The organism is Streptomyces sp. NBC_00503 (assembly GCF_036346895.1).
Classification (GTDB): domain Bacteria; phylum Actinomycetota; class Actinomycetes; order Streptomycetales; family Streptomycetaceae; genus Streptomyces.
Genome location: NZ_CP107855.1, coordinates 2,384,756 through 2,495,488, shown reverse-complemented (window position 1 = coordinate 2,495,488; position 110,733 = coordinate 2,384,756). Strand labels below are relative to the sequence as shown.

Sequence of the window (110,733 nt, the reverse complement as noted above, 5' to 3'; positions counted from 1 at the left end):
CCCGCGCTGCTGCTCTTCGCCCCGCTGCTGTGGCTGACCGGGCGCAAGCCGACCGCGCGCGCCGCCGTCCTGACCTTCGCCGGAGCCACCGCACTGTCCTGGGCGGCGCTGCCGCGCGACTCGTGGACGTACTGGGTCCAGCACCTGGCGGGCACCGGCCTCGGCGGCGCCCCCGACAGCCTCGCCAACCAGTCCGTGCACGGCGCGCTGCTGCGCCTGGGCCTGTCCGGCCCCGGCGAGATCCTGCTCTACGTCGCCCTCGCGGCCGCCATCGCCTGGTTCGGTCTGCGCCGCGCCGCCCGCTACGCCCGCGACGGACAGCTGCTGCTCGCCGTCGCCATCACCGGCTGCGTGGCCGTCGCCGTATCCCCGACCGGCTGGCGCCACCAGCTGCTCTGGGTGCTGCTCGCGGTCGCCGGCAAGGTCGGCAAGCGGGCCGCGGACCGGCCCGTGTGGCCGGTCGCGGTGGTCCTCGCCATGACCCTGCCGAGCGACGTGCTGCTGCCCAACCTGGCCGCGCTGGCCCCCGTACGGGACAACGTGCTGCTGCTCGCGGCCGTCGCCGCGGCCTGCGCCGTGCCGTTCCTGCCGCGCTCGTCCCCGTACTGGCGCGAGCCCGTACCGACGGCCTACGGGCGGCCCGCCCCCGCACGGTGGGCGCGGATCCCGCTGCTGCCGTTCTGGCGGCGCGTGCTGTCGCGTCCGAATCTGTTGCTGGAACTGCTCCTGATACGGGTCGGGTACTCGCTGTACTCGCACATCCGGGCCGCCGCACCCACCAGTCGCAGCCTCGCCGAGGGCAACGGGAGCCAGATCCACGGCATCGAGAAGGCGCTCGGCATCGACATCGAGCACGCGGTGAACCACGCCGTCGCGAAGACGCCCTGGCTGGAGGCGTTCTTCAACTTCTACTACACCTCCTTCCACTTCGTGGTCCCGCTGACGATCCTGGCCGTCCTGTACTGGCGCCGCCCCAAGGACTACCGCTGGGCGCGGGCCTCCCTGGGCCTCGCCACCGTGCTCGCCCTCATAGGTTTCTGGCTGTACCCGCTCGCGCCGCCGCGCCTGATGCCCGACCTGGGCTTCATCGACACGGTGCACGGGGTGCAGGACCTGGCGAACCCGAGCTACGGGGCCATGACCGCGATCTCCAACCAGTACGCGGCGATGCCCTCGCTGCACTTCGGCTGGTCCCTGTGGTGCGGGGTCGTGATCGTGACGCTCGCGCCGAAGGGCTGGCAGAAGCTGCTGGGGGCGCTGCACCCGACGATCACCGTGTGCGCGATCGTCGCCACCGCCAACCACTGGGTGCTCGACGCGGTCGGCGGCGCGGTCGTCGTCGGCGCCGGTTTCGGACTCGTCTACGTGCTCTCGGGTCCCCGCGGCGATGCCGTGCCGGCCGGGGTGTCCGTGCCGCGGCCGCGGGTGCCGGAGCGGGTCGGCGCGGGGGAGCGTACGAGCGCCTGAGGCGGCGTTCTGCGGCGACGACGAAGGGGTGCCGGGGCGGTGTAGCATCCCGCCCCGGCACCCCTTCGCGCTGGATCGCCGCGTTCTGCCATCGTCCGCCCGGGGGGCTGCTCCCGCCACTCGGGGCGGGGGCCGGCCCTGCGGGGCTTGTCCCCTACCCGCCCTTCGCCCGTTCCCCGGGGCTGCGCCCCGGACCCCCTGGATGAGTTTCGGGCGCGGGTCCGTTGTGGCTGGGCGCGCGGTTCCCCGCGCCCCCGGTCAGTTGCCCGGGAGGTTGGCCACCACCAGGGCTATCGCCGCCGTCGCCGTATCCGTTTCGCCGAGCGTGGTGGTCTGGCGGGGTCCGCGTACGCGGAAGCGGCCGTCGGGGAGGGGCTCGACGGCGGGCGCGGTCACGGCGAAGGGGTGGCCCTCGGAGGCGCTGAACCACAGGGTGAAGTGGCTGGTGTACGGGTACAGCCGGCGCAGCTCCGGTTCGGCGCGGGCGGCCTCGATGAGCGCCAGGACGCCCTGGCTCATGACGCCCTGGCTCAGGGGCTCGGACCCGTTCTCCTCGGCCATCCGCCGCCAGGTGGTGGGCAGCCGCTGCCAGCGTCTGGCGCTGGGGTCCTCAAGGTTCATCCGGGCAGTCTGGGGGCCGGGTCGCCGTCAAGGCAATGATCTCGAAGGCGGCGAGAAGGTAACGACCGCCGGGTAACAACCGAGGGACGGCAGGGGCCGGGCGTGGGAGGTGGGGCCCCTGCCGTCCTGGATCACGGGTCAGCCGTGGCTGACCCGCAGCTCCTTGATGCCGTTCAGCCAGGCCGCGCGCAGCCGGCGCGGGCCGTCGCCGACGAGGCGCAGGTCGGGCAGGGCGTCGGCCAGGGCGTTGAACATCAGGTCGATCTCCATGATGGCCAGCGACTTGCCGAGGCAGAAGTGCGGACCGCCGCCGCCGAAGCCCAGGTGCGGGTTCGGGTCGCGGGTGATGTCGAAGCGCTCGGGGTCGGCGAAGACCTCGGGGTCGTGGTTGGCGGAGGAGTAGAACATGCCGACGCGGTCGCCGGCCTTGATCTTCTGGCCGCCCAGTTCGGTGTCCTGGGTGGCGGTGCGCTGGAAGGACACCACGGGGGTGGCCCAGCGAACGATCTCCTCGGCGGTCGTCGAGGGGCGGGTCGCCTTGTACAGCTCCCACTGGTCGGGGTGGGTCAGGAAGGCGTGCATGCCGTGGCTGATGGCGTTGCGGGTGGTCTCGTTGCCCGCCACCGCCAGGAGGAGGACGAAGAAGCCGAACTCGTCGGAGCCCAGGTTGCCCTGGCCCTCGGCGGCGACCAGTTGCGTGACGATGTCCTGGGCCGGGCACTCCTTGCGTTCCGCGGACAGGTTCATCGAGTAGCCGATGAGCTCCATGGCCGCGTTGCCGCCGACCTCCGCGGTGATCGCGTACTCCGGGTCGTCGTAGGCGATCATCTTGTTCGACCAGTCGAAGATCCGCGAGCGGTCCTCCTGCGGTACGCCGATCAGCTCGGCGATGGCTTGGAGGGGGAGTTCGCAGGCCACCTGCGTGACGAAGTCGAAGCTGCCGTCGGCCGAGGCCGCCAGCGCCTCGGCGACGATCTTCCGGGCGCGGTCGCGCAGGGCCGCCTCCAGTCCGCGGATGGCCCGCGGGGTGAAGCCCCGCTGCACGATCTGGCGTACGCGGGTGTGTTCCGGGGGATCCATGTTCAGCATGATCAGACGCTGGGCATCTATCGCCTCGCGCTGGATGTGCTCGTTGAAGCGGATGATCGCCGTGTTCGTCGTGGAGGAGAACAACTCCGGGTGCGTGGAGACGTACTTGACGTCCGCGTGCCGGGTGACGGCCCAGTACCCCTCGTCGTCGAATCCGGTGATGCCCCGCTCCTGCGGGCACCACCAGACGGGTGCGGTCTCCCGCAGCTGTGCGAACTCGGGGTAGGGAACCCGGTCTTGGAGCAGGTCCGGGTCGGTGGCGTCGAAGCCTTCGGGCAGCGCGGGGCAGGGCATCGGGCGACTCCAAAGTCTGACGGCCCATCAGAAGTTGGCTTGAAGGTAGTAACGAGTTCTAGAAGTGACAAGGGTCCCCGCACCAACTGTTGCGTGTGGAATCCGTGTAAGCCACGTGCAAGACCCTTGCGTACCGGGTGTTCTGGTCATAAGACTGCGGGGAGAACTAGAACGCGTACTAGTTCGGGCGGGGCGCCGGGACGGCCCGTCCGTCAGCTGAGGCGCGCTAGCCGAGCGCGCTGTGCGCTACGCAGGAGCAGGAGAGGACGAGCTCATGGCCGCGGAACCCGTCATCGTCGAAGCCGTACGCACCCCCATCGGCAAGCGCGGGGGCGCACTCGCCAACCTTCACCCCGCCTACCTTCTCGGCGAGACCTACCGCGAGCTCCTCGCCCGCACCGGGATCCAGCCCGACTGCGTCGAGCAGATCGTCGGCGGCACCGTCACCCACGCCGGCGAGCAGTCGATGAACCCCGCCCGCAACGCCTGGCTGGCCATGGGCCTCCCCTACGAGACCGCCGCGACCACCGTGGACTGTCAGTGCGGCAGCTCCCAGCAGGCCAACCACATGGTCGCCAACATGATCTCCGGCGGCGTCATGGACATCGGGATCGCCTGCGGGGTCGAGGCCATGAGCCGCGTCCCGCTCGGCTCCGGATCCAAGCACGGCCCCGGCAAGCCCTTCCCGGACGAGTGGAACGTCGACCTCCCGAACCAGTTCGAGGCCGCCGAACGCATCGCCCGCAACCGGGGCCTGACCCGCGAGGACGTGGACAAACTGGGGGTCCTGTCCCAGCAGCGGGCCGCCGACGCATGGGCCGAGGAGCGCTTCAAGCGCGAGACCTTCGCCGTACAGGTCCCGACCACCGAGGCCGAGCAGGCCGCCGGTCAGGGCATGTGGCGGCTGGTCGACCGGGACGAAGGGCTGCGCGACACCTCCATGGAGGCGCTGGCCCGGCTCAAGCCGGTCATGCCGACCGCCGTGCACACCGCCGGGAACTCCTCGCAGATCTCCGACGGCGCCTGCGCCGTGATGTGGGCCTCGCGCAAGATGGCCCGCGCGCTCAAACTGCGCCCGCGCGCCCGGATCGTCGCCCAGACGCTGGTCGGCTCCGACCCGCACTACCACCTGGACGGGCCGATCGACGCGACGCGGGCGGTGCTCGGCAAGGCCGGCATGTCGCTGAAGGACATCGACCTCGTCGAGATCAACGAGGCCTTCGCCTCCGTCGTCCTCAGCTGGGCCCAGGTCTTCGACCAGGACCTGGAGAAGGTCAACGTCAACGGCGGCGGCATCGCCCTGGGCCACCCCGTCGGCGCCACCGGCGCCCGGCTGATCACCACCGCGCTGCACGAGCTGGAGCGGCGCGACAAGGAATTCGCCCTGATCACCATGTGCGCGGGCGGCGCACTGGCGACGGGCACCATCATCCAGCGCCTGTAGTACGCCGGCGCCGGACTCGGACCCTGTGGGATGGGATGACAGAAGGCCCCGGTGGCCGGACCTGGGGAGGTCGGCCGCCGGGGCCTTCGCATGCGTGCTGCTGCGTCTGCCGCATGGTGCTGCTGCGTCTGGTGCCGCTGGTGGCTTAGTACCAGTGGTGGTTCTGCCAGAAGCTCCAGGCGCCGACGGGGCTGCCGTAGCGGGAGTTCATGTAGTCCAGGCCCCACTTGATCTGGGTGGCCGGGTTGGTCTTCCAGTCCGAGCCCGCCGAGGCCATCTTCGAGGCCGGCAGGGCCTGGACCAGGCCGTACGCGCCGGAAGAGGAGTTCGTGGCGGTGTGGTCCCAGCCGCTCTCGCGGGAAACGATGTTGTTGAACGCAGCGAACTGGGCCGGGTCCTTGATCATCTGCTGGGCGATCGCCTTGGCGCTCATCGGGGCGGCCTGCGCGGGAACCGCGGCCAGCATGGAACCGGCGACGCCCAGGGCGAGGACGGTACCCGCGAGGGTCTTCTTCGAAGCGGCGATGCGGCGGATGACGGCGTTGGACACGGATTGACCTTCCGAAGGGGACAGGGACGGTCGCAGGCATGCCGAAGACATGCGTGAGCCACTCACGCGAAGGAGAGGGGTTCGTCGGGGGGAGCGAGAGACCGGGGGTGAACCCGGGGGGATCTCCGTCCGCCCTGCGACTCATCCAGTTCTACGGGGGTTCCCGGGCCCTGGCAACGACCCCTCTTACTAGTGGTCCTCGCAGCCGGGGCGCAACGACCCCCCTCCGACCGGGCAGGCATCAGGGCAGGTGAGAGCCGGTATGAAGGGGTGCGTAGGGGACGTTTAAGGACTACTATCCCGGCTCGTATGTGACCTAGGTCCTGTGGGGCGGGTCACCGCCCCAGGCCCCGGATCTCACCCAGCGTGCCCGCCCGTACCCCTTTCGGGGGAAGGTTCACGGTCGGATCCGGCCCCCGCATCGAAGGCCACGGGTGCGTCGAAGGCCGCTTTCCGCGTGGCCCGCCGCAACGCCTTCAGCAGGGTCGTGCCGAGCGTGAGGGTCAGTACGACCGTCAGCGCGGCCCGGCCCAGGTCCCAGCCCACCGAGGTCGCCAGGCAGTACGCGAGGAAGCGCGCCAGATTCGCGGCCACCGGCTCACCGGGGTGGAAGGAGATGCCCTGGCCCATGCCTTGCAGGATCACCCAGCCCTGCAGGTTCATGACCGTGCCGTACGCGAAGGAGCCGAGGAACCCGTACGCCGCGAGCAGCGCCAGCTCGGCCCGCCCCCGGATCCGCTCCGGGCCCGGCAGCAGCCCCGCGCCCAGCGAGAACCAGCCCATCGCCAGCATCTGGAACGGCATCCACGGCCCGACCCCGCCCGTGAGCAGGGCCGACGCGAACATCGTCACCGCCCCCAGGACGAAGCCGAAGCCGGGCCCGAGGACGCGGCCGCTCAGCACCATCAGGAAGAACATCGGCTCCAGACCGGCCGTACCCGCACCCAGGGGACGCAGCGCGGCCCCCACCGCGGCCAGTACGCCGAGCATGGCGACGGCCTTGGCGTCCATCCCGTCGTCCGCGATGGTCGCGACGACCACCCCGACGAGGAGCGGGAGCAGGGCGGCGAAGAGCCAGGGGGCGTCCTGGGAGTGCGCGAGGCCCGACTGCGCATCGGCGAGCAGGGGCCAGCCGAAGGCGGCGACGCCGATGAGGGTGACGAGGACCAGTGCGGCGGCGGCACGGGGGCCGATGCGGACGGGGCGGGTGCGGGTCATGGCTTGCCCCCGTCCTGGGCCGGGGGCTGCGCTCCGAGGGCGGCGGCCACCTGGGACACCGTGAGCCAGTGGCCCGGGGCCAGGATCTTGGCCACCTGCGGCGCGAAGGCGGGGGAGGAGACGACCACCTCGGCGGTCGGCCCGTCCGCGACCACCTCGCCACCGGCCAGGATCACCACCCGGTGGGCCAGCTCGGCGGCGAGCTCCACGTCGTGCGTGGCCAGAACGATCGCGTGGCCGTCGGCCGCCAGGCCGCGCAGGATCTCCACCAGACGGGCCTTGGCCGCGTAGTCCAGACCACGGGTCGGCTCGTCGAGCAGGAGCAGCGCCGGGCGGCCGGTCAGGACGAGCGCGAGCGCGAGGGCCAGGCGCTGGCCCTCTGAGAGATCGCGCGGGTGGGTGTCGTCCGGGACATCGGGCAGCAACGCGGTGACGAGGTCCCGGCAGGTACCCGTCGGCCGGCCGGCGTCGTGGTCGGCGGCGGCGCACTCGGCGGCGACGGTATCGGCGTAGAGCAGGTCACGGGGCTCCTGCGGCACCAGGCCGACGCGGGTCACCATCTCGCGGGGAGGGGTGCGGTGGGGGGTGCGGCCGCTGACGGTCACCTGGCCGGTGGTGGGTTCCAGCGTGCCGACGAGGGTGGCGAGGAGGGTGGACTTGCCGGCGCCGTTGCGGCCCATCAGGGCGACGATCTCGCCTTGCGCTACCGCGAGGTCGATGTTGCGGAGGACCTCTGCGCGGCCGCGGCGGAGGGAGAGGCCCTTGACCGTGGCCGGGCCTTGCCCCGGGGGCGGGGCCGGGGCCTGGGTCTCGGGCGTAGGCGTCGTCCGGCCGCGCCGGAGCAGGCGAGCGAGCATGCGGGGGCCGGAGCCGGAGCCGGGGCCCTGCGGGCGGCCGTCCCCTACCCACCCTTCCACCGTTCCCCGGGGCTCCGCCCCGGACCCCTGTCGGGGCTCCGCCCCGGACCCCTGGCCGGGCTGCGCCGAGGGCAGATCCAGCCCCGCCGGCGTTTGAGGCGCGGGTCCGGGCAGAGCCCGGGAAGCGGCGCCGCGGGCCGGGGTGGACGGTGCCTCGTCCGGCCCGGGCAGGTGGGACAGGCGGGACCGGAGCGGAGCGGCTCGGCGGCGGGCGTCGCGGATGGAGAGGGGGAGGGGGGACCAGTCGGCGAGGCGGCCCAGGGCCACCACCGGGGGGTGGACCGGGGAGACGGCCATGATCGAGGAAGGGGAGCCGAGGACGGGTGCGGCGCCCGGCGCGGGGATGAGTAGGACCTGGTCGGCGTACTGGACCACCCGCTCCAGGCGGTGCTCCGCCATCAGGACGGTCGTGCCCAGGTCGTGGACCAGTCGCTGGAGGACCGCCAGGACCTCCTCCGCGGCCGCCGGGTCCAGCGCGGACGTCGGCTCGTCCAGGACGAGCACCCGCGGGTGCGGGGTCAGGACCGAGCCGATGGCGACGCGCTGCTGCTGGCCCCCGGACAGGGTGGCGATGGGGCGGTCGCGCAGCTCGCCGAGGCCGAGGAGGTCCAGGGTCTCCTCGACGCGGCGGCGCATGACGGAGGGGGGAAGGCCCAGGGACTCCATGCCGTAGGCGAGCTCGTCCTCGACCACGTCCGTCACGAAGTGGGAGAGGGGGTCCTGGCCGACCGTGCCGACGACGTCCGCCAGCTCGCGCGGCTTGTGCGTACGGGTGTCACGGCCCGCGACGGTGACCCGGCCCTGGAGCCGGCCCCCGGTGAAGTGCGGGACCAGGCCGGAGACCGCCCCGAGGAGGGTGGATTTGCCGACGCCCGAGGGGCCGACGAGGAGCGTCAGTTCGCCCTCGGGGATGACGAAGTCCGCGTCGCGGAGGGAGGGGGTCGGCGCGCCCTCGTATGTCACCGACACCTGGTCGAAACGGATCACGGCGACGCCTCCTTCGGCGGTACGGGTGCCACGAAGGCGGGAAGCAGGCCGATCAGGATCACCGCGGCGGGCCAGAGCGGGAGGGCCGGGGCGACCAGGGGGATCACGCCGGGGCGCAGCCCCTCCGGGTCCAGGGACGCGGCCCGGATCAGCAGCGCCGCGACCGCCGCGCCCGACCCGGCGACGAGCCAGGACCGCAGGCCCCACCGGTCGGGCCGGTACCGGGTCCGGATCGAGCGGCGGCCGCCGAGCCGCAGCCCGGCGAGGGCCAGGGCGAGGCCGATGAGGAGGATCGGCAGGCCGTACACGGCGCCCTCCGCCGCGAGCAGCCCGTACGTACCGGCGCACATGCCGAGCAGTCCGCCGAGGGTCAGGACGTTGGTGGTGTGCCGGACGGCGGCCGGGACCCGTGCGGTGCGGCCGTAGCCGCGCGCGTCCATCGAGGCGGCGAGGGCGACGGAACGCTCCAGCGCGCCCTCCAGCACCGGCAGGCCGATCTGCAGGATGGCCCGAACCCCGCCCGTGGGCCGCCCGCGCAGGCGGCGGGCGGTGCGGAGCCGGACCACGTCCGCGACCATGTTCGGCGCGAAGGTCATCGCGACGACCACGGCGACGCCGACCTCGTACAGGGCGGCGGGCAGGGACTTCAGCAGCCGGGCCGGATTGGCGAGGGCGTTGGCGGCGCCGACGCAGATCAGGAGCGTGGCCAGCTTCGCGCCGTCGTAGAAGGCGAAGACCAGCTGCTCGGCGGTGACCCGGCCGCCGAACCGGATGCCCTGCGCCCATGCGGGCAACGGGACCTCCGGGAGGGTGAACAGGGTGTGCGAGCCGGGGATGGGGGAGCCCAGGAGCATGGAGAAGAGGAGGCGCAGGCCGATGACGAAGAGGCCGAGCTTGACGAAGGCGCCGTAGGAACGGGCCCAGGGGGCGTCCGTACGGCGCGCGGCGACCACGTAACCGGCGACGCCGACGACGAGGCCGAGCAGCAGGGGATTGGTGGTGCGCGAGGCGGCGGTGGCGAGCCCGAGCGCCCAGATCCACCAGGCCCCCGCGTGCAGGGCATTGCTCCGACTGGCCTCGGGAGGCGTGATCCTTTTGTACGTCGGCACCCGCCGGGCCCCCTTCGCCGCCCGGTTCGCGGCGGGGCGGGCCGGGGTCAGGCCGCCGGGTGCGGCGCCGTGCGTGGTGCCGTTCGTACGGCGGGAGGCCCCCGCGGGCGGCCGGACGGTGTCGCCGTCCGCCCCGCCGGCGCGGGAGCCCGCGTCGGCGGGGTCCGGGGTCACCGCGTGCGGCGGCGGCGCGATTGCCACAGAGCGGCCGCGGCCAGGGCGGCCACCGCCGCGATGCCCGCGAGGAGGCCCGCCGACGGGCCGCCGACGCTCTTGCCGGTGGCCGTGTCGGCTGGGGCTTCCGCGACCGGCTCGCCGCAGCCCTGCTTCGGGTACCCCGAGACGGAGCACAGCAGCGCCGCGCTGTTGTAGCGCAGCGGCTTCGCCACCTCCGCCAGGGCCTCGGCCGCCGTGGCGTCCGGGGCGAGCTGCGCGCACGCCGTGCGCGGGGCGTCCTGCGGCGGGGTGTCGCCCGTCGGGGCGTCCGCCGGGGTGCCGAAGTCGATGACCACGGCGATCCGCTTCTTGCCGTCCACCGCCGGGGTGCCCGCGCAGACCGCCGCGAAGTCGGGGCCGGTGCGCGGCGCGGGGGCCTGGGCGGCGGCGTCCTTGCTGACCACGAAGTGGAAGCCCTGTACGGAGCCGTCCGCCGGACGCGCCGAGGAGGGGCCCTGGGTGGCGTACTTCCACTGGCCGCCCGTGCCGTCCCAGAAGGACCAGTAGCGGTAGGTGGAGGCGAGGGCGGGGGACGCGGCCAGGAGCGTGAGGACCAGGCCGAGCCCGAGGAGCACCGGCGTCAGGCGAAGGCGCATCAGAGCTGGTTCTTCTTCCGGCGGCCGCTCAGCACGATGCCGATGCCCATGCCGGCGGCGGCGCCCGCGCCGATCATCCACCAGACGTTCTTGTTGCCGGAGTCCTCGGAGGTCTTCTTGCCGGAGTCGCTCTCCATGGAGCCGGTGGCCTTGGCGGGCTCCGGGCCCGTCGCGTTCAGCGCCGCCACCAGGTCCGTGGACCCGAAGGCCTTCGGGTCGGTGCCGGTCGCGTGCGCGGCCAGGATCAGGGTGCCGAGGCCGGCCGGGTTGCCCTTGGCCCACTCGGCGGAGTTGGCCTTCAGCCACTCCAGCGCGCCCGCCGCCGACTGCTTGTGCCCGGCCGCGGCCAGGGAGATCACCGCGTCGGCGGTGTTGCCGACGTCCGCGGTCGGCTGGTCGGAGCCCGGGGTGACGGCGGTGAGGTGGCCGTCCTTCTTCAGGGCCTCGGCCAGGTATCCGGCCGCGCCCTGGGCGGCGGCCGCCGGGTCGCCGGCGGTCGCCGGGCAGGTCAGGGGGGCCGCCGGGGTGTCGGTGGCGGCGGGGGCGACGGCGGCGCCCGTGCCGAGGCCGGCCAGGACCGCGGCGGCCGTCGCGTCGGCGTTGGCGGGCAGCTTGCCGTCGGCCGGCTGGTACCCGAAGGCACCCCGGTCGCCGGCCGGCTCGGCGGAGCAGCCCAGCTGGAAGGCGAGGAGGCCCTCGTACGCGGACTTGCCCGCCTTCGACTTGACCTCGGCCGGCTTCTCGCCCGCCGCGGCCAGGGCGCTGATCACCACGGAGGTGGAGCTGGCCTCGCTCGGGGAGCCGGGGACGTAGGCCCAGCCGCCGTCCTCGTTCTGGACGGACTTCAGCCAGTCCACGCTCTTCTTCACCACCGCGTCACGGCCGCCGAGCGCCTTCAGCGCCTGGACGGCCACCGCGGTGGCGTTCGTGTCGAGCATCGTCTTCGCGTCGCACGCGGCCGTCGCGTCCTCGCGGTAGGAGGCGAAGCCGCCGTCGGCGCACTGCTGGCCGACGAGCCAGTCCACGGCCTGCGGGGCGGGCTTGATGCCGGCCGTGTGCTGGCCGAGGAGCGCGAACGACTGCCGCCACACACCGTCGTAGGTCGGGTCGCCCTTGCCGAAGAGTCCGGAAGGGATGACCGGCGCCGGGGTGGGCACGGGCGCGGCGAGGGCCGCCGGGGCGGCACCCACGCAGAGCACGGCGGAGGCGGCGAGCGTTGCGGCGCTGCGGCGGACGTTCATGTGGGGCGGGTGCCTCTCCTGTGGGGATCCGGAGGCAGGCGGCACAGCAGCGGCTGGCACCGGGCTCCGGCTCCGTTTACCTCGACGGTGCCGGCCGCCGGAGGAACCGGCGGCTCGAGCCGCGCACCTCCGGTACGGGGCATTCCGGCTCCCCGCCCCGGCGGAGCCGAGGGAGGGTCACGGTTGCGGGTCAGCGCCGGAATTGCACCGGCTTCCCCCCGTACGAAGGTGTGGACGACGCCCATACTCTACCGGCCCGTAGCCCGCGCACCTGGTGGCGCCGGCCCGGGGTGCCCCTTACCGGGACTCCCGCCCGGCTCCCCGCGGGGGTGTCGGCAGGGGTGTCGGCAGGCGTGTTCGCGGGGCCGCCTACAGCCCGCGGTACGTCACCGGGTCGCTGCCCGGCACCGCCTCCGCGCGGCCCTGCTTCACCAGGCGCCGCAGGTGGGCTTCGGCCTCCGAGACGGCGATGTTGCGGGAGCCGTAGGGGATCTGCTCCCAGGGCCGGTTCCACTCCATCCGCTCGGCCAGTGCCCACGGGGTCAGCGGCTGCGCGACGAGCAGTTCCCACAGCCCGGTCAGCCGCTCCTCGTGGTGGTCCAGCAGCTCCCGTACGCGGCCGGGGGCGTCGGTGAACGCGTACTGGTGGGCCGGGAGCACCTCGGCGGGCTCCAGGCGGCCGATGCGTTCGAGGGAGTCGAGGTAGTCGCCGAGGGGGTCGGTGACCTGCTCCGAGGAGGGATCCTCGTAGAGGCCGATGTGCGGGGAGATCCCGGGCAGCAGGTGGTCCCCGGAGAAGAGGCGGCCGTTGCCGGGCAGGTTCGCCGGGTGCTGTTCCTCCAGGTGCAGGCAGACGTGGCCGGGGGTGTGGCCGGGGGTCCAGATGGCCCGCAGCCGGCGGCCGGCCAGCGGCAGCAGCTCGCCGGGGACGATCTCCCGGTCGGGAACCGCGGCCCGCAGCCCGGGCAGGGTCCGCATCCGGCCGCTCGCGCGGGCGGCCCGCAGCGGGGCGATGTGCTCCTCGGGGGCTCCGGCGGTGGCGAGCTTCTCGCTCATGTAGTCGAACCAGACGCCGGGCTCGGAGGACCGGGTCCGTACGACGACCTCGGTGTCGGCGGCGTGCATGGCGATCCAGGCGCCGGAGGCGTCGCGGACCTGGCCCGACAGGCCGTGGTGGTCGGGGTGGTGGTGGGTGATGACGACGCCGTGGATGTCGGTGATGGAGAGGGAGAGGGCGCCGAGCCCGGCGACGAGGGTGTCCCAGGACTCGGGGTCGTCCCAGCCGGTGTCGATGAGGACGGGGCCGTTGTCGGTGTCGAGCACGTGGACGAGGGTGTGGCCGAGCGGGTTGTCGGGGATGGGGACCTTGATGCCCCACACGCCTCCGCCGTGGTCGGTGACGTGAGGCGTCGCGGCTGACGTGTCCGGGGACCGGACCGGTGACGTGTCCTCTGTCATGAGGGGCTCCGTTCCAACGAGAACATGTTGCAATAGTCGCCCAAGTCGACCATCTTGCAGGCTTCCTGACTAGTCGTTGGATCTTCCGGCCCGCTCACGGTCCCGGTTGTGTCAGGGGCGTGGACTCCTAGAACTAGAACTGGTATCAGTTCTGGAACGCCCAAGCCGCAGGAGGCATCAGCCATGACCGAGCTCGTCGAACACGGACAACTGCTCATCGGCGGGGAGTGGACGGACCCGCTGGGTTCCGACACGATCAAGATCGTCTCGCCCCACACCGAGCAGGTCATCGGCAGCGTCCCGCACGCCTCGAAGGCGGACGTGGACCGCGCGGTGGCCGTGGCCCGCACGGCCTTCGACGAGGGCCCCTGGCCGCGCATGAGCCTCGACGAGCGGATCGCGGTCGTCACCCGGATCAAGGACGCCATAGCCGTCCGCCACGAGGAGATCGCCCGCTCGATCAGCTCCCAGAACGGGTCCCCGTACTCCTGGAGCGTCCTCGCCCAGGCGCTCGGCCCGATGATGGTCTACGACGCCGCGATCACCGTCGCCCGCGCCTACCCCTACGAGGAGTACCGCCAGGGCGTACTCGGCCCGATCCTCGTACGGCGCGAGCCGGTCGGCGTCGTCGCCGCCGTCATCCCCTGGAACGTCCCGCAGTTCGTCGCCGCCGCCAAGCTGGCGCCCGCGCTGCTCAGCGGCTGCGCGGTCATCCTCAAGCCGTCCCCGGAGGCGGTCCTCGACTCCTACATCCTCGCCGACATCGCCCGCGAGGCCGGAGTGCCCGAGGGCGTGCTGTCGATCCTGCCCGCCGACCGCGAGGTCAGCGAGTACCTGGTCGGCCACCCCGGCGTGGACAAGGTCGCCTTCACCGGCTCCGTCGCGGCCGGCCGACGCGTCATGGAGGTCGCCTCGCGCAACCTCACCCGCGTCACCCTCGAACTCGGCGGCAAGTCCGCCGCCGTCATCCTCCCCGACGCCGACCTCGGCGCCACCGTAGACGGCATCGTCCCGGCGGCCTGGATGAACAACGGCCAGGCCTGCGTGGCCCAGACCCGCATCCTCGCCCCGCGCAGCCGCTACGAGGAGTTCGCCGAGGCGCTCGCCGCCAAGGCTGGGGCGCTGGTCGTCGGCGACCCGCTCGACCCGGCCACGCAGGTCGGCCCGCTGGTGGCCAAGCGGCAGCAGCAGCGCTCGCTCGACTTCATCCGGATCGGCCAGGAGGAAGGCGCCAAGGTCCTGTCCGGCGGCGGGGTCCCGGCGGGCCTGGAGCAGGGCTGGTACGTGGAGCCGACCCTCTTCGGAGACGTCGACAACTCGATGCGGATCGCCCGCGAGGAGATCTTCGGCCCGGTCGTCTGCCTGATCCCCTACGGGGACGAGGCGGAGGCCCTACGGGTGGCCAACGACTCGGAGTTCGGGCTCAGCGGCAGCGTCTGGACCGGGGACGTGGAACACGGCGTGGACTTCGCGCGACAGGTGCGCACCGGCACCTTCAACGTGAACACCTTCAGCCTGGACATGCTCGGCCCGTTCGGCGGCTACAAGAACAGCGGCGTCGGCCGCGAGTTCGGCCCGGAGGGCCTGAGCGAGTACCTGGAACACAAGATGATCCACCTCCCGGCCGGCTACGAGCCCCCTGCGGCCGGTGCGTGATGGGCGACGGGATGGGCGACCGGTGGCTGGTTGAGGTCGACCGTGGGGTCTGCATCGGCTCGGGGATGTGCGTGAACCACGCCCCGGAGGGCTTCGCCCTCGACTCGGCCCGCCAGTCGCACCCGAAGGCGGCGGAAACGGACGCGAACGAGCCGACGCTGACCGCGGCCGAGGGCTGCCCGGTCGAAGCGATCTCGATCGCATTGGCGGGGAGCGGGGAGGCGGTGTTTCCGCCGGAGGAGTAGGGAGTGGGGCTGGCCGGGGCTGCGGGTGGGTCGGTGGCTTTGAGGGTCCCTGGGGGCGTCCCTCCAGTCCAGTGTCCTTCCGGGCCGGGTCGGTCCCTCAAGGGCGCTCCCTTCGGTCGCGTCGCTGCGCGATGGCCTGCGGCCACCCTTGACCGACCGACCCGTCCCGGAATGCCACAAGACTTCCGGGATCCCCCCGGGGGGTGGCCGGGGGGTCATATTCGGAGGGGCGGCCGTGTCGCAGCCCCCGGGGCGGGTCCCGCCGGTCAGCCGACGTCCGGACGGTCGGAAGAGGCCTGCTGGTCGGGGTTGGGGGCGCCGGGGAGTTCGGGACATCCACCCGACACCGATCGAGGACCCTTCCCGAGCCCGTCGCACGCCAACCCGCACCAAAAGACGACCACCAGCCCCCCAGGTGCCTTGAGGCGCGTCAGATCGCTACACACCGCCGCTCGGCTCAGCGACTGACGACCGTCTGGGGCTGGACATAGGCCGCACGCGCTTAGGGGGCGGCTGACGTCGCCTAGCGACGATCAGACCGGCTGTGGGGACGGTCGGAGCGTCCCTAGGGCGGTCGGTGCGGTCGGTGCCGCCGTGATCAGTGCGTAAGGATGTCGGCGGTGGGTAGTGGCTGGAGCCCCCCGTTCTCCGCCTGTCCGCCAGCGGCGGGATCAGGCCTTTTCCCGAGTCCCCGCCGACCCGCCTGTCCCCGCCGACCCGCCTGTCCCGGCCGACCCCGCCCCCGTGAGGTCGATCAGGCGGCAGACCGTTTCGATGTCGATCTTGACCTGGGCGATCGATGCCCGGCCCGAGAGCCATGTGATCAGTGCCGAGTGCCAGGTGTGCTCGATGACCCGGACCGCCGACAGCTGTTCCGCGGTCGGGGGGGCGTCCAGGCCCATGGCGTCCAGGATGATCGCCGTCGTCAGTCGGGAGACGGTGTCCACCTCGGGGCTGACGCTGCGGTCGGCGAAGGTGAGGGCGCGGACCATGGCGTCCGCCAGGTGCGGCTCGCGCTGCAGTGCGCGGAAGGCGCGCATCAGGGTCTCCGCGACCCGGGCGGCGGGGTCGTCCCCGGCCGGGGGGCGCTTGCGGAGCGTTCCGTGCATGTGCTGGAGCTGGTCCTGCATGGTGGCGACGAGCAGGTGCACCTTGGAGGGGAAGTAGCGGTAGAGGGTTCCCAGCGCGACGCTGGACGACTCCGCGACCTCCCGCATCTGGACGGCGTCGAAGCCGCCCTTGCTGGCCAGCTGTGCGCTGGCGTGCAGGATCCGCCTGCGTCGTGCCTCCTGGCGCTCCGTCAGGGGAGGGGACGCCGGTGTGGTGACGGCTGAGGTCACGGCCTTCGCTTCCGCTGTCATCTGTCCCGTTCCAAGGCGTTCCCTGTTGTTGCGGGTGGGGTGTTGCGGGGCTGCTGTGCGCCCAGCATGTCAGGCGTCCGAGCCGTGGCGCGAATCACCTGCCACCCCTCTTACGGTGTGGTTTCCGGCCGGTAGATTCAATGGTCTTCGACGGATCAAGTCTGAAACTTGTTCTACATTATGCGAGCGGTTACGCTCCGGCGAAAGTGCAGGGAGAAGGGGGCCGAGAGTGACCGCTGAGGCCATGGTGACGAGCCCTTTCGTGGGTTCCGCCACTGATGACAGCCGCCCGTTGCGGATCGCACTCCTCAGCTATAAGGGGAACCCGTTCTGCGGCGGACAGGGCGTCTACGTGCGCCACCTCGCGCGGGAGCTCGTCAACCTCGGGCACAGCGTCGAGGTGATCGGTGCGCAGCCCTATCCGGTCCTCGACCGTGACGCCGTGACCGGCGCCGGGGCCGCACTCACGGAGCTCCCCAGCCTGGACCTCTACCGCAGCCCCGACCCGTTCCGCACTCCGAAGCGCGACGAGTACCGGGACTGGATCGACGCCGTCGAGGTCGCGACCATGTGGACCGGTGGTTTTCCCGAGCCGCTGACCTTCTCGCTGCGGGCGCGCAGGCATCTGGCCGCGCGCGCCGGTGAGTTCGACGTCATCCACGACAACCAGACCCTCGGGTACGGCCTGTTGGCCGAGCTCGGTGCGCCGCTGGTGACCACGATCCACCACCCCATCACCGTCGACCGCAAGCTGGACCTGGCCGCCGCCAAGAGCCGCAAGAAGCGTGCCTCGGTGCGGCGTTGGTACGGCTTCACCCGCATGCAGGGCCGGGTCGCGCGGCGGCTGCCGTCCGTGCTGACCGTCTCCGGTTCCTCGCGGCAGGAGATCGCCGAGCACCTGGGCGTGCGCGACGAGCGCATCCATGTGGTCCACATCGGCGCCGACACCGACCTGTGGTCGCCCGACCCCTCCGTGGCCGAGGTGCCCGGACGGATCGTGACGACTTCCAGCGCGGATGTCCCGCTCAAGGGGCTCGTCCACCTCGTCGAGGCGCTCGCGAAGCTGCGTACCGAGCAGCCCGACGCCCACCTCGTCGTCGTCGGCAAGCGTGCCGAGCGCGGGCCGGTCGCCCGGGCGATCGAGACGTACGGGCTCCAGGACGCCGTCCGCTTCGTCAAGGGCATCACCGACGCCGAGCTGGTCGACCTGGTGCGCAGCGCCCAGATCGCCTGCGTGCCCTCCCTCTACGAGGGCTTCTCGCTCCCGGCGGCCGAGTCCATGGCCACCGGGACCCCGCTGGTCGCCACCACCGGGGGCGCGATCCCCGAGGTCGCGGGCCCCGACGGCGAGACCTGCCTGGCGGTGCCGCCCGGCGATGCGGGCGCGCTGGCCGCCGCCCTCGGCCGGCTGCTGGAGGATCCTCAGCTGCGCGCCAGACTCGGGGCGGCCGGCCGTGAACGGGTGCTGGAGCGGTTCACCTGGGCCAAGGCCGCCGAGGGCACCGTCGTGCACTACCGCGCCGCCATCGAGCGGGCCGCGCGGGAGCGCCGTAGCGGCGCCAGTAGTGGCGCCCCCAGCGGCAGTGCCCGGTAGTGCGCGGTAGCACCCGCACCCCGCAGTACCCGGTGATCTTCACCTTCCGTCCGATGCCGTACCCCTCTCACCCCCGCGACCGCGAAGGCAGGACCACGTGCTGACCGTCGATTTCTCCCGGTTCCCGCTCGCCGCAGGCGACCGCGTACTCGACCTGGGCTGCGGCGCAGGCCGGCACGCCTTCGAGTGCTACCGGCGCGGCGCCCAGGTGGTCGCCCTCGACCGCAACGGCGAGGAGATCCGCGAGGTCGCCAAGTGGTTCGCCGCCATGAAGGAGGCCGGTGAGGCTCCGGCCGGGGCCACCGCCACCGCCATGGAGGGCGACGCCCTCGCGCTGCCGTTCCCCGACGAGTCCTTCGACGTCGTCATCATCTCCGAGGTGATGGAGCACATCCCCGACGACAAGGGGGTGCTCGCCGAGATGGTCCGCGTCCTCAAGCCCGGCGGCCGCATCGCCATCACCGTGCCGCGCTACGGCCCCGAGAAGATCTGCTGGGCGCTCTCCGACGCGTACCACGAGGTCGAGGGCGGCCACATCCGCATCTACAAGGCGGAGGAACTGCTCGGCAAGATGGAGTCCGCGGGCCTCAAGCCGTACGGCACGCACCACGCGCACGGCCTGCACTCGCCGTACTGGTGGCTCAAGTGCGCCTTCGGCGTGGACAACGACCAGGCGCTGCCCGTCAAGGCGTACCACAAGCTCCTGGTCTGGGACATCATGAAGAAGCCGCTGGCCACGCGGCTCGTGGAGCAGGCCCTCAACCCGGTCATAGGCAAGAGCTTCGTCGCCTACGCGACCAAGCCGCACCTCCCGGTAGCAGCCGCCGCCGCGACGGCCGCCGCGGGCGCCGAGAAGTGAGCTCGCCCGAGCGCACCGCACCCGAGCACCTGGTCCTGGACGGCGTACTGACCGCCGAGGAGGCCGCCCAGACGGTCGCCGGGATCCTGGCCGCGCAGCGCGCGGACGGGGCCATCCCGTGGTTCCGCGGCCACCACCTCGACCCGTGGGACCACACCGAGGCCGCGATGGCACTCGACGCGGCGGGCGAGCACGAGGCCGCGGAGCGGGCGTACGACTGGCTGGTCCGTCACCAGAACGAGGACGGCTCCTGGTACGCGGCCTACGCCGACCGCGCGGACGGGGTCGACACGGACGCGCCGCAGGACGCGAGCCGCGAGAGCAACTTCGTCGCGTACCTCGCCGTCGGCGTCTGGCACCACCACCTGTCCACCGGGGACGACGCCTTCCTCGACCGCATGTGGCCGGCCGTGTACGCGGCCGTGGAGTTCGTCCTGCGGCTCCAGCAGCCGGGCGGCGAGATCGGCTGGAAGAGGGAGGCCTCCGGCGAGGCCGTCTCCGACGCCCTGCTGACCGGGTCCTCGTCGATCCACCAGGCCCTGCGGTGCGCGCTGGCCATCGCCGCCCACCGCGAGGATCCGCAGCCGGACTGGGAGCTGGCGGCGGGCGCCCTCGGGCATGCGATACGCCGGCACCCGGAGCGGTTCCTCGACAAGTCCCACTACTCGATGGACTGGTACTACCCGGTCCTGGGCGGCGCCCTGACCGGCGCGGAGGCCAAGGCCCGCATCGAGGAGCGGTGGGAGGAGTTCGTCGTCCCCGACCTGGGTGTGCGCTGCGTGCTGCCGAACCCCTGGGTGACGGGCGGGGAGTCCTGCGAGCTGGCGCTCGCGCTGTGGGCGACGGGGGAGTCGGACCGGGCGCTGGAGATCCTGCGCTCGATCGGTCACCTGCGGGACGACAACGGCATGTACTGGACCGGGTACGTGTTCCAGGACGGGGCCGTCTGGCCCGTCGAGCAGACCACCTGGACGGCGGGCTCGCTGCTCCTCGCGGTGGCCGCGCTGGGCGGCGACGAGGCCACGGGTGTCGTCTTCGGCGGGCTGAGCCTGCCGGTCGGCCTGGAGCCGGACTGCTGCGGCTGACGCGACTGCTGCGGCTGACGCGACCGGGTGCCCGTCGCCCCCGGATCCGCCGGGGGACGACGGGGCTTCAGCGGCGGTACAGACGGCCCGCCACGGCGTGGCCGATGACCAGGTAGGCGACGGCGGCGATGCCGTAGCCGACCACCACCTGGACCCATGCGCGGCTGAAGGTGAACAGGTCGTAGGACCAGCCGGCCAGCCAGCTCGCCGCGTCGTGGATGAAGTCCACCAGGGCGTTGCCCTGGTTGGCGTCCAGCAGGTACAGCAGGATCCACAGGGCGATCAGGAAAGCCATGACGTCGGCCACGACCGCGACGACGCGGCCCGCCTGGTTGCTTCCTCGGGTGTGCACTCGCGTGTGTGTGGGCATGCAGCGCGTCTTGCCGCCGCCGCGCCGGGTAAACCCGAACGGGTCCCCCGGGTGGCGCAGTCGCGGACCCCGGGTGAGGCTGCCGGAGACACCTCAGTCCCCGGAGGCAACCCGTGTCCCTTCCCACCCGAACCGTACGATTCCGCCGCGCCGTGACGGCGGTGCTGTTGTCCTGCGCCCTGTTGGGCGGCGCCACCGCCTGCGGCTCCCGCGGCGACGACACCGCGGCCCAGAGCGAGGACATCTCGGTCGCCATGGCCGCCTTCGCCGAGGCGGACGCGGCGGCCTCGGCCGAGGACGCGGAGGCGGCGGCCGCTGCCGCGAGCGCCTCGCCCTCGGCCAGCAGCAGCGCGGAGGAGAAGCAGAAGTTCGCCAAGACGCGCTTCGTGGCCAACGCGGGGCTCGCGGCCGGTGCCACCTACCAGTGGATCATCAAGCCGTACCGCGCAGGCAAGTTCAAGAAGGGCGCCAAGGGCCGTAAGTTCGCGCTGGTCAAGGCGGGCCTGGCGGGCGCCTTCGCGTACAACCGGCTGAAGGCGGCGAGCGAGAACGCCAAGGGCGACCCGCTGCTGTCGAAGGCGGTGGGCCCGCTGACGGCGGGCATCGACTCCCTCAAGGGCCTCGGCTCCAAGCTCCGCAAGGGCGACGCGGGAGACTCCGACATCGGCGCCTTCGAGAACATCATCAACGGCGTCAAGGAGGCCGGGAAGAGCGCCGGCGCCACGGTGACCGACAAGGTCCCGAGCGCGGGCCAGCTGACCGGCTGACCTGCTGACCGGCCCAGCCGGTCCGACAGGCGGGCCGCAGGGCGGGCCGGACGGGAGTGGCATCCGTCCGGCCCGCCCTGCTGGTTCAATGGGACGCGTGATCGATTTTCTGGGCGTCACCCTCGGGGTGGCCGTAGGCGGCGGCGTCGGGCTGCCCGTGGGCCTGTGGCTCATGCGCCGCAAGCACCGTCGACGCGTGGCCGCCGGGCCCGCCGCGGGGATCCCCTGCATGACGCGCACGCCCGCGGGGCGGGGCCGCTGGCGCGTGGGCCGGGTGTACGCGGACCAGGGCGCGCCCCGCTGGCAGCCCCGCCGGGGCGAGCCCGTGCTCCTGACCGGCGCCCGGGCCACCGGTGTACGGGCACCCTCGATCAGGGAGGGCATCTCCATCAACCCCAGCTCGCGGATCGTGACCTGGGCGTGGGAGGGCGGGGCGGCCGAAGGCGGCGCCGCCGACATCGAGATCGCCGTGATGCCGCTGGACCTGCGCGAGCTCCTCGGGGCCGTACCGCAGGCTGCCCCGGAGGCGACTCCGTAGGAGACCCCGGAGACGACCCCGGAGGCCCTGCGAGGTCCGATTCCGGCCACCGATTGACGGATGCCTTCGGGGTGCGATTCCGTACGCGCGGCTAGGGTGAGGTCTCCTCAACTAGCTTCGTGGAGACGGAACATGCGCTTATCTGCCCTGTCTGTCACAGTCGCGGTGATGGCCGCGACGGCAGCCGCTGGAGCGGCTCCGGCCGCTGCCGACACCCTGGCGAGCCCGGTCGTCCTGGAGGCCGGTACCGGCCTCCACCACAACACCGCGACCGTCACCTACGAGCACGTCGACGGCACGGTGAACTCGATCAGGATCATCTCGCTGGCCGCCGCCTCCGGCGAGCCCGACTGCGTCTGGGTGGAGTGGAACGACCCGAAGGACACGGGGGACGGCTGGGCCGCCCTCAACGCCGAGCCCGCCTGCCACGGCGGCAGCCTGGAGGAGACCCTCAACCGGGTCATCAAGGCGCCCAAGGGCTACCAGCTCAAGGTGCGCCTGGCCGCCTACCACGACGGCGGGCCCGATGTGGTCCACAAGGACATCGCGAAGCTCCTCTAGCCGGTCGCGCCGGGCGGCGCCCCGCCTCGGGCGGACGCTGCCCGCCGCCGGCCTAGCTGTTCAGCTCCGCCAGCACCCTTAGCGTGTGCGGGTCCGGGGCGGTCAGGAGCAGGTCGGTGACCGGGCCCTTGCGCCACAGTTCGAGGCGTTCCGCGATCCGCTCCCGGGGGCCGATCAGGGAGATCTCGTCGGCGAAGGCGTCCGGGACGGCCATGACGGCCTCCTCCTTGCGCCCGGCCAGGAACAGCTCCTGGATCCGGTGCGCCTCCTCCTCGTAGCCCATGCGGCCCATGAGGTCGGCGTGGAAGTTGCGGGCCGCGTGGCCCATCCCGCCGATGTAGAAGCCGAGCATCGCCTTGACGGGCAGCAGCCCCTCGGCGACGTCCTCGCAGACCTTGGCCCGCGCCATCGGCGCGATCATGAACCCTTCGGGGAGCTCGGCCAGCGAGGCCTGGTAGACGTCGGTGCGGGTCGGCGACCAGTAGAGGGGGAGCCAGCCGTCCGCGATGCGGGTGGTCTGGGCGATGTTCTTGGGGCCCTCGGCGCCGAGCAGGACCGGCAGGTCCGCGCGCAGCGGGTGGGTGATGGGCTTGAGCGGTTTGCCGATGCCGGTGCCGTCGGCGCCCCGGTAGGGGTGGCTGTGGAAGCGGCCGTCGAGCTCGACGGGGGCCTCGCGGCGCAGCACCTGGCGGATGACGTCCACGTACTCGCGGGTCGCGGTGAGCGGGCTGGAGGGGAAGGGGCGCCCGTACCAGCCTTCGACCACCTGCGGTCCGGAGAGTCCGAGGCCGAGCATCATCCGGCCGCCGGACAGGTGGTCCAGGGTCAGGGCCTGCATGGCGGTGGCGGTGGGGGTGCGGGCGGCCATCTGCGCGATGGCGGTGCCCAGGCGGATGCGCGAGGTGTGCGCGGCGATCCAGGTGAGCGGTGTGAAGGCGTCCGATCCCCAGGCTTCGGCGGTCCACACCGAGTCGTAGCCGAGGTTCTCGGCCTCGGCGGCGAGGTCCAGGTGGTCCGGGTTGGGGCCGCGGCCCCAGTAGCCGAGTGCGAGTCCGAGGCGCATGTACGGTCCCCTCCGCGATGCCGGTTCAGCCATATCTGACGATGCGTCAGGTGACTGTAGGGCAACGGCCCCCCACCCGGAAGGGCGGGGGGCCGCTGTGAGGCTACGGGGCCTCGTGCCGGGGTCAGCCGCGCTGGATCCCCGAGGTGTCGTTCAGGACGCCGCGACGGCCGTCCTGGGTCTGCGCGATCAGCGTGGCCGGACCGCGCTGCTCCACGGCCAGGTACCAGGTGCCGGGCGCGAGCTCCGCGATCGGAGCGGGGTTGCCGTCCTCCGCGAAGAGCGGCCGGGCCACCGGAACGGCGAACCAGAACGGCGTGAACTCGGCCGCGGGGGCCGGCGCGGGCGCCGCGTCGTGGTGGACCGGGGCGGCGTCGTGGTGGACCTGCGCGGGCTCGGGGGAGCCGCCGTAGGGCGGGACCGGCTGCGGGGTGGCCCCGTACGGCTGCGGCTCCTGCTGGCCCGGGTACCCGTACCCGGCGCCCGGCTGCGGCTGGGCGCCGTACGGGGACGGCGCGACGGCCCCGGCCGGCTTCGGCTCGGGCACCAGCTGGCCCGCGAGGGCCGGAACCTTCGCACCGAACAGGGTCACGCCCGCCAGCGCCAGGGTGGCGAGGAAGGAGATGACCGCACCGGCGCCCAGGTCGATCCGGCTCGGGCAGGTGATCAGCACCCACAGCGAGGACCAGAGGGCGGAGATGGAAAGGACCGTGCCCCAGGCCTGGAGCGGCAGGCCGGCGACCTTGCGGGACTCGGGCTGGAAGCGGGCGGCGATCAGCAGTCCGGCGGCGGCGAAGCCGACCAGGAAGACGGAGGGCAGGGCCAGTCCGCTGTAGTCGGTGTCCCACGCGCTCGGCATGTCGACATTGGTGCTGGAGTAGAAGTCGAGGAACGAGGCGATGAACAGCAGTACCGCTGCTCCGATCACCACGCCGTCGCCTCGAGTGAGGGAGCGGATGTTCACGTCTGGTGTGTCCTTCTCGGTCTCGTCGTCTCGTGGTGCCGTGGTCGCACGCCATGACGGAGTGGCGGGCGGCACCATGGTACGGAGGTCTACCGCGACCGGGAGGATCGGGGCGGCGGGCCGTCCCGTGGGACGGTCCCGTCGCATCTACCCGCCGAGGAAGCCGACGATGCCGTCCGCGATGCCCTGAGCCGCTTTCTGCCGCCACTCCGGACTCGACAGCTGCGTCGCGTCCTTGGCGTCACGCATGTTGCCGCATTCGATGAACACCTTGGGACGAGTTGAGAGGTTCAGTCCGCCCAGATCGTCGCGGATCACCAATCCGGTGCCGCTGCCCAGGTAGTTGGCGGGTGCCGAACCGGTGGTGCGGGCGAAGTTCCCGGCGATCCGCTCGCCGAGCCGGCGGGAGGAGTCGACGATCGGCGCGGTGTCCGCGCCACCGCCCTTGACCTTGGCCGGGAGGATGACGTGGTAGCCGCGGTTGCCCGCCGAGACCCCGTCGGCGTGGACCGAGACGACGGCCTCGGCGCGGGCCTCGTTGCCGATCCGGGCGCGTTCGTCGATGCAGGGGCCGAAGGGGCGCGCGGCGCCGGCCTCGTGGGTGAGGATCACCTTGAGGCCCTGCGCCTCCAGGACGGTGCGCAGGCGCCGCGAGACGTCCATGCTGAACTCGGCTTCCATGTAACCGGCGTTGGTGGTGGTGCCGGTGGTGTCGCACTCCTTGAGGTTGGTGCCGATGTCCACCTGGCGGTTGATCTCGGTGGTGTGCTTGAAGTTGCCGGTGTTGTGGCCGGGGTCGATGACCACGATGCGGCCGGCGAGGGGCTTGGCCGCCGGAGTGGTCGCGGTGGCTCCGGAGGCGCCCGGGGCCGGAGCGGGGGCGGGGGAGGCCGTGGGGGCCGTCGCCGCCTGCTTGGAGGCCGCGAGCGGCATCACGATCCGGGGCGGGCGGGAGTCGTCGGAGGCGGAACCGCCGAGCACCTCGGTCAGCACCCACCCCGCCAGGCAGGCGGGGGCGAGTGCGGCGACCGCGACGGCCAGGGTGGACCGGCGCGCGTACCAGGGCCGGTCCGGGCTGACCGAGGAGGCGGACTCGGGGGGCGGGGGGCTGTCGTCGTTGCGCACCCGGCGATGCTAGACCGGGGGTCGGCCGGGTGTGCGGACCATGGGCCATCCGGGGGCGCGGTGCGCTTATATGCCAGGACGGCGGGGCCGGATGGCGGGCGTACGCCGGGACCCGGCGGGATGGCCTGGCCTCGTAGTGGCGGGTCCCGGCCGGTCAGATCCCTTCGCCCGTGCGCCGGAGCACGCGCAGGGAGTCGGTCACCGAGACCTCCTCGAAGGCGCCGGAGGCCAGGGCGCGCAGGTAGATGCGGTACGGGGCCTGGCCACCGTCGGCCGGGTCGGGGAACACGTCGTGGATCACCAGCGTGCCGCCCGCGGCGACGTGCGGGGCCCAGCCCTCGTAGTCCCCGCTCGCGTGCTCGTCGGTGTGCCCGCCGTCGATGAAGACCAGCCCGAGCTTGCCGCCCCAGGCCGCGGCGACCTGCGGGGAGCGGCCGACGATCGCGATGACGTGGTCCTCCAGGCCGGCCTTGTGCAGGGTCCGGCGGAAGGTGGGCAGGGTGTCCATCAGGCCGATCTCCGGGTCCACGACGCTCGGGTCGTGGTACTCCCAGCCCGGCTGCTGCTCCTCGCTGCCCCGGTGGTGGTCGACGGTCAGCGCGCTGACCCCGGCCTCCCGGGCGGCGTCGGCGAGCAGGATGGTGGACCGCCCGCAGTAGGTCCCGACCTCCAGCAGCGGCAGCCCGAGCCGCGCCGCGTCGGCCGCGGCCTCGTACAGCGCGAGCCCTTCTCCTACGGGCATGAACCCCTTGGCGGCCTCGAAGGCGGCGAGGGTCTCCGGCTTGGGGCTGGCCATGGTGTTCCTCCTGCGGGGTGGGGGTGCGTCGGCGGCCCATGCTGCCCTACCCGCTGGTAGGACGCCATGCCCGGGTCGGCGTCCCCAGCCCCGGCGGCGTTGTCAGTGGCCCGGTGCACGATGTGAAGGAACAGCTCGCCGAGACGAATTTCGAGGCGAATTTCAAGACGAATGAGGGATCACCGTGGCGATCACGAACGAGCAGGCGGCGGGGCGCGCCTTCCTCCAACCGCTGTACGCCGACGACTACTTCCCCGACTCCGTCCTCGACAAGGGCCGGGGGATCCTGCTGCGGCTCTGCGAGCGGATCGAGGCGGAGCGGCCTGCGGACCTGGCGGCGCTGTACGTGCTGACGGGGGCGGCGACGGAGGAGTTCAACCTCCTGGAGGCGGAGTTCGAGGAGGCGGGCAGCGAGATCGAGACGGTCGCGCGCGAGGAGATAGCCGAGGACTTCTGGTTCGTGGCCTCGGCGTACGGATTCGCGGACGCGGACGTGGAGGAGCTCATCGCCCCCAGGGACTGGTGAGCCTCACGCGGCCGCCGTTGCGTGATGCGGCACTAGCTCCGGCCGGTGATGAGGGCGGCCAGGCGCCGGGCGGGGCCGGTGGGGCCGGCGGGGTGCAGGAGCTCGGTGCGGTGGACCAGGCGCGGGGCCCGGACCGGGACCGCCGTGACTCCGGGGAGGGTCGCGGCCAGCGACCGGGGGAGCGCGGCGAGGCCGTGGCCGGCCGAGGCGAGGGCGGCCAGGCCGTGGACGTCGGTGCCGAGGTGGCGGATCCGGGGGAGGAAGCCGCCGGCGCCGCAGACGGCGCGCAGCCGGTCGAGGGGGACGGCGGCGTCGGGGGCGTCGATCCACTGGGCCTGGGCCAGGTCGGTCAGCCGCACCGCCGTGCGCCGCGCCAGCGGGTGGCCGAGGGGGAAGAGCACGGCCAGGGGCTCCTCGGCGGCGGCGAGGGTCACGGTGGGCCCGAGGTCCGGCAGCGGCAGGGGGTCGCTGGGCGCGGCCACGCCGTCGACGAGTCCGAGGTCGGCGCGCGCGGTCAGCACCTCCTCGATCACCGACTCCCGCCCCAGGACGCGCACTTCGATCTCCACGGGGCCGCTGGAGCGCAGCCGGGCGAGGGCCCGCGCGACGGCCGGGCCGAGGGCCGAGGGGGAACAGGCCAGCGTCAGCCGGGCGTCGGGGGCCCGGTGCAGTCGTGCGATGTCGGCGCGGGCCGCGTCCAGGCGCAGGAGCAGCGCGGGGGCGTGCTCCATCAGCCGCAGGCCCGCCGCCGTGGGCGCGACGGGTCGGCGCTCGACCAGCCGGGTGCCCAGGTCGGCTTCGAGTGCGGCGATGTGCTGGGAGACGGCCGACTGCGTGTAGCCGAGGACCGAGGCGGCGGTGGAGAAGGAGCGGTGTTCGAGGACCGCGACGAAGGTGCGCAGCAGATGCGGATCCATGCGCATCAGTATCGCTTATGGGAGTACCAGGGATCATCGTTGGACCTGATGCCCGGCCGCCTCGCAGGATGGCTCCCATGAACGACACGCACGGCAAGACCGATACGAACGGCACGAACGGCACGAGCCACCACACCGCCCGCATCGCCCTGATCGCGGACCGCTCGGACGCCGTCCGCTCCCACGCCCGCGTCCCCGGCCTGCTGGAGGCGCTGCGTCTGCGCGAGGGGCTGGACCTGGACGCGTACTGGATCCCCACCGAGGAGGCCGGTGAGGGCATGGACGGCTTCGACGCGGTCTGGGTCCTGCCCGGCAGCCCCTACCGCAGCGAGGGCGGGGTGCTGACGGCGATCCAGGACGCCCGCGAGAACGGCATCCCCTTCCTGGGCACCTGCGGCGGCTTCCAGCACGCCCTGCTGGAGTTCGCCCGTACCGTCTGCGGCCTGGACCGGGCCGGCCACGCCGAGAACGACCCCGGGACGGCCGACGAGGACGCCGTGGTCGTCCCGCTGGCCTGCTCGCTCGTCGGCCACGAGGGCACCGTACGGGTCACCCCCGGCTCCCGCGCCGCCCGGCTGCTCGGCACCGACCGGACCGTGGCGCGCTACCACTGCAACTACGGCCCCAACCCGCACCACCTGGACCTCCTGCGGGCCCACGGCATGACCTTCACCGGCACCGACGAGTCCGGCGACATCCGCATCGCCGAACTGGCCTCCCACCCCTTCTTCCTGGCCACCCTCTTCCAGCCCGAACTCGACGGCGACGGCACCCGCGCCCACCCGCTCATCACGGGCCTCGCCGCTGCCGCCGTCGACCACGCCCGGACCCGCTAGCCGCCGGGGGAGGGGCGTCGCACTCGAACCACACCGTCTTGCCGGTGGAGTTCGGGTCCGTGCCCCAGCGGTCGGCCACCGCCTCGACGAGGAGCAGTCCGCGGCCGCCCTCGGCGAGCTCCCCGTCGCCCGTTTCGCGTACCACCCGTGGGGGCGCCGGGCAGCCGTCCGACACCTCCACGCGGAGCCCGTCCGGCCGCCGGAGGATGAGGACGGCGCAGCCCCGGCCGGGGACGTGGCGCACGACGTTGGCGACGAGCTCGGTGAGGGCGAGTTCAGCGGCGTCGGAGAGCCCGGCGAGTTCCCACTGGTCGAGGTACATCCGCAGGATGCGGCGCATGTGGCGGGCGGAATGGTGACCGACGGTGAAGCCCATGCGGTAACTGCCCGCAACTTCGCCTGATGAGTGCCCGGTTGTGAGATTCATGTCACCAGGCTGGAGTGGAATGGTTACGCTCGGCTATGGACCGAAACGAACGCAGCACGGTGTGCACTTGGGGGTGACCGCTCCATGGTCAACATCCGCGATCTCGATCCCAGCGCGTCTCCGCTGGACTACTACGGCTCCGAACTGCGCCGCCTCAGGGAGGAAGCCGGGCTGAAACAGGGGCAGCTGGGGGCCATCGTCTTCTGCACCCCCTCCCTGATCGGGCAGATCGAAACGGCGAGGAAGGTACCGACCCGGGACTTCTCGGAACGGGTCGACGCAGCGCTCGACACCGGGGGAGTCTTTTCCCGGCTGGTGGGACTGGTGCTACGGAGCCAGTTGCCCACGTGGTTCCAGGCCTACGCGGAGATGGAGGCGCGGGCCACCTACATCTCCACCTTCCAGGCGCAGCTGGTGTACGGGCTGTTGCAGACCGAGGAGTACGCACGGGCGATCCTGGGCGTACGGGGCGACGAGGGCCTGGACGGCAAGGTGGCCGCCCGCATGGAGCGGCAGCGCATCCTGGACCGCGACCAACCGCCGCTGATGTGGGTGGTGCTGAGCGAGGCCGTCCTGCACCAGGAGATCGGTGGCCGGGAGGTCATGCGAGAACAACTCGCGCATCTGCTGGAGCTGCGGAGGCGGGAGTGGGTGAAGGTGCAGATCCTGCCGTTCGAGGTGGGCGCGCATGCTGGGCTGATGGGCTCATTCACGATCCTGCGATTCGACGACGATCCGGATCTCGTCTACACCGAGGACTTCGTCCAGGGGCATATGACCCCCAATCCACAGGCCCTCAGGGAGGGTTCGAGCCGTTACGATCACTTGCAAGCCGCCGCCCTCTCCGTGGAGGACTCGGCGGCACGGATCGCCCGTGTGATGGAGGAACGCTATGGACAGCATCCAGGACCTGACGGGCGCGCAGTGGCGTAAGTCCTCGTACAGCGGAGACGCAGGCGGTCAGTGCGTCGAGTGCGCCCCCCTCGGCGCCATTGTCTGGCGCAAGGCCTCGTACAGCGGCGACACCGGCGGTGAATGCGTAGAGGTTGCCACCCAGCCCTGCCGGATCGCCGTGCGCGACTCGAAGAACCCTGACGGTCCGGCCTTCACCGTCACCCCCGACGCGTTCGCGGTGTTCGTCCGCGGGCTCTGACCTCGCGGTGGCCGCCACCCGGTCGCGGGAGGCCTGGTTACCGGCGGGCATCGCCCTCGTGGTCGTGCTCTGCTTCGTCGCGGCGTTCGTGATCAGCGTCGTGGGGGATACGCCGGTGGTCGGGATGAGGATCGACGACGGGCGGATCACCGTCAGGGCTCCCGTGTGTCCCGAGGGCGAGGTCGTCTCCGTACGGGTCGCGCATTACGGCTGGGTCGACGGGCACGAGGTCCGCACCCCGCTGTGGAAGGCGTCCGGGCCGCTCACCGCCGCCGGGCGGCGCGGGGAGCTCAGCCTCTGGCAGTCGGCGGACTACCGCCAGGCCAGCAGCGGGGAGCGGCCCGCCCGCCTGCCGGAGTGGCTGGCGGTGGAGGTCTCGGTCGCGGGCGGCGGGCGCGGCTCCGAGGAGGCCTTCGAGACCGCCGAGGTGGCGGCGGCGAAGCTGCCGGCCGGGGTGTACCTGACGCGGAAGGGCCGTAGGACGGCCCAGGAGATAGACGCCCACGCCCGCGGGTGCGCCGACGGCGGGGGTTAGGTCGTCTCTTTCGGATCTTGCCGGGTCCGCGCCGCCCGGCACCGCACCTCGCCGCGCTGCCGGGGCACCCGAGTACGTCCAGTACGCGGGAGCCCCGGCAGCACGGCGAGGTACGGCACCGAACGACGCGGACCTGACCGACAAGATCCGAAAGAGACGACCTAGGGCGCTCGTTCGCGCGTGCGAAGCGGCGGCTACGCTCGCCGGCATGCTGAACCGTGTTCCGTTCGACGAGGCGCTGCGCTCCACCGTGGGCATCCCCCAGCAGAGCAAACTCCTGGACAGCAGTCCGCGGTCACGGGTGTGGCGGGTGCGGCTGGCCGACTGGCGGCTGGTCGTCGTCAAGCAGGTCACCGACGACGGGGACACCGGCGCCGACGCGGACACGCGCTTCGCGCGGGAGGTCGCCGGGCTGCGGCTGGCGGGGCGGGCCTCCGGGCCCGCCGTGGCCCCCGAGCTGCTCGCCGTGGACCCGTCCTCGCGGGTGATGGTCCTGGAGCACTTGGAGGACCTCGGCAAGACGGACGACTGGATGCCGGGGTACGCCGAGTCGCTGGCCCGGCTGCACGCCCTGACCGGGCCCGCCGACGCGGGCGCGCTACCGGTCTGGTCGGGGCCCACGGCCGCCGACGCGGAGTCCTTCCTCGCCCTGGCCCGGGCGCTCGACGTGCCCGTACCGTCCACGGTTCCCGATGAACTGGCCGGTCTCCTGGACCGGTTGGACCCCGGTCCGCACCATGCGCTGCTGCACGGCGACCCCTGCCCCGGCAACGATCTGCGTACGGCCGACGGCGTCCGCTTCGTCGACTTCGAGCGGGCCTCGCTCGGCAACGGGCTGAACGAACTCGCCTACTTCCGCATCGGCTTCCCCACCTGCTGGTGCGCCATGTCGGTCACCGCGACCCCGCTCGCGGAGGTCGAGGACGTCTACCGGACCACCTGGCGCGGCCTCACCGGGAAGGACGTGCCGGGTGATCTCGCCGACGCGTGCGCGGGCTGGCTGATCCAGGGCGACGCGCTCGTCGAGCGGGCCCACCGCGGGACGGTCGACCAGCTCGCCCGGGTGCTCACCGAGGACTTCACGTGGGGCTACGTCTCCGCCCGCGAGCGGCTCGTCCACCGTCTGGGCGCGGTCGCCGACATGACCCGCGACCACGATCACCTGCACGCCGTAGGCCGCCTCGGCTCGGCCCTGGCCGGCCGCCTGCGCGAACGCTGGCCGAAGCTGCGCCCGCTGCCCACGCCCGAGGCCCGCCCCTGGTTCTAGAGCCGGTCCGGGCCTCGGCGGCGGGCCCCTGCTACGACCGGTTGACCGCACAGGGGTTCCCGCTACGCTGTCCGCCGCGCCGCAGCGGCGTGACGCCACCGAGACGGCCGACGGGGGAAGCGCGGAGCCATGGCATTGAGTGCGAAGTGGGAAGAGATCTTCGGCGCCGACCCGGGACCGGTGTCGGCGCAGGGTGGCGGTGGTGCCCGCATGACCCTGGCCAGTGCGGCGGCCGCCGGTGACGGTGGCGGGCCGGGGATCCAGTTCAGCAAGCAGCCCTGGACCAGCGCCTCGGGAGTCGCGGCCCAGCTGCGGACCAGCTCGAACGAGGCCCTCACCGACCTCGGCCACGACGGCAAGGAAGGCTCCGGCGGCACCACGGGTTTCGACGCGACCGCCGCGCTCGCCGAAATAGGGGGCTCCTGGACGGACCGCCTCACAAGCGTGCGGGGGGAGTGCGACCGCCTCTCCGAAGCGCTGCACACCGTGGGCAAGTCCTTCGGCGAGACCGACGACCAGGTCGGCGCCAACCTGAAGGCCGCCACCCCGCAGTCCGCCCCGTCCCCCCGGGCCCGGTGACGCCGCCGTGCCCACCTGGCAGCAGCTGCGCGATCTGAAGCTCTCCGACTACACGACCGCCGCCGACGGTTACGGCAAGGTCAGCAGCCGGGCCGACGCCGCCAAGGGCCGCGTCGACAACGAGATGCTGAGCAAGCTCCACGAGACCCAGGAGAGCGACGCGTCGAAGGCGGCCGTCGGCGACCTGTCCCGGCTCAGCCGCAACTACCAGTACCTGCACTCCGAGTGCGGCCTGATCCGTACCGCACTCAACGGACTCGCCACCGAGCTCGCCGGACCGCAGAAGAAGCTCAAGCAGGCGCTGGAGGACGCCGCGAACCTCAAGTTCACGGTCTCCGCGGACGGCTCGGTGCACTTCCCCGCGCCGGTCCCGCTCATCAACGCCCCGGCCCAGGGGGCGACCGACAGTCCGAGGCCGCCGCTGCTGCCCGACCCGAACCAGGCCAAGGCCCAGGACATCGCGGACCGCATCGCGGGCGCGGTCGGCGAAGCGAACGAGATCGACGGCCGGTACGCGGGAACCCTGCGCAAGCTCAAGGCCGCCCCCGGCCTGGACGTCACCGACGCGATGCTCACGGACGCGGCCCAGGACACCAAGGACGTCCAGAAGGCGGCCGGGCACTTCCTGCCCGAGTCGGCCATCCCCCACGACAAGTCGGCCGCCGACAACCGCGCGTGGTGGGACGGGCTCACCCAGGAGCAGCGCGACGAGTACTCCACCCTCTATCCGGAGCGGATCGGCGCGCTCGACGGCCTGCCGTCGCCCGTCCGGGACGACGCCAACCGGATGGTCCTCGCGCAGAGCCACGCGCAGGTGGACGTCGACCTGAAGAACCTGGGTCCGGAGCCCTCCAAGATGATCGCGAACCCGTCCGGCTCCTACCCCGTGGCCCTCACCAACCCGGCCTGGCAGACCTGGAACGACTCCAAGAACCGCCTGAACGCCCAGCTCAAGGGCATGGACGCGATCCAGAAGCGGTTCGACAACACGGGCAAGGAGGGCCTCCCGCAGGCCTACCTGCTCGGCTTCGACACCAAGGGCAACGGCCACGCGATCATCGCCAACGGCAATCCGGACACCGCCAAGAACACCGCGGTGTACGTCCCCGGCACCACCTCCAAGCTGGAGGGCATCGGCGGCGACATCAACCGCATGACCAACCTGTGGAACGACACCCAGGGGTTCCCCGGCTCACCCAGCACCTCCACCATCACCTGGCTCGGCTACGACGCACCCCAGTCGATCGTGCCGGAGGCCATGGAGAAGCACTTCGCGCACGAGGGGGCGCCCAAGCTCAACCAGTTCATGGACGGACTGGCGACCGCGCAGGGCGGCCCGGACGCGAGCCACACCACGGTCATCGGCCACAGCTACGGCTCGACGGTGGTCGGCGACGCGACCCTGAAGGGCCATCTGGGCGCCGACGACATCGTGGTCGCGGGCAGCCCCGGCATGCTGGTCGGGGACGCGGGCGACCTGGGCATCGGCAAGGACCACGTCTACGCCGAGGCCGCGGGCGACGACCCGGTCCCCCTGGGCGGCAAGATCGCCGGTCTGGGCGGCCACAAATGGGGCGTCCAGACCTGGCACGGAATTCCGTACGATGCCGGATACATCGAGACGGTGCCCTCCGACGAGGCCTTCGGCGCGCACCGGATGAAGACCGACACCAGCGGCCACAGCGACTACTGGAACGCGGACTCCCAGAGCCTGCACAACCAGGCCGCGGTGGTCGTCGGCCGTTACGACCAGGTCAAGGAGTGACCCCCCGCATGACCCGCACCCCGGTCCGGGCCGGTTCGGCCCTCGCCCTCGCGCTCAGCCTCGCCCTCGCGCTCACCTCGACCGCTCTCATGACGGGATGCTCCAACACCGTGGACAAAGCCAACGCCGGTCTCGGCTACGAGCCGACCACCCTGTCCGTCGACGAGGCCCGCACGAAGACGAAGGCCGTTTCCAGCCAGATCTTCGACCTGATCGGCATCAAGGACGCCAAGACGACACCGGCCGGCACGAGCATCTCGCCCAACGCCAAGGACCCCTCGCACCTCTTCATGGTGCGCCACCCCTGGTCGGTCTACGGGGCCTCGGACCAGGAGCTGGAGCAGGGGTTCCTCCGCCTCAAGGAGGCGCTGCCGCAGCACGGCTGGAAGATCAAGGCGTACGGCCCCAACTCGAGCCCGGCGAAGAACCTCGAGTTGACGGCGGACTCCCAGGACGGTCCGTTCTCCGTCAATGTCGTCCTCGCCACCGCGGTCGATCCGGCCAAGAACGCGCCGTCCGCGAACAACGAGTCGGGGATCATCGTGCACGTGGTCTCGGCCTACTTCAGGGCGCCCGAGGGGACGGACCTGAACGGCGAGAACTGACGCCTTGGGCAACTGCCTTTACCCTGAACCCAGTTCGAACGGCTGTGCCGTTCGGTCGACCACAGGGGACCATCGGGGGACGGGCAGCATGGGCAGCGGACTGAGCGACGACGACAACATCGACGGCGGCATAAAGCCGCTCGCGGCGAACGATCCGACCCGGATCGGGCCGTACCTGCTGCTCGGGCGGCTCGGCGCCGGGGGCATGGGGCGGGTGTTCCTGGCCCGGTCCGAGGGCGGGCGGACGGTCGCCGTGAAGGTGGTGCACGAGGAGCACGTCTCGAACGAGCAGTTCCGTGCCCGCTTCCGCCGCGAGATCGACGCCGCCCGGCGCGTCGGCGAGCGGTACACCGCGCCCGTCCTGGACGCGGACCCCGACGCCGACCGGCCCTGGGTGGCCACGGGGTACGTTCCCGGGCTCTCGCTGGAGCAGATCGTGCGCCGGCACGGGCCCCTGCCCGTGGACTCCGTACACGCCCTCGCCGACGGCCTGCTGCACGCGCTGGCGGACATCCACTCGGCCGGGATCGTGCACCGCGACCTCAAGCCGTCGAACGTGATGCTGACCGTCGAGGGCACCCGCGTCATCGACTTCGGCATCTCGCGCGCCCTGGAAACCTCCGTCGAGTCCCTGCTCACCAGCACCGGCCTGGTCGTCGGCTCGCCCGGGTTCATGTCGCCCGAGCAGGTGCGCGGGCAGCGCGCCGGGGCCAAGAGCGACGTGTTCACCCTCGGCTGCGTCCTCGTGTACGCGGCCACGGGCGAGCTGCCGTTCGGACACGGGGCCAGCAACCAGCACGCGGTGATGTTCCAGATCGTGGAGGGCGAGCCGGCCCTGGAGAAGGTGGAGGACGAGGCCCTGCGGGCGTTCATCGGCCGCTGCCTGACCAAGAGCGTCGACGAACGGCCCGGCGTGGACGAGCTGCTGGAGGACCCCGAGCGGGTCCGCCCGAAGAAGCTCGGCGGGGCCTGGCTGCCGCCCAAGGTGGTGGCGCGCCTCGCCCAGCAGGCGGCCCGGCTGCTCGACGCGGAGGCCGAGCCCGCACGGGAGCCGGCGCCGGAGGGCGGCTCCGGGCGCACCGACCGGGCGACGCTCGACCTGCGGGCGAAGGACGGCGCGGCGGTCGCCGTGCCGGTGGCCGATCCGGCGACGGATCCGGTGGTCGGTCCGGCGGCCGGGGGCGCCACGTCCGGGAGCGACCGGCAGGCCCGCCGGAGGCGTTGGACCGTGGCGGTGCCGGCCGTGCTCGTGTTCACGGTCGGCGGTGGCACGGTGGCCCTGATCCAGCCGTTCGGCAGCGGCGGCGGCACCGGCCAGCAGGCTTCGCCCCCGGCCAGCAGCGCGCCCGTGACCCCCGGCGGCGGCTCACCCTCGGCGGTGGGCGGTTCACCGACCCCGGGCTCGCAGAGCCCGCCGACCCCCACCGACCCGGGTCAGGCGGGCCAGGTCGGCGGGGCCGCGGACGCGGGTGGCGGCGCGGTGGGCGGAGCGGGGTCGCCCGGCGGCGGCTCCGGCACCCCTGGCGGAGCGGGCGGCGGCGGTACGGGCAGCGCCACCAAGCCCGGCGGCGCCGCAGCCGGGGGCACTGGCACCGGGGCGACTCCGGGCGGCGCCGGCTCCCCGAGCGGCTCCGGTTCCCCGAGCGGCTCCGGTTCCCCGAGCGGGTCGGGCTCCCCGAGCGGCGGCGGGTCGCCGAGCGGCGGCTCGTCCGGCGGTGACACGGTCCCCTCGTACTTCGCCGGAACCTGGACCTACAAGGGCCAGTTCAACATCGGTCAGCCGGAGACGGTCACCATCACCCGCTCCGGGGCGGTCCGGCTGATCACCGAAACCCAACTGGGCCACTGCGAGCACATCGCCAAGGTGACGTCGTCGGCCAACGGCGGGGCCCGGATCAACATCGGTGCGGCGGCGGTGGACCAGTCCAAGTCCACCGGCCAGTTCTGCGGGGTGCTGGACCCGTCGTTCTTCACCAGGAGCGACCCGGCCGGCATCCAGCACAACGTGGGCCCCTCCCACGGCGAGGGCTACTACTACGAACGGTCCTGACGCGGGGGATCCCTGCGCTCCGCCGGGTCCGTCCCCAGGGCCGCGGCGGCGGGCGTCGCGTACAGCCCGACCGTCCGGTCCTCGTGGTACTCCCAGGTGGACGGGGTCCGCAGGGCCGCTTCGAGTGCGCGGCCCCGGAGCTGGGTCCCGCCGGTGTACGCGGGAGGTTCGGCTGCCCGGAACACTTCCAGGTAGCCCTGTTCCACCCAGGACTCGACCAGGGGCAGGAAGACGGGTACGACGCCCCGCCAGGCCTCCTCGTCCTCGGACTCCGTCCAGTCCGCGAGCAGTGCCCACAGCGAGGCGCCTTCGGAGGCGTTGACGAGGAGGCATTCCTCCTCAGGGGTGAGCCAGTCCACGGTTCCTCCTGATTTCTTCTTTCCGGACTCCAGGATGCCTGCAGAAGCCCCGGGGCCTCGCAGGCCGGTCGGCCGACCCTCGGACGAAGCGAGAACACGTTGCAGTTCTGACCTTCCGTCAGAATGAAACGTGTTCTACTCTGCCGCGCATGGGCATCGGAATCACACAGGAACAGCGGGCGTTGGCCGAAGCCGTGCGCGGCTGGGTCACGCGGACCGTGCCGCCCGAGGAGGTACGCAAGCTCCTCGACACCCCGCCGCAGACGGGCTCCCGGCCCGCCTACTGGGACGGGCTGCTCGCCTCCGGGCTGCTGGACCCGCACCTGGAGGGCGGCACCCTGCTCGACCTCGCCGTCGCCGTCGAGGAGGCCGCCCGGGCGGCGCTGCCCGGGGCGTACCTGCCGAGCGCGCTGGCCTCCGTACTCCTGGACCGGGCCGGGGCCGAGCCCCTCGCCGGGCGGGTCGGGGCCGTCGCGCTCGGGTCCGGGGACCTGACCGCCGTGGCCGTGGAGGGCGGGTACCTGCTCGACGGAACCGCGCCGCCCGTACTCGGCGCGGGCGAGGCCGACCTCGTCCTGCTCGCCGCCGAAACCGCGCACGGGACCCGCTGGTTCGCCGTCGACTCCGTCGCGCTGGACATCCGCACCCACGACAGCGCCGACCCGACCCGCCCCACCGCCGAGGTCCAGGCCCGCGGGGTCACCGCCGGGCCCGGCCGGCTGCTGGAGCTCGACGCCGCACTCGTACGGGACCTCGCCTGCGTGCTCTTCGCCGCCGACGCCTGCGGCACCGCCGCCTGGGCGCTGCACACCGCCGCCGAGTACGCCAAGGTGCGCGAGCAGTTCGGGCGGCCCATCGGCCAGTTCCAGGGGATCAAGCACCTGTGCGCCGACATGCTGGTGCGCCTGGAGCAGGCGCGGGCACTGGCCTGGGACGCCGCGCAGGCGACGCAGGAGCCCGCCGAAGTGCGCTCGCTCGTCGCCGCGCTGGCCGCCGGAACCGCGCTGGACGCCGCCTACTCCTGCGCCAAGGACTGCATCCAGGTGCTGGGCGGGATCGGCTTCACCTGGGAACACGACGCCCACATCTACCTGCGCCGGGCACTCGTGGCCCGCCAGCTGCTCGGATCCGGGGACGGGCACCGGACCCGGGCCGTGCGGCTCGCCGCGGCCGGAGCGCGGCGCGAGCTGCGCCTGGAACTGCCCGCGCGGGCCGAGAAGCACCGCGCGAAGGCCCGTACCGTCATCGAGGACGCGCGCGGCCTCGACCCGGCCGCCGCCCGCCGGATCCTCGCGCCCACCGGATACGCGGCCCCCTACCTGCCGCCCCCGTACGGACTCGGCGCCGGGCCCGTCGAACAGCTCGTCGTGCAGCAGGAGCTGAAGGCCGCCGGGGTCAAGGTCGCCGACCTCGGGATCGCCACCTGGGTCGTGCCCTCCCTACTGGCCTACGGGACCCCCGAACAGCGGGAGCGCTACTTGCTTCCGACCCTGCGCGGGGACGTCGCCTGGTGCCAGCTCTTCTCCGAACCGGGAGCGGGCTCCGACCTCGCCTCGCTGCGCACCAGGGCGGAGCGGGCAGCTTCCGGCGACGGCTCCTGGGTCATCAACGGCCAGAAGGTGTGGACGAGTTCCGCGCAGAGCGCCGACTACGGGATCCTGCTCGCCCGGACCGACCCGGACGCACCCAAGCACAAGGGCCTCGGCTACTTCATCGTCGACATGAAGACCCCCGGCATCGACATCCGGCCGCTCAAGGAGATCACCGGCGAGGCCCTCTTCAACGAGGTCTACTTCGACGACGTGCCGCTCCCCGCCGACGCGCTGGTCGGGGCCGCAGACGGCGGCTGGAAGGTCGCCCGCAACACCCTCGGCAACGAACGCGTCCACATGGCCGACCAGATGACCTTCGACACCGGCCTGGAGGCGCTGCTCGCACGCTCGGGCGACCTCGACGGCGGGTACCGGGTGCGGATCGGAGCGTTGGCCGCCGAGGCACACGCGTTGGCCTGCATCGGGCTGCGCACCACCCTCCAGCAGGTCTCCGGCCTGGAACCGGGCGCCGGCGCGTCCGTGCGCAAGCTCGTCCAGACCCCGCACCAGCAACGGACCGCCGAGCTCACGCTGGAACTGCTCGGCCCGGCGGGAGCGGTGAGCGAGGCGGTGGGCAAGCGGGCCGTCCACGGAATGCTCATGTCCCGCTGCCTGACCATCGCCGGGGGCACCACGCAGGTCCAGCTCAACGTCGTCGCCGAGCGCATTCTCGGCCTTCCCAGGGACTGACCGAAGGGTTTTCGATCCATATGAAGTCGTACATCGTGGGCGTCGGCATGACGAAATTCGAGAAGCCCGAGTCGCGGGACTGGCAGTACTGGGACATGGCCAAGGAGGCCGGGTCGGCCGCGCTCGCCGACGCGGGCGTGGCCTACGACCTGGTGGAGCAGGTGCCGGTGGGCTACTGCTTCCAGGCCTCCACGGCCGGCCAGCGGGCCGCGTACGAACTGGGCCTGAGCGGGGTGCCCGTCTACAACGTCAACAACAACTGCGCGACCGGCTCCACGGCGCTGATGATGGCGCGCCAGTTCGTGGAGGGCGGCCTGAACGACTGCGTGCTCGCCCTCGGCTTCGAGAAGATGAAGAAGGGCGCCCTGGGCGGCGGTTCGGACGGCGGCGACTTCAAGACCTCGCCGGTGGCCCGGCACTACGGGATCATGGCGGCCGGGCACGGCTTCGAGATGTCCCCGCCGACCGCGCAGATCTTCGGCAACGCGGCCCGCGAGCACATGAAGCTGTACGGGACCACGGCCGCGCAACTGGCGGCGGTCGGCGCGAAGAACCACCGCCACTCGGCGAACAACCCGAACGCGCAGTTCCAGGACGTGTACACGGTCGAGGAGATCCTGGCCGCGAAGACGATCCACGAACCGCTGACCAAGCTCCAGTGCTCACCGACCTCCGACGGCGCGGCCGCCGCGCTCGTGGTCTCGGAACGGTTCGTGGAGCGCCACGGACTCGGGGACAAGGCCGTGGAGATCGTCGCGCAGTCGATGACCACGGACACGGAGGCCTCGTTCTCCTCGGGCACCTGCATCGACGCCGTCGGCAAGCCGATGACGGCGGCCGCCGCCCGCCAGGTGTTCGCCGCCTCGGGCCTGGGCATCGAGGAGGTGGACGTGATCGAGCTCCACGACTGCTTCTCGATCAACGAGCTGCTGACCTACGAGGCGCTGGGCATGTGCGAGGACGGCGCCGCCGGTGCGCTGGTGGAGTCGGGCGCGACCACGTACGGCGGCCGCTGGGTGGTCAACCCCTCAGGCGGGCTCATTTCCAAGGGCCACCCGCTCGGCGCGACGGGCCTGGCCCAGGCGGCGGAACTGGTCTGGCAGCTGCGCGGCCAGGCCGGAGCCCGGCAGGTCGCCGGGGCCAGGGTTGCGCTGGCGCACAACATCGGCCTGGGCGGCGCGGCGGTGGTGACGCTGCTGCGGAAGTAGCCCGCGCGGGCCGGCTGCTGGGGCTCCGCCCCAGACCCCGCGCCTCAAACGCCGGCGGGGCTGGATTTGCCCGGCGGGGCTGGATTTGCCGCTGCGCGGCATGTTTCAGCCCGTCCGGCGTTTGAGGACCGGGTCCGGGCAGAGCCCGGGGAACGGTGGAAGGGTGGGTAGGGGACAGGCCCCGCGCAGCGGTAACGGGTCGCTACGGGCCCAGGGCCGGGTCGATGACCGTCTCGCCCCGGGAGGCCCGGCGGATGGACTCCGCCAGATCCTCGACCGGGCCGTCCCGCAGGACCAGACCCACCGCGCCCGAGGCAAGCACCGCATCCGCCAGCCCCGGATGCGCCGAGCCCGTCAGGACCAGGATCCGGCACTCCGGGTCGTCCGCCAGGAGGTCGGGGACGGAGTCCACGGACTCGGTCAGGGCCACCGCCGGGCGGCCGAGCGCCGAGGCCACCACCTCGATGTCCGGCTGGAGTCCGAGCAGGACCGCCAGCGCCGGGTTCGGCGGTGCCAGAAGCACCCGCAGGGATCGGGCGGGGCGCTGGGCAACAGGCATTTCATCCACCCCGCAAGGGTAGGGGCGGAGCGTCCGATCTTCGGGCAACACGCCTTGGCCGAAGTGAAACTGACGTCTCGTCAGGAGTCTTCCCAACTGCTGGGGCGTGCGTTATACATTCCTTCACCGGGTATCTAGAACGCGTTCTAGGACCTGGTCCCGCATACGACCTCGGTGCGGCCGACGGTGCGGACGGCCGCACCGAGGTCTTCCACTTAGTGGAACGAGAAACAAGGAGCAGCATCCTCATGCCGATCGATGCCGCCAAGGCCCTCGCCGCAGATCCCCGTCAGGGGGAGATCGCCTGGGACCACAAGGACATCCAGCTCTACCACCTCGGACTCGGCGCGGGCACCCGCCCCGACAAGCCCGGCGCGGCCACCGACCCCGACGAGCTGCGCTACACCCTGGAGTCCAAGCTCCACGTACTCCCCAGCTTCGCGACCGTCGCCGGCGCCGGCATGGCCATGATGGGCGGCCTCGCGGCCCCCGGCATCGAGGTCAACCTCGCCCACGTGCTGCACGGCGGCCAGTCCATCGAGCTGCACCGGCCCATCCCCGTCAAGGGGCAGGCCACCTCCTCCGCCAAGGTCGCCGCCCTCTACGACAAGGGCAAGGCCGCCGTGATCGTGCTGCGCACCGAGGTCGCGGACGCCGACGGCCCGCTGTGGACCTCGGACGCGCAGATCTTCGTACGCGGTGAAGGCGGCTTCGGCGGCGACCGCGGACCCTCCGTGAAGACCGAGGTGCCCGAGCGGGCGCCCGACCGGATCGAGGAGCGCAGGATCCGCGAGGAGCAGGCGCTGCTGTACCGCCTCTCCGGCGACTGGAACCCGCTGCACGCGGACCCCGAGTTCGCCAAGATGGCCGGCTTCGACCAGCCGATCCTGCACGGCCTGTGCTCGTACGGGATGACCCTCAAGACCGTGGTCGACACCGTGCTGGACGGGGACGTCTCCCGCGTCCGCGCCTACCGCACGCGCTTCGCCGGGATCGTCTTCCCCGGGGAGACCCTGCGCATCCGGATGTGGCAGGAGCCCGGCCGCGTCCTCGTCTCGGTGAGCGCCGTCGACCGGGAGGACGCCCCGGTCCTCGCCGACACCGTCGTCGAACACGCCTGAACCCCGAACCAAGGCCAGACCCCGCGCCAGACAAGGAGCCGCACCGTGCGCGCAGCACTGCAGAGCGAGATAGGCCAGGACAAGCTCGAGGTCGTCGACGACATGGAGGCCGTGGGCTTCGGCCCCGGCAAGGTCAAGATCCGCATCAAGGCCACCGGCCTGTGCCACTCCGACCTCTCCGCCATGAGCGGCGTCCTGCCGCAGCCCGCCCCCTTCATCCCGGGCCACGAGGGCTCCGGCGTGATCACGGACGTGGGCGACGGGGTCACCAGCCACAAGATCGGTGACCGGGTGCTGGTCTGCTGGCTGCCGCCGTGCGGCCACTGTCCCTCCTGCAAGCGCGGCCAGGGCCACCTGTGCCTGGAGGCCTTCGGCAATGTGGCCACCCCCAACTTCAAGCGGGGCGACAGCAGCATCTTCGGCTTCGCCGGCACCGGCACCTTCGCCGAGGAGATGGTGGTCCCGGCGGGCTGCGCCGTCCCCATCCCCGAGGACGTGCCCTTCGACATCGCCGCCCTGATCGGCTGCGGGGTCACCACCGGACTCGGCGCCGCCATCAACACCGCCAAGGTGGAGGCCGGTTCCTCGGTCGCCGTCATCGGCTGCGGCGGAGTCGGCATCTCCGTCATCCAGGGCGCCAAGGTGCAGGGCGCGGCGCAGATCATCGCCGTCGACCCGGTCGCCTCCCGGCGCGAGGCGGCGCTGCGCTTCGGCGCCACCGAGGCGGTCTCCCCGGAGGAGTTCGCCGACGCCAAGAACCGGATCACCGCGGGCGAGGGCTTCGACTACGTCTTCGAGGTCGTCGGCAAGTCCGCGACCACGAAGACCGCGTACGACATGACCCGCCGCGGCGGCTCCGTCGTCGTGGTCGGCGCGGGCGCCCTCGACGACAACTACTCCATCAACATGTTCTCGCTGTTCTTCGACGAGAAGAAGATCCTGCCGTCCATGTACGGCGGCGGCGACGTCCTGCGCTCCTACGAGCGCACCATCGCGCTGTGGCGGGCCGGCCGGGTGGACCTGGCGGGCCTGATCACGCACCGGGTGCAGCTCGCGGAGATCAACGACGCGCTCGACCAGATGCGTACGGGCGTCGCCCTGCGCACCTGCATCGAACTCTGACCCGAGCCGACCCGAGCCGACGAGCCCACGAGCACCCGGGCTCACCCGAGAGGAACCGTACGGATGTCACTGCCACTTGAGGGACTCTCCGCCATCGTCACCGGGGCCGGTCGCGGCCTCGGCCGGTCGGAGGCGATCGAACTCGCCCGGCTCGGCGCGAGCGTGGTCGTCAACGACTTCGGCCAGCCGGGCCGCGACGGATCCGGGGAGGCCTCGGCCGCCCCGGCGGAGGAGGTCGCCGCGGAGATCCGCGCGGCGGGCGGGCAGGCGGTGGCGCACCTCGGCGACGTGGCCGACTTCGAGCAGGCGCGCGAGCTGGTCGAGCTGGCGGTCGCCAGCTTCGGCAAGCTCGACATCCTGGTCAACAACGCGGGCATCCTGCGTGACCGGATGGTCTTCTCGATGTCGGAGGCCGAGTGGGACTCGGTCATCCGGGTCCACCTCAAGGGCCACTTCAACACCACGCACTTCGCCTCCGTGCACTGGCGCGAGCGCTCCAAGGCGGCGGGCGGCCCCGTCTACGGCCGGATCATCAACACCTCCTCCGAGGCCTTCCTCGGCGGCTCGGCCGGCCAGCCCAACTACGCGGCGGCCAAGGGCGGCATCGTGGGCCTGACCACCTCGACCGCCCTGGCGCTCGGCAAGTACGGGGTCACGGCCAACGCCATCTGCCCGCGCGCCCGTACCCGTATGACCGAGGACGTCTTCGCGGGCTTCCAGGTCCCGGAGGAGGGCAAGCTCGACGCCCTCGCCCCCGAGCACGTCTCCCCGCTCGTCGGGTACCTGGCCTCACCGGCCTCGGCCAAGGCCAACGGGCAGCTGTTCGTGGTCCACGGCGGCATCGTGGTCGTCATGGAACGGCCCAAGGTGGCGGCGAAGTTCGACACCACCAAGGAGTCCTTCTCCTACGAGGAGCTCGACGGGCTCCTCACCCCGCACTACGCATCCCGCCCGGCGAACGAGACGTTCGCCGCGGCGGAGGTCCTCGGCCTCAAGCACGAGGGCTGAGGCGCGGCCACACCGGAACGGGCGGCGGCTCACCCCAGCGGAGCCTGCTGCAGCGGGATCGGCCTGGCGGCCGGGGCCGGGAGCGGCTCCAGCCGGATCGGCGGGGGCGGGGCCACCGGGAGGTTCATCCCGAGGAATCCGCACGGCACTTCGGGGGTCGCGTAGGGCAGGTGCAGTCGGCCCTCCGCGCTCCAGAGCCCCGTACCGCCGAGCCACCCGGCGGGGGCTCCGAGCCTGAAGACGTGCCGGTCGGCGGGGCGCCACAGGGCCAGCCCGGCCACGTTCCCGCCGTAGCCGTCGCCCGCTTCGTCGACCCGCAGCGCGACCCCGCAGCTCTCCGGCATCAGCGCCTGCCCCGGCTGCACCGCGAACGGGGTCGCCGTGGCCCCCACGGCCCGCAGGCACTCCGGGAACCGCACCGGGCGGGCGCTGCCCAGGACCCCCCACCCGAGCCGGAGTTCACCCGGAGCGTCCGAGCGGATCAGCAGCAGCCCGCTGTCGGGATCGGCCAGCAGCAGCCGGTCGTTGCTGGACTCGGTGATCTGGAGCAGCGGGGACACCTCGCCGCCCCGCCCCAGATCGACCGCCACCGCCTTGGTCACGGGCCCCTCGGGGCCGTCCAGTTCGCGGTCCAGTGCCAGCAGCCGGCCGGTCCGGTCCAGCCAGACCCCGCCGGAGCAGCGCCCCGGGATCCGGGCCACCCGCTCCGGCCCGAAGGGGGTCCCGGCCACCTGCCAGACCGTGGTCGCGGTGGCGCCGACGGCCAGGGCGAAGGCCCCGTGTCCGTCCGGGGACGGCGGCAGCAGGAGGACCCGTACGCCCTCCGGGCCGCCCTGCGCGTCCTCCGGCGCGATCGCGCCGAGCTGGAGCTCCCCGGTCCGGGGGCCGGTCCCGGCGTCGTCGCCGAAGCCGCCGCCCGTGGGGTAGAGCAGCGCGAAGGCGTGCCGCTCCGCCACCCGCCGGTGGATCAGCACCCGCCCGTCGGCCAGCGGCAGCACCTCGCTGTCCGCGTCCTCGGGCTGCGCGAGCGGCAGCGGCACCGCGTACGGCTCGGGCCCGGTCAGCGTCCACCGCTCCGGATACCGGGCCTCGCCGTCCCCGGCGAGCCGGGCGGCGTAGGACCCGTCCGCGGCGATGGTGAACGGGACCGCGGTCGTCTTCTCGATGGCACAGACGGACATCTGCGGCTCACCTCCGCCGCAGAACGTAGTGATCGCGCTTCCCCTCGGACAACGCGACTACCCCCGCTTCACACATACGGGTGGCGGGGTGGTGATTCAGCTGTGGGAGAGGTGGCGATTGTGCTGTGCGATACCGGGGCGTTTAGGGTGAGGGCGTAGTTAGGCATACCTAACCTACTTTTCGGTCTTTGTCCCTCCCCACCCTCAGGAGAGCTCCCATGTCCCCCCGACGCCGCACGCCCCGTGGCTCCGTCGCCGCCGTCGCCCTCGCCGCCGCCGCGGCCCTCGCCCTCACCGCCTGCGGAGGCGGCCAGGACGGCAAGGGCGACAAGGCGGGCAAGGAGTCCGCGGCCGGAGGCGGCAGCGAGAAGAAGGCCGCGGCCCAGGGCGGCAAGGACTTCTCCGAGGCGGCGAAGAAGACGGCGGCCTTCGGGACCACCGCGGCGGCGGGCCAGTTCCCGCGCACCGTCACCCACGCCATGGGCTCCACCGAGCTGAAGGCCGCACCCCAGCGGGTCGTCGTCCTCGACGTCGGCGAGCTGGACAACGTCGTCTCCCTCGGAATTCAGCCCGTCGGCTACGCGCCCACCGAGGGCGACGAGGGCATCCCCGGCTACCTGAAGAAGGACGCCGGCGAGCCCAAGTCCGTCGGCACCATCAACAACCTCAACCTCGAAGCGATCAACGCCCTCAAGCCCGACCTGATCCTCGGCAGCCAGCTCCGCTCCGCGGACAAGTACGACGCCCTCTCGAAGATCGCCCCGACCGTCTTCTCCATCCGCCCCGGCTTCCCGTGGAAGGAGAACTACCTCCTCAACGCCGCAGCCCTCGACAAGAGCGCCGAAGCCGAGGCCAAGCTCGGGGCCTACGAGGCCAAGGCGAAGAAGCTCGGAGAGGACCTCGGCGAGAAGAAGCCCACCGTCACCATGCTGCGCTACATGCCGGGCAAGACCCGCCTGTACGCGGGAGCCTCCTTCATCGGCACGATCCTGAAGGACTCCGGCATCCCGCGCCCGCAGAACCAGCAGGTCGAAGACCTCGCCGTAGAGATAAGCCCGGAGCGCATGGACGAGGCCGCGGCCGACTGGATCTTCACCGGGGTCTACGGGCCCAAGGACAGGACCAAGCGCGACTCCGCCGAGGACAACCCGCTGTGGAAGGGCCTGGAGGCCGTGAAGAAGGGCCGGGCCAAGGACGTCCCGGACGAGACCTGGTACCTGGGCCTCGGCGTGACCGCCGCCGACAAGGTCCTCGACGACCTGCGCACGTCCTTGATCAAGTAGGCGCCCCGGGGAGGCAACGGGCCGGTACGGGCGGCGTACGGGCACGGGCCGGGCACCGGCCGGAGGGTGGATCGGAGCATCGGGCCGGTCGCCACGGACGGTAGCCTTGGCCTGTGCCCCGTCTCTCTGAAGTCATCGCCGCGCTGGACGCCCTCTGGCCCCCCTCCAGGGCCGAGCAGTGGGACGCCGTCGGCACCGTCTGCGGCGACCCCGACGCCGAGGTCACCCGGGTGCTGTTCGCCGTCGATCCCGTCCAGGAGATCGTCGACGAAGCCGTGAAGATCGGTGCCGACCTGGTCGTCACCCACCACCCCCTCTACCTGCGCGGCACCACCACCGTCGAGGCCGGCACCTTCAAGGGCCGCGTCGTGCACACGCTGATCAAGAACGACATCGCGCTGCACGTGGCCCACACCAACGCCGACACCGCCGACCCCGGCGTCTCCGACGCCCTCGCCGGCGCCCTCGACCTGCGCATCACCGGCCCGCTCGTCCCCGACCCGAGCGACCCCACGGGCCGCCGGGGCCTGGGCCGGATCTGCGAGCTGGACCGCCCCGAGACCCTGCGTGAGTTCGCCGCCCGCGCCGCCGCCCGCCTCCCGCAGACCGCGCAGGGCATCCGCGTGGCCGGGGACCCGGACGCGACGATCCGTACCGTCGCCGTCAGCGGCGGCTCCGGAGACAGCCTCTTCGCGCAGGTCAGGGCCGCAGGGGTGGACGCCTACCTCACCGCCGACCTGCGCCACCACCCGGTGTCCGAGGCCCGCGAGCAGTCCCCGCTCGCCCTCGTCGACGCCGCCCACTGGGCCACCGAATGGCCCTGGTGCGAGCAGGCCGCCGCGCAGCTCGACGCCATCTCCGAGCGCCACGGCTGGGGTCTGCGTACCCACGTCTCGCGCACGGTCACCGACCCGTGGACGGCGCACGCGCCGTCCGTGACACCCACCTCTATCTCTGGAGCCCCCAACTGAACGCCGAGCCCGCCGACCAGATCCGACTTCTCGACGTCCAGGCCCTGGACGTCCGGCTGTCTCAGCTCGCCCACAAGCGCAAGTCTCTCCCGGAGCACGCCGAGGTCGACACGCTGACCAAGGACCTCACGCAGACGCGCGACCTCCTCGTCGCCGCCCAGACCCAGTCCAGCGACGCCGCCCGTGAGCAGACCAAGTCCGAGCAGGACGTGGAGCAGGTGCGCCAGCGCGCCGCCCGCGACCAGGCCCGCCTCGACTCCGGTGCGGGCATCTCGGCCCGGGACCTGGCCAACCTGCAGAGCGAGGTCGTCTCCCTCGCCAAGCGCCAGGGCGACCTGGAGGACGTGGTCCTGGAGGTCATGGAGCGGGTCGAGGGCGCGCAGGCGCGGGTCACCGAGCTCACCGACCGGGTCACCTCCCTGGAGGCCGAGCTGACCGACGCCACCGCGCGCCGCGACGCCGCCACCGGCGAGATCGACGCCGAGACCACCGGCATCGACAAGGACCGCGCCGTCATCGTCTCCACGATGCCGGCCGCGCTGATCGCCCTGTACGAGAAGATCCGCGTCAAGCAGGGCGGCGTGGGCGCCGCCCGCCTGTCGCAGCGCCGCTGCGAGGGCTGCCGCCTGGAGCTCGACCTCGCCGAGGTCAACGAGATCAAGGCCGCCGCCCGCGACGAGGTCGTCCGCCACGAGAGCTGCGGCCGCATCCTGGTCCGCATGGCCGACGCGGGCATCTGATGCCGAAGTTCGTCGTGGAGGCGGACGGCGGCTCCCGGGGCAACCCGGGGCCCGCCGGTTACGGCTCCGTCGTCCTCGACCCGGCCACGGGCGAGACGCTGGCCGAGCGCGCGGAGTACATCGGCGTCGCGACGAACAACGTGGCCGAGTACAAGGGGCTCATCGCCGGGCTGAAGGCCGCCCGCGAACTGGCCCCGGACGCGCAGGTCCTCGTACGCATGGACTCCAAGCTCGTCGTCGAGCAGATGTCGGGCCGCTGGAAGATCAAGCACCCCGACATGAAGCCGCTCGCGGCCGAGGCGGCGAAGATCCTGCCGCGCGCGCAGGTGACGTACGAATGGATCCCGCGCGAGCAGAACAAGCACGCGGACCGGCTCGCCAACGAGGCGATGGACGCGGGCAAGCGCGGCCGGCAGTGGGAGCCGTCGGCCTCTTCGGCGGCCCTGGACGCCTCGGCGGCGCGCGCCCTGGCGGCCGCCCCGCAGGGCCCTCCGGGAGACGCGGCGAAGGGCGCTGCGGCCGTCCGCGCCGCCCTCGCTTCCTCATCCCGTACGTCGACCGCCGCGCCGGTGTCCGCGGAGGCAGGGGCGGACACCCTGTTCGCGGAGCCCGGCGCCACCGCGGCGGACCACGCCCCGGCCCCGGCGTCGGGGCCGGTCCAGGCCTCGTCGGCCGCGCCGGGCTGGGGGCCCGACATGGGGGCCCCGGCGACGTTCGTGCTGCTGCGCCACGGCGAGACCGCCCTGACTCCGCAGAAGCGGTTCTCCGGCAGCGGCGGCAGTGACCCGGAGCTCTCCGAGGCGGGCCGCCGGCAGGCTGCCGCAGTCGCCGAGTCGCTGGCGGTACGGGGCACCATCCAGACGGTGATCAGCTCCCCGCTGCGCCGCTGCCGGGAGACCGCGCAGACCGTGGCGGACCGCCTCGGCCTGGAAGTCACCGTCGAGGAGGGGCTGCGCGAGGTCGACTTCGGCGCGTGGGAGGGGCTCACCTTCGCGGAGGCCCAGGAACGCTTCCCCGAAGACCTCCAGGCATGGCTGGACTCCCCGAAGGCCGCTCCGACGGGCGGCGGCGAGAGCTTCGCCTCCGCCACCCGGCGGATCTCGGCGACCCGGGACCGGCTGCTGGCCGCGCACGCGGGCCGCACGGTCCTCCTCGTCTCCCACGTGACCCCGGTCAAGATCCTGGTCCGCCTGGCCCTCGGCGCCCCGCCGGAGGCCCTGTTCCGCATGGAACTCTCGGCCGCCTCCCTCTCGGCGGTGGCCTACTACGCCGACGGCAACGCCTCGGTCCGCCTCCTGAACGACACCTCGCACCTGAGGTAGCCGACGGGATCCGGCTGCACGCCGAGGCCTCCTGCCCGTGACGGGCAGGAGGCCTCGCCGTTCCGGCCGAAGGTCCTGCATGCTGGTCGTGGTCACGCAGGACGTGTGACAGGAGGAAGGGCCGCTCGTGCCGCCGTACCCGTCCGGCTTCCGGTAGCACCCCAGGAAGGCCCTGGGTGCGACTGGAGGTTCTCCGTGTCCCGCACCGCCCACCACATTCCCGCCCACCGCACCCCGTTCGCCGCGAAGCGGCGCGAGGAGTGCCAGCCGCCCGGTTGGCGTCATCCCACCGGACCCTGGCGTCGAGTGGACCTGCGCAGCCTGCGGTACTCCGCCGCCGAGCTCCGTGCCGCGGCGAAGGAAGGCCGACGTCCGCGGCCGAGGGAAGTCCGGCGCGCCTTCGACAGCTGGCGGTACTGCTGCGCCTTCGCGGGATCCCTGTCCGAGGCTGCCGACTTCGCGGAGCGCGCCGCCCGCGCGCGGGCCCGTACGGCCTGCCGTGCCGCACTCCACGACGCCGGGACGGTCATCGAGCCCTACCGCCCCCGCTACCAGGCCCACTGGGAGGCCTGACCACTGGTACGGCGAAGCCCCCGCCCCGAATTCACGGGCAAGCGGGGGCTGTTCGCCGACAGACGAGCCGGCCTGTACGCCGGGTTCTGTCTCCCGGAGACCTCGCGGTCGCCGGGGAGACGGCCATCCATCTAGGACCGGCGTTGCCGCCGGCCTCGTGCGGTCTACCCGCGAACATCGGGCGGGCAGCCCTCAAACGTCCGCGCAGGACCCGCCGTCCGAAAACGGCCGGCCCTTCTTGACCTTGCTCCAGGTGGGGTTTACCTAGCCGCCTGAGTCACCTCAGGCGCTGGTGGTCTCTTACACCACCGTTTCACCCTTACCGGGGGCCGAAGCCCCAGGCGGTCTGTTTTCTGTGGCACTGTCCCGCGGGTCACCCCGGGTGGCCGTTAGCCACCACCCTGCCCTGTGGAGCCCGGACGTTCCTCGGCGGGATCCTGGGATCCCGACGCGGCCGTCCAGCCGACTCGTCTGTCGTGCCGACCATGCTACCGGCTGCGAAGTTGCGGCTTGACCTTGACGCAGCGGCAGGGTTTCTACTTGGCCGCATGCGGATCGGAGAGATCGCCGCGCTCGTCGGTGTCACCACCCAGGCGATCCGGCACTACCACCACGTCGGCCTGCTCCCGGAGCCGGAGCGCCGGCCCAACGGCTACCGCTCCTACAGCGTGCGCGACGCCGTCCGGCTGGCGCGCGTCCGGCGGCTCACCGAGCTCGGGCTGAGCCTCGACGAGGTGCGCGACGTGCTCGCGCAGGACGCGGGGCGCGAGCTGGCCGAGGTGCTGGAGGAGCTCGACGCCGACCTCGCCCGGCAGGAGGCCGAGCTGGCCGGGCGCAGGCGGCGCCTCGCCGTGCTCCTCGCCGCCCCGCCGGGGGAGGCCGACCTGCACGGCGCGCTCTCGCCCGCGCTCGCCGAACTGCTCGCCTAGGCGCACGCGACCACCTCGCCGTCCGCCGCGCTCGACCGCGAGCACCTGATCCCGTGGCCGGCCGTCCACCGCGTGGTGCTCGTGCTCGACGTGTACGGGGTGCTGGCGGTGCTGGGGCTGCACGCAGCCTGCGTCACCCGCCCGCACGTGGTCGGCCCCGACGGGAGCCTGCGCATCCGCTACGGGGCCCTGTTCGCTGGTCGCGGCCATGACCGCAGCCGGCGCACCGCGGCAGCCCACACCCCCGTGACGGGCTGCCGCGATGCCGTTCCGGTCCGCCGAGCGTGGCAAGCCCGTGTGCCCCTGTCTTGTCAAAAACGGCACGCGGCGCAGGTCTTCAGCCCGACAGCATCACGCTGGTCACCCGGCCCGGCATCCGGTCCAGCGCCGAGCCCGGCGCCAGCCCGCCGCGCAGCCGTACGAACTGCGACGGGGGCAGCCCCGTCATCGCCTTCACCTCGCGGCTCAGGTGCGCCTGGTCGTGGTAGCCGCAGGCCGCCGCCACGTGCGCGGCCGCCGTCCCCGCCGCCAGCAGCCGTAGCGCGTGCTGGAGCCGGAACACCCGGGCCACCGCCTTGGGGGAGAGGCCGACCTGCTCGCGGAACCGGGCCCGCAGGGTGCGGGCGCTCCACCCGGTCTCGGCGGTGACCCGGGTCAGCGGCGCGCTGCCCGCCCACAGCCTGGCCAGCGCCCCGCGCACTTCCGGGGCGCTCGGCGGGCCGTGCTCCAGGCGGGCGCAGAAGACCTCGTCGAGCAGGGCGAACCGGTCCGCCCAGGAGCCGAGCGACTGGAGCCGCTCGGTCAGGTGGCGGCCCGGCGGGCCCAGTACCTCCTCCAGGTCCACGTGGGCGTCCTCGAAGTGCCACATCGGGACGCCGAACAGCCGGTAGGCGCCCATCGGGGCCATGTTCACCTCCAGCCCGCTGACGCGGCCCGCGTGCACCCCGATCGCCGGGACCGTGCGCGGGCCGCTGACCATGGCCCGGGAAGCGGGCCGCAGCCGGGCCGCGCCGAGGTCCTCCGTACGGGTCACCCACAGGCCCTCGGAGAAGGTGAAGACCAGCGTCACGTACCCGGTGGGCAGCTCCAGTCGATGCCGCGGAGCCGCGAACTCGGTCTGGAATCCGGTGTAGTTGACGATGAGCCCGTGCAGTGCGGCGGCAGGACGGCAGCGGCGGGCCGAGCGGCTGCCCGAGGCGGCAGCGGCTCTCCCCTGCATGTCGAAGACGTCGACGGCCCCCATGCCCGGGACCTCCCCCTGCTGTTGCGCGGTCGGCCGATGATGGCAGCCTCCGGGGCGGGTGGCCAGGGGAGTCCGGGTGGTGGCATGCGGAGCCGGTCAGGCCGGGGCGAACAGGATCTTCGAGGTTCCCGGGTCCGCCTGCGTCAGACGGACCCTGATCCGGTCGCCCAGGGGCAGCGTCCCGGACGTGGCTTGGACCCGGCCGATCACCGCCGGCTCCTCCAGGTGGACCGTGCCGACCAGCGGCTCCCCCTCCTTGAGGTCGATGACCGTCGCGTCGAAGACCTCTCCGACGTGGTCCTTGAGCAGCGCCGCCTCCACCAGGTCCACGGATTCCCGCTCGGCGGAGTTCGCCAGCCGGGTGCCGTCCGCCATCTCCTTCGGCAGGTCCGCCAGCGCGGACACCGCCCACTGCGGGGGCTCGGCCCCCGCGACCGCCGCCACGCACAGCTCGCCCGCGTACCGGTCGACGAGGCGGCGCAGCGGGGCGGTGCAGTGGGTGTACGGGGCCGCGACCGCCGCGTGCAGGAGGGGATCCGGGGTCTCGCCGCCGGTGAAGACGGTGTAGCCGGCGCCGCGCAGCAGCGAGGTGCACTCCTGGAGGAACGCCGCGTGGGCCGGGCGGTGCGGGTCGAGGGAGCGCACGAGCTCCGCGTACGGGACGTGGTGCGGCCAGTCGATGCGCAGCGCCTTGGCGGCCCGGCGCAGTCGCCCGACCGCCCCGTCGGGGGCGCTGGGCAGGGTCCGCAGGATGCCCGTCCCGGCGGCGAGCATCAGCTCGGCGGCGGCCATGCCGGTCATCAGGGAGATCTGGGCGTTCCAGCCGTCGGCGGGGAGCGGAGCCCGGTAGGCCAGGCTGTACGAGCCCTCGTGCTCGACGATCTCCTGCTCGGGCACGTTCAGCGAGATCCCGCCGCGCTCGGCCTCCAGGGCTTCGCGGAGGTTCCCGATGTCCTTGAGCAGGGCCACGGCCTCCTCGGCGCTGCCGGTGTCGATGGCCTTCTGGACCCCGTCGTAGTCCAGTTTGGCCCGGCTGCGCACGAGCGCGCGGCGGACGTCGGTGGTCTCCACCCGCCCCTCGGCGTCCAGGTCGAGCCGCCACAGCAGGGCCGGGCAGGTCTGGTCGGGCAGCAGGCTGGCCGCGCCCTCCGAGAGCACGGCCGGGTGCAGCGGGACCTTCGCGTCGGGGAAGTAGAGGGTGGTGACCCTGCGGTGGGCCTCGGCGTCCAGGGCGCCGCCGGGGGTGACGTATGCGGCGACGTCGGCGATGGCGTAGTGCACGCGGTAGCCGCCGGAGGGGCGCCGGGCCAGGTGCATCGCCTGGTCGAGGTCGCGCGAGGTCGGCGGATCGATGGTGAAGAGGGGGAGGTCGGTGGCGTCGAAGTCGGGCAGGCGTGGTGCGCGCACCGCCTGTTCGGCCTCGGCGAGCACGGCCGCCGGGAACTCCTGGGGCACCTCCAGCTTCGTCCGCAGTTCACGCAGCGCGGCCCGCAGGGCGACCCCGTCTGCGCCGGTCATGATCATGTGACGGCGTGGCATGCACCGAGCCTATGGCCGGTGGGCCGGGGCGGCGCGGCGAGCCGTTTACCCTGGGCTGGGGCCGCACCCCTCTGCTGTGCCATGCCCGTCGATAGGAGAACCACCGTGCTCGTGCTGCTGCCGCCGTCCGAAGGAAAGGCCGCCGGCGGCTCCGGCGCACCGCTGAAGCCTCAGGCGCTGTCGCTGCCGGGGCTGGCTGCCGCGCGGGCGGCCGTGCTGGAGGAGCTCGTCGAGCTGTGCGTGGGCGACGAGCTGAAGGCGCGGGAGGTGCTGGGCCTGAGCGAGGGGCTGCGGGGCGAGGTCGCGAAGAACGCGGAGCTGCTCTCGGCGGTGGCGCGGCCCGCGGGGGAGATCTACACCGGCGTCCTGTACGACGCGCTGGACCTGTCGACGCTGCCGGCGGCGGCCGGGGCCCTGGCGGCCCGGTCCCTGCTGGTCTTCTCGGGGCTGTGGGGAGCGGTCGGGGTCACGGACCGCATCCCCTCCTACCGGTGCTCGATGGGGGTGAAGCTGCCGGGGCTGGGTGCGCTGGGCGCGTTCTGGCGCGAACCGATGGCCTCGGTGATGCCGGAGGCCGCCGGTGAGGGCCTGGTCCTGGACCTGCGCTCGTCCGCGTACGCCTCCGCGTGGAAGCCGAAGGGCGAGGTCGCGGGCCGGACGGCGACGGTCCGGGTGCTGCACTCGCAGCTGGTGGACGGCGTGGAGAAGCGCTCGGTGGTGAGCCACTTCAACAAGGCCACCAAGGGCCGCCTGATCCGGGACCTGCTCATGGCGGGCGCGGTCCCCGACTCCCCGGCGGAACTGGTGACGGCCCTGCGGGACCTGGGCTTCACGGTGGAGGCCGAGGCCCCGGCGAAGGCCGGCAAGGCCTGGTCGCTCGACGTGGTGGTCACGCAGATTCACTGACAAGTACAGCCACTGACAAGCACATCCACTGACAAGCACAGTCACTGACGGGCACAGTCACCGACGGGCGGTGCTCCCGGCCGCGGGCTCGCGGCCGGGAACCGCAGGACGAACTAGCGGCCCAGGGGCCAGGCCACGGCCGCGGGGGCGCGGTCGGAGGCGCCCGCGTAGGTGGCGCAGGCGTCCGTGAGGGTTTCCAGCAGGGTGAGGGGATCGGGGAGCGGATGCTCCATGCCCCGCAGCCAGGTCACCGCGAGGTCACCCGGCAGTGCGGCCGGCGGGACCAGGACGTAGCTGCCCCGGCAGTGCCAGCGCAGGCCCGGGTGTTCGTCCATCGTCTCGGGGTGGCAGTCCAGCTCGCAGGGCCACCACTCGTCCTCGTCCTCGGGGGTGCCCCGGGTCGCGGTGAAGAAGAGCATCCGCGCCTGGTCGTCCGTACCCGCGGACTCGGCGACGGGGCCGACGTCGACACCGGCCGCCAGCAGGCGGGCCAGTGCGTTGTGTCCGGCTTCCAGGGGGACGTCCAGGACGTCGTGGACCATGCCGGTCGCGGTGATGAAGTTCGCCTGGGGTTCGTTGCGCGCCCAGCGCTCGACCTGGCCGCGGTCGGTGGTCGACTGGGTCTGCCAGGCGAAGGAGACGGGATGGCGGGCCGGAGTCGGACAGCCGATCCGGTCGCACGAACACCGGTAGCCGACGGGATGGGCGGCGGGGGCTATGGGCAGACCGGCCGCGGCGACCGCCAGCAGCAGGGCCTCGCGTTCTCGTCCGGGGTCCTCGGCGGCGGGTTTGGGCCTGAGGCGCAGCCACTGGGCAATCCTGCTCTGCTCGCCGCGTTTGACGCGGCCGGACTCAGACCCCATCTATCCCCTCACCTACACCGTTGCCCCGGCAGACCCTCACATGGTCCCACCATCCTGAGCACCGGGTGACCGCACCCTCCCACCCGGGCTCCCACATAACCACAGAATTCGGCCATATGTTCTCGGCCATCATGCGGCCATGACCTTTCCCACCCCGCGCAGGCCCCGGTCACGACCCCGCGCGCGCCCCCGCTGCGGCTCCGCCCAGCACCGCGTCCACGAGGGCGTCCGCATACGCGTGCGTGAGCGGCGCGGTCCGCATCAGCCAGCGGTAGGTCAGCGGCCCGAGCAGCATTTCCACGGTCAGCCGCAGGTCCGTGTCCGGTGCCAGCTGCCCGGCCTCGCGGGCCGCCCGCAACCGCTCCTCGTACAGCGCGAGCTGGGGTTCCAGCAGCTGCTCGGTGAAGCGGGCCCCCAGCTCCGGGTCGGTCGCCCCGGCCGCGGTCAGCGCGCGCGCGGGGGCCTCGTACTTCTCGTCGTTGAACTCGTCCACGGTCGCCCGCAGTACGTGCTTCAGATCGGCGGCCAGGTCCCCGGTGTCGGGGAAACCGGCCCATTCGCCCGCCGATTCGGCGTCCCCGGCCAGCGCGAGGGAGGCGTCCAGCAGGACGGCCGCCTTCGAGGGCCACCAGCGGTAGATGGTCTGCTTGCCGACCCCGGCGCGGGCGGCGATGGCCTCGATGGTCAGCTTGTTGTAGCCGACCTCCCCGACCAGGGCGAGCGCGGCGTCGAGGATGGCCCGCCGGGAGCGGTCGCTGCGGCGCGCGGCGTCCGGGGTCCGCGCGGCGGGAGCGGGGGCGGAGGAGGACGGAGAGGTGGCGGAGGAAGACGGGGAGGGGGTGGCGCTGGCGGTCATTCCGGCAATTTAGCAATCCCGTACGGCTCGTCTTTCAGCCGTTCAGGAAACCACCCAATCAGTTCACTGCGCTGCCTCCCTTGAGGAGAGACGATTCTCTTCTCATCACCGTGAGGAGCCCTCGTTGCACAGAGACGCCACACCCCGGCGCTACCTGATGTGCCCGCCCACGCACTTCAAGGTCACGTACTCCATCAACCCGTGGATGGACCCCACGAAACCGGTGGACCTGCCCCTCGCCCAGGCGCAGTGGGAGGACCTGCGGGACCGCTACCGGTCCCTCGGCCACACCGTCGAGACCCTCGTACCCGACCGCGCGCTGCCCGACATGGTCTTCGCGGCGAACGGGGCCCTCGTCATCGACGGCCGGGTGCTGGGCGCCCGGTTCGCCTATCCGGAGCGGGCCCCCGAGGCGGAGATCCACCTCGACTGGTTCCGCGCCAACGGCTTCGCGGACGTCCACGAGCCGTCCCACATCAACGAGGGCGAAGGCGACTTCGCCGTCACCGCCTCCTACATCCTGGCCGGACGGGGCTTCCGCTCCAGTCCGCTCTCGCACGACGAGGCCCAGGAGTTCTTCGGCCGCCCGGTCGTCGGACTCGACCTCGTCGACCCGCGCTACTACCACCTGGACACGGCGCTGTCCGTGCTCGACGGCGACGAGATCATGTACTACCCGGCCGCCTTCTCCGAGGGCAGCCGGGCCGTACTGCGCAGGCTCTTCCCCGACGCGCTGATCGCCGAGGCCCGCGACGCGGCGGCCCTCGGGCTCAACGCCGTCTCGGACGGCCGGCACGTCCTGCTCCCGCAGGCGGCCACCGGACTCCTCGACCCGCTGCGGGCGCGCGGGTTCGAGCCGGTCCCGATGGACCTGGGGGAGCTGCTCAAGGGCGGCGGCAGCGTGAAGTGCTGCACCCAGGAGCTGCGGCCCTAGGGGAGGGACCCCTGGAAACAGGGGGTCGGGCCGCCGGCTAGTTCTCCTCGGACGGCGGCCACTCCTGGCCCCAGTCGATGTCCCGCGCCGCCTTGTAGAGGTCGCCGTGGCGCTTGGTCACGATGGCCCGGGTCAGGCCCGGGGTCTCGTCGCCGACGACCGGACCGCACAGTTCCAGCTGGACGAGCCCCTTGCGGATCTGCGGCCTGCGCGTGATCCGGGCGGTGGCCGGGCGCACCGGGAAGCGGGTCGCGGCCACGTAGCTGAACTTCTCGTCCTCGTACGCGAGGGAGCCACCCTTGACCTGCCGGTGCAGGGAGGAGCGGCTGACCCGCGTCGAGAAGTGGCACCAGTCCTGACCGACCTGGATCGGGCAGGTCCCGTCGTGCGGGCACGGCGCCGCGACCTTCAGCCCGGCCTCGATCAGCTGCTCGCGGGCCTCGCGGATGCGCAGGTAGCCCTCGGGGGTGCCCGGCTCGACCAGCACCACGGCCTGACCGGCGCGCGCGGCCTCGGCGACCACCGAGCGGCGGGCCTCCGGGGTCAGCTCGCCCAGGACGTAGGAGACCGTCACCAGGTCCGCGTCGGGGAGCTCCAGGCCGGTCCCGATGACGGCCTTGTGCCACTCGGCGGCGCGCAGCGCCGGGGAGGAGGAGGCCGCCGCGAGTTCCTTGCCGAGGACCAGCGCCGGGTCCGCCCAGTCGAGCACCGTCGTCGCGCGCGGGCCGTCCCAGACGGAGTCCACCGCCCAGGTGGCGGATCCGGTGCCGCCGCCGACGTCCACGTGCGTGCCCGGGGTCCACTGCGGGGCGGCGTCGGCGAGGCCGTGCAGGGCGGACCGTACGGCTTCGAAGGTGGCCGGCATCCGGTACGCCGCGTACGCCGCCACGTCCGAGCGGTCCCGCAGCACGGGCGTGTTGGTCGGGATCTGGCCGCGGTAGTTGGCGATCAGCCGGTCGACGGCGGCCGTGGCCTGCTTTTGCGAGAGCCCGTCGAGCAGCCCGGCGAGCGCTGCGCGCAGCGTTTGGGCGGTGGTGGACGCGGGGGCGGGGACGGAGTGGTTCACCCGCGAAGTTTACGGCGCGGGGCAGGGTGCCGGGGGCGCTGCCCCGGCACCCGCGCCTCACACGCCGGCGGGGCTGGATCAGGCGGGCTGGATTAGGCGGGGCCGGATGTGGCGGGACCGGATTCGGGCGCGGAGCGCCACGGCCGGCACAGCCCCAGGAAGCAGCCGACCGCCAGCAGCGAGCAGGACAGCTGGACGAGCGCCATCGGCACGGCCGTGCCCTCCCCGGCGATTCCGACCAGCGGCGAGGCCACAGCCCCGACCAGGAAGGAAGAGGTGCCCAACAGTGCAGAGGCCGAGCCGGCCGCGTGCGGGGCGCGCATCAGGGCCTGCGCGTTGGTGTTCGGCAGCACCAGGCCCATCGCCGACATCAGCACGAACAGCCCGGCGCAGATCGGGAAGAGCCCGACCTCGCCGAAGGCCCCGGCCGACATCAGCAGCAGGGCCACCGAGGCCGCCGTGATGATGGCGAGCCCGACGGCGAGGACCTTGTCCAGGCTGACCCGGCCGACCAGCAGCTTGCCGTTGATCTGGCCGACGATGATCAGGCCGACGGAGTTGACGCCGAACAGCAGGCTGAAGGTCTGCGCCGAAGCACCGTAGATCTCCTGCACGACGAACGGCGAGGCGGAGATGTACGAGAAGAGCACCGCGAAGGCGAACCCGCCGGAGAGGGTGTAGCCGGTGAAGACGCGGTCGGCGAAGAGCCCGCGCATGGTCAGCAGCGCGGCGCCGACGCCGCCGGTCTGGCGCCGTTCGGGGGGCAGCGTCTCGTCGAGCTTGCGCCAGACCGTGAGGGTCAGGACGGTGCCGATGACGGTCAGGACGACGAAGACCCCGCGCCAGTCGGCGAAGCGCAGTATCTGGCCGCCGATGAGCGGGGCGATGATCGGGGCCACGCCGGATATGAGCATCAGGGTGGAGAAGAACCGGGCCATCTCGACCCCGTCGTACAGGTCGCGCACGACGGCTCGCGCGATCACGATCGCGGCGGCGCCGGCCAGGCCCTGGAGCAGCCGGAAGCCGATGAGGAGTCCGGCGGTCGGGGCGAAGGCGCAGATCGCGGTGGCGAGCACGTAGACGACCATGCCGATGAGCAGGGGCCGGCGCCGGCCCCACTTGTCGCTCATCGGGCCGATGATCAGCTGGCCCAGCGCCATGCCGGCGAGGCAGGCGGTGAGGGTGAGCTGGACGGTCGCGGCCGGGCTGTTCAGGGCGTTGGTCACCTCCGGCAGCGCCGGCAGGTACATGTCCATGGACAGCGGGGGGAGGGCGCTGAGTCCGCCGAGGATGAAGGTGACGAGCAGTCCGGTCCGGCGGGCCGCCTTCAGGGGGGCGGTGGCCGTGGTGGGGGAGGGGGTTGCGGGCGACGAATCCGGCGCGGGGGCCGTCGCTGGGCCTCTCTCCGACATACGAAACTCCACTCTTCTTATAGGTTCTTCACACCCCCTGATGGAGCCATGCTCTCAGCTATCGGAACGTCCCGGGACTGATGACCGATGTGACGTAACCTGCGGCCCCATGAACGCACGTGTGAACAAGATCGCCGTAGTCACCGGAGCCGGTTCGGGAATCGGCCGCTCCGTGGCCCTCACCCTCGCCGCCGCCGGATGGTCGGTGGCCGCGGCCGGCCGCCGGACCGAGCCCCTGGAGGAGACCGCCGCGGCGGCCAGGGCCGCCGGAGCCGAGGGCGACGTGCTGTGCGTACGGGCCGACGTGAGCGACCCGGCCGAGGTGACCGCGCTCTTCGAGACGGTCCGCGAGCACTACGGGCGGCTCGACCTGCTCTTCAACAACGCGGGCACCTTCGGCCCGGCCGGCGTCGCGCTGGAGGACATCACCTACGAGGCCTGGCGCTCGGTGGTCGACGTCAACCTCACCGGGTCCTTCCTCTGCGCGCAGGCGGCCTTCCGGGCGATGAAGGCACAGGACCCGCAGGGCGGCCGCATCATCAACAACGGCTCCATCTCCGCACACGTGCCGCGGCCGAACTCCATCGCCTACACCGCGACCAAGCACGCCATGACCGGGCTGACCAAGTCCCTGTCCCTGGACGGGCGTCCGTACCGGATCGCGTGCGGACAGATCGACATCGGCAACGCGGCCACCGAGATGACCGAGCGGATGCAGACCGGGATCCTGCAGGCCAACGGACAGCTCGCGGTGGAGCCCGTGATGGACGCGGCCGACGTGGCGCGCACGGTGCTGCACATGGCCGAGCTGCCGCTCGAGGCGAACGTGCAGTTCGCGACGGTGATGGCGAGCGCGATGCCGTACATCGGGCGCGGCTGACGGACCGGGAATGCGGGCCCGGGGGCGGGGGTTGAGGCGATCATGACCGACGTACTGCGTTACACCGCCTTCTCCCAGGACCCCGCGTACGGCAACCCCGCCGGGGTCGTGCTCGACGCGTCCGGGCTGGACGACGACGCCATGCTGGGCATCGCCGCCGACCTGGGCTACAGCGAGACCGCCTTCCTCACCGCGCCGCCCGAGGGCCTCGGCGGCGCGGACGGCCGGGCCTTCACCGTGCGCTACTTCAGCCCGAAGGCGGAGGTCCCCTTCTGCGGGCACGCCACGGTGGCCACCGCCGTGGCCCTGGGCGAGCGGATCGGCCCCGGCGAGCTGGTCTTCGCCACCCGCGCGGGCACGGTCCCGGTCTCGGTGACCCGGGAGGGCGAGGGCCTGCGGGCCACCCTGACCAGCGTCGAACCGCACACCGAGGACCTGGACCCGGCCGACCTCGCCGAGGCGCTGGCCGCGCTCGACTGGCCCGCCGCCGACCTGGACCCGCAGTTCCCGCCGCGGATCGCCTACGCCGGAGCCCGCCACCTGGTGCTCGGCGCCGCCACCCGGGCCCGGCTCGCGGAGCTCTCCTACGACTTCGCCCGGCTGGAGGCGCTGATGCGGCGCCTCGACCTGGTCACCGTCCAGCTCGTGCACCGGGCGGGCCCGGCGGAGTTCCACGTACGCAACCCCTTCCCGCCCGGCGGGGTCGTCGAGGACCCCGCGACCGGAGCCGCCGCGGCCGCCTTCGGCGCGTACGCCCGCGAGCTCGGCCTGGTCCCGGCCGACTCCGTCCTCACCCTCCACCAGGGCGCGGACATGGGCCGCCCCAGCCTCCTCACGGTGGAACTGCGCTCCGGCGACCCCCGGGTCCGGGTGGGCGGAGCGGGCGCCAGGATCGCCTGATGCGGATCGCCGTCCACGAGGCCCGGGCCCTGCCCGCCGGGCTCGCCGCGCAGGTGGCGGCCCTGGAGGCGCAGGCCTGGCCCGGCTCGGCCCCCGGCCACGACCCGGCGCTGCGCCCGAAGTCGGTGCTGCTGCTGGCGCAGGACGGCAGCGTCCTGGCCTCGCTGGCTCTGCTGTACAAGCCGGTCCGGCTCGCGGACGGCCGTACGTACCGCGCGGCCGGGCTGAGCGGGGTGGTGACCCGGGCCGACGTACGGGGCCGCGGCCACGGGGCCCGGCTGGTGGCGGCGGCCCGCGCCGAGCTGGCCGCCGACCCGGCGGTGGACCTGGCGCTGTTCAGCTGCGACCGGGACCTCGTCCCCTTCTACGGGGCCGCCGGCTTCGAGGTCCTGCCGGGCACGGTCCTCGTCGGCGGTACCCCGCAGGACCCGCTGGCCACGGACGCCCCGGGTTTCGCCAAGACCGTCCTGGCCGCCTTCTTCGCCGGAGCCGGAGCCGGAGCCGGAGCCGGGGACGACGAAGGCCGTACGGACCAGGTCCGTACGGCCTTCACCGGCATCCGCGTCCCGCTTCACCCGGGGACCATCGACCGGCTCTGGTGAGAGAGCGCGTCGCTCAGGAGCGGCCGGCCTCCGCCTTGGCCGGCTCCGGCTTGGTCCGCTTGACCAGCGAGGGGGCCAGGAAGAGGAGGAGCACCGGGACCAGGTACAGGGCCCACACCACGAGCTGGAGCACCGTCGGGTCCGGCTGGAAGTTGAAGGTGCCCTTCAGCAGGGTCCCGTACCAGCTGTCCGGCGGGATCGCGGCGCTGACGTCGAAGGCCTTGTTCGCCAGCCCCGGCAGGAAGTCCGCCTCCTGCAGGTCGTGCACGCCGTACGCGAGCACGCCCGCGGCGACCACGACCAGCATGCCGCCGGTCCACGTGAAGAACTTCGACAGGTTGATCTTCAGCGCGCCCCGGTAGAACAGCCAGCCCAGCAGGATCGACGATCCGATGCCGAGCAGCACGCCGATCAGCGGGCCCGCGCCGTCACCGGCCGCGTGCACCGAGCGCCACACGAACAGCGAGGTCTCCAGGCCCTCCCGGCCGACGGCCAGGAACGCCGTGGTCACCAGCGCGCCGGTGCCCATCGCGAGCGCCGCGTCGAGCTTGCCCTGGAGCTCGCTCTTCAGGTTCCGCGCGGTGCGCTTCATCCAGAAGACCATCCAGGTCACCAGGGCGACCGAAATGATCGACAGGGAGCCGCCGATGGCCTCCTGGGCCTTGAAGGACAGCTCCTGCGTGCCGAATTCGAGGCCGGCGCCGAAGGCCAGCGACAGGGCGGCGGCCAGGCCGACGCCCAGCCACAGCGGAGCCAGCTTGTTCTTGTTGCCGGTCTTCACCAGGTACGCGATGAGGATGCAGACGACGAGGCTGGCTTCCAGCCCCTCGCGCAGACCGATCAGATAGTTGCTGAACACGTTCGTTCCTCCCCGTCCCTACGCGAACAGCGCCCGGCCCCACCAGTCGTCCTTGTCACGGACGCCCGGCGGGACGGCGAAGACGGCCGAACCCACGTGCTGGATGTATTCGTTGAGCGAGTCGTTCTTCGACAGGCGCCGCTGGATCTGCACGAAGCCCTTGCGGACGTCGCGCTGGTAGGCGAGGAAGAACAGGCCCGCGTCGAGGCGGCCCAGTCCGTCCGTGCCGTCGGTGAAGGAGTAGCCGCGGCGCAGGATCGTCGCGCCGTCGTTGGTGTCCGGGTGCGCGAGGCGGACGTGCGCGTCCGGCTTCATCGCCTTCAGGAACGGCTCGTCGCGCTCCTTGGACTTGCCCGCGGGAGCACCCTCGCCCTTGTCGCGGCCGATGATGTCCTCCTGCTCACCGAGCGAGGTGCGGTCCCAGGTCTCGATGTGCATCCGGATGCGCCGGGCGACCAGGTACGAGCCGCCGGCCAGCCAGTCGCTGCCGTCGCCCGCGCCGACCCACACGTGCTTGTCCAGCGCCGCGTTGTCGGTGCCCGAGACGTTGCGGGTGCCGTCCTTGAATCCCATCATGTTGCGCGGGGTCTGCGCGTCCGGGGTAGTCGACGAGGTCTTGCCGAAGCCGAGCTGCGACCAGCGCACCGCGGTCTTGCCGAAGCCGATGCGGGCGAGCTGGCGGATGGCGTGCACCGCGACCTGCGGGTCGTCGGCGCAGGCCTGGACGCACAGGTCGCCGCCCGAGCGGGCCGCGTCGAGGTTGTCGCCGGGGAAGGACTCCAGGTCCACCAGGGCCTCGGGGCGCTTGCCCTCCAGGCCGAAGCGGTCCTTGGCGAACAGGCCGGGACCGAAACCGATGGTCAGGGTGAGGCGGGAGGCCTTCAGGCCCAGGGCCTCGCCCGTGTCGTCCGGCGGGGCCTCCGGGAGGCCGCCGTAGCCGCCCTCGCCGACCGGGTGGCCGGCCGTCATCAGCCGGGCCGCCTCGGTCCAGTCCTTGAGGAGCTTGATCAGCTCGTCGCGGTTCTTCGTCTTCACGTCGAAGGCCGCGAAGTGCAGGCGGTCCTGGACGGCGCTGGCGATGCCGGCCTGGTGCTCACCGTGGAAGGGCACGGCCGCACCGGCGGAGGCCGCCGAGACCATGTCCGAGTCCTTGGTGAGGGCCAGGGCCGTGCCGCCGGCCGCGGCGGCGCCGAGCGCCAGGCCCGCACCGCCCCAGCCGAGGACGGAGCGCCGCGAGGGCGCACCCTTGGCCTGCTGCTCCTCGGGTGCCTGCTCGGGTCCCTGCTCGGGCTTGGACACTGACTCGCTCATTCCGGATCTCCCGCCTGCTCTGCCGTTACCGGAATTACTTCGCGACCGCTGCGGCGAGCTTCGAGAGCGGCTCGGCCAGCGCGTTGACGCCGTCCGAGAGCTCCTTGCGCTCGGCCGCGCCGACCTTGTCGTACGCGGTGAACTCGTAGCCGGTCTTGTCCGCGCGGTACTTGTCCAGCAGCGTGTTCAGCGCCGCGAACTGGGTGTCCAGCTGCTTGGCCAGCTCGGCGTCGTTCTTCGAGGCGACCGGCTTGAGCAGCTCGTACGCCTTCTGCGCGCCCTCGACGTTGGCCTTGAAGTCGACCAGGTCGGTGTGGCTGTACGCCTCTTCCTCGCCGGTCACCTTGCCGGTGGCGACCTCGTCGAGGAGCTCCTTGGCGCCGTTCGCCATCGAGGTGGGGGTGATCTCCGCCTGGCCGACCTTCTTCTGCCATTCGGCGAGGTCGGTCATCAGGGTCTCGGCGAGCTTCTTGTCCGCGTCGTCGATCTTGTTCTCGGCGAAGAGGGACTTCTCCAGCTTGTGCCAGCCGGTCCAGTTCTGGCCGGTCTCCAGGCCGTCCTCGCGGACGTCGACCTTCGGGTCGATGTCACCGAAGGACTCGGCGACCGGCTCGGTGCGCTCCCAGCCGATGCGCGAGGGGGCGTACGCCTTCTTGGCGGCCTCGACGTCGCCGGCCTTGACCGCGTCCGCGAAGGCCTGCGCCTTGGGGAGGGTCTCGTCGGCCTGCTCCTGCACGTACTTGCGGTACGCGGCGACCGCGGCGTCGGCCTCGGGGCTGCGCTTCTCGGCGGCGCCCTGGCCGGTGGCCTTGACCTGCTGGCGGATGCCGTCGCCCGTCATGCCGGGCTTGCAGGCGATCTCGTAGCTGCCGGGCTTGATCTCGGCGGTGACGTTGGCCTGGGTGCCCGCGCCGATGTTCTCGCGCTCGGCGACGATGCGGCCGTCGGGGAACAGGACGTAGAGCTCGGTGACCTTCTCGCCCTTGTTCACGACCTCGAACTGCACCTTGCCCGCGGGGAACTCCTTGGCGGAGACGTCGCAGGCGGTGTCGGTGGCCGTCACGTGGATCACGCCGTCGCCGGAAGCGTCGCTCTTCTCGGAGCAGCCGGTGACCGCGGAGAGAGCGGCCACCACGGCGGCCGCGGTGAGGACGGTGAGGCGGGCGGGACGCATGCGGGCTCCTGGCGGTCTGGCGTTCGGCAGACGGACGCCCCGATCAGGTGGGGACGGCCGGTGAGGCGGACCTAACTTAACCGAGGCTTACCTGACCTATACCCGCCCGTCCAGTGATTCAGCCCACACCTTCCGTCGCCGGACACGGAGCCGTCACGGAGGCCTCAAGCGCAGCCCACGGTCAGGTCAAGGGGAGGTCAAGTCCGAGTGATCGTTCCGCAGGGCGGAATGGTTGCCTCCGGCAGCGATCGCCGGTGCGGCCGCCGGCTCGTCCCTTACGGGGACCACCAGCGGCGCCCCCGTGCGCGGGTGCGGGAGCACCTCCACCGGCTGCCGGTAGACCCGGCTCAGCAGCCCGTCCTCGAACACCGGTCCCGGTCATCGGTGGCACCCTCGACTGGGGAGTCCTGGAGAGCTACCGCGCCTACGTCACCACCGCCGCCAACGGCTCGATCACCGTTGCCGACGGCGCCGTGAAGACCGACAAGGGCTTCCAGTTCGGCGAGGCCACCGGCCAGTACGACCCGGCCAACGGCCACGTCGTGACCGCCGCCTTCAAGGGCAGCGTCACCTTCAAGTCCGTCGCGCACGGCTTCGAGGTGAAGCTGGCCAATCTGCGGATCGACTCGGGCAAGAAGATGCTCGTCGTCGACGTCACCCGCGACGGCAAGCTCACCGCGGACGTCCCCTTCGCGAGCGTGGCCTTCGGCCGGGGGCCGATGGCCGACCTGGTCACCACCCTGACCGCGGAGGCCGGCAAGCTGCTCGGTTCCGACACCTACGCGGGCAGGACCGGCGACCCGCTGACCGCCGTACTGAAATTCCCGGCGGAGCCCTCCCCGAGCCCGTCCACCTCCGCGTCGGCCTCCCCGTCGCAGTCGGCCTCGCCCTCGGCCACCCCCTCGGCCCCCGCGAGCTCCTCCCCGGCGGCCGAAGGCCACGGCCCGCAGCAGATCCTGAGCGGCAGGCTGGCCTGGGGCATCAAGGAGTCCTTCCGCAAGTACGTCCAGGGCGCGGGCGGCACCGTCACCCCGGCCGACGGTGCGGCCGCCAACGGCGACAGCTTCGCCTTCGGCGCAGGCAAGGGCACCCTCGACACCAAGGCCCTGAAGCTCGAGGCTTCCTTCGCCGGCAACCTGCGCTTCCAGTACGCGGGCCACGGCATCGACATGACCTTCGGCAACATCCGCATCAACGCCGAGGGCGCCAAGGGCACGCTGGTCCTGGACGTGAAGACGGCGGCCGGCACCAAGGCGGACGTCCCCTTCGCCACGCTCGACCTGGCGAAGGCCGAGTACAGGACCAAGGGCGGCCTGCTGGCCCTGAACTCCGCCCGTACGGCGCTCACCGCCGAAGGCGCCGCGGCCTTCGCCAACGACACCACCGGCTCCATGTACAAGGCCGGCGACCGGGTCGACGACGTCAACCTCGCGGTCTCCGTCGACAAGGACGCCGTTGTGCCGAGCGCCGCGCCGACGGCCGCCCCCACCGCCGCCACCCCCGCACCCGCCGGAGGCACCGGCGGAAGCGTGGGCGGGAGCGTCGGCGGGAACCTGGCTTCCACCGGCGCTGAAATCCCGGCCGGAGCCCTGCTCGGAGCCTCCGGCGCCATCGTGGCCGCCGGTGCCGGAGCGGTGTACGTGGCACGCAGGCGGCGTACGGCCCAGAACTGAGCCGTGCTTGAATGCCCGCGTGAACGATCTCGACGTCCTGAGGGTCTTCTGCGCGGGTGACGGCAGCCACGGCAACCTGCTCGGCGTCGTACGCGACGGCCGGACCTGCCCAGACGATGAATCCCGGCAGGCACTGGCCGCCGAACTCGGCTACAGCGAGACGGTGTTCGTCGACGACCCCGAGCGCGGGGTCGTCGACATCCGCACCCCCGGCACCCGGATGTCCTTCGCCGGGCACCCGCTGGTCGGGGTCGCCTGGCTGCTCGACATCGAAGAGCTCCAGCCGCCGGCGGGCGCCGTATGGGCGCGCGACGACGGGGAGTTCACCTGGATCACCGCCCGCCCGGAGTGGGTTGCGGGCAAGCGCACCGAGCAGTACGCCACCGCCGCCGAGGTCGAGGCGCTGCCCGCCCCGCCGCCGGGCGAGGGCTGGCTGTACGCCTGGGCGTGGGAGGACGAGACCGCGGGCCGGATCCGGGCGCGCGGGTTCCCGCGCCGCCCCGACGGTGCGATCGTCGAGGACGAGGCCACCGGCTCGGCGGCGATCCTGCTGACGGCCGAGCTGAACCGGGCCCTGAACATCACCCAGGGCGCGGGCTCCCAGATCCTCACCGCCCCCGGCCCGGACGGCACGGTGGAGATCGGCGGCCGCGTCCGCTTCGACCCGGGCGGCAACTGAACGACGGCGCAACTGAGCGACGGCGCAACTGAGTACGCCGACGGGCGTGGTTGAGTACCTGCGCCCTGCGGCCGGGGCGCCGCCGGGTGCTGGGATGGAGCCATGAACACGACCGCGCCCTCCGCGACCTCCCCGAGCCCCGCCGACACCCGGCAGCAGCAGTGGCTGCTGGTGCCCGCCCTCTTCTCGGTGCTGGCCGTGGTGGCCGGGGGTTTCGGCTACGCGACCTCGTACCTGCCCGAAGCGCCGTTCTGGCTCTCGCTCCCGTACCTGATCGCACTGGGCCTGGTGGCCGCCACGTGGCGCCGCCCGTGGACGGCGGAGCAGCGCACGAACCGCATCGTCACGGGCATCTTCGGCTGCACGCTCGCCCTGCTCTACGCCCAGGTCGCCCAGGTCGTCCTGGGGTTCGTCGCCATCGCCTTCTGGCTGGTCCAGGGTGACTAGTCCCCAGAGGTACCGCCGGCTGGAGTCCGCCCTCTTCTCGCTGCTCATCCCGGCGATCGGGTGGTACGACCACGCGCACGCGCGCAAGGACGTGTCCCTCTGGGTCTACCTGCTCCCACTGGGCTTCGCCGTCGCCGTGTGGTTCGGCCGCGACCGGCCGCGGCGCATCGGCCTGGGGGTCATCGGCTGCGTGCTCGCCTGGAGCGCCTCCGGACTGCTCCCGACCATCGGGCTCTGGGTCTGGGTGCTGCACGGGGTCCCGTAACGGGGGAATCCGAACGGCGTCGCCGCAGGCGGCTACGCGCTCATCGGGAACTGTTCGCCCAGCTCCCGGAACACGGACCCGTTGAAGTCGAAGGCGCGCTTGCACTCGTCGATGATGCGCTGCTTCTCCAGGTCGTCCGCGGCGATCGCGTCCAGCAGCTCGCGGTAGGTCCGCTTGAAGGCGGCCGGGTTGGAGATGTCGGCGAAGACGTAGAAGCGGACGCCGTCTCCCTTGCGGTCGAAGCCCCAGGTCCGCTCCGCCTTGTCGCGGATGATCTGGCCGCCGGAGAGGTCGCCCAGGTAGCGGGTGTAGTGGTGGGCGACGTACCCGCCGGGCCAGGAGGCCGCGCATTCGGCGACGCGCGCCGCGTACGCCTCGGTGGCGGGCAGCGCCACCAGCGTCTCGCGCCACCGAGGACCCCGCAGGTGGGCCAGGTCGCGCTCGATCTCGGCCACGCGCATCAGCTCGGGCTGGATGAACGGTCCTGCGACCGCGTCGTCCGTGAGGGCCTCGGAGGCGTCCTCCAGAGCCCGGTACACGAACCACAGCTGCTCGGTGTAGCGGGTGTAGGCGTCGACTCCGAGGCGGCCTCCGAGCAGGTCGCTCATGAAGGTCGAGGTCTCTGCCTCGGTGTGCTGCTCGTGCGAGGCGACACGGATGACGGTGGAGAAGGCGTCCAAGGCGGACCTCCGAGAAATCGGAAGAAAAAGGAAAGGGGGAGACGGGCGCGACGACCTTGCCGCCACGCCCGATCCTCCTACTTAGGCTTGCCTAAGTCAAAGTGTTCCCGACGCCTTGTCGGTAAAAACCTCTGCGAGGTGACTTCTTCGGTCAGGGCAGCGTCAGGATCTCCGCCCCGGTGTCCGTGACCACCAGCGTGTGCTCGAACTGCGCGGTGCGCTTGCGGTCCTTCGTGACGACCGTCCAGCCGTCCTCCCACATGTCGTACTCGTGGGTGCCCAGGGTCAGCATCGGCTCGATGGTGAAGGTCATCCCGGGCTCGATGACGGTGGTGGCGTGCGGGCTGTCGTAGTGCGGGACGATCAGGCCGGAGTGGAAGGAGGAGTTGATCCCGTGGCCCGTGAAGTCCCGGACCACGCCGTAGCCGAAGCGCTTCGCGTACGACTCGATGACCCGGCCGATGATGTTGATCTGCCGGCCCGGCCGGACGGCCTTGATGGCCCGGGCGAGGGCCTCTCGGGTGCGCTCCACGAGCAGCCGCGACTCCTCGTCCACGTCGCCGCACAGGTACGTGGCGTTGTTGTCTCCGTGGACCCCGCCGATGTACGCGGTCACGTCGAGGTTCACGATGTCGCCGTCCCGCAGGACGGTCGAGTCGGGGATCCCGTGACAGATGACCTCGTTGAGCGAGGAACACAGGGACTTGGGGAAGCCGCGGTAGCCCAGCGTGGAGGGGTAGGCGCCGTGATCGCACATGTACTCGTGGGCGACGCGGTCCAGCTCGTCGGTGGTCACCCCCGGCGCGATCAGTTTGGCGGCCTCTTCCATCGCCTGGGCGGCGATCCGGCCGGCGATGCGCATGGCCTCGATGGTCTCGGGCGTCTGCACCTCCGGTCCGGTGTACGGAGTGGGCGCGGGCTTGCCCACGTACTCGGGACGGCGGATGTTTCCGGGAACGGAACGGACGGGGGTGAGCTCGCCTGGTACGAGCAGCGACTGGCCAGACATGCAAGCGAGTGTATCGAGCGGGTATGGGGCAGCATGGCGACAGAGACCGGCAGCGAGAGGAGCCCGAGGACGATGGCCCTGTTCAAGAAGCGCCAGGTGGGCAAAGAGGGCGAGTGGTACTACTGCCTCGTCCACAAGAAGGTCGAGGAAGGCCCGGAGTGCCCGGCGAAGGACCGTTTCGGCCCTTACGCGACTCCGGAGGAGGCCACCCATGCCATGGAGACGGCGCAGGAGCGCAATCTCGAATGGCAGAACGATCCGAAATGGAACGACAAGACCCGCGAGGAGGGCGAAGCCGCTCCCTGACCGGCGCCCCCTGACCGGTGCCCCCGACCGGTGCTGCCGGCGGCTGGGGCCCGCGCTACCAGCGGCTGGGCGGCGGCGAGGTCAGCTGGTCCGCCAGCCGCGCCAGCCGGTCCCGGAAGCGCCCGGGCCCGCGCTGCACGGGCAGGCTGTTCTCCCCGGCCGCCGCGCTGACCAGGTGCTGCACGGTGTCCAGGTCCAGCTCGGCGGCGGCACCGGGCACCGACAGCGCCTCGTGCGCGAGCGTCCCCAGATCCGGATCCCCGCCGTCCAGGGACAGGACGGTCGCCCCCGCGCGCCGGGCGTCGTGGACCCGCTCCAACAGCCCCTCGCCGGGCCGCTCCGGAGCCACCACCAGCAGGGTGTGCCCGCGCCGGGCCGCCTCCAGCCGGCTCAGGCCGACCGACAGGTGCGGGGCGTCACCGGGCAGCACGTGGTGGCGTACGAGCGTGGGCGCCAGCTCGGGCAGGCCCGACCAGGCGGCCTCGTCGACCAGGTGCGCGGCCAGGTGCCAGGGCTCGTACGACTCGGTACCGACGAGCAGCAGGTTTCCGCCGGCCGGCACGACCGACCGCCGCAACGTCACGGCGAACCGCCTCGCGGCACCGGGCCACTCCGTACCGGCGAGCACCTCGCGCAGCAGCGCGACCCTCACGGCATCCATACCGGCATCCTGCCGCATAGAAGGGACATACGGGAGCCGTTCCTCCGCATCCGCCCCCTCCCGGGAATCTCCGTGGATCTCACATCCACCGTGCGTTCGACTCTGGGGGTCCCGGCATTACCCTCGCCCCCATGACCTCCACAGACAGCACGCAGCAGCCCCCCGCGAAGGCTCCCGCCAAGGACCCGTGGGACCTCCCCGACGTCTCCGGCCTCGTCGTGGGCGTCCTCGGCGGCACCGGGGACCAGGGCCGTGGCCTGGCCTACCGGCTCGCACGCGCCGGCCAGAAGGTGATCATCGGCTCCCGCGCGGCCGACCGGGCGCGGACCGCCGCCGACGAGCTCGGCCTCGGTGTGGAGGGCGCGGACAACGCCGAATGCGCGCGCCGCAGCGACATCGTGATCATCGCGGTGCCGTGGGAGGGCCACGCCAAGACCCTGGAATCGCTGCGCGAGGACCTCGTCGGCAAGCTCGTGGTGGACTGCGTCAACCCGCTCGGCTTCGACAAGCAGGGCGCGTACGCCCTCCAGGTCGAAGAGGGCAGCGCGGCCCAGCAGGCCGCCGCCCTCCTGCCGGACTCCCGCGTCACGGCGGCCTTCCACCACCTCTCGGCGGTCCTCCTCCAGGACGAGTCGGTCGACGAGATCGACACCGACGTGATGGTCCTCGGCGAGGTCCGCGCCGACACGGACATCGTCCAGGCCCTGGCCGCCCGCATCCCGGGCATGCGCGGAGTCTTCGCCGGCCGCCTGCGCAACGCCCACCAGGTCGAATCCCTGGTGGCCAACCTCATCTCCACCAACCGCCGCTACAAGGCCCACGCGGGCCTGCGCGTCACGGACGTCTGAGCCCCCACCGCTCGCACGCCCCGCCGTACGAAGGCCCCAGCCCCGGAGGCCTTCGTACGGCCGGGCCGTCAGCTCCGGCGTCCGCCGCGCCCCTCGACCGGGCCCAGGTGGGCCACCACGCCCCGGAAGAACCGGTCCACGGCATCGTCCACGCTGCGGATGAACCCGGACTCGGTGTTGCCGCGGGTGCTTCCCATGCCCTTGAGCAGCGACAGCCGGAAGCCGGTGACCGCCGCACCGTCGACGGGCAGCAGGTCGCCCGGTTCCGGCCGCAGCCGCTCCAGGGTGCCGCGCGGCCCGTTCCCGGCCTCGACCAGGCTCTCCACGTGCAGATCGGCCGGAGCCTCGGCGAGCAGCCGCACCAGCCGCTTCACCGTGGCCAGCGGGTACGCGCCCTCGGGGGCCGGCACGTCCACGGACGTACGGACCTTCGAGGTCCTCAGGTCGGCGCTCACGGCGATGACGCTGCTGGTCCCGTCGATGCGCAGCTCCGCGGAGAGCTTCCCCTCGGCGCACAGCCGCTCCGCCGCCGCGACCCGCCTGGCCTGCGGATCGCTGCCCCGCCGGGCCCGCTGCACGGGGAGCGCCTTCTGGCCGAGTTCCCCGCCGAGCCGCAGGCAGACCTGGCGGACGAGCTTCTCCCAGCTCTCCACGACTTCCACGGCGCGCGCGTCGCCCCGGCTGAGGGTTTCCTCCTCGATGCCGTTGCGTACGGGCACCCAGGCGGCGCCCATGTTCTGGAATCCGTGGCAGCCCGACTGCTCGTGCTGGAGGTACTCCAGCAGCTCTTGCAGGAGCCAGGCGTGCGCCGCGTTGCCCACGCCCTCGTGCCGGATCAGTATCTGTGCCTGGTGGGCGACCTCGGCCCAGGAGAGGTGCCAGAGGCTGACCTTGTGCTTGCGGCGGCCGTCGACCTTCACGTCCACCATGGCGCGGCCTTCGAGGGCCACGTCGTTGGAGAGGGTGATCACGGCCTCGTAGCCGCGGCGCGTGGCGATGTCCATGTACTGCTGGATCTGCTCGGGCTTGAGGGGGTTGCCGTTCGTCTTCGTCTCCACGAGCGCCGTCCACAGCTTGCCCGCGCGCTCCACCCGGATCACCCCGTCGGGACGCCGCGGGGTGTCCCCGTGGGGGAGGGAGCCGTGCGGAAGGGAGACCTCGGTGAAGGTCTGCATCCGGCCGGCGGGCGCGCCGAACCCGGCGGTGAGGCGGCGGCCGAACTCCGGTACCTGCGCCATGACCGACAGCAGCACCGAGGTGGCGCGCACCTCGCGCTCCTTGTCGCTCTTGAGCGAGGGGACGGGGAACAGGCGGGCCTGGCTCCAGGAGTCGTTCTCGGCGAGGGAGTTCTTGGTCACCTTGGGCAGGGTGACCTTCTTCCTGGTCGTACGGGGTCCACGGCCGCGGGTCTGGGCCGGTACGACGGCGGGGGCGGGGGTGGCGGCCGCTGCGGGGTCCGGGTCCGGTTCCGTGGCAGGGGTCGGGGTCGGTCCGGCCTCCCCGGGCGGCTGCACGGCCTCGGGTGCCGCCGCGGCTTCCCCGCCCGCCCCGGCCTCCTCGTCCTGCTCCGTCTCCTCGGCCTCTTCCAGCACCGGAATGCCGAAGTCGGTGGCCAGACCGGCGAGCCCGGACTCGTAGCCCTGGCCGACCGCGCGGAACTTCCACTCCTCGCCGCGCCGGTACAGCTCGCCGAAGATGAAGGCCGTCTCCACGCCCGCGTCGTCGATCGAGTACCCGACCAGCGGTTCTCCGGAGCGGTCCGCGACCGTCATCCGCAGATCGTCGAGGTCCCCGAAGCGGGCGCCGCCGTACCGGCTGGCCGCCACGACGATCCGGGCGACCTCCTCGGGAACCGCCGTCAGGTCCACACTGATGCGGTCCTCGTCGCCGTTGTCGGTCGGCGTCTTGCCCAGCAGCTGCACGCTGCCGTCGGCCGCCGCCGGGTTGTTGTAGAAGTAGAAGTCGTTCTCGCTGCGGATCTTGTCGTTCCCGTCCAGCAGCAGCACCGAGACGTCGGCGTCCCCGGCCCCCGAGGCGCTGGTCCAGCTCAGGCTCACCACGACCGCGCCGGCGTCCTCGCTGAGGGCGGTCAGGCTGACGTTGGCGCCCTTTGTGATCTCCTGCATTTCTTCCCCCCGGCGGCCCGGCATCGTCCATGGCGGACCGAGGCGGCCGGGCTCTGCATCTGTGTGTGTCGCTGTGCGTCGTGGGCACTGCACGTACGGTGCGCCCCCGGCGAACCGTAAACCGTGGCGGAGGAAAAGATCACGAGAAGGCGGAAAACAGCCGGACGGGAGCACGCCGGGGCATGGGGGACACTGGAGGGGCTTGAACCGCTTCAGTGTCTTCGAGGAGCTCCAGACATGCCCCGCCTTGCCGTCTTCGCCGTTGTCCTCTGCGTCCTGGCCGTGGCCGCGGCCGTCGTTTCCTTCGTGGAGGGCAGCCTGCTCGGGATCGTGTGGGTGCTGATGGCCGGCATCACGTCGAACATGGCCTGGTTCTACGTGCGCAAGGCGAAGATCGACAAGGCGCGCAGCAACGCGGGCTAGGGCTTCGCTCTACGAGGCCGTGCAGAAGCCGTTGGCGTCCTGCCAGAACCGGTAGAGGTCGCGGCCGCAGTAGCTCTCCAGGTCGCTCACGCCCAGCGCGGACAGCAGCCCGTCCACCACGCCGAAGAAGTACGCGTTGACCTCCGGGATCCACAGCAGCGCGAAGACGGCCAGCAGTCCGAACGGGGCCAGCGGGGCCACCTCGCGGCGTACGCGGTGGGAGAGCCAGGGCTCGATGATGCCGTAGCCGTCGAGGCCGGGAACGGGCAGGAAGTTCAGGATCGCCGCCGAGACCTGGAGCAGGGCGAGGAAGGCGAGCGCGAAGCGGAACGCCATCGGGACACCGTCCAGGGCGTCCAGCCAGAACGGGGCCGTGCAGACGACCGCGAAGGCCACGTTCGTCAGCGGGCCCGCCGCCGAGATGAGGCTGTGCCGCCAGCGGCCCTCGATCCGGTCGCGCTCGATGTACACCGCGCCGCCGGGCAGGCCCAGGCCGCCCATGATCACGAAGAGCACCGGCAGGACGATGCTGAGCAGCGCGTGCGTGTACTTGAGGGGGTTCAGGGTCAGATAGCCCTTGGCGCCGACGCTGAGGTCCCCGCTGTGCAGGGCGGTACGGGCGTGCGCGTACTCGTGCAGGCAGAGGGAGACGATCCACGCCGCCGTGACGAAGAGGAACACCGCCAGCCCGGTGCTGGTCGAGTACCCCGTCCACACCGCCCATCCGGTCACCGCCATGACGGCGAAGATGCCGATGAAGACGGGACTGATCCGCCGCTCGCTGCGGTCGTGACTACGGTTGACGCTCCCCAGGTGACCCATGCGGCGAACCTATCCCGTGGACGGAGCAGGAGGGGCCCCGGGGGCAGGGACAATGGGCCGGTGCGCTACGCGATCCTCGGCACCACCCAGGCCATCCGCGACGACGGGAGCACGCTCCCCGTCGGCGGAGCGCGGCTGCGCGCGCTCCTGACCGCGCTCGCGCTGAGGCCGGGTCGGGCGGTGCCCGCGGCCTCCCTCGTCGCCGAGGTGTGGGACGGGGACCCGCCGGCCGATGCGGTGGCCGCGCTCCAGGCGCTGGTGGGCCGGCTGCGGCGGGCGCTGGGACACGAGCACGTGCGGTCGGGGGAGGACGGCTACCTGCTCGTCGCCGCCCGCGAGGACGTGGACCTCTACCGCTTCGAGCGGCTCGCGCGGCAGGCGGCCTCGGCCGACGATCCGGCCGAAGCGGCCGCCCTGTACGACGAGGCCCTCGCGCTGTGGCGCGGCGAGGCCCTGCACGACCTCCCCGACCGGACGGCGGAGGCCGCCCGCTGGGAGGCGCTACGGCTGGACGCGCGCCGGGGCCGGCTGGGCGCGGCCCTGGCGCTGGGCGAGGCGGAGGCCGCGCTGCCGGAGCTGACCGCGCTGTGTGCCGGGCTGCCGCTGGACGAGCCGTTGCAGGCCCTGCGGATCCGGGCGCTGCGCGACGCGGGCCGCCCGGCGGAGGCGCTGGCCGCCTTCGAGGAGGTCAGGCGCAGCCTCTCGGACCAGCTGGGCACCACCCCGGGCCAGGCCCTGCGCACCCTGCACGCGGCCCTGCTGAGCCCGGCGGCCGCTGCTGCGGCCCCGACGCCGACCCCGGCCACCCAGGCGGCCCCGACCACCCAGGCCCAGGCCTCAGCCCCGGATCCCGTCGCGGGGAGCCCCGTACCGGCCGGGCAGGGCAATCTGCGCGCCCGGCTGACCACTTTCGTCGGCCGGGAGGACGACATCCGGGTCATCGGGGCCGATCTCGCGCGGGCCCGGCTCGTCACGCTGCTCGGACCCGGCGGGGCGGGGAAGACGAGGCTGTCGCAGGAGGCCGCCGAAGCCCATGCCGGGGACGGCTGGCCCGACGGGGTGTGGTTCGTGGAGCTGGCCCCCATCGACGGACCGGCCGGACCGGCCGGTCCGGGCGCCGACTCCGACCCCGCGGAGGCCGCCGGGGCTGCCGAGGACCTCGCCGAAGACGTGGCCGAAGACGTGGCCGAGGCGGGCCTCGCCGCGCTCGGAGCCCGCGAGACCAAGCTGCGCGGTGCCTCCGCCGAGGAGATGCGGGTCCTGACCGACCGCGCCGGGGACAGCGCCCTCGACCGGCTCGCGGAGCACTGCGCACGGCGCCGGATGCTGCTGATCCTCGACAACTGCGAGCACGTGATCGAGGCCGCCGCGGGCCTCGCCGAGCGGATCCTCACCCACTGCCCCGGCGTGCAGATCCTCGCGACCAGCCGCGAACCCCTCGGCGTGCCCGGGGAGATGCTGCGCCCCGTGGAACCGCTGCCCGACCCCGTCGCGCTGCGCCTGCTCGACGACCGCGGTTCCGCCGCCCGCGCCGGGTTCACCATCGACGAGGATCCGGCCTCGGCCGTGGAGATCTGCCGCCGCCTGGACGGTCTGCCGCTGGCGATCGAGCTGGCGGCGGCCCGGTTGCGACTGCTGACTCCGCGGCAGATCGCGGACCGTCTGGACGACCGTTTCCGGCTCCTGACCAGTGGTTCCCGTACGCTCCTGCCGCGTCAGCAGACGCTCCGCGCGGTGGTGGACTGGTCCTGGGACCTCCTGGACGAGCCCGAGCGCACGGTCCTGCGCCGCCTGTCCGTCTTCGCGGGCGGCTGTGATCTGACGGCGGCGGAGGCGGTCTGCGCCGAGGACGGGGACCTGGACGTCGCGGACCTCCTCGGCTCCCTCGTCGACAAGTCCCTGGTCGTCGCCGCCCCCGGCCCCGACGGCAGCGGCATGCGCTACCGGCTCCTGGAGACCGTCGGCGAGTACGCCGCCGAGCGGCTCGCCGCGGCCGCCGGCGACCAGGAGGCCACCGAGCGCCGCCACCTCGTCCACTACCGCGAACTCGCCCGCGCCACCGACCCGCAGCTGCGCGGTCGCGGCCAGCGGGCCGCCGCCCAGCGGCTCGCCACCGAGTACGAGAACCTGCGTACCGCCCTGCGCCGAGCCGTCGGCCTGCGCGACGCGGGCGAAGTGCTCTGCCTGATCCACTCGTTGTACTGGTACTGGCACATGCACGATCTGCGCACCGAGATGCGGCACTGGTCCAACGCGGCGAGCACCTTCGGCCCGGACCCCTTCCTGCCGCCCGCCGTCCCCGCGGAGCCCGTGTACGAACAGATCGTGGACAGCCCACCGCCGTACACCGGGGAGCTCCTCACCGAGGGCTGGCGCGGTGTCCGCCTCATCCAGCTCGCCGCCCGCGACCAGAACAACGAGAGCTGGTACGCGCCTTCGATCCGGCTCCGGATCGAAGGCATGATCAAGGTCTACGGCCCCGGCCTGCCGCAGATCTGCCGCAATCCCGGCGGGCTGTGGATGTACGCCGTCATGCTCTTCGGGGATCCGCAGCTGCTCCGCCGCGTGGTCGACGAAACCGTGGCCACCACCCGCCGGCTCGGCCACCCCTGGGAACTGGCCTCCGCGCTCCAGCTGCGCGCCAACATCCTCGCCAACCGCGCCGACTGGGCCGGCAACGCCGCCCGGGACGCCGAGGAGAGCCTGGCCCTCTTCGAGGAGATCGGCGACGACTGGGGCTGCGCGGAGGCCCTCTCGGCCCGCGCCGAAGCCCGTGAGAAGAGCGGCGAGCACACGCTGGCCGCCGAGGACTACCGGGCGGCCGTCGTGCACGCCGAACGGCTCGGCGCCAAGGCCCAGGTGACGGTCCTGCGGGTCCGCATGGCCGGGGCCCTCCTGGAGAACGGCGACGGCGCGTTGGCCGAGGAGATCCTCACCGGGATCCTGAACACCCCGCAGCGCTACGGCAACGAGGCCATGCCCGCCGCCCGGATGTTCCTCGCGACCCGGCTGGGCTTCACCGGCCGGATCCCCGAGGCCCGCGCCCAGATCCAGAACCTGCGCGAGGACTTCGCGTTCGGGGCCTACGCCCTCTTCGACGCCTTCCTGATGGGCATCCTGGCCTGGCTGGACATCGAGGAGGGCCGGTACGAGGACGCCCTGGCCCAGGCCCGCAAGGCGCTGGAGGCGGTGGAGGATCCGCTCGCCGCCATGGTCGCTCCCCAGATGCGGGCCGTGTACCTGATGACGGGGGCCGACGCGCACGCCGGTCTGGGCGGCGAGGAGCACGCCCGGACGGCGGCGGTGCTGCTCGGGGCCTACCGGGCCCATCTGCCGACGGCCCACGTGCCCGTCAGGATGGAACGCGAGTGCGCCGCCCGGGCCACGGGGCGGGTGCGGGCCGCGCTGGGCGAAGCCGCGTACGAGTCCGCGTACGCCGAAGGCGGCCGCCTCGCGATGGAGGAGGCCGCCGCCCTCGTCTGATCCGGTCCCTCTGTTCTCACGGCCCGTCCGGGACGCGATCCGCACGGACCGCCCGGATCAGGTCTTCTGGCGGAACTTGCGGATGGCCAGCGGCATGGTGACCGCGGTGATCGCCACCGACCAGCCCAGGGTCATCAGGACGGAGTGGCCGACCGGGCCGCCGTTGATCAGCCCGCGGGCCGCGTCGGCCAGGTTGGACAGCGGGTTGTAGTCCGTGAAGGACTGCAGCCAGCCGGGCATCGTGGACGGCGGGGCGAAGATCGAGCTGCCGAACTGCAGCGGCATCAGGACCAGCATCGCCATGCCCTGGACGGCCTGCGCGGTCTTCATGGTCAGACCGAGCAGGATGAAGATCCACATCAGCGAGGCGCCGAAGACCGCCGCCAGGCCGATGGACAGGAACAGGTCCAGGACCGAGGTCTTGATCGACAGGCCGAGGATGAAGCCCACGGTGAGCAGGATCGCGATGGCGACCATCATGCGGCCGATCTCGACCACGATCTTCGCGATGAGCACGGACGACCGGGCGATCGGCATGGACCGGAAGCGGTCCATCACGCCCTTCTTGAAGTCGTCGTTGACGCCGGTGCCGACGCCCATCGCGATGTTCATGCCCATCATGGCCATCAGGCCGGGCACCACGTAGTTGACGTACTCCGCCTGGTTGCCCTTGCCGGAGATCGCGCCGCCGAAGACGAACACGAACAGCAGCGTGAAGATGATCGGCATGAACAGGACGTCGAACATCGACTCGGGGTCCTGCTTGATCTGCAGGGCGTTGCGGCGCACCAGGGCGCCGATGTGCCGCAGGTTGGCCCGCAGGCCGATCCGGCCCTCGCCGTCCGGAACGGTGCGCTGCGCCCTGGAGGGCGCGGGGGCGCTGGGCTTCGTCGTGGTTACGGTGCTCATGCCGCGACCTCCTCGGTCTGCTCGGTGGGGATACGGTCTTCGGTCGCGGAGGGCTTCTGGCCGGTGATGGCCAGGAACACCTCGTCGAGGCTGGGCAGGTAGGTGCCGAGGTCCGCGATCGGGTAGCCGCGGGCGGCCAGCAGGCCTACCACCGCGGTGAGCTGCTCGTCGCTGAGGATCGGGACCAGCAGGACGCCCTCGTCGGGTACGGCCTGGGTGCCGGCGATCCCGTCGAGCCCGGCCTCGGCGAGGGAGCGGGCCATGCCCGGCAGATCGGCGGAGGAGACGGGGCGGATCTTCAGCGTGCGGCCGCCGACCTGCGCCTTCAGCTCGTCGACCTTGCCGTTGGCGATGACCTTGCCGCGGTCGACGACCGTCAGCTCGCTGGCGAGCTGCTCGGCCTCCTCCATGTACTGGGTGGTGAGCAGGACGGTGGCCCCCTCGGCGACCATCCGCTGCACCTCGTCCCAGACCTCGTTGCGGGTACGGGGGTCCAGACCGGTGGTCGGCTCGTCCAGGTAGAGCACGGCCGGGCTGCCGATCATCGAGGCGGCCAGGTCGAGCCGGCGGCGCATGCCGCCGGAGTAGTGCATGGCCGCCTTCTTCGCGGCCTCCGTGAGGGAGAACCGCTCCAGCAGCTCGTCGGCGCGGGCCTTGGCGTCCTTGCGGGACAGGTCCAGCAGCCGGCCGATCATGTAGAGGTTCTCCCGGCCGGAGAGCTTCTCGTCGACCGAGGCGTACTGGCCGGTCAGACCTATGGTGCGGCGCAGCTGCCGGGGCTGGCGGACCACGTCGTACCCGGCGACGAAGGCCGTTCCGGAGTCGGGGACCTCGAGGGTGGACAGGCAGCGCACCAGGGTGGTCTTGCCGGCGCCGTTGGGGCCGAGCACCCCGTGGACGGTGCCCTCGCGGACATCGAGGTCCACACCGTCGAGGGCTTTGGTCTCGCCGTAGTGCTTGACCAGCCCCCGCACCTGTACGGCGTGCGAGCCGTTCGGGGGAATGTTGTCGTTTCGCGTCATGTCCACCATGGGACCACCCGTCACTGACAAAGCACCGACAGGCAACCGACAGGCGACCGACGGCCCGCCGACAGGGGTGTCGGCGGGCCGTCGGTCGGACTGTCCCACTAGTGGAAGGCGTGCTCCGCCTGCGGGAACGTTCCGCCGACCACGTCCTCGGCGAAGGCCTTCGCCGCGTCGCCCATGGTCTGGCGGATGTTCGCGTACTGCTTGACGAAGCGCGGCAGCTTTCCGCTGGTCAGCCCCATCATGTCCGTCCACACCAGCACCTGGGCGTCGCACTCCGAGCCCGCGCCGATGCCGACCGTCGGGATGTGCAGGGACCGGGTGACCTCGGCGGCCAGCTCGGCCGGGACCAGCTCCAGCACCACCGCGAAGGCACCCGCGTCCTGCGCCGCCTTCGCGTCGCGCAGCAGCTGGTGCGCGGCCTCGTCGCCGCGGCCCTGGACCCGGTAGCCCATGGCGTTCACGGACTGCGGGGTCAGGCCCAGGTGGGACATGACCGGGATGCCGGACTGGACGATCAGCTCCGTCTGGGCCAGCGAGCGCTCGCCGCCCTCCAGCTTGACCGCGCCGACCCCGGCGTCCTTGACGAGCCGGGTGGCACTGCGCAGGGCCTGTACGGGGCCCTCCTGGTACGAGCCGAACGGCAGGTCACCGACGATCAGGGCCCGGCTGGTGCCCCGTACGACGGCCGCCGAAAGGATGGTCATCTCGTCCATCGTGACCGGGACGGTGGTCTCGTAGCCGAGGTGACAGTTGCCCATGGAGTCGCCGACGAGCATGACCGGGATGCCGGCCTCGTCGAACACGGACGCGGTCATCGCGTCGTAGGCGGTGAGCATGGGCCACTTCTCGCCGCGTTCCTTGGCGAGGGTGAGGTCGCGGACGGTGATGCGCCGGGTGCCCGTGCCTCCGTACAGCGTGGCGGAGGCGGCTTCGCGGGCAGGCGAAACGGCATGCGTCATTGCAACTGCTCCTTGATGTTCATCTCGAGGCACCCTTACGGCGTCCCCGGACTCACCCACCATGGTGGCACTCGTCCGGCCCGGCGGGGAAGTGCCACGAAGCCCGGTTCGTCCGCCGTTCGTCACACTCCAGACCCGCCCGAGGCCCGCTCCGGGCCCGCGCCCGGTGCCCGCCCGGTCCGTACCGGCCAATGTGCGCGTTTCGTGACAAGCGGAACCCAGGCCGCTCGCCCGTTCGTCCTCCCGGACGTACGGCCGAGACAATCGGCACGGAACGCTCCGCATATCGCCTAGGGTCAAGAGGCGGGGACGGAGCGCGAGCACGGCAGCGAGGGCAGTGGCATGGCACAGGCGTACAAGACGGAGATGGGGAGCGACGGCTCGGAGCCCGAGCCCTCCCGCACCGGCTTCCCGCGCCGGCTGGCCGATCTGCGGGGCGACCGCGGCATCTGGCGCCGCGGCATCGTGCTGGCGGCCCTCGCGGTGCTGCTCTGCCTCGTCATGCTCTTCCACGCCGAGCTGCCCAACGACATCGGCAACCTCGGCAGCCTCACCGAGACCTTCCTGCCCTGGCTCGGCCTGGCCGTCCCCGTCCTCTTCGCCGCCGCGGTCTTCCGCAGGTCCGCGACCGCCCTCATCGCGATACTGCTGACCGCCGCCGTCTGGGTGAACCTCTTCGGCGGCCTGGTCACCGACAAGGCCCGCGCGGGCGGCAACCTCACGGTCGCCACCCACAACGTCGACGCCGACAACCCCGACCCCGCCGGCACCGCCGCGTCGGTCGCCAAGTCCGGAGCCGACGTCCTGGCCCTGACCGAGCTCAAGGGCAGCGCCGTCCCCGTCTACGAGAAGGCCCTGGCGGACACGTACGAGTACCACGCGGTCGAAGGCACCGTCGGCCTGTGGAGCAAGTACCCGCTGGTCTCCAGCCAGCCCGTCGACATCAAGATGGGCTGGACCCGGGCGATGCGCGCCACCGTCCGGACCCCGAACGGGGAGGTGGCGGCCTTCGTCGCGCACCTGCCCTCGGTCCGGGTCAAGCTCAACGCCGGTTTCACCGCCAACCAGCGCGACAACAGCGCCGACGCCCTGGGCGCCGCGCTCGCCGCGGAACCGCTCAAGCGGGTCATCCTGCTCGGCGACCTCAACGGCACGGTCAACGACCGGGCCCTGTCCGAGGTCACCTCGCAGCTGCGTTCCACCCAGGGCGCGTCCGGCGACGGCTTCGGCTTCAGCTGGCCCGCGCAGTTCCCGATGGCCCGCATCGACCAGATCCTGGTCCGCGGGGTCACCCCGGAGGCCTCCTGGACGCTGCCCCGCACGGGCAGCGACCACCTTCCGATCGCCGCCCGGGTCACGGTCAAGCCGTAGGCCCGTAGGCCCGTAGCCCCGTAGGGCCGGGGCTACGCCTGCTCGCGCCAGCCGTTCGTGATGGGCAGCCGGCGGTCCTTGCCGAAGCCCTTCGCGGAGATCTTCGTGCCCGGCGGGTACTGCCGGCGCTTGTACTCGGCGGTGTCCACCATCCGCAGGGTCCTGGCGACCAGCTCGCGGTCGTAGCCGGCCGCGACGATCGCCTCCAGGCCCTGGTCGCGGTCCACGTACAGCTCCAGGATCCCGTCCAGGACCGGGTAGTCCGGCAGCGAGTCCGTGTCCACCTGCCCCGGGCGCAGCTCGGCGCTCGGCGGCTTCACGATGGAGTTCTCCGGGATCGGCGGGGTCTCGCCGCGCTCGGCCGCCGCCCGGTTGCGGTACTCCGCCAGCCGGAAGACGTCCGTCTTGTAGACGTCCTTGATCGGGCCGTACGCGCCCACCGAGTCGCCGTACAGGGTGGAGTAGCCGACGGCCAGCTCCGACTTGTTGCCCGGGGCCAGCACGATGTGGCCCTCCTCGTTGGAGACCGCCATCAGCATGGTGCCGCGCAGCCGGGACTGGAGGTTCTCCTCGGCGAGCCCGGTCAGGCCCAGCGATCCCATGTAGGCGTCGAACATCGGCTCGATCGGCACGGTCCGGAACCGCAGCCCGGTCCGCTCGGCCAGGTCGGCGGCGTCGCCCTTGGAGTGGTCAGAGGAGTACTTCGAGGGCATCGAGATGCCGTACACGTTCTGCGCGCCGATCGCGTCGCAGGCGATGGCGGCCACGAGCGCCGAGTCGATGCCGCCGGAGAGACCGATCAGGACCGAGTGGAAACCGTTCTTGCGGACGTATGCGCGCAGGCCCACGACCAGGGCGTCGTAGATCTCCTCGTCGTCGTCCAGGCGCTCCGCGTAGCCGCCGGTCACGACCGCCTCGTACGGTTCCACCGGCTCCTCGGAGAGGATCACGCGGTCGATGCGCAGGCCGTCGTCCACGGTGCCCTCGACCGGGGTGGCCGGGGCGGCGGGGAGGTCGAGGTCGATGAGCACGCAGCCCTCGGAGAACTGCGGGGCGCGCGCGATGACCTCTCCCGCGGAGTCCACGACGATCGAGTCGCCGTCGAAGACCAGCTCGTCCTGGCCGCCGATCATCGCCAGGTAGGCGAGGGTGCAGCCGGCCTCCTGGGCGCGTTTGCGCACCAGTTCGAGGCGCAGGTCGTCCTTGTTGCGCTCGTACGGGGACGCGTTGATCGAGATCAGCAGCCCGGCCCCGGCGGACCGGGTGGCGGGGACGCGCCCGCCCTCCTGCCAGAGGTCCTCGCAGATGGCCAGGGCCACGTCGATCCCGCGCACCCGGACGACCGGCTGGGTGTCGCCCGGCACGAAGTAGCGGAACTCGTCGAAGACCCCGTAGTTGGGGAGGTGGTGCTTGGCGAAGCGCAGGACGACCTTCCCGCCGTGCAGGACGGCCGCCGCGTTCTCCGGGGACCCCGCCGGGCGGCCGAGCCTGGGCGCGGCCTTCTCCGTACGGTCGAGGTAGCCGACGACGACCGGGAGGTCGCCGAAGCCCTCGGCCGCGAGGCGCTCCGCGAGTTCGCGCAGCGCCGTACGGGAGGCTTCGACGAAGGAACCGCGCAGGGCGAGGTCCTCGACGGGGTACCCGGTCAGCATCATCTCCGGGAACGCCACCAGGTGGGCGCCCTGTTCGGCGGAGTGCCGGGTCCAGTGCACGACCGAGTCGGCGTTGGCGGCGATGTTGCCGACATGCGAGTCGATCTGATTCAGAGCGAGACGAAGTTGAGGCACGGAGCCACTCTAATCGTCTTTCTGACGCGATGTCCTGGACATCGCCGGTTCAGCCGGTTCAGCCGATCGGACCGGCGTACTTCACGGAGGGCAGACGGCCGCCCGGGGTGATGTCGGCGGTCAGGTTCGCGGTGCCCTTGGGGACCTCGTAGGCGATGACTCCCGTCGCCGAGGCGCCCGGCAGGATGTCGCCCTTGACCATCTTCGGCATGTCCCCGTCGAAGACCATCTTGCCGGCCAGGCCCTGCTCGTCGCGGAGGTTGGGCACCGAGTAGATGACTTCGAGGGTCTCGGCCGAGTTGTTGGTGATCGTGAGGGTCACCTGAACCGCGTTGCCCACCTTGATGTACTCGTTGTCGGTGACGTACTTCTTCGGCGCCGACAGCTTCACCTCGACCCCGCTCGGGTACTTGAAGGTCTCGCCGAACGGCAGCGCGCTGGTCATGCCGGGCTTCTGGGTCGGCGAGGGGGACGGAGTCGGCTTCGCCGGGTAGCTGGGGTAGACCGGGAGGGGGTCCTCGTCCCAGCGACCCTCGGAGATCGACTCGTCGAGCTTGCCGACGAGGGCCTGGGTGAGGGCGTAGCCGCCGACCGATGCGCCCATGGCGACGATGCCGAGGACGGTTCCCACCACGGCCATCGTGCCGCGCGGGGCGCCGGAGCGGGACCGGACGACGGCCGCGATGCCGAGTCCGAGGCCGGTCGCGCCGAGCAGGGCGCCGGCCCAGAAGAGGAACGGGATGAGCCCGACCACGATGCCGAGCAGGCCGAGGACCAGGGCCGCGACGGCCATGCCGTTGGCGGGGGGCGGGGGAGCCGGGTAGCCGAACTGCGATGCCGGGTAGGCGCCGTTGGCGGGCGCGGACCAGGGGTTGGCAGGGGCGCCGGGGCCGCCGGGCGCACCCGGGCCGGGGGCGCCGTACGGGGCTGCGTACGGGGCTGCGTACGCGGGCGCCGCGGGGGCGGTCGGCGGGGCGGGGCTGACGGGCGCGAAGGGGGTCGGGGCCGGGGCCGGAGCGGCGGCGGGTGCCTGGGCGGGAGCCTGGGCCGGCGCGGCCGGGGCGGGGGCCTCGGCGGGGGCTTCGGCGGGTGCCTCGGGCCGGCTGTCGGCCGGGGCCTCGGGGGCCGCAGGGGCCGGAGGTGCGTCGGCAGGGGCCGCCGCATCGGCCGGGGGCTTGGTGAGCGACAGGGGCTGCGCCGGTGCCGGTATGGATGCCGCCTCGGGTATGGAGACGCCCGCGGGCTCCGTCGGCGGGCCGGACGGGGTGCTGGGCTGGTTCGGCGGGGTGCTCATACCGGCGGGAAGTCCTTCAGTTCGCAAGCGGCGCGTGACGATCACCAGCCTGTCATGGACGCGCGCCCGTGCGCCCGGCATTTCGGCAGGGTGCGGGCCCGCGGGGCCCGGCGGGGCACCGGCGCCGGGCCCGGTCCCCGCGCGGCGCCCACCCGGTACCGGGCCGGTACCGGGTGGGCGGTGCCTAGCGCTGGTAGCCGAGGACCGTCATCATCCCGGCCTCCGAGTGGTAGACGTTGTGGCAATGCACCATCCACAGGCCGGGGTTGTCGGCGTCGAAGTCCACCGTCAGCTTTCCGCCGGGCAGGATCGCCGCCGTGTCCTTGCGGGCCCCGCCCGCCCCGCCGCCGAGGGCGAAGGTGTGTCCGTGCAGGTGGAGCGGGTGCCACATCGTTGTGGAGTTGTTGAACTCCAGCCGGACCCGTTCCCCGGCCTTCACCGGATGCCGCTGGTCCGGCGCGTACGGCTTGCCGTCGAAGGCCCAGTCGTAGGCGGCCATGCCGCCGGTCAGCTTGATCCGCACCGTACGGTCCGGCTCGCGCGCGGCGAGCGCCACCGGCTCGGCGGCCTTGAGCCCGTCCGCCGTCAGCGGCCGCCCGGACAGCTCGGCGGGCCGGGTCGCGGCGGTCGGCGCCGCCCCCGATCCGGTGCGCAGCAGCGCGAGCGCCGAGGCCGATTCCCCCTTGCCCTCGGCGAGCGCGGTCAGTGGGAACACCCCGTCGCCCGCCGTCACCAGGACGTCGTACCGCTCGCCCATGCCCAGGAGCAGCGAGCGCGCCGTGGTGTGCTGGACGGGGAACCCGTCGGTGTGGGTGACCGTCAGCTCGTGGCCGCCCAGGGCGATCCGGAAGGCGGTGTCCCCGCCCGCGTTGACGATGCGGAGCCGGATCCGGTCGCCGGGGCGGGCGGTGAAGACCGCAGGGTCCTCGGGGGTGCGGCCGTTGACCAGGTAGTGCGGGTACGCGACATCGCCCGCGTCCTTGCCGAGGACCTCGCTGTCGCCGCCCATGAGGATGCGGGACGGGCCTGCGGAGGCCGGGGCCGAGGGGGCGGCCGGGGCGCTGGGCATGCTCATGGAGCCGTGGCCCGCGTGGCCGCCGCCGTCCGAGCCCATGACCATGCCCTTGCGGAGCTCGGCGAGCACGGAGTCGGGGGTGGAGCCGTCCACCCCGTCGAGCCAGTCGTCCAGGACCACCACCCACTCCTTGTCGTAGGAGAGGGGCTCCTTGGGGTCCTCGACGATCAGCGGCGCGTACAGCCCACGGTCCTGCTGGACCCCGGAGTGCGGGTGGAACCAGTACGTCCCCGGGTGCGGGACGGCGAACTCGTAGCTGAACGAGCCGCCCGGGGCGATGTCCCGCTGGGTCAGCCCCGGGACCCCGTCCATGTCGTTGCGCAGGGCCAGGCCGTGCCAGTGCAGGGAGGTGGCCTCGGGGAGGTTGTTGGCCAGGGTCAGGGCGAGGGTGCCGCCCGCGGTGACCCGCACTTCCTGGCCGGGGAGCCGGTCCCCGTACGCCCAGGTGCGCACGGAACGGCCGCCGCCGAGGTCGAGCGGGGTGGCGGTGGCCGTCAGCCGGACCTCGGTGCGCGGGCCGGTGGCCTTGCGGGCGGCCTCGGCGGCCCGGACTTCGGGCCCGGCCGGGTCCATGTAGCCGCCGGGGGTGGCGCGTGAGGAGCCGTCCATGGAACCGGAGCCGGAACCGGAGCCGTGGTCCATGCCGGCCATGCCGGAACCGGAGCCCGAACAGGCGGCGAGCAGCCCGGACCCGGCGAGGGCCGCGCCGGCGCCGAGCACGGCGCGGCGGGACGGGGTCGGGGTCGGGGAGGGAGCGGGTGAGAAGGGGGAACGCATGGCGGAACACCTCGTGATGGCGTGGCGCGGGCAGGTGGGCACCGTCTGCCGCCGCCCCGCAGGCGTGCGGGGGCGACGACGGGGCCCGGCCTATACGCGCTGCACCGCCAGCAGGGTGAGGAGTTCGCGGGGTGGCGGCGGGTCCGGACCGCCCGACCGGCCCGGCGCACGGGCCGCGCCCCCGAGCGGCGCGGCACGGCGCGGGCCGGCCAGTCCGGCTCCGAGGATCAGCAGGGTGAGCGCGCCGAGTACGGCGAGACACACCGACATGGGGTCCATGCCGGTGTGGGGGCGCGGGGCTTCGGCGGCGGCCGTTTCCGGGAGTGCCGCGGCGGCCGGTTCCGGGGCCGTGGCGTGTGCGGCGGCGCCGGTGACGCCGGTGGCGGAGTGTGCGGCGGTGGTGTGGTCCGGCGCCGATCCGGAGGGGGCGTGTGCGGCCGCGGGAACGATGCGGACGGCCGGTACGTCATCCATGACGTGTACGTCATCCATGGCGTGGGCCTGAGTCGGATGGCCCAGCGTGTGCATGCTCACGATGCCCAGCAGCAGCGCGGCGAGCAGGAGCAGCCGGGTCCACCGGACAGCTTCTCGCTCAGTACGCAGGGCAGGGCGCGTCATGGGCGGAACCCTACCCGGGGTGGGTATCCGATCGTAGGACCGGGCCCGGCCGTGTTTAGGATTAGTCCGACTATGTCCGTAAAGGCCTGTTCTTGAAGCCGTGAAGTCCTGGAAGTCCGTGAACAGCAGTCCTTCCCCCGCCGGAGCGCAGAGGCCCGGAATGCCGATGCCCGGAGCGCCGACGGCCGGAGCCCGTGCCGTAGCCCTGCTCATCGGCCTCGGCGCCGCCGCCTACACCGCGTGGGTCCTCGAAGTCGTGCTCTCCACGGGCCTCAACCCCATCGAGACGTACGTCAGCGAACTCGCCGCCCAGGACCAGCCGCTCGGCGGCCTGTTCCGGGCCACCGACTTCACCGCGGGCCTCCTCGCCTTCTTCGGCGGCCTCCTGGCCCTGGCCCGCCTCCCGCGGCACGCCGAATCCCGCCGCTTCTGGTCCGTCACCGGCTGGGCCGGAGTCACCCTCTTCGGTGCGTCCACCGCCGCCGACGCCTGGCTGCCGCTCAGCTGCGCGCCGACCGTGGACCCCGTGTGCGCGGCCCGGGAGACCGCCGGACTGGTCCCCGCCACCCATCAGGCGCATGCCATCAGCAGCAGCCTCGCGATGACGGGTGCGCTCGTCGGGACAGTGGCCCTCACGCTCGCCGCCCGCCGCTACGGCCGCTTCGCCCCGCTCGCCCGGTTCGGCCCCGCGCTCGTCGGGCTGGAGCTGGTCGCCACCGTCTGGACCCTGACCGCCATCGCCATGTTCACCGCCGGGCACGGCACCTGGGCCCTCGGCGCGGGGCAGCGGCTCCAGGTGCTGTTCGTGGCCGTGTGGCTGGGCCTGCTCGCATACTCCGTCCACCAGGAGCGCCGCACGTGACCGGGGTGTTCGTGCGCGTCGGCGGAGTCCCGCTGCACGTCGTGGTCGAGGGCAGCGGTCCGCCCGTGGTGCTCAGCGCCGGGCTCGCCATGGCCTGGTTCGACTGGGACTCCGTGGCCGAGCTGCTCGTCGCCGCCGGCCGCACCGTCATCCGCTTCGACCGGCCGGGGCACGGGCTCAGCGCCCCCGCAGCCCGGCCGCCGAGCGCCGGGGGAGAGGCCGACCGGATCGCCGGGCTGCTGGACGCGCTGGGACTGGGCAAGGTCCCCGTCACCCTCGCCGGGCACTCCATCGCCGGTTTCCACGCCGAGGCCTTCGCCCGGCTCTACCCGGGGCGCACCGCGGCCGTCGTACTGGTCGACAGCAGCATCGAGGAGCGCCCCCGTACCGTCCTGTCGGCCTCCGTGCGGACCGCCACCGCGCGTGTCCTCGGCGTGGCCCTGACCGCCGCGGGAGCGCCCGCCGCGCTGGGGCCGTCGGCCCGGCGGGCCGCCGTACGGGGCTCCCGCACGGGCGGCGCGGACCCGGCCGCGCCCGATCTCGTACGCCGCTGCTACCGGACCGGCCGTGTCTGGCGCGGAATCCTGCTGGAGAACTCCCGCTACTTGGACGTCGCCGCCGAGGTACTGGCGCTGCGCGCGGAGCGCCCGCTGACCGTGCCCGCCACCGTCCTGGCCGGCTACGACGGCACCGCGCGCGGCCCGGCGCTGGCCTGGCTGGCGCGTCAGGCGGAGCTGGCCGACCGGATCGGCGCCCGCTTCGAGGTCGCGGACCCGGCGGGCCACCTGGTCATGCTGGACCGCCCGCACCAAGTGGCACGGGCGGTCCTCGGCGCACCGGAGTCGACGGGGTCTGGGGCGCCCTAGGTAGGGCGGCCTGGGGCGGCCTAGCCCTTGGCGTAGACCGCTTCCGCCCAGCCCGCTATCTGCTCCTCGGACAGGTGCTTGGCCAGATCGGCCTCGCTGATCATGCCGACCAGCCGCTTGTCCTTGATGACGGGGAGCCGGCGGATCTGGTGGCCCTGCATCTCGTGGAGCACCTCGGAGACGTCCGCGCCCGCGTCGATCCAGCGCGGGGTGCCCTTGGCCATGTCGCCCGCCGTGACCACCGACGGGTCGTGCCCCTTGGCCACACAGCCGACGACGATGTCGCGGTCGGTCAGGATGCCGCAGAGCCGTTCGTTGACGTCGCTGATGGGCAGTGCGCCCACGTTGAGGCGGGCCATGAGCTGAGCCGCCCGGTCGAGGGTCTCGGTGGCGGGGATCCACTGGGCCCCGGGGTGCATGATCTCTCCGGCGGTGGTCATCGCGTAAACCTCCTGAGCACGCCGTAGCGGCCTGGCGCGGGTGCGCCCGCCTCGGCGTCCCCATCGTCGTTCGGCCGTTCGGCCCACGCGACCCGACGGGGTCGGCGCAGGGCCGTACGGGTGACACCGGGCCGCCCGGCGCAGCCGCCGCACGGCCCGGCGCCCGCCCGGTCAGCCCACCGGCTCCGCCCCGCGCTGCTTCAGCATGTCGGCCATCAGGGCCAGCTCCGACTGCTGCGCCGCCACCATGCCCTCGGCCAGCGCCCGCTCGGCGGGGGTCCGGCACTGCGCGGCGCACCCCTTCGCCATGGCTACGCCGCCCTTGTGGTGCTCGGTCATCAGCCGGAGGTAGAGCACCTCGGCGTCCCGGCCCTCGGCGGAGCCCAGGGCTGCCAGCTCCTCCTTGGTGGCCATGCCGGGCATCAGAGCGCCGGGCTTGGTCACGGCCCCGCCCATGTCGTGCCCCGCCATGCCCTCCATGCCGGGCATGGCGGCATGGGACCCGGATCCCGATCCGGTCTCCATCCACGACATCGGCGGCTCGTCGGCCACCACCTTCGGCAGCCCCCACAGGTCCAGCCAGCCCAGCATCATGCCGCGCTGGTTGGCCTGGGTGTTGGCTATGTCGTACGCGAGGCTGCGTACCGCCTCGTCCTTCGTGCGGTCGCGCACGATGAAGGACATCTCCACCGCCTGCTGGTGGTGCACGGACATGTCCCGGGCGAAGCCCGCGTCGGCGGAGTAGAGCGCCGGGGCACGGGAGGACGTACCGGCGGAGGAGCCGCCCGCGGATCCGCCCGCGCCCTCGTCCCCGCTCGCGGCGGTGACGGTGGCGCCGACCGCGAAGAGCAGCGCCAGGCCCACGGCCGAGCCCGCGACCCAGTACGTACGGGCCGTGGAGCCGCGGCCGGTACCGCCGCCCGCACCGTCGCCGGTGTCGGCCGCCTTGCGGGTCACTTGTCGGCCAGCCCGTTCGTGCAGGCCGCGCCCGGCTCGGGGGTCTGCGGGCCCTGCACGTACTTGGTGAAGAACTGCGCCACCCGCGGGTCGTCCGCCTTGTCCACGGTCAGCTGCTTGCCCCACGCGCTGAGCATGATCGTGCCGGCCTGCTCCTTGTCCGGGCTCATCAGCGTGTACGGGGTCTTGCCCACGGTCCCGGCGAGCTTCTCGACGTCGGCCTTGTCGGCCTTCTCGTTGTACGTCACCCAGACGGCGCCGTGCTCGAGCGAGTGGACCGCGTTCACCTCGGGAAGCTGGCTCTTGTAGACGTCCCCGTTGCAGTTCATCCAGCGGGGGTTGTGGTCGCCGCCGACGGGCGGGTTCATCTCGTACTTCACCGGGGTTTCCACGTGCTTGCGGCCCAGCGTCTTGACGTCCCAGTTCCGCTCGCCGTCGACCGGAGCCTTGGCGGCCGCCACCTTCGCGTCCTTCTTGTTCTGCTGGTCGATCATCACCCACGCGCCGAAGCCGATCAGGCTGGTGACGACGGCCGCCGAGACGGTGATCGCGATGGCCTTGTTGCGCCGGTCGTTCGCCCTGTCGGCGCGGCGCATCTCGGCTATGCGCGCCTGGCGGGAGTGGTTGTCGGTCCTGTTGCTGGCCATGTGCCCTGGTTCCTTCTGCTGAGGGGGGTGGAGTGATTCGCCGGAGCCGGACCCGTCAGGTCCGCAGCACCTGGAGCACATGCAGGTCGGGGCCGCGCGCGAGCGCCGAGGGCGGCCGGACCCGCCCCTCGCCGGAGCCCCGTGCGGCGGCCGCGGCCGCGCCGCCCGCCATCGCCACGGCGGGCGGCGGCGGGGGCAGCACGCCCGGGGTCACGTGCGAGAGCGGGGAACAGCCGGGCAGGTCGTGCGGCGACACGCAGAAGACGCGCTGCGCGGCGCCCGGCGGGTGAGCGGCGGCTGCATGCCCCGTGGCTGCGTACCCGGCGTACCCGGCGTGCCCCGTACCGGCGGCGGGCCGCGCGCACAGGAACACCGCGCCGGCCAGCATCCCGAAGGCCATCAGGAGGACGGCGCGCCGGGGCAGCGGACGTCGCTGACGTCCCCGCTCCCCGTGCTTCCGGCCCCCCATGGGCGCAGATGGTAATGCTCATGACGGGTCCAAGGTCAGTCCGGGGGTGCCGCAGGCTTCTCGGGGTGCGTAATCTGGCGGAAACCACCGCTGGCGATACTGGGCCGGCCCGACTGTGCCCCGGATGTGCCCCCGGTCTCCGGGATGGTGGTGCACAGCCCGTCTGAACTGCGAGGATGAAGGTATGGACAAGCAGCAGGAATTCGTCCTCCGGACGCTCGAGGAGCGCGACATCCGCTTCGTGCGCCTGTGGTTCACCGACGTACTGGGCTTCCTCAAGTCCGTCGCGGTCGCGCCGGCGGAGCTGGAGCAGGCCTTTGACGAGGGGATCGGCTTCGACGGTTCGGCGATCGAGGGGTTCGCGCGGGTCTACGAATCCGACATGATCGCCAAGCCGGACCCGAGCACGTTCCAGATACTGCCGTGGCGCGCGGAGGCCCCCGGAACCGCCCGGATGTTCTGCGACATCCTGATGCCGGACGGCTCCCCGTCGTACGCGGACCCCCGCTACGTCCTCAAGCGCATCCTCAACAAGACCTCCGACCTCGGCTTCACCTTCTACACCCACCCCGAGATCGAGTTCTTCCTGCTGAAGGACAAGCCGCTCGACGGCACCCGACCCACCCCTGCGGACAACTCCGGCTATTTCGACCACACTCCGCAGAACGTGGGCATGGACTTCCGCCGCCAGGCGATCACGATGCTCGAATCCATGGGCATCTCGGTCGAGTTCAGCCACCACGAGGGCGCCCCGGGCCAGCAGGAGATCGACCTGCGCTACGCCGACGCCCTCTCCACGGCCGACAACATCATGACCTTCCGCCTGGTGATGAAGCAGGTCGCCCTCGAACAGGGCGTCCAGGCCACCTTCATGCCGAAGCCCTTCTCGGAGTACCCGGGTTCGGGCATGCACACCCACCTCTCCCTCTTCGAGGGCGACCGCAACGCCTTCTACGAGTCGGGCGCCGAGTACCAGCTCTCGAAGGTCGGCCGCTCCTTCATCGCGGGCCTCCTGCGCCACGCCGCCGAAACGGCCGCGGTCACCAACCAGTGGGTCAACTCCTACAAGCGCATCTGGGGCGGCTCCTCGCGCACCGCCGGCTCCGGCGGCGAGGCCCCCTCGTACATCTGCTGGGGCCACAACAACCGCTCGGCCCTGATCCGCGTCCCGATGTACAAGCCGGGCAAGACCGGCTCCTCGCGCGTCGAGGTCCGCTCGATCGACTCGGGCGCCAACCCCTACCTCACCTACGCCGTCCTCCTGGCCGCGGGCCTCAAGGGCATCGAGGAGGGCTACGAACTCCCGGCCGGCGCCGACGACGACGTCTGGGCCCTCTCCGACGCCGAACGCCGCGCGATGGGCATCGAACCCCTCCCGCAAAACCTCGGCGAGGCCATCGCCCTGATGGAGCGCAGCGAACTGGTGGCCGAAACCCTCGGCGAGCACGTCTTCGACTTCTTCCTGCGCAACAAGAAGCAGGAGTGGGAGGAATACCGCTCGGAGGTCACGGCCTTCGAACTCCGCAAGATGATGCCGGTGCTGTAGGCGGTCCGTCGCTGCCGACGTACGTGCGAGGCCCTGCTCCCGGGTTGGGGGTGGGGTCTCGTGTGTTGGGGGCCTATGTGGGTTGGACCGCTCGGTGCCAGGTGGGGTGGGTGGGGGTGGGGTGGGCGGTGGTGAGGTGGAGTTCCGCGTCCAGGCCCAGGACTGCCGTGGTGGTGGTGCCGTTCTGTTCCACGGTGGCGGCCGGGGCGCCCGCGTAGAGCATCTTGGACTCCGTCCACGCGGGCGGGCCGCCCAGGGCCGTGGTGCTGATGGTGCCCGAGTCGGCGCGGCCCGACAGGAGGCGGCCGGCGACGGCGACCGCACCGTAGCCGGATCGGCCGCCGGCCTCCGTGATGCTGGAGACGGACGGTTTGGCGGCGCCGGTGCCCGCGGTGACCAGGGCGGTGCGCACGACCCCGGAGTCGGGGCGCCGGAAGTAGAGGCGGACGCCGGCGGCCTCCGCGGCGGCGGTCAGGGGGACGGTGGTGGCCGGGAGCCCGGTCGGGAAGGGGCCGGCCAGCGGGGCGCCCGGGGCGGGCTGGATCCAGGCGAGTACGGACCGGGTGGTGGGGGAGTAGAGGTGGCGCCGCCCGGCGGAGTCGGTGGCCGTCACCGGGTCGCCCTGGAGGTCCTCGCCGCCCAGGCTCTGCCAGTCGCCGAAGGCGCCCGAGGGCTGCTGGGCGCGGGCGCGCAGGGTGCGGCGGGCGTCGCGGGCGTACACGGTCAGGAGCCCGTCCCGGTCCACGGCCGCGGAGGGTGCGCTGATCTCCGAGGTGCTGTCCTCGTCCGGGCTGTTGGGGGTCCCGAGCGGGACCCACGCCCCGAACGGGCCGTCGGGCTCGGACTGGGCGGCGTAGACGATCTCGCGCCGGTAGTCCTGGGGCCGGTCGCCGAAGACGGTCCGGGTGGCGAAGACGGCGACGCGCCCGTCGGGGAAGCGGGCGGTGGTGGCGCCCGGGTCGATGCCGGTGCCGGGCAGCAGGGCCGGGCCCTGCCAGGCGCCGGCCGCATCTGCCGTGCCGGCCGCATCTGCCGTGCCGGCCGCGTCTGCCGTGCCGGTCGTGCCGGTCGTGCCGGTCGTGCCGGCTGAGTCTGCCGCGCCGGCCGCGCCAGCCGCGCTGGTACCCGTACCAGCGCCCGTACCCGTACCCGTACCCGTACCCGTCCCCCCGTCCCCGCCACGCCTCCAGACGGCCATCTGGCCGTCGAGGGCGGCGAAGGCGTACAGGCGGCCGGGGGCGCCCTGGACCAGCCAGGAGGCGTTGTCGGCGCGGGCGTAGCGCAGCGACTGGGCCCAGTTGTGGCCGGTCGGGCTGCCGCCGACCTTGCGGTCGCCGCAGCCGGAGGGGGAGTTGCAGTAGTTCTGCTTGTCCTGCCAGCCGTACGTGCGCAGGTAGTCGATCTTCGTTTCGGCGGTCTGCGGGTCCAGGGCGTGCGGCAGCGTGCCGTTGTGGTAGCCGAGGTAGTGCTGGACGGCGAACCGGGGCCGCTGCCCGACGGGGACCCGCGCGGCGTACGCGGCGGCCGCGGCCTGCGCGAACCGGGCCGCGTACATGTGGTCCTGGTGGTCGGTGTACTTGCCGCTGTCCAGGTACCGTCCCGGCGTCGGATCCAGCATTCGTACCGTCGTCGGCTTGTACCGCTCCAGGATCCCGGCTATCGCCTCGACGACCTGGTCCTTGGTGTGCGTGTGCGGCTGATCGGCCGGGGTCGCGGCCGAGAGCTGGGGGGCGAGCGCCGGTATACGGCCGTTCCACAGGCCGTGCAGGCTGTCCGGGACGTCCGAGGCGGGCGAGCGGGCCTCGCGCAGCTGCAGCCAGATCAGGTGGACGTGCGGTTTCGCGAGGAGGACGTCGAGCTCGGCCTGACCGCCGCCCGCGGTGGGTACGGCCGTACGCCGCCACGCGCTGGTGCGGTCTCCGGTGACCATCTCGGCGTAGGCGGCGCGTATGCCGTTCTGCCGGGCCTCCGCGTACCCGGTGCGGTCGGACGGCTGCTTGGGATCCTTGGCCTCGCGCCCGGCCGCCTCGTTGCGGCCGTCGCTCTCGCCGGCGGTGAGGTAGAGGGAGGTGAGCGGGAGGCCGGCCTGCAGGGAGCGGCTGAGGTCCGGGTTCATGAAGAACAGGTCGTCGTCGGGGTGGGCGAGGATCTGGACGACGGATCCGGCGGTGGTGCTCGCCGCGAGGGCGCCGCCCGGTCCGGCCCCCGGTCCGGTTTCGGGGTGTGCCCCGGTGGCCGTCCGCTGGCCGGCGGCCATGGCGAGGGCGCCGGTGACACCGACGGTGAGCATCGGGAGCACGGTCGCGAGAAGGAAGCGTCGGCGGGAAACGGGCATCGGTTACGCCTCGGGATCGTTCCGGCAGGAAGGACCGCGCGGAGCAGTCGGTCGGTCAGTGAGAGGCCTTTGCCGACGCGTTGGTTCATCGGGTTCGCGGACGTTTCGGACCTCCGGAGATGAACACTTGGGGTCGCACGCCGGATACGGAGATAAGCGAATAATCGACCCCGTGGTGCGCGTCGGTCAGGAGAACGCCCGCTCCGGCTAGTCTCACTACGGGCGGACCGGCGGACCGGCGGATCACCGCACGCAGCCAGGAGCAAGCAGCGCGCAGCCGGCAGCACGGTCCCGCGGAACCGCCCGGCCAGGGCAGAGGCAGAGCCGACGTACGCAGGAGGCGGCGGGATGACAGTCCCGGGACGCAGGAGCAGTACCTTCAGCCGGCTGCTGCGCAGCGGCTTCACCGACCCCTCCGCCGCGGCCCGGCTGCTGGATGCCGCCGCGCTGGCCGCCGTACGCACCGACCCGGTGCTCCTCGACGCCCTCGGTGCCACCGCCGATCCCGACCTCGCCCTGCTCGGGCTGGTCCGGCTCGCCGAGGCGCAGTCGCCCGAGGAGCTGCCCGTCCTGCTCGACACCCTCGTCAGCGCCAAGCCCCTGCGCGACCGGCTCCTCGGTGTGCTCGGCGCCTCCGAGGCCCTCGGGGACCACCTCGCCCGCCACCCCCGGGACTGGCAGGCCCTCGTCACGTACGAGGCCGCCGATCTGCACCCCGGACTGCCGGAGTTCGAGCAGGGCCTGGCAGACGCCCACGACCCCGTGGCCCTGCGGGTCGCCTACCGCCGCTGCCTGCTCTCCATCGCCGCCCGCGACGTCTGCGGCACCACGGACGTGGCGCAGGCCGCCGCCGAACTCGCCGACCTCGCCACAGCCACCCTGCGCGCGGCCCTGCGCATCGCGAGCGCCGCCGCCCCCGAGGACGCGGCGCTGTGCCGGCTCGCCGTCATCGCCATGGGCAAGTGCGGGGGCCACGAGCTGAACTACGTCTCCGACGTCGACGTGATCTTCGTCGGGGACGCGGCCCCCGGGATCGACCCGGCCGACGAGGGCAAGGCCGTCCAGGCCGCCACCCGGCTCGCCTCCCACCTCATGCGGATCTGCTCCGAGACCACCGTCGAAGGGACCATCTGGCCCGTCGACGCCAACCTCCGCCCGGAGGGCAGGAACGGTCCGCTGGTGCGCACCCTCGCCTCCCACCTCGCCTACTACCAACGCTGGGCCAAGACCTGGGAGTTCCAGGCCCTCCTCAAGGCCCGCGCCGTCGCGGGCGACGAAACCCTGGGCGCCGAGTACATCGACGCCATAACTCCCCTCGTCTGGCAGGCCGCCGAACGCGAGAACTTCGTCGCCGACGTCCAGAAGATGCGCCGCCGCGTCGTCGACAACATCCCCGCCGCCCAGGTGGACCGCGAACTGAAACTCGGCCCCGGCGGCCTGCGCGACGTCGAGTTCGCCGTCCAGCTGCTCCAGCTCGTCCACGGCCGCTCCGACGCCACCCTGCACTCCGGCAGCACCCTCGACGCCCTGCACGCGCTGGCCGCCGGCGGCTACGTCGGACGCGCCGACGCCGCCCAGCTGCACGACGCGTACCGCTTCCTGCGCGCCATGGAACACCGCATCCAGCTCTACCGGCTGCGCCGCACGCACCTCGTCCCCGAGGACGAGAACGACCTGCGGCGCCTGGGCCGTTCCATGGGCCTGCGCACCGAACCCGTCGCCGAGCTCAACAAGGCCTGGCGCCGGCACGCCTCCGTCGTCCGCCGCCTGCACGAGAAGCTCTTCTACCGGCCGCTCCTCGACGCCGTCGCCCAGCTCGCCCCCGGCGAGACCCGGCTCTCCCCGCGCGCCGCCGGCCAGCGCCTCGAAGCGCTCGGCTACGCGGACCCCGCCGCGGCCCTGCGCCACCTCGAAGCCCTGGCCTCCGGAGTCACCCGCAAGGCCGCCATCCAGCGCACCCTGCTGCCGGTGCTCCTCGGCTGGTTCGCCGACTCCGCCGACCCGGACGCCGGCCTGCTGAACTTCCGCAAGGTCTCCGACGCCCTCGGCCGCACCCCCTGGTACCTGCGCCTGCTGCGCGACGAGGGCGCGGCCGCCGAGAACCTCGCCCGCGTGCTGTCCGCCGGGCGCCTCGCCCCGGACCTGCTGATGCGCGCCCCCGAGGCCGTCGCCCTGCTCGGCGACCCCGAAGGCCTGCAACCCCGTACCCGCGAGGCCCTCGAACAGGAGGTCCTCGCCGCCGTCAACCGTGCCGAGAACCCGGAAGCGGCCGTGGCCGTCGCCCGCGGAGTACGCCGCCGCGAGCTGTTCCGTACCACCGCGGCCGACATCATCGGCTCCTACGGTACGGAGGAGAGCCCGGCGGAAGAGGACCACGGAGCCCTGGTCGACCGGGTCGGCGACGCCGTCTCCGACCTCACCGCCACCACCGTCGCCGGAGCCCTGCGCGCCGCCGTCCGGGGCCACTGGGGCGACACCCTGCCCACCCGCTTCGCGGTCATCGGCGTCGGCCGCTTCGGAGGCCACGAGCTCGGCTACGGTTCCGACGCCGACGTCCTGTTCGTCCACGAACCCCGCGAGGGAGTCGACGAACAGGAGGCCGCGAAGGCCGCCCAGACCGTCATCGCCGAGATGCGCAGGCTCCTCCAACTCCCCACCGCCGACCCGCCGCTCCTGATCGACGCCGACCTGCGCCCCGAAGGTCGCTCGGGCCCCCTCGTCCGCACCCTCCCCTCCTACGCCGCCTACTACCGCCGCTGGTCCCTGACCTGGGAGTCCCAGGCCCTGCTGCGCGCCGAACCGATCGCGGGCGACCCCGAGCTCGGGGCCCGTTTCATCGAGCTCATCGACCCGCTGCGCTATCCGGTGGAGGGGCTCGGCGAGGACGCGGTCCGCGAGATCCGGCGGCTGAAGGCCCGGATGGAGTCGGAACGCCTGCCCCGCGGCGCCGACCCGACCCTGCACACCAAACTGGGCCGCGGCGGCCTCAGCGACGTCGAGTGGACCGTCCAGCTGATCCAGATGCGGCACGCCTGGTGCGAGCCCGGCCTGCGCACGACGCGCACCCGCCAGGCCCTGGCCGCCGCCCACGCGGCCGGGCTGATCCCGACCGAGGAGGCGCAGATCCTGGACGAGGCCTGGGTCCTGGCCACCCGGGTCCGCAACGCCGTGATGCTGGTCCGCGGCCGGGCCGGGGACACCTTCCCGACCGACAGCCGCGAACTGGGCGCGGTCGGCCGCTACTTGGGCTACGCCGAAGGCACCGTCGGCGAGATGCTGGACGACTACCGCCGCATCACGCGCCGGGCGCGGGCGGTCGTGGACGAACTGTTCTACGGATCCTGAGCCGCACGCCAGCACGCCAGCACGCCAGCACGCCAGCACGCCAGCACGCCAGCACGCCAGCACGCCGGCTCTACGGAGCTGCGGGCCGCTTCCGCTCCGCCCGCTCCGCCCGCTCCGCCCGCTCCGCCCGTTCGGTCCGCTCCGCCCGGTGCGGGCCCAGCTCGCGCAGTACTTCGCCGAGTTGGACGGGGGACAGGGGCGGGCCGGGCAGCGGGGCGGCCGGACCGGCGGTGCGCAGCCCGTCGAGGAAGAGCGCCAGGTGGCGGCGCCAGCCGTCCGGGACGGTGGCGGCCAGCGCGGGCACGGCGCGGCCGAGCGCGGCCAGCGCGAGGAGCAGGTCCTCGGTGGTGACGTCGCTCCGGACCGTGCCCTGCCGCTGCGCGCGGCCGAGCAGCAGCACCATGGTCTCGTGGTTGTGCGCGTGCACGGCGTCCAGGGAGCGGATCCCCTCGATCCCCGTGGTCATCAGGTCGTTGGTGCCGCGGTCGGAGGCCAGCACGGTGAACACCACGTCGAGGTAGCCGGTCAGCCCGGCCCACGCGTCCTCGGCGCCCCGCGCCTCCTCCCCGGCGGCCGTCGTACCGGCGAGCGCGCCTTCGAAGACGGCGTCCACCAGCGCCGCCCGGCTGGGGAAGTGCCGGTACAGGGTGGCGTTGCCGACGCCCGCCCGGCGGGCGATGTCATCGAGCGGGGCGTCCAGCCCCTGGGCCGCGAAGGCCTCGCGGGCGGCGGCGACCAGCAGATCGCGATTGCGCTGCGCGTCACGCCGCAGGGGCACGGTCATGCCGTACGTCCTCTCTTCGCTGCCCGTCCGTACCGGGGATGCCGTCAGTACCGGGGATCGCTCCCCATTATGGATGGTATCCCCGGATCAGGCCCGGCCCCGTCCGTACTCGATCTCTCCCCGTCCGAAGGCCGAGTGCGCACGGAGTCAGACGGCCGTGGCTGCCGTGCAGGAGGTCGGCGGACTCGCGGTGCCGTTCCGGGACGGGGCCGGTGGGGCGGAGGCACGGGAGCCTCGGCGCTCGGACCTGCTCGCCTGCTGCTGGGGCGGGGCCTCGGCCGGGTGTGTTGCCGGCGCTGCCGCGTCCGACCGCCTCGGCCTCCAAGTTGGCCAGCGCCAACCGAGGAGTGCACGCGGGCGCTGTACGAGATCCGGCGGCAGGCGTACTAGCCGGACGTGGTGGAGCGATACTCCGCTGCGTGCATGGCCCGGCAGGGGGGATGTTCCACCGTCAGCCGCCGCCCGCCCTGACCTTCGTGCTGGAACAGATGGCGTTGGAACGGCCGATCGGCGGGCGGCAGGTCCTCCGCAGGCAGTTGGAGAACCTGCTCGACCTCGGTCGGCTGCGCACCGTTGAGATCCAGGTAGGCCCTCAGCCCCGGGAGTCGAGGGTCTTCATCGACAATCTGCTGGGAGAGACATGAGCATCAAGCCCTCGATCGGCGGCCCTTCCGCACTGACCGGGGTCATGAGCAGCTATAGCGCCAGCGACAGCAATGAGTGCGTCGAATTCGCCTGGGCCAAGTGCAGCTATGGCACCAACGATGGCCCGGACTGTGTCGAGGTGGCCGTGCTGCCCGAGTCGATCCTCATCCGAGACTCCAAGGACGTCGCCCGCGCCCCCTCGCAGTGGCCCCCGCCACCTGGACGAGGTGGCGGCGCACCGCACGGATCTCGTCCGGGGCGCGGCGCTGCTCACGGACCGTCGAGGAGCGCCGTACCGCCCGCTCCTCCTCGGGCAGGTCCCGCCAGGCGGCGAACCAGTTCGCGCACTGCTCCACGGGTAGCAACCGCGACTCAGCGACGGCAAACGGCCCCTTTGTGAACCGTTTGGAACTGACCGCAAAGCGGGGTCTCGCGATGATTTTAGGTCAATGGGTTTATCTGGAATTTGAAGTTCCAACAAGCGTCTCGCGTTCAAAATCCCTGTATGTGCTGCTGTTGGAGTGTTGCCCGGACTCCGACTGCAGGGTGATTGTCGGCCACATGCACCTCAGGAAGCTTCCCACGGACCGAAATCCCTTTGATCGGCCACCGTCCCGAGATTTAGCCTTTCGTCAGCCCGGTGGGGGTCGGAGCGGAACGTCTGGGGGCGACGTTGGAGGAACTTCGCATGGATTCATCAGGGGCCGTTCGCCGCCATCTCGGGGTCTTTGCCCACCCAGCGGCTAGGTGGGGATCTTTCAGCTACTCGCTTTGTTCGGAAGAATTAACTGGGGGGACTCGTGTCCACGTTTCGAAAGTCCATAAAGCGTGCAGTAGTTGCCATGGCCACTGTGGTCGGATTCGGCCTGGCCATGCCGCAGGCTTCGGCTGCAGAGGGGCCAAGTAGCGCCGGAGTCCCGGTGGCTCGTATTGCCGGAGTTGCGGTATCTCCTAGGGCAACTGCATCCACGCTGGAAGTCGCTGCCGCCAACCCGCAGGCAGTGCAGGCCACGGCAACTCTGTGCGGGGCTGGGTACAACCTGTTCGAAGCTGTACGGCTTCCCGACGCAAGCCGGAAGGGCACGCTCTTCACCTACAACACTGCGGATCTGTCCGGTACGTGTGCCGTCTTCGACAACAACCTGGCAACATCCAAGTACATGAAGCTCAAGCTGTGCGAGAACAAGATCGGCGGTAAGTGCAGTATTGATGAAGGTAACTTCACTCAGTACGCCGGTCCCGTCAAGATCACAGGAAGCTATGTCTTCTGCGCGCCAGTGACGGCCATCATGAAGGATTCGGCGAGCTCCTCTAAGGCGATCATCGACTTCGTAGCCCCTTCAACTCCCTGCAACTGACCTGATTGAGCTGCTTCCAGCCATCCGAGCGGTGGATGGCTGGAAGCAGCTCGCTACCAGTGATCGCAGGAGTTACGGTCTCGGCGACAGTGCAACTCAGGGTTTGAGTCCGCTGCGGAGAATCCGTGCCCGCTCGAGTCCTCGTGAACTCCACTCACACTGATGACAAGGCGAGAAATGGCTTTCTCTGTACCCATGCCCACGCGTGGAAGCCGACGAGGATCGAAGTGTGTAAGGGCTACGGGGGCCCTCCTCGTGACATTGGCCGCTGGCGCCATGGCTGTGGGCTGCAGTGGGAAGGCTCCGAATGCGGAACCCCGGGCCGGCGTCGCGATACCCCAGGCATCTCCCTCCATCCTGCCGTCTGCCTCCCCGACGACGCACGCGCCGCCTTCGCCGTCTCAGAAGCCCAAGTCGTCGGAATCCGCACGTCCGTCGAGCGTGAGCTCTTCTGACCCCGAAGCCAACGAGCGGGCAGAACGTGAACGGGCCGCGGCTGCTGCCAGTGGAGTTCCCGTACAGCCGGCAGGTCCCGGTTCGGATACTGACGACGGAAATTTCAAGCACCCGATTGCCACGAAGGGCGACGTAACGGTCTACACACCTGTGCGAAGCAGGGACGGGCTGACCGTTCCCGTTGAAATCAAGAACACCGGTGCGAAGCGTGCCTTCTACAAGGTAGATGTACGCGTTCAGGGCGCCGATGGCTTCGATGTGATGCTGCACGTCGACACGGACACGGTTGGCGTTTACCCGGGTACATCCTGGCCGGTTGAGGCCACTGCCAAGGCCCAGGGTAAGCCACTTCCGGACCGCCCGCACGTCACGATCGAGAAGGTCACCAGGGAGGAATTTCGGGGGTGATCGCCCACGTTGGGCTCGTGCGGCACCTTGGCCTTAACTCCTGCGCGTGATCATCAGGCGCCATTCTGTGGACTCTTTGGTCGGCTATTCGTTAGTGATGATGCCTTACATAGTATTGAAAGGAGCAGGCATGGCTGATGGAATGGTGCTCAGGGCTCAGAAGTTCATCAATCAGGTCTATGTGCCCCGAGGTGTTCCCGCCGTAGCAGAAGACGGCCGTACCTCCTGGGAGCTGATGTACGCCCTCACCAGATCTCTCCAGTATGAGCTCGCCATTTCTCCCCAGTCCGACAGTTTCGGGCCGGGCACCCTGTCGGTCCTCACTTCCAAGTACCCCAAGCTGAACTCCGCCACGATGCCTTCGGCCGACTTCTGTCGCCTCATTCAGTCCGCGCTCTATTGTAAGGGTTACGACGGTGGTGACATCGACGGGTTGTACAACTCGCGCGTATCCGCCTCCGTCACCAAGTTGAAGGCCGATATGGGGGTCGACCTCGCTTATCCCGGCGGTGACTTGACTCCGAAGGTATTCAAGGCCCTGCTCACCATGGATCCGTACGTGGTCGTCAACGGGGGAAGTGCCGGAGTCCGCGAAGTGCAGCAGTGGCTCAACGGGCGCTACGTCCAGCGGCAGGACTTCTTCATCATTCCCTGCGACGGCCACCACTCCCGGACCGTGGCCAAGTCGATGCTCTTGGCGATCCAATACGAGCTGGGCATGGCTGACGGTGTCGCCAACGGCGTGTTCGGCCCGGGGACACGCTCCGGGCTGGGCGGGCATTCCGTCTCCCTTCAGTCCCAGGGCACCTGGGTCCTTCTCTTCAGTGCTGCCATGATCCTCAATCAGCGCAATGCGACCTTCGGCGGCGTCTACACCGCGGCACTCGCAGCCGAGGTCAAGGCCTTCCAGGCATTTTGTGTATTACCTGTCACCGGCAACGGCGACTTTTCGACCTGGGCCTCCCTCTTGGTCTCCTACGGAGATCAAGACCGCAGGGGCTCGGCCTGCGACGGCGTCACGAAGGTCACCCAGGCACGCGCCGATGCGCTGAAGGGCGCCGGCTACAAGTACATCGGTCGCTATCTCACCAACCCCGACCCCATCGGAATCGCCGAGAAGGCAATCCAACCAGGGGAGTTGGCCACCATCGCCGGCAGTGGGCTCAGGTGCTTCCCGATCTACCAGACATACGGGCGGGCAGCCTCGGGATTCACCCGCACTCGAGGCAGGGACGCGGCCCTCGCCGCCGCCAATGCCGCCAAGAACCACGGGTTCAAGGACGGCTCCCGCATCTTCTTCGCCGTCGACTTCGATGCCTACGACTTCGAGATCACGGACAACGTGATTCCCTACTTCCAGGGCATTCGCGACGGCCTTGCCATGTTCGGAAATCCCTATGCGGTCGGCGTCTACGGACCTCGGAACGTGTGCATCCGGGTGGGTGAAGCAGGCTTGAGCACTGCTAGCTTCGTGTCCGACATGTCCAGTGGATTCTCCGGAAACTACGGGTACCCGCTGCCCCCCGACTGGGCTTACGACCAGATCGTCACGATCAACGTCGGGAGCGGCGCGGGTGCGATCAACATCGACAACAACATGGCCTCCGGGCGCGACACCGGCCAGGGTTCCTTCAACGCCCCGGCCACAGAGAAACCGGACGTTAATTTCTCCACGGACTACTGGGGAGGGCTGCACGGAGACATCAGTTCCTACATGGTGTCCATCGGCTACCCGGACAGTAGCGCCACCCGCATCTTCACGCACACCCAGTGCTTGGAGACCATCATCGCGAACGACGCACTCGTCACCGCGCTCGCCCGTAAACACAACATGCGCAAGGCGCTCATTCAGACTTCGGCCTACTGGGAGATGCGACACTACGATCCCGTGGACCTCGGAGTGGATGCCGCCGTCACTCTCTACCACACCGGTACCGGTGCGAGTGGGGTCGTGCCCCTGCGCGACTCCAGTACCGGAATCGCACAAATCAGTGGTGAAGTCGGTATCAGAGCATGGAATTACTGCATCGACGCCGGATACATCACGGGTGAGATACTCAACTCCGCCGTCGATGCCGACATATGGAAGATGTGGCACAAGCTGAACCAGGAGAACCCGCACAGTCTCACGACCGTCCCTCTCATCCACATCTGGGGTGCCGGCGGTAAGCCCGGAGGGCAGAACCCTCCAGCCGGAGAGAAGGTACTCCGAACCCCCCAGCTCAACTACACCGACGAGGAGACCTTCGAGATCCTGCGTCGGTACCAGGGATGGGGAACCATGGCCGAAGAGCATGCGCAGAAGCGAATGCCCCTCTACCAACTCTTCGAGAAGTACAACCTCATCATGCGCGGAATGTAAGGACTTTTGATGCGGTCCTCGATGCTTACGGTGGCCTCGGGCTCATCGTCGGGGCACGACCCGGGAGTCCTCCTCTCGGTCGTCCTCCTCTGTTTCGTCGGCCTGGCTGTGTGCGGCGGATATCTCATCGTCTCGACCAGCAGACGCGGCGGCCGGGCGAATACGGCCTGGGGGAAATGGCGAGACGTTGCCCTGGTCTGCGCGTGCGGAGCCCTCGCCTTCTACCTGTGGGGGTGCCTGCACCTCCTGTTCCTGGACGAGACCCGGCAGTTCACGGCGTGCCTGGAAGCGGGTGGGCCTGAGAAGGCGGCGAGGGTGGACGCGTTCGTGGGGGATTTCATCCCCCTGCGTCTGCAGTGCCACATCCGCGGAGGTGGCAGCTACTCGGCGGGCGTGCCGGGGTACGTCAATCCGATCGTCGCCGTCCTGACTCTTGGCGCCGTGGCCACCGCCGCCTGCGCCACCGCCGCCCGCGCTCAGCTCAAGAAGATGTCCACGATGGAAGGAACCGAGCATTGAACCAGCCAGGGATATCCCGCCGTGCGGCCTTGGGTCGGGCCGGCGGCCTCCTCGCCGTCGCGGGTCTGGGGTCGATTCCCGGATCCGCGCTGCTCGCCACACCCGCGTACGCCTCCCCCTCCCCGAAAGTGCCGGAACGGGACGACATCCAGGCGGCCCTACGGCGGCTCAAGGAGGAGCAGGCCAAGATCTTCACCGGGAAGCTCGGCCCGAACAGCTGGGAGATGGAGAAGGTCACGGACGGTGGCGGTTCCATCTGGACGCGGCCGGTCCCCGGAACCGAGCTCGACGGAGTCGCCGTCCGCCTCGGTGAAGCGGAAGCCCTTCTCTTCCACGTGATTCGCCGCTTCCACTACGAGATCGACTTCCTGCGCAAGGGCGACGTGGCCGGCTGGCAGGCGCCGGGGAAGGTCCGCAAGGGCCTGCCCGAGGGCAATCTGGCGTCCGGCACGGCGATCCGGATCCGCCCCGGCCACTATCCGGTCGGAGTCAAGGGGGGCTTCTTTCCCTACGAGATGGTCGTGATCCGGGACATCCTCGCCGAACTGGACGGCGTCGTCCGCTGGGGAGGCGACGATCCCAAGCCCGACGAGGCCCTCTTCTACCTCGCAGTGGGACCCGACGACCGGCGCCTGGTCGAGGTCGCGGCCAAAATCCGCGGATGGAACGAGCGGCCGGACGCAGGCCCCGGCACCGGAGTCGACGTCTTGGACAGCAAGCGTCGCAGCGCGGCCAAGTCCCTGGAGAACAGGCAGCGCAAGGCTGCTTGACCTGACCCGGTCCAGTGCCGGGCATCCGCCGCCGATCCTGGCCTCGGCCTCACGCGCCGATGCGGATCAGTGCGAGGGTGATGTTGTCGGGGCCGCCGGCCTCGATGGCGGCCTTCCACAGTTCGAACGCCGCCTTGCCGTCGTCGTGCACGCGCAGAAGGTTTTCGATGGCCTCGTCGGGCACCGGGTCGGTCAGGCCGTCGCTGCACACCAGGTAGCGGTCGCCCGGGGCCAGGGGGAGGGTCCTGACGTGCGGGGTGAGGACGTGCTGCGCGCGGCTCCCGCCGAGGGTCTGGGTGACGATGGACGTGGTGCGGTGACCCGGCTCCGGTGGTGGGCTGTCGTCCACGCTGACCTGGTGCAACCCGTCTGCCGTCGCCTGGTACACCTTGCTGTCGCCGACGTTGAACGACAGCAGCGAGTCCGCCATGACGAGGGTGCCGGCGACCGTGGTCCCCATGGAGGTCAAGTCGGGGCGGCCCTCGGTGGCCGAGTGCACCGCGCGGTTGCAGCGGTCCAGCGCGTCCTCGATGGCCAGGGCGCCGTCCAGCGACGGCCCGAGCAGGGCGAGCTCGCGGACGACCAGCTCGCTGGCGACCTCGCCCGCAGGCTGCCCGCCGAGCCCGTCGGCGACCGCGACGACGAGCGGTCTGCCGAGGGGGAACAGGAGCGTCTGGGGGCTCCGGGTCGTGGTCCCGCACAGGGTCCAGGGTCCGACGACGAGGCTGTCCTCGTTGTGATCGCGGACCAGCCCGACATGGCTCAGGGCAGTCACGGCTATGTACGCCACCACGAGCTCCCGCCTCTCCGCAATGCAACGCAAGGCAAGGCAACGCAAGGCAACGAGACGCACGGCGGACGCGTCCCTCGTCCCCATTGTCGCGCCGCTCGGCGTCCGGCGCCTCAGCCGCCCGGAGCCGTGGGACCGCCCCGCTCCCCCTCGCTCCGGAGGCTCTCTGCGGCGTACGCCAGGAACGCCGCCAGGCCGACCTCGAAGGCCGCCTCCGCCCGGCCCGGCCCCTGCGCGGCCAGCGCCCCGGCCAGCAGCGGGGTCTGTGGCGAGGGCTCCCACATGGTCTCGGGGGCGGCGAGGTCCAGGGCGGAGCCCAGGACCAGGTTCTCCAGGCCCGTCAGCAGCGGCATGACCTGCTCTGCGCGGAAGCCGGCCCCCAGCAGCAGCGCCACCGCCTGCTCGTACTGCGCGAGCACGGCCGGCGCCCGGACCGGGGTGGTCATCAGCAGCGGGATGGCGCGCGGGTAGGCGGCGAAGGCGGCCCGGTAGGAGCGGGCCCAGGCCTCCAGCGCGCGGTCCCAGGGCTCGGCGGCCAGGGTTCCGCCGTCGATCGCGGAGCACACCCGTTCCCGTATCAGCTCGATCACTCCGGCCCGGCCGTCCACGTGGTGATACAGCGAGCCGGTCTGCACCCCGAGCGCACGGGCGATCTGCGGAACGCTGAACTCGCCCTGCTCCGCCAGGAGTTGCAGGGCGGTAGCGCCGATCCGCTCCCGGTCGAGCAGTGGGGTGCGTGGCCGCGCCATCGTGTTTCTCCCGCCGTCAGGTCTTCCCGTACGCCAAAACCGGAGGCTACATTGCCGCAAACCGAAAGCCTTTAGGTTTTCGAGTTCCCGACGTCTGCCGTTCGCAGAAGGGTGCCCCCGCATGCCCGAAACGCCGGAATCGACAGCAGCCGGACCCGCCGGATCCCAATCACCAGCCCAATCACCAGCCCAATCACCCGCCGGAGGACCCGCCGGAGGACCCGCCGGATCAGGAGGACCGGCAGAAGGCCCCGCCCTCCGCCGCGCGGCGCTCGGCACCGCCGACATCTCCTTCTTCGTCGTCTCCGCCGCCGCCCCCCTCACCGTCATGGCGGGCGTCGCCCCCGTGGCGATCCTGCTCGGCGGCATCGGCGCCCCCGCCGGCTACCTCCTCGCGGGCCTGACCCTCGCGGTCTTCGCCGTCGGCTTCACCACCATGAGCCGCCACGTCCGCAGCGGCGGCGCCTTCTACGCGTACATCGCCCAGGGCCTCGGCAAGCGCGTCGGCATCGGCGCCGCCCTCCTCGCCCTCATCGGCTACAACGGCATGGAGATCGGCGTCTACGGCCTCCTCGGCACCACCACCGCCGACACCGCCCACGCCCTCGGCGGCGTCGACGTCCCCTGGCTGCCCGTCTCCCTCGCCGGGCTCGTCCTCATCTGGTACGGCGGCTTCCGCTCCATCGACTTCGGCGCCAAGCTGCTCGGCATCCTGCTCGTCGCCGAGACCGGGATACTCGTCCTGCTCGCGGGCGGAGTCCTCCTCAAGGGCGGCGCCCACGGACTCTCCGCCGGCTCCTTCGCCCCCGGCGCGGTGCTCGTCCCCGGCACCGCCGCCGTCCTGGCGTTCGCCTTCGCCGCCTTCACCGGCTTCGAGTCCACGGTCATCTACCGCCGCGAGGCCCGCGACCCCGACCGGACCATCCCGCGCGCCACCTACATCGCCGTCGCCTTCCTCGGCCTCTTCTACGCCTTCATCGTCTGGATCGTCATCCAGGCCTTCGGCTCCGAGGAAGTGGTCTCCGCCGCAGCCCAGGACCCCGGCGGCCTCTTCTTCACCGCCATCACCACCTACGTCGGCCCCTGGGCGGCCGACCTGATGCACGTCTTCATCGTCACCAGCGTCAT

General features: G+C 72.1%; 103 protein-coding genes, 1 other RNA gene, 5 pseudogenes and 1 riboswitch (2 of these 110 only partly in view). Of the genes and pseudogenes, 57 read left to right on the top strand and 52 right to left on the bottom strand.

The annotated features are described in order from the left end of the window. On the top strand, positions 1-1,467 hold the 3' portion of the coding sequence (locus tag OG490_RS11660; protein WP_330296215.1) for a bifunctional glycosyltransferase 87/phosphatase PAP2 family protein. The gene continues 477 nt to the left of window position 1, outside the view; only the last 1,467 of its 1,944 coding nucleotides appear in the window; its start codon lies off the left edge, out of view; its stop codon occupies positions 1,465-1,467. Positions 1,468-1,725: 258 nt separating this feature from the next. Here the strand turns inward: OG490_RS11660 and OG490_RS11655 are convergent, their stop codons facing one another. Beyond that, entirely contained in the window at positions 1,726-2,088 is a 363-nt protein-coding gene (locus tag OG490_RS11655) for a DUF6193 family natural product biosynthesis protein (RefSeq protein WP_330296214.1), read from the bottom strand. A gap of 138 nt (positions 2,089-2,226) precedes the next feature. After that, the gene (locus OG490_RS11650) at positions 2,227-3,471 is read right to left on the bottom strand and encodes a cytochrome P450 (RefSeq protein WP_330296213.1); all 1,245 of its coding nucleotides are present in this window, start codon (positions 3,469-3,471) and stop codon (positions 2,227-2,229) included. A gap of 274 nt (positions 3,472-3,745) precedes the next feature. Here OG490_RS11650 and OG490_RS11645 point away from each other — a divergent pair, with 274 nt between their 5' ends. Beyond that, entirely contained in the window at positions 3,746-4,915 is a 1,170-nt protein-coding gene (locus OG490_RS11645) for a steroid 3-ketoacyl-CoA thiolase (RefSeq protein ID WP_330296212.1), read from the top strand. 145 nt (positions 4,916-5,060) lie between these two features. On the opposite strand, the gene OG490_RS11640 is transcribed toward OG490_RS11645, so the two are convergent. The 7 genes from OG490_RS11640 to OG490_RS11610 all read right to left on the bottom strand — a co-directional run bounded on the left by OG490_RS11640 (position 5,061) and on the right by OG490_RS11610 (position 13,207). Continuing rightward, positions 5,061-5,516: a transglycosylase SLT domain-containing protein gene (locus tag OG490_RS11640; RefSeq protein ID WP_330294266.1), complete on the bottom strand. Its 456-nt coding sequence runs from the start codon at positions 5,514-5,516 to the stop codon at positions 5,061-5,063. 306 nt (positions 5,517-5,822) lie between these two features. After that, entirely contained in the window at positions 5,823-6,683 is an 861-nt protein-coding gene (locus tag OG490_RS11635; RefSeq protein ID WP_330296211.1) for an ECF transporter S component, read from the bottom strand. Beyond that, entirely contained in the window at positions 6,680-8,587 is a 1,908-nt protein-coding gene (locus tag OG490_RS11630; RefSeq protein ID WP_330296210.1) for an ABC transporter ATP-binding protein, read from the bottom strand. Before OG490_RS11630 ends, OG490_RS11635 begins: the two co-directional genes overlap by 4 nt. Then, positions 8,584-9,696, bottom strand: a complete 1,113-nt coding sequence (locus tag OG490_RS11625) for an energy-coupling factor transporter transmembrane component T (protein WP_330300888.1) — start codon at positions 9,694-9,696, stop codon at positions 8,584-8,586. The genes OG490_RS11630 and OG490_RS11625 overlap by 4 nt, the downstream gene beginning before the upstream one ends. A gap of 170 nt (positions 9,697-9,866) precedes the next feature. After that, positions 9,867-10,508: an SCO2322 family protein gene (locus OG490_RS11620; protein WP_330296209.1), complete on the bottom strand. Its 642-nt coding sequence runs from the start codon at positions 10,506-10,508 to the stop codon at positions 9,867-9,869. Beyond that, positions 10,508-11,749 (bottom strand): prenyltransferase/squalene oxidase repeat-containing protein, encoded by a 1,242-nt coding sequence (locus OG490_RS11615; protein WP_330296208.1) that lies wholly within the window; start codon positions 11,747-11,749, stop codon positions 10,508-10,510. The genes OG490_RS11620 and OG490_RS11615 overlap by 1 nt, the downstream gene beginning before the upstream one ends. A 146-nt stretch (positions 11,750-11,895) precedes the next feature. Beyond that, a riboswitch (cobalamin riboswitch) is annotated at positions 11,896-11,965 on the bottom strand. A 153-nt stretch (positions 11,966-12,118) separates the two neighbouring features. Beyond that, positions 12,119-13,207, bottom strand: a complete 1,089-nt coding sequence (locus OG490_RS11610) for an MBL fold metallo-hydrolase (protein ID WP_330296207.1) — start codon at positions 13,205-13,207, stop codon at positions 12,119-12,121. 183 nt (positions 13,208-13,390) lie between these two features. Here OG490_RS11610 and OG490_RS11605 point away from each other — a divergent pair, with 183 nt between their 5' ends. Together OG490_RS11605 and OG490_RS11600 are read left to right on the top strand one after the other, a co-directional pair. Then, positions 13,391-14,863, top strand: a complete 1,473-nt coding sequence (locus OG490_RS11605) for an aldehyde dehydrogenase (protein WP_330296206.1) — start codon at positions 13,391-13,393, stop codon at positions 14,861-14,863. A gap of 11 nt (positions 14,864-14,874) precedes the next feature. Further along, a complete protein-coding gene (locus OG490_RS11600) occupies positions 14,875-15,108 on the top strand; it encodes a ferredoxin (protein WP_330300887.1) in 234 nt (77 codons plus the stop codon). A 671-nt stretch (positions 15,109-15,779) separates the two neighbouring features. Here the strand turns inward: OG490_RS11600 and OG490_RS11595 are convergent. Beyond that, positions 15,780-16,469, bottom strand: a complete 690-nt coding sequence (locus OG490_RS11595) for a TetR family transcriptional regulator (RefSeq protein WP_330296205.1) — start codon at positions 16,467-16,469, stop codon at positions 15,780-15,782. A gap of 229 nt (positions 16,470-16,698) precedes the next feature. Here OG490_RS11595 and OG490_RS11590 point away from each other — a divergent pair, with 229 nt between their 5' ends. The 3 genes from OG490_RS11590 (at position 16,699) to OG490_RS11580 (ending at position 20,007) form a co-directional block, all read left to right on the top strand. Then, complete coding sequence (locus OG490_RS11590; protein WP_330296204.1) at positions 16,699-18,063, top strand: glycosyltransferase family 4 protein; 1,365 nt, start codon at positions 16,699-16,701, stop codon at positions 18,061-18,063. 97 nt (positions 18,064-18,160) lie between these two features. Then, positions 18,161-18,922, top strand: a complete 762-nt coding sequence (locus OG490_RS11585; RefSeq protein WP_330296203.1) for a class I SAM-dependent methyltransferase — start codon at positions 18,161-18,163, stop codon at positions 18,920-18,922. Then, the gene (locus OG490_RS11580; RefSeq protein ID WP_330296202.1) at positions 18,919-20,007 is read left to right on the top strand and encodes a prenyltransferase; all 1,089 of its coding nucleotides are present in this window, start codon (positions 18,919-18,921) and stop codon (positions 20,005-20,007) included. Before OG490_RS11585 ends, OG490_RS11580 begins: the two co-directional genes overlap by 4 nt. Positions 20,008-20,074: 67 nt before the next feature. Here OG490_RS11580 and OG490_RS11575 read toward each other — a convergent pair whose 3' ends face one another. After that, on the bottom strand, positions 20,075-20,377 hold the full coding sequence (locus tag OG490_RS11575; RefSeq protein ID WP_330296201.1) for a hypothetical protein: 303 nt from the start codon (positions 20,375-20,377) through the stop codon (positions 20,075-20,077). Positions 20,378-20,631: 254 nt separating this feature from the next. Here OG490_RS11575 and OG490_RS11570 point away from each other — a divergent pair, with 254 nt between their 5' ends. The 3 genes from OG490_RS11570 (at position 20,632) to OG490_RS11560 (ending at position 22,243) form a co-directional block, all read left to right on the top strand. Continuing rightward, positions 20,632-21,144 (top strand): hypothetical protein, encoded by a 513-nt coding sequence (locus OG490_RS11570; RefSeq protein ID WP_443065947.1) that lies wholly within the window; start codon positions 20,632-20,634, stop codon positions 21,142-21,144. 97 nt (positions 21,145-21,241) lie between these two features. Next, positions 21,242-21,682: a hypothetical protein gene (locus OG490_RS11565; protein WP_330296199.1), complete on the top strand. Its 441-nt coding sequence runs from the start codon at positions 21,242-21,244 to the stop codon at positions 21,680-21,682. Between the two features lie 168 nt (positions 21,683-21,850). Then, positions 21,851-22,243 carry a hypothetical protein gene (locus OG490_RS11560; protein ID WP_330296198.1) on the top strand — a complete coding sequence of 131 codons (393 nt, stop codon included), beginning with the start codon at positions 21,851-21,853 and terminating at the stop codon, positions 22,241-22,243. Positions 22,244-22,295: 52 nt separating this feature from the next. Here the strand turns inward: OG490_RS11560 and OG490_RS11555 are convergent, their stop codons facing one another. The 4 genes from OG490_RS11555 to OG490_RS11540 all read right to left on the bottom strand — a co-directional run bounded on the left by OG490_RS11555 (position 22,296) and on the right by OG490_RS11540 (position 26,191). Continuing rightward, entirely contained in the window at positions 22,296-23,306 is a 1,011-nt protein-coding gene (locus OG490_RS11555) for an LLM class F420-dependent oxidoreductase (RefSeq protein WP_330296197.1), read from the bottom strand. A 124-nt stretch (positions 23,307-23,430) separates the two neighbouring features. Next, on the bottom strand, positions 23,431-24,270 hold the full coding sequence (locus OG490_RS11550; protein ID WP_330296196.1) for a hypothetical protein: 840 nt from the start codon (positions 24,268-24,270) through the stop codon (positions 23,431-23,433). Positions 24,271-24,417: 147 nt separating this feature from the next. Further along, entirely contained in the window at positions 24,418-25,395 is a 978-nt protein-coding gene (locus tag OG490_RS11545) for an N-acetylmuramoyl-L-alanine amidase (protein WP_330296195.1), read from the bottom strand. Between the two features lie 154 nt (positions 25,396-25,549). Continuing rightward, positions 25,550-26,191 (bottom strand): class I SAM-dependent methyltransferase, encoded by a 642-nt coding sequence (locus OG490_RS11540; RefSeq protein ID WP_330296194.1) that lies wholly within the window; start codon positions 26,189-26,191, stop codon positions 25,550-25,552. A gap of 184 nt (positions 26,192-26,375) precedes the next feature. Here OG490_RS11540 and OG490_RS11535 point away from each other — a divergent pair, with 184 nt between their 5' ends. Next, positions 26,376-26,717 (top strand): DUF5713 family protein, encoded by a 342-nt coding sequence (locus tag OG490_RS11535; RefSeq protein ID WP_330296193.1) that lies wholly within the window; start codon positions 26,376-26,378, stop codon positions 26,715-26,717. A gap of 32 nt (positions 26,718-26,749) precedes the next feature. On the opposite strand, the gene OG490_RS11530 is transcribed toward OG490_RS11535, so the two are convergent. Then, the gene (locus OG490_RS11530; RefSeq protein ID WP_330296192.1) at positions 26,750-27,634 is read right to left on the bottom strand and encodes a LysR family transcriptional regulator; all 885 of its coding nucleotides are present in this window, start codon (positions 27,632-27,634) and stop codon (positions 26,750-26,752) included. Positions 27,635-27,711: 77 nt separating this feature from the next. Between OG490_RS11530 and OG490_RS11525 the strand changes: the two genes are divergently transcribed. Continuing rightward, a complete protein-coding gene (locus tag OG490_RS11525; protein ID WP_330296191.1) occupies positions 27,712-28,470 on the top strand; it encodes a CTP synthase C-terminal region-related (seleno)protein in 759 nt (252 codons plus the stop codon). Here the strand turns inward: OG490_RS11525 and OG490_RS11520 are convergent. Next, a complete protein-coding gene (locus tag OG490_RS11520; RefSeq protein ID WP_330296190.1) occupies positions 28,424-28,897 on the bottom strand; it encodes an ATP-binding protein in 474 nt (157 codons plus the stop codon). The two genes, OG490_RS11525 and OG490_RS11520, sit on opposite strands and share 47 nt — an antisense overlap. 84 nt (positions 28,898-28,981) lie before the next feature. Here OG490_RS11520 and OG490_RS11515 point away from each other — a divergent pair, with 84 nt between their 5' ends. From OG490_RS11515 to OG490_RS11480, 8 genes are all read left to right on the top strand, one after another. Then, positions 28,982-29,830 carry a helix-turn-helix domain-containing protein gene (locus OG490_RS11515; RefSeq protein WP_330296189.1) on the top strand — a complete coding sequence of 283 codons (849 nt, stop codon included), beginning with the start codon at positions 28,982-28,984 and terminating at the stop codon, positions 29,828-29,830. Then, positions 29,790-30,050, top strand: a complete 261-nt coding sequence (locus tag OG490_RS11510; protein ID WP_330296188.1) for a DUF397 domain-containing protein — start codon at positions 29,790-29,792, stop codon at positions 30,048-30,050. The genes OG490_RS11515 and OG490_RS11510 overlap by 41 nt, the downstream gene beginning before the upstream one ends. Positions 30,051-30,057: 7 nt before the next feature. After that, complete coding sequence (locus OG490_RS11505) at positions 30,058-30,585, top strand: hypothetical protein (RefSeq protein WP_330296187.1); 528 nt, start codon at positions 30,058-30,060, stop codon at positions 30,583-30,585. A gap of 208 nt (positions 30,586-30,793) precedes the next feature. Further along, positions 30,794-31,852, top strand: a complete 1,059-nt coding sequence (locus OG490_RS11500) for a phosphotransferase (RefSeq protein ID WP_330296186.1) — start codon at positions 30,794-30,796, stop codon at positions 31,850-31,852. Between the two features lie 129 nt (positions 31,853-31,981). Next, complete coding sequence (locus OG490_RS11495; RefSeq protein ID WP_330296185.1) at positions 31,982-32,431, top strand: hypothetical protein; 450 nt, start codon at positions 31,982-31,984, stop codon at positions 32,429-32,431. A 7-nt stretch (positions 32,432-32,438) separates the two neighbouring features. Beyond that, complete coding sequence (locus tag OG490_RS11490) at positions 32,439-34,196, top strand: alpha/beta hydrolase (protein ID WP_330296184.1); 1,758 nt, start codon at positions 32,439-32,441, stop codon at positions 34,194-34,196. A gap of 8 nt (positions 34,197-34,204) precedes the next feature. Further along, positions 34,205-34,801, top strand: a complete 597-nt coding sequence (locus OG490_RS11485) for a hypothetical protein (RefSeq protein WP_330296183.1) — start codon at positions 34,205-34,207, stop codon at positions 34,799-34,801. Positions 34,802-34,889: 88 nt separating this feature from the next. Beyond that, entirely contained in the window at positions 34,890-36,851 is a 1,962-nt protein-coding gene (locus tag OG490_RS11480; RefSeq protein WP_330296182.1) for a serine/threonine protein kinase, read from the top strand. On the opposite strand, the gene OG490_RS11475 is transcribed toward OG490_RS11480, so the two are convergent. After that, positions 36,836-37,210, bottom strand: coding sequence for a hypothetical protein (locus OG490_RS11475; protein ID WP_330296181.1), 375 nt, complete (start codon positions 37,208-37,210; stop codon positions 36,836-36,838). The genes OG490_RS11480 and OG490_RS11475 overlap by 16 nt on opposite strands. A gap of 149 nt (positions 37,211-37,359) precedes the next feature. On the opposite strand from OG490_RS11475, the gene OG490_RS11470 reads away from it, so the two are divergent. Both OG490_RS11470 and OG490_RS11465 read left to right on the top strand, forming a co-directional pair. Further along, positions 37,360-39,492: an acyl-CoA dehydrogenase gene (locus OG490_RS11470; RefSeq protein ID WP_330296180.1), complete on the top strand. Its 2,133-nt coding sequence runs from the start codon at positions 37,360-37,362 to the stop codon at positions 39,490-39,492. Positions 39,493-39,512: 20 nt separating this feature from the next. Beyond that, positions 39,513-40,700, top strand: coding sequence for a lipid-transfer protein (locus OG490_RS11465; RefSeq protein WP_330296179.1), 1,188 nt, complete (start codon positions 39,513-39,515; stop codon positions 40,698-40,700). A gap of 202 nt (positions 40,701-40,902) precedes the next feature. Here OG490_RS11465 and OG490_RS11460 read toward each other — a convergent pair whose 3' ends face one another. Beyond that, a complete protein-coding gene (locus tag OG490_RS11460) occupies positions 40,903-41,259 on the bottom strand; it encodes a DNA-binding response regulator (RefSeq protein ID WP_330300886.1) in 357 nt (118 codons plus the stop codon). A gap of 248 nt (positions 41,260-41,507) precedes the next feature. Here OG490_RS11460 and OG490_RS11455 point away from each other — a divergent pair, with 248 nt between their 5' ends. The 3 genes from OG490_RS11455 (at position 41,508) to OG490_RS11445 (ending at position 44,510) form a co-directional block, all read left to right on the top strand. Beyond that, complete coding sequence (locus OG490_RS11455; protein ID WP_330296178.1) at positions 41,508-42,380, top strand: MaoC/PaaZ C-terminal domain-containing protein; 873 nt, start codon at positions 41,508-41,510, stop codon at positions 42,378-42,380. A gap of 45 nt (positions 42,381-42,425) precedes the next feature. Next, on the top strand, positions 42,426-43,502 hold the full coding sequence (locus tag OG490_RS11450) for a Zn-dependent alcohol dehydrogenase (RefSeq protein WP_330296177.1): 1,077 nt from the start codon (positions 42,426-42,428) through the stop codon (positions 43,500-43,502). Between the two features lie 63 nt (positions 43,503-43,565). Continuing rightward, positions 43,566-44,510 (top strand): 3-oxoacyl-ACP reductase, encoded by a 945-nt coding sequence (locus OG490_RS11445; RefSeq protein ID WP_330296176.1) that lies wholly within the window; start codon positions 43,566-43,568, stop codon positions 44,508-44,510. 29 nt (positions 44,511-44,539) lie between these two features. On the opposite strand, the gene OG490_RS11440 is transcribed toward OG490_RS11445, so the two are convergent. Further along, on the bottom strand, positions 44,540-45,691 hold the full coding sequence (locus tag OG490_RS11440; protein WP_330296175.1) for a hypothetical protein: 1,152 nt from the start codon (positions 45,689-45,691) through the stop codon (positions 44,540-44,542). A gap of 218 nt (positions 45,692-45,909) precedes the next feature. Here OG490_RS11440 and OG490_RS11435 point away from each other — a divergent pair, with 218 nt between their 5' ends. From OG490_RS11435 to OG490_RS11415, 5 genes are all read left to right on the top strand, one after another. Continuing rightward, entirely contained in the window at positions 45,910-46,974 is a 1,065-nt protein-coding gene (locus OG490_RS11435; RefSeq protein ID WP_330296174.1) for an ABC transporter substrate-binding protein, read from the top strand. A gap of 113 nt (positions 46,975-47,087) precedes the next feature. Beyond that, positions 47,088-47,945 (top strand): Nif3-like dinuclear metal center hexameric protein, encoded by an 858-nt coding sequence (locus OG490_RS11430; protein ID WP_330296173.1) that lies wholly within the window; start codon positions 47,088-47,090, stop codon positions 47,943-47,945. Then, complete coding sequence (locus OG490_RS11425; protein ID WP_330300885.1) at positions 47,942-48,685, top strand: zinc ribbon domain-containing protein; 744 nt, start codon at positions 47,942-47,944, stop codon at positions 48,683-48,685. Before OG490_RS11430 ends, OG490_RS11425 begins: the two co-directional genes overlap by 4 nt. After that, positions 48,685-50,007: a bifunctional RNase H/acid phosphatase gene (locus tag OG490_RS11420; RefSeq protein ID WP_330296172.1), complete on the top strand. Its 1,323-nt coding sequence runs from the start codon at positions 48,685-48,687 to the stop codon at positions 50,005-50,007. The genes OG490_RS11425 and OG490_RS11420 overlap by 1 nt, the downstream gene beginning before the upstream one ends. 195 nt (positions 50,008-50,202) lie before the next feature. Then, complete coding sequence (locus OG490_RS11415) at positions 50,203-50,580, top strand: hypothetical protein (RefSeq protein ID WP_330296171.1); 378 nt, start codon at positions 50,203-50,205, stop codon at positions 50,578-50,580. 59 nt (positions 50,581-50,639) lie between these two features. Here OG490_RS11415 and rnpB read toward each other — a convergent pair. After that, positions 50,640-51,050, bottom strand: an RNA gene (gene rnpB, locus OG490_RS11410) — RNase P RNA component class A. Positions 51,051-51,128: 78 nt separating this feature from the next. Here rnpB and OG490_RS11405 point away from each other — a divergent pair. After that, positions 51,129-51,506 (top strand): annotated as a pseudogene (locus OG490_RS11405) (MerR family transcriptional regulator); the annotation flags it as partial. A gap of 340 nt (positions 51,507-51,846) precedes the next feature. On the opposite strand, the gene OG490_RS11400 reads toward OG490_RS11405, so the two are convergent. Together OG490_RS11400 and OG490_RS11395 are read right to left on the bottom strand one after the other, a co-directional pair. Next, complete coding sequence (locus OG490_RS11400; RefSeq protein WP_330296170.1) at positions 51,847-52,752, bottom strand: helix-turn-helix domain-containing protein; 906 nt, start codon at positions 52,750-52,752, stop codon at positions 51,847-51,849. Positions 52,753-52,848: 96 nt separating this feature from the next. Continuing rightward, on the bottom strand, positions 52,849-54,291 hold the full coding sequence (locus OG490_RS11395) for an RNB domain-containing ribonuclease (RefSeq protein WP_330296169.1): 1,443 nt from the start codon (positions 54,289-54,291) through the stop codon (positions 52,849-52,851). A gap of 105 nt (positions 54,292-54,396) precedes the next feature. Here OG490_RS11395 and yaaA point away from each other — a divergent pair, with 105 nt between their 5' ends. Beyond that, a complete protein-coding gene (yaaA, locus tag OG490_RS11390) occupies positions 54,397-55,197 on the top strand; it encodes a peroxide stress protein YaaA (protein WP_330296168.1) in 801 nt (266 codons plus the stop codon). A gap of 113 nt (positions 55,198-55,310) precedes the next feature. Here the strand turns inward: yaaA and OG490_RS11385 are convergent, their stop codons facing one another. Continuing rightward, positions 55,311-56,060, bottom strand: a complete 750-nt coding sequence (locus OG490_RS11385) for a bifunctional DNA primase/polymerase (RefSeq protein ID WP_330296167.1) — start codon at positions 56,058-56,060, stop codon at positions 55,311-55,313. Between the two features lie 169 nt (positions 56,061-56,229). Then, a complete protein-coding gene (locus OG490_RS11380) occupies positions 56,230-56,916 on the bottom strand; it encodes a TetR/AcrR family transcriptional regulator (protein ID WP_330296166.1) in 687 nt (228 codons plus the stop codon). A 97-nt stretch (positions 56,917-57,013) separates the two neighbouring features. Here OG490_RS11380 and ddaH point away from each other — a divergent pair. Next, positions 57,014-57,850 (top strand): annotated as a pseudogene (gene ddaH / locus OG490_RS11375) (dimethylargininase); the annotation flags it as partial. 37 nt (positions 57,851-57,887) lie between these two features. Here the strand turns inward: ddaH and OG490_RS11370 are convergent. Continuing rightward, entirely contained in the window at positions 57,888-58,916 is a 1,029-nt protein-coding gene (locus OG490_RS11370; protein WP_330296164.1) for a small ribosomal subunit Rsm22 family protein, read from the bottom strand. Between the two features lie 92 nt (positions 58,917-59,008). Continuing rightward, on the bottom strand, positions 59,009-60,328 hold the full coding sequence (locus OG490_RS11365; RefSeq protein ID WP_330296163.1) for a Bcr/CflA family multidrug efflux MFS transporter: 1,320 nt from the start codon (positions 60,326-60,328) through the stop codon (positions 59,009-59,011). Between the two features lie 109 nt (positions 60,329-60,437). On the opposite strand from OG490_RS11365, the gene OG490_RS11360 reads away from it, so the two are divergent. From OG490_RS11360 to OG490_RS11350, 3 genes are read left to right on the top strand one after another with little or no spacing between them, the layout of a single operon-like run. Continuing rightward, entirely contained in the window at positions 60,438-61,208 is a 771-nt protein-coding gene (locus OG490_RS11360; protein WP_330296162.1) for an SDR family oxidoreductase, read from the top strand. Between the two features lie 42 nt (positions 61,209-61,250). Next, positions 61,251-62,108 carry a PhzF family phenazine biosynthesis protein gene (locus OG490_RS11355; RefSeq protein WP_330296161.1) on the top strand — a complete coding sequence of 286 codons (858 nt, stop codon included), beginning with the start codon at positions 61,251-61,253 and terminating at the stop codon, positions 62,106-62,108. Further along, positions 62,108-62,710, top strand: coding sequence for a GNAT family N-acetyltransferase (locus OG490_RS11350; protein WP_330296160.1), 603 nt, complete (start codon positions 62,108-62,110; stop codon positions 62,708-62,710). The genes OG490_RS11355 and OG490_RS11350 overlap by 1 nt, the downstream gene beginning before the upstream one ends. 13 nt (positions 62,711-62,723) lie before the next feature. On the opposite strand, the gene efeU is transcribed toward OG490_RS11350, so the two are convergent. From efeU to OG490_RS11330, 4 genes and pseudogenes are all read right to left on the bottom strand, one after another. Beyond that, a complete protein-coding gene (efeU, locus tag OG490_RS11345) occupies positions 62,724-63,569 on the bottom strand; it encodes an iron uptake transporter permease EfeU (RefSeq protein ID WP_330296159.1) in 846 nt (281 codons plus the stop codon). Positions 63,570-63,587: 18 nt separating this feature from the next. Further along, positions 63,588-64,880, bottom strand: a complete 1,293-nt coding sequence (gene efeB, locus OG490_RS11340) for an iron uptake transporter deferrochelatase/peroxidase subunit (protein WP_330296158.1) — start codon at positions 64,878-64,880, stop codon at positions 63,588-63,590. Positions 64,881-64,914: 34 nt separating this feature from the next. After that, a complete protein-coding gene (gene efeO, locus OG490_RS11335) occupies positions 64,915-66,054 on the bottom strand; it encodes an iron uptake system protein EfeO (protein WP_330296157.1) in 1,140 nt (379 codons plus the stop codon). Between the two features lie 186 nt (positions 66,055-66,240). After that, positions 66,241-66,432 (bottom strand): annotated as a pseudogene (locus OG490_RS11330) (hemin ABC transporter ATP-binding protein); the annotation flags it as partial. Between the two features lie 2 nt (positions 66,433-66,434). On the opposite strand from OG490_RS11330, the gene OG490_RS11325 reads away from it, so the two are divergent. The 4 genes from OG490_RS11325 to OG490_RS11310 all read left to right on the top strand — a co-directional run bounded on the left by OG490_RS11325 (position 66,435) and on the right by OG490_RS11310 (position 69,118). Next, positions 66,435-67,727, top strand: a complete 1,293-nt coding sequence (locus OG490_RS11325) for an HtaA domain-containing protein (protein ID WP_330300884.1) — start codon at positions 66,435-66,437, stop codon at positions 67,725-67,727. Between the two features lie 19 nt (positions 67,728-67,746). Then, positions 67,747-68,406, top strand: coding sequence for a PhzF family phenazine biosynthesis protein (locus OG490_RS11320; RefSeq protein WP_330296156.1), 660 nt, complete (start codon positions 67,747-67,749; stop codon positions 68,404-68,406). A 102-nt stretch (positions 68,407-68,508) separates the two neighbouring features. Beyond that, positions 68,509-68,853: a hypothetical protein gene (locus OG490_RS11315; protein WP_330296155.1), complete on the top strand. Its 345-nt coding sequence runs from the start codon at positions 68,509-68,511 to the stop codon at positions 68,851-68,853. Next, the gene (locus OG490_RS11310; protein ID WP_330296154.1) at positions 68,846-69,118 is read left to right on the top strand and encodes a hypothetical protein; all 273 of its coding nucleotides are present in this window, start codon (positions 68,846-68,848) and stop codon (positions 69,116-69,118) included. The genes OG490_RS11315 and OG490_RS11310 overlap by 8 nt, the downstream gene beginning before the upstream one ends. 32 nt (positions 69,119-69,150) lie before the next feature. Here the strand turns inward: OG490_RS11310 and OG490_RS11305 are convergent, their stop codons facing one another. Both OG490_RS11305 and map read right to left on the bottom strand, forming a co-directional pair. Continuing rightward, positions 69,151-69,798 (bottom strand): biliverdin-producing heme oxygenase, encoded by a 648-nt coding sequence (locus OG490_RS11305; protein WP_330296153.1) that lies wholly within the window; start codon positions 69,796-69,798, stop codon positions 69,151-69,153. 151 nt (positions 69,799-69,949) lie between these two features. Beyond that, positions 69,950-70,807, bottom strand: coding sequence for a type I methionyl aminopeptidase (gene map / locus OG490_RS11300; RefSeq protein ID WP_330296152.1), 858 nt, complete (start codon positions 70,805-70,807; stop codon positions 69,950-69,952). A 72-nt stretch (positions 70,808-70,879) separates the two neighbouring features. Between map and OG490_RS11295 the strand changes: the two genes are divergently transcribed. Further along, positions 70,880-71,113 (top strand): hypothetical protein, encoded by a 234-nt coding sequence (locus OG490_RS11295; protein ID WP_330296151.1) that lies wholly within the window; start codon positions 70,880-70,882, stop codon positions 71,111-71,113. A 55-nt stretch (positions 71,114-71,168) separates the two neighbouring features. Here OG490_RS11295 and OG490_RS11290 read toward each other — a convergent pair whose 3' ends face one another. After that, positions 71,169-71,774: a hypothetical protein gene (locus OG490_RS11290; RefSeq protein ID WP_330296150.1), complete on the bottom strand. Its 606-nt coding sequence runs from the start codon at positions 71,772-71,774 to the stop codon at positions 71,169-71,171. A gap of 131 nt (positions 71,775-71,905) precedes the next feature. Here OG490_RS11290 and npdG point away from each other — a divergent pair, with 131 nt between their 5' ends. After that, entirely contained in the window at positions 71,906-72,622 is a 717-nt protein-coding gene (gene npdG / locus OG490_RS11285; RefSeq protein ID WP_330296149.1) for an NADPH-dependent F420 reductase, read from the top strand. Between the two features lie 68 nt (positions 72,623-72,690). Here the strand turns inward: npdG and OG490_RS11280 are convergent, their stop codons facing one another. Further along, complete coding sequence (locus OG490_RS11280; protein WP_330296148.1) at positions 72,691-74,748, bottom strand: TerD family protein; 2,058 nt, start codon at positions 74,746-74,748, stop codon at positions 72,691-72,693. Positions 74,749-74,985: 237 nt separating this feature from the next. On the opposite strand from OG490_RS11280, the gene OG490_RS11275 reads away from it, so the two are divergent. Further along, positions 74,986-75,171, top strand: coding sequence for a hypothetical protein (locus OG490_RS11275; RefSeq protein ID WP_330296147.1), 186 nt, complete (start codon positions 74,986-74,988; stop codon positions 75,169-75,171). Between the two features lie 9 nt (positions 75,172-75,180). Here OG490_RS11275 and OG490_RS11270 read toward each other — a convergent pair whose 3' ends face one another. Next, complete coding sequence (locus OG490_RS11270; RefSeq protein WP_330296146.1) at positions 75,181-75,993, bottom strand: site-2 protease family protein; 813 nt, start codon at positions 75,991-75,993, stop codon at positions 75,181-75,183. Positions 75,994-76,053: 60 nt separating this feature from the next. On the opposite strand from OG490_RS11270, the gene OG490_RS11265 reads away from it, so the two are divergent. After that, the gene (locus OG490_RS11265; RefSeq protein ID WP_330296145.1) at positions 76,054-79,476 is read left to right on the top strand and encodes an AfsR/SARP family transcriptional regulator; all 3,423 of its coding nucleotides are present in this window, start codon (positions 76,054-76,056) and stop codon (positions 79,474-79,476) included. 57 nt (positions 79,477-79,533) lie between these two features. On the opposite strand, the gene OG490_RS11260 is transcribed toward OG490_RS11265, so the two are convergent. The 3 genes from OG490_RS11260 to panB all read right to left on the bottom strand — a co-directional run bounded on the left by OG490_RS11260 (position 79,534) and on the right by panB (position 82,375). Continuing rightward, complete coding sequence (locus OG490_RS11260; protein ID WP_330296144.1) at positions 79,534-80,385, bottom strand: ABC transporter permease; 852 nt, start codon at positions 80,383-80,385, stop codon at positions 79,534-79,536. After that, complete coding sequence (locus OG490_RS11255) at positions 80,382-81,416, bottom strand: ATP-binding cassette domain-containing protein (RefSeq protein ID WP_330296143.1); 1,035 nt, start codon at positions 81,414-81,416, stop codon at positions 80,382-80,384. Before OG490_RS11255 ends, OG490_RS11260 begins: the two co-directional genes overlap by 4 nt. A 98-nt stretch (positions 81,417-81,514) precedes the next feature. Beyond that, complete coding sequence (gene panB / locus OG490_RS11250; protein ID WP_330296142.1) at positions 81,515-82,375, bottom strand: 3-methyl-2-oxobutanoate hydroxymethyltransferase; 861 nt, start codon at positions 82,373-82,375, stop codon at positions 81,515-81,517. A 425-nt stretch (positions 82,376-82,800) separates the two neighbouring features. Here panB and OG490_RS11245 point away from each other — a divergent pair. Next, positions 82,801-83,746 (top strand): annotated as a pseudogene (locus OG490_RS11245) (endonuclease/exonuclease/phosphatase family protein); the annotation flags it as partial. Between the two features lie 32 nt (positions 83,747-83,778). Here OG490_RS11245 and OG490_RS11240 read toward each other — a convergent pair. The 4 genes from OG490_RS11240 to OG490_RS11225 form a co-directional block, all read right to left on the bottom strand. Continuing rightward, the gene (locus OG490_RS11240) at positions 83,779-85,533 is read right to left on the bottom strand and encodes an NAD+ synthase (protein WP_330296140.1); all 1,755 of its coding nucleotides are present in this window, start codon (positions 85,531-85,533) and stop codon (positions 83,779-83,781) included. 58 nt (positions 85,534-85,591) lie between these two features. Continuing rightward, positions 85,592-86,827, bottom strand: coding sequence for a DUF4352 domain-containing protein (locus OG490_RS11235; RefSeq protein ID WP_330296139.1), 1,236 nt, complete (start codon positions 86,825-86,827; stop codon positions 85,592-85,594). Between the two features lie 184 nt (positions 86,828-87,011). After that, complete coding sequence (locus OG490_RS11230) at positions 87,012-88,679, bottom strand: multicopper oxidase family protein (RefSeq protein WP_330296138.1); 1,668 nt, start codon at positions 88,677-88,679, stop codon at positions 87,012-87,014. Between the two features lie 90 nt (positions 88,680-88,769). Continuing rightward, the gene (locus tag OG490_RS11225; RefSeq protein ID WP_330296137.1) at positions 88,770-89,297 is read right to left on the bottom strand and encodes a hypothetical protein; all 528 of its coding nucleotides are present in this window, start codon (positions 89,295-89,297) and stop codon (positions 88,770-88,772) included. A gap of 166 nt (positions 89,298-89,463) precedes the next feature. On the opposite strand from OG490_RS11225, the gene OG490_RS11220 reads away from it, so the two are divergent. Both OG490_RS11220 and OG490_RS11215 read left to right on the top strand, forming a co-directional pair. Next, on the top strand, positions 89,464-90,159 hold the full coding sequence (locus OG490_RS11220) for a DUF998 domain-containing protein (RefSeq protein WP_330300883.1): 696 nt from the start codon (positions 89,464-89,466) through the stop codon (positions 90,157-90,159). After that, positions 90,156-91,025: an alpha/beta fold hydrolase gene (locus OG490_RS11215; protein WP_330296136.1), complete on the top strand. Its 870-nt coding sequence runs from the start codon at positions 90,156-90,158 to the stop codon at positions 91,023-91,025. The genes OG490_RS11220 and OG490_RS11215 overlap by 4 nt, the downstream gene beginning before the upstream one ends. A 20-nt stretch (positions 91,026-91,045) precedes the next feature. Here the strand turns inward: OG490_RS11215 and OG490_RS11210 are convergent, their stop codons facing one another. The 4 genes from OG490_RS11210 to OG490_RS11195 form a co-directional block, all read right to left on the bottom strand. Continuing rightward, the gene (locus tag OG490_RS11210; protein ID WP_330296135.1) at positions 91,046-91,465 is read right to left on the bottom strand and encodes a CBS domain-containing protein; all 420 of its coding nucleotides are present in this window, start codon (positions 91,463-91,465) and stop codon (positions 91,046-91,048) included. 171 nt (positions 91,466-91,636) lie between these two features. Further along, the gene (locus OG490_RS11205; protein WP_330300882.1) at positions 91,637-92,317 is read right to left on the bottom strand and encodes a DUF305 domain-containing protein; all 681 of its coding nucleotides are present in this window, start codon (positions 92,315-92,317) and stop codon (positions 91,637-91,639) included. 101 nt (positions 92,318-92,418) lie between these two features. Continuing rightward, positions 92,419-93,069 (bottom strand): DUF3105 domain-containing protein, encoded by a 651-nt coding sequence (locus tag OG490_RS11200; RefSeq protein WP_330296134.1) that lies wholly within the window; start codon positions 93,067-93,069, stop codon positions 92,419-92,421. Positions 93,070-93,124: 55 nt separating this feature from the next. Then, entirely contained in the window at positions 93,125-93,538 is a 414-nt protein-coding gene (locus tag OG490_RS11195) for a hypothetical protein (RefSeq protein ID WP_330296133.1), read from the bottom strand. Between the two features lie 184 nt (positions 93,539-93,722). On the opposite strand from OG490_RS11195, the gene glnA reads away from it, so the two are divergent. Then, on the top strand, positions 93,723-95,084 hold the full coding sequence (gene glnA / locus OG490_RS11190; protein WP_267757824.1) for a type I glutamate--ammonia ligase: 1,362 nt from the start codon (positions 93,723-93,725) through the stop codon (positions 95,082-95,084). Positions 95,085-95,157: 73 nt separating this feature from the next. Here glnA and OG490_RS11185 read toward each other — a convergent pair whose 3' ends face one another. Continuing rightward, positions 95,158-97,419: a PIG-L family deacetylase gene (locus tag OG490_RS11185; protein ID WP_330296132.1), complete on the bottom strand. Its 2,262-nt coding sequence runs from the start codon at positions 97,417-97,419 to the stop codon at positions 95,158-95,160. 348 nt (positions 97,420-97,767) lie between these two features. On the opposite strand from OG490_RS11185, the gene OG490_RS11180 reads away from it, so the two are divergent. Next, positions 97,768-100,764 carry a bifunctional [glutamine synthetase] adenylyltransferase/[glutamine synthetase]-adenylyl-L-tyrosine phosphorylase gene (locus OG490_RS11180; RefSeq protein ID WP_330296131.1) on the top strand — a complete coding sequence of 999 codons (2,997 nt, stop codon included), beginning with the start codon at positions 97,768-97,770 and terminating at the stop codon, positions 100,762-100,764. Positions 100,765-100,834: 70 nt separating this feature from the next. Here OG490_RS11180 and OG490_RS11175 read toward each other — a convergent pair whose 3' ends face one another. After that, a complete protein-coding gene (locus tag OG490_RS11175) occupies positions 100,835-101,548 on the bottom strand; it encodes a TetR/AcrR family transcriptional regulator (RefSeq protein WP_330296130.1) in 714 nt (237 codons plus the stop codon). Between the two features lie 440 nt (positions 101,549-101,988). Between OG490_RS11175 and OG490_RS11170 the strand changes: the two genes are divergently transcribed. Both OG490_RS11170 and OG490_RS11165 read left to right on the top strand, forming a co-directional pair. Continuing rightward, a complete protein-coding gene (locus tag OG490_RS11170; protein ID WP_330296129.1) occupies positions 101,989-102,192 on the top strand; it encodes a Scr1 family TA system antitoxin-like transcriptional regulator in 204 nt (67 codons plus the stop codon). Beyond that, positions 102,189-102,335: pseudogene (locus OG490_RS11165) on the top strand (DUF397 domain-containing protein); the annotation flags it as partial. The gene OG490_RS11170 and the pseudogene OG490_RS11165, both read left to right, overlap by 4 nt. A gap of 22 nt (positions 102,336-102,357) precedes the next feature. Here the strand turns inward: OG490_RS11165 and OG490_RS11160 are convergent. Further along, complete coding sequence (locus OG490_RS11160; RefSeq protein WP_330301199.1) at positions 102,358-102,549, bottom strand: hypothetical protein; 192 nt, start codon at positions 102,547-102,549, stop codon at positions 102,358-102,360. Positions 102,550-103,035: 486 nt separating this feature from the next. Here OG490_RS11160 and OG490_RS11155 point away from each other — a divergent pair, with 486 nt between their 5' ends. The 5 genes from OG490_RS11155 (at position 103,036) to OG490_RS11135 (ending at position 108,066) form a co-directional block, all read left to right on the top strand. Further along, positions 103,036-103,551: a hypothetical protein gene (locus OG490_RS11155; RefSeq protein WP_330296128.1), complete on the top strand. Its 516-nt coding sequence runs from the start codon at positions 103,036-103,038 to the stop codon at positions 103,549-103,551. Positions 103,552-103,992: 441 nt separating this feature from the next. Further along, positions 103,993-104,415, top strand: a complete 423-nt coding sequence (locus OG490_RS11150) for a hypothetical protein (protein WP_330296127.1) — start codon at positions 103,993-103,995, stop codon at positions 104,413-104,415. Between the two features lie 130 nt (positions 104,416-104,545). Beyond that, positions 104,546-106,777 carry a glycoside hydrolase domain-containing protein gene (locus tag OG490_RS11145; RefSeq protein ID WP_330296126.1) on the top strand — a complete coding sequence of 744 codons (2,232 nt, stop codon included), beginning with the start codon at positions 104,546-104,548 and terminating at the stop codon, positions 106,775-106,777. Between the two features lie 9 nt (positions 106,778-106,786). Next, positions 106,787-107,296: a hypothetical protein gene (locus OG490_RS11140; RefSeq protein ID WP_330296125.1), complete on the top strand. Its 510-nt coding sequence runs from the start codon at positions 106,787-106,789 to the stop codon at positions 107,294-107,296. Continuing rightward, a complete protein-coding gene (locus tag OG490_RS11135; protein WP_330296124.1) occupies positions 107,293-108,066 on the top strand; it encodes a hypothetical protein in 774 nt (257 codons plus the stop codon). Before OG490_RS11140 ends, OG490_RS11135 begins: the two co-directional genes overlap by 4 nt. Before the next feature lie 49 nt (positions 108,067-108,115). Here the strand turns inward: OG490_RS11135 and OG490_RS11130 are convergent, their stop codons facing one another. Both OG490_RS11130 and OG490_RS11125 read right to left on the bottom strand, forming a co-directional pair. After that, a complete protein-coding gene (locus tag OG490_RS11130) occupies positions 108,116-108,856 on the bottom strand; it encodes a PP2C family protein-serine/threonine phosphatase (protein ID WP_330296123.1) in 741 nt (246 codons plus the stop codon). A gap of 113 nt (positions 108,857-108,969) precedes the next feature. Continuing rightward, positions 108,970-109,605, bottom strand: coding sequence for a TetR/AcrR family transcriptional regulator (locus OG490_RS11125; RefSeq protein ID WP_330296122.1), 636 nt, complete (start codon positions 109,603-109,605; stop codon positions 108,970-108,972). A 121-nt stretch (positions 109,606-109,726) separates the two neighbouring features. Between OG490_RS11125 and OG490_RS11120 the strand changes: the two genes are divergently transcribed. Further along, positions 109,727-110,733: the 5' portion of an APC family permease gene (locus OG490_RS11120; protein WP_330296121.1), read on the top strand. 610 nt of this gene lie beyond the right edge of the window; the window shows 1,007 of its 1,617 coding nt (coding positions 1-1,007); the start codon lies at positions 109,727-109,729; the stop codon falls past the right edge of the window.

Excerpts from the sequence above, each read along its gene's own strand:
- OG490_RS11140 (WP_330296125.1), top strand. The coding sequence starts at position 106,787 with ATGCGGTCCTCGATGCTTACGGTGGCCTCGGGCTCATCGTCGGGGCAC.
- OG490_RS11125 (WP_330296122.1), bottom strand. The coding sequence starts at position 109,605 with ATGGCGCGGCCACGCACCCCACTGCTCGACCGGGAGCGGATCGGCGCT.
- OG490_RS11175 (WP_330296130.1), bottom strand. The coding sequence starts at position 101,548 with ATGACCGTGCCCCTGCGGCGTGACGCGCAGCGCAATCGCGATCTGCTG.
- OG490_RS11555 (WP_330296197.1), bottom strand. The coding sequence starts at position 23,306 with ATGCGCCTCGGACTCGCACTCGGCTACTGGGGCCGCGGCCCCAACCCG.
- npdG (WP_330296149.1), top strand. The coding sequence starts at position 71,906 with ATGACCTCCACAGACAGCACGCAGCAGCCCCCCGCGAAGGCTCCCGCC.
- OG490_RS11360 (WP_330296162.1), top strand. The coding sequence starts at position 60,438 with ATGAACGCACGTGTGAACAAGATCGCCGTAGTCACCGGAGCCGGTTCG.
- efeB (WP_330296158.1), bottom strand. The coding sequence starts at position 64,880 with ATGAGCGAGTCAGTGTCCAAGCCCGAGCAGGGACCCGAGCAGGCACCC.
- OG490_RS11440 (WP_330296175.1), bottom strand. The coding sequence starts at position 45,691 with ATGTCCGTCTGTGCCATCGAGAAGACGACCGCGGTCCCGTTCACCATC.
- OG490_RS11155 (WP_330296128.1), top strand. The coding sequence starts at position 103,036 with ATGGCCACTGTGGTCGGATTCGGCCTGGCCATGCCGCAGGCTTCGGCT.
- OG490_RS11270 (WP_330296146.1), bottom strand. The coding sequence starts at position 75,993 with ATGGGTCACCTGGGGAGCGTCAACCGTAGTCACGACCGCAGCGAGCGG.
- OG490_RS11480 (WP_330296182.1), top strand. The coding sequence starts at position 34,890 with ATGGGCAGCGGACTGAGCGACGACGACAACATCGACGGCGGCATAAAG.
- OG490_RS11185 (WP_330296132.1), bottom strand. The coding sequence starts at position 97,419 with ATGCCCGTTTCCCGCCGACGCTTCCTTCTCGCGACCGTGCTCCCGATG.
- OG490_RS11515 (WP_330296189.1), top strand. The coding sequence starts at position 28,982 with ATGGTCAACATCCGCGATCTCGATCCCAGCGCGTCTCCGCTGGACTAC.
- OG490_RS11485 (WP_330296183.1), top strand. The coding sequence starts at position 34,205 with ATGACCCGCACCCCGGTCCGGGCCGGTTCGGCCCTCGCCCTCGCGCTC.
- OG490_RS11650 (WP_330296213.1), bottom strand. The coding sequence starts at position 3,471 with ATGCCCTGCCCCGCGCTGCCCGAAGGCTTCGACGCCACCGACCCGGAC.
- OG490_RS11645 (WP_330296212.1), top strand. The coding sequence starts at position 3,746 with ATGGCCGCGGAACCCGTCATCGTCGAAGCCGTACGCACCCCCATCGGC.
- OG490_RS11540 (WP_330296194.1), bottom strand. The coding sequence starts at position 26,191 with ATGGCCAGCCCCAAGCCGGAGACCCTCGCCGCCTTCGAGGCCGCCAAG.
- OG490_RS11195 (WP_330296133.1), bottom strand. The coding sequence starts at position 93,538 with ATGGGGGGCCGGAAGCACGGGGAGCGGGGACGTCAGCGACGTCCGCTG.
- OG490_RS11525 (WP_330296191.1), top strand. The coding sequence starts at position 27,712 with ATGAACGACACGCACGGCAAGACCGATACGAACGGCACGAACGGCACG.
- OG490_RS11350 (WP_330296160.1), top strand. The coding sequence starts at position 62,108 with ATGCGGATCGCCGTCCACGAGGCCCGGGCCCTGCCCGCCGGGCTCGCC.
- OG490_RS11595 (WP_330296205.1), bottom strand. The coding sequence starts at position 16,469 with ATGACAGCGGAAGCGAAGGCCGTGACCTCAGCCGTCACCACACCGGCG.
- OG490_RS11610 (WP_330296207.1), bottom strand. The coding sequence starts at position 13,207 with ATGACAGAGGACACGTCACCGGTCCGGTCCCCGGACACGTCAGCCGCG.
- OG490_RS11420 (WP_330296172.1), top strand. The coding sequence starts at position 48,685 with ATGCCGAAGTTCGTCGTGGAGGCGGACGGCGGCTCCCGGGGCAACCCG.
- OG490_RS11365 (WP_330296163.1), bottom strand. The coding sequence starts at position 60,328 with ATGTCGGAGAGAGGCCCAGCGACGGCCCCCGCGCCGGATTCGTCGCCC.
- OG490_RS11500 (WP_330296186.1), top strand. The coding sequence starts at position 30,794 with ATGCTGAACCGTGTTCCGTTCGACGAGGCGCTGCGCTCCACCGTGGGC.
- OG490_RS11640 (WP_330294266.1), bottom strand. The coding sequence starts at position 5,516 with ATGTCTTCGGCATGCCTGCGACCGTCCCTGTCCCCTTCGGAAGGTCAA.
- map (WP_330296152.1), bottom strand. The coding sequence starts at position 70,807 with ATGTCTGGCCAGTCGCTGCTCGTACCAGGCGAGCTCACCCCCGTCCGT.
- OG490_RS11210 (WP_330296135.1), bottom strand. The coding sequence starts at position 91,465 with ATGACCACCGCCGGAGAGATCATGCACCCCGGGGCCCAGTGGATCCCC.
- OG490_RS11520 (WP_330296190.1), bottom strand. The coding sequence starts at position 28,897 with ATGAATCTCACAACCGGGCACTCATCAGGCGAAGTTGCGGGCAGTTAC.
- OG490_RS11220 (WP_330300883.1), top strand. The coding sequence starts at position 89,464 with ATGCCCGGAGCGCCGACGGCCGGAGCCCGTGCCGTAGCCCTGCTCATC.
- OG490_RS11530 (WP_330296192.1), bottom strand. The coding sequence starts at position 27,634 with ATGGATCCGCATCTGCTGCGCACCTTCGTCGCGGTCCTCGAACACCGC.
- OG490_RS11460 (WP_330300886.1), bottom strand. The coding sequence starts at position 41,259 with ATGCCTGTTGCCCAGCGCCCCGCCCGATCCCTGCGGGTGCTTCTGGCA.
- OG490_RS11395 (WP_330296169.1), bottom strand. The coding sequence starts at position 54,291 with ATGCCACGCCGTCACATGATCATGACCGGCGCAGACGGGGTCGCCCTG.
- OG490_RS11200 (WP_330296134.1), bottom strand. The coding sequence starts at position 93,069 with ATGGCCAGCAACAGGACCGACAACCACTCCCGCCAGGCGCGCATAGCC.
- OG490_RS11275 (WP_330296147.1), top strand. The coding sequence starts at position 74,986 with ATGCCCCGCCTTGCCGTCTTCGCCGTTGTCCTCTGCGTCCTGGCCGTG.
- OG490_RS11575 (WP_330296201.1), bottom strand. The coding sequence starts at position 20,377 with ATGCCCACACACACGCGAGTGCACACCCGAGGAAGCAACCAGGCGGGC.
- OG490_RS11400 (WP_330296170.1), bottom strand. The coding sequence starts at position 52,752 with ATGGGGGCCGTCGACGTCTTCGACATGCAGGGGAGAGCCGCTGCCGCC.
- panB (WP_330296142.1), bottom strand. The coding sequence starts at position 82,375 with ATGACGCATGCCGTTTCGCCTGCCCGCGAAGCCGCCTCCGCCACGCTG.
- OG490_RS11280 (WP_330296148.1), bottom strand. The coding sequence starts at position 74,748 with ATGCAGGAGATCACAAAGGGCGCCAACGTCAGCCTGACCGCCCTCAGC.
- efeO (WP_330296157.1), bottom strand. The coding sequence starts at position 66,054 with ATGCGTCCCGCCCGCCTCACCGTCCTCACCGCGGCCGCCGTGGTGGCC.
- OG490_RS11255 (WP_330296143.1), bottom strand. The coding sequence starts at position 81,416 with ATGGTGGACATGACGCGAAACGACAACATTCCCCCGAACGGCTCGCAC.
- OG490_RS11230 (WP_330296138.1), bottom strand. The coding sequence starts at position 88,679 with ATGCGTTCCCCCTTCTCACCCGCTCCCTCCCCGACCCCGACCCCGTCC.
- OG490_RS11180 (WP_330296131.1), top strand. The coding sequence starts at position 97,768 with ATGACAGTCCCGGGACGCAGGAGCAGTACCTTCAGCCGGCTGCTGCGC.
- OG490_RS11465 (WP_330296179.1), top strand. The coding sequence starts at position 39,513 with ATGAAGTCGTACATCGTGGGCGTCGGCATGACGAAATTCGAGAAGCCC.
- OG490_RS11620 (WP_330296209.1), bottom strand. The coding sequence starts at position 10,508 with ATGCGCCTTCGCCTGACGCCGGTGCTCCTCGGGCTCGGCCTGGTCCTC.
- OG490_RS11170 (WP_330296129.1), top strand. The coding sequence starts at position 101,989 with ATGTTCCACCGTCAGCCGCCGCCCGCCCTGACCTTCGTGCTGGAACAG.
- OG490_RS11635 (WP_330296211.1), bottom strand. The coding sequence starts at position 6,683 with ATGACCCGCACCCGCCCCGTCCGCATCGGCCCCCGTGCCGCCGCCGCA.
- OG490_RS11615 (WP_330296208.1), bottom strand. The coding sequence starts at position 11,749 with ATGAACGTCCGCCGCAGCGCCGCAACGCTCGCCGCCTCCGCCGTGCTC.
- OG490_RS11435 (WP_330296174.1), top strand. The coding sequence starts at position 45,910 with ATGTCCCCCCGACGCCGCACGCCCCGTGGCTCCGTCGCCGCCGTCGCC.
- OG490_RS11295 (WP_330296151.1), top strand. The coding sequence starts at position 70,880 with ATGGCCCTGTTCAAGAAGCGCCAGGTGGGCAAAGAGGGCGAGTGGTAC.
- OG490_RS11570 (WP_443065947.1), top strand. The coding sequence starts at position 20,632 with ATGGCCGCCTTCGCCGAGGCGGACGCGGCGGCCTCGGCCGAGGACGCG.
- OG490_RS11260 (WP_330296144.1), bottom strand. The coding sequence starts at position 80,385 with ATGAGCACCGTAACCACGACGAAGCCCAGCGCCCCCGCGCCCTCCAGG.
- OG490_RS11510 (WP_330296188.1), top strand. The coding sequence starts at position 29,790 with ATGGACAGCATCCAGGACCTGACGGGCGCGCAGTGGCGTAAGTCCTCG.
- OG490_RS11385 (WP_330296167.1), bottom strand. The coding sequence starts at position 56,060 with ATGGGGTCTGAGTCCGGCCGCGTCAAACGCGGCGAGCAGAGCAGGATT.
- OG490_RS11495 (WP_330296185.1), top strand. The coding sequence starts at position 31,982 with ATGGCATTGAGTGCGAAGTGGGAAGAGATCTTCGGCGCCGACCCGGGA.
- OG490_RS11315 (WP_330296155.1), top strand. The coding sequence starts at position 68,509 with ATGAACACGACCGCGCCCTCCGCGACCTCCCCGAGCCCCGCCGACACC.
- OG490_RS11655 (WP_330296214.1), bottom strand. The coding sequence starts at position 2,088 with ATGAACCTTGAGGACCCCAGCGCCAGACGCTGGCAGCGGCTGCCCACC.
- OG490_RS11380 (WP_330296166.1), bottom strand. The coding sequence starts at position 56,916 with ATGACCGCCAGCGCCACCCCCTCCCCGTCTTCCTCCGCCACCTCTCCG.
- OG490_RS11355 (WP_330296161.1), top strand. The coding sequence starts at position 61,251 with ATGACCGACGTACTGCGTTACACCGCCTTCTCCCAGGACCCCGCGTAC.
- OG490_RS11290 (WP_330296150.1), bottom strand. The coding sequence starts at position 71,774 with ATGGATGCCGTGAGGGTCGCGCTGCTGCGCGAGGTGCTCGCCGGTACG.
- OG490_RS11445 (WP_330296176.1), top strand. The coding sequence starts at position 43,566 with ATGTCACTGCCACTTGAGGGACTCTCCGCCATCGTCACCGGGGCCGGT.
- OG490_RS11470 (WP_330296180.1), top strand. The coding sequence starts at position 37,360 with ATGGGCATCGGAATCACACAGGAACAGCGGGCGTTGGCCGAAGCCGTG.
- OG490_RS11225 (WP_330296137.1), bottom strand. The coding sequence starts at position 89,297 with ATGACGCGCCCTGCCCTGCGTACTGAGCGAGAAGCTGTCCGGTGGACC.
- OG490_RS11600 (WP_330300887.1), top strand. The coding sequence starts at position 14,875 with ATGGGCGACCGGTGGCTGGTTGAGGTCGACCGTGGGGTCTGCATCGGC.
- OG490_RS11455 (WP_330296178.1), top strand. The coding sequence starts at position 41,508 with ATGCCGATCGATGCCGCCAAGGCCCTCGCCGCAGATCCCCGTCAGGGG.
- OG490_RS11605 (WP_330296206.1), top strand. The coding sequence starts at position 13,391 with ATGACCGAGCTCGTCGAACACGGACAACTGCTCATCGGCGGGGAGTGG.
- OG490_RS11560 (WP_330296198.1), top strand. The coding sequence starts at position 21,851 with ATGGCCGCGACGGCAGCCGCTGGAGCGGCTCCGGCCGCTGCCGACACC.
- OG490_RS11145 (WP_330296126.1), top strand. The coding sequence starts at position 104,546 with ATGGCTGATGGAATGGTGCTCAGGGCTCAGAAGTTCATCAATCAGGTC.
- OG490_RS11235 (WP_330296139.1), bottom strand. The coding sequence starts at position 86,827 with ATGAGCACCCCGCCGAACCAGCCCAGCACCCCGTCCGGCCCGCCGACG.
- glnA (WP_267757824.1), top strand. The coding sequence starts at position 93,723 with ATGGACAAGCAGCAGGAATTCGTCCTCCGGACGCTCGAGGAGCGCGAC.